Source organism: Bdellovibrio sp. ZAP7 (genome assembly GCF_006874645.1).
Classification (GTDB): domain Bacteria; phylum Bdellovibrionota; class Bdellovibrionia; order Bdellovibrionales; family Bdellovibrionaceae; genus Bdellovibrio.
Genome location: NZ_CP030082.1, coordinates 3,286,120 through 3,401,462 on the forward strand (window position 1 = coordinate 3,286,120; position 115,343 = coordinate 3,401,462).

At 45.6% G+C, this 115,343-nt stretch carries 97 protein-coding genes, 1 tRNA gene and 1 rRNA gene (1 of these 99 running past the window's edge); 23 read left to right on the forward strand and 76 right to left on the reverse strand.

From position 1 onward, the window contains the following. The 3 genes from DOM22_RS15765 to DOM22_RS15775 all read right to left on the reverse strand — a co-directional run. Positions 1-186 (reverse strand): 16S ribosomal RNA (locus DOM22_RS15765); it reaches 1,328 nt to the left of the window's first position. Positions 187-446: 260 nt separating this feature from the next. Continuing rightward, a tRNA-Ala gene (locus DOM22_RS15770) sits at positions 447-522 on the reverse strand. A gap of 153 nt (positions 523-675) precedes the next feature. Continuing rightward, a complete protein-coding gene (locus DOM22_RS15775) occupies positions 676-1,191 on the reverse strand; it encodes a hypothetical protein (RefSeq protein WP_142701297.1) in 516 nt (171 codons plus the stop codon). 311 nt (positions 1,192-1,502) lie between these two features. Here DOM22_RS15775 and DOM22_RS15780 point away from each other — a divergent pair, with 311 nt between their 5' ends. Then, positions 1,503-1,808, forward strand: a complete 306-nt coding sequence (locus DOM22_RS15780; protein WP_142701298.1) for a cupin domain-containing protein — start codon at positions 1,503-1,505, stop codon at positions 1,806-1,808. Positions 1,809-1,868: 60 nt separating this feature from the next. On the opposite strand, the gene DOM22_RS15785 is transcribed toward DOM22_RS15780, so the two are convergent. Continuing rightward, a complete protein-coding gene (locus DOM22_RS15785; RefSeq protein ID WP_246845687.1) occupies positions 1,869-3,224 on the reverse strand; it encodes a replication-associated recombination protein A in 1,356 nt (451 codons plus the stop codon). Positions 3,225-3,251: 27 nt separating this feature from the next. Here DOM22_RS15785 and DOM22_RS15790 point away from each other — a divergent pair, with 27 nt between their 5' ends. Beyond that, positions 3,252-3,524 carry a hypothetical protein gene (locus DOM22_RS15790; RefSeq protein WP_142701300.1) on the forward strand — a complete coding sequence of 91 codons (273 nt, stop codon included), beginning with the start codon at positions 3,252-3,254 and terminating at the stop codon, positions 3,522-3,524. Positions 3,525-3,589: 65 nt separating this feature from the next. On the opposite strand, the gene DOM22_RS15795 is transcribed toward DOM22_RS15790, so the two are convergent. The 43 genes from DOM22_RS15795 to yihA form a co-directional block, all read right to left on the reverse strand. Beyond that, positions 3,590-4,162, reverse strand: a complete 573-nt coding sequence (locus DOM22_RS15795) for a hypothetical protein (RefSeq protein ID WP_142701301.1) — start codon at positions 4,160-4,162, stop codon at positions 3,590-3,592. Positions 4,163-4,171: 9 nt separating this feature from the next. Continuing rightward, a complete protein-coding gene (locus DOM22_RS15800) occupies positions 4,172-6,409 on the reverse strand; it encodes a type IV pilus secretin PilQ (RefSeq protein ID WP_246845688.1) in 2,238 nt (745 codons plus the stop codon). Positions 6,410-6,429: 20 nt separating this feature from the next. Next, on the reverse strand, positions 6,430-7,140 hold the full coding sequence (locus DOM22_RS15805; RefSeq protein ID WP_142701302.1) for a pilus assembly protein PilP: 711 nt from the start codon (positions 7,138-7,140) through the stop codon (positions 6,430-6,432). Further along, on the reverse strand, positions 7,137-7,727 hold the full coding sequence (pilO, locus tag DOM22_RS15810; RefSeq protein WP_142701303.1) for a type 4a pilus biogenesis protein PilO: 591 nt from the start codon (positions 7,725-7,727) through the stop codon (positions 7,137-7,139). The genes DOM22_RS15805 and pilO overlap by 4 nt, the downstream gene beginning before the upstream one ends. Continuing rightward, positions 7,724-8,332, reverse strand: a complete 609-nt coding sequence (locus DOM22_RS15815; RefSeq protein WP_142701304.1) for a PilN domain-containing protein — start codon at positions 8,330-8,332, stop codon at positions 7,724-7,726. Before DOM22_RS15815 ends, pilO begins: the two co-directional genes overlap by 4 nt. Then, complete coding sequence (pilM, locus tag DOM22_RS15820; RefSeq protein ID WP_142701305.1) at positions 8,329-9,384, reverse strand: type IV pilus assembly protein PilM; 1,056 nt, start codon at positions 9,382-9,384, stop codon at positions 8,329-8,331. The genes DOM22_RS15815 and pilM overlap by 4 nt, the downstream gene beginning before the upstream one ends. Before the next feature lie 127 nt (positions 9,385-9,511). Further along, a complete protein-coding gene (locus tag DOM22_RS15825) occupies positions 9,512-10,303 on the reverse strand; it encodes an A24 family peptidase (protein ID WP_142701306.1) in 792 nt (263 codons plus the stop codon). Then, positions 10,296-11,066, reverse strand: coding sequence for an ABC transporter permease (locus tag DOM22_RS15830; RefSeq protein ID WP_142701307.1), 771 nt, complete (start codon positions 11,064-11,066; stop codon positions 10,296-10,298). The genes DOM22_RS15825 and DOM22_RS15830 overlap by 8 nt, the downstream gene beginning before the upstream one ends. Further along, positions 11,059-11,802 carry an ABC transporter ATP-binding protein gene (locus DOM22_RS15835; RefSeq protein WP_142701308.1) on the reverse strand — a complete coding sequence of 248 codons (744 nt, stop codon included), beginning with the start codon at positions 11,800-11,802 and terminating at the stop codon, positions 11,059-11,061. Before DOM22_RS15835 ends, DOM22_RS15830 begins: the two co-directional genes overlap by 8 nt. Before the next feature lie 7 nt (positions 11,803-11,809). Then, a complete protein-coding gene (gene phnD / locus DOM22_RS15840; RefSeq protein ID WP_246845689.1) occupies positions 11,810-12,709 on the reverse strand; it encodes a phosphate/phosphite/phosphonate ABC transporter substrate-binding protein in 900 nt (299 codons plus the stop codon). Beyond that, positions 12,706-15,900 carry a carbamoyl-phosphate synthase large subunit gene (gene carB / locus DOM22_RS15845; protein ID WP_142701309.1) on the reverse strand — a complete coding sequence of 1,065 codons (3,195 nt, stop codon included), beginning with the start codon at positions 15,898-15,900 and terminating at the stop codon, positions 12,706-12,708. Before carB ends, phnD begins: the two co-directional genes overlap by 4 nt. 85 nt (positions 15,901-15,985) lie before the next feature. Next, on the reverse strand, positions 15,986-16,633 hold the full coding sequence (locus tag DOM22_RS15850; RefSeq protein WP_142701310.1) for a hypothetical protein: 648 nt from the start codon (positions 16,631-16,633) through the stop codon (positions 15,986-15,988). Next, positions 16,630-17,694 carry a glutamine-hydrolyzing carbamoyl-phosphate synthase small subunit gene (gene carA / locus DOM22_RS15855; protein ID WP_142701311.1) on the reverse strand — a complete coding sequence of 355 codons (1,065 nt, stop codon included), beginning with the start codon at positions 17,692-17,694 and terminating at the stop codon, positions 16,630-16,632. Before carA ends, DOM22_RS15850 begins: the two co-directional genes overlap by 4 nt. Next, positions 17,691-18,593 carry an aspartate carbamoyltransferase catalytic subunit gene (locus DOM22_RS15860; RefSeq protein WP_142701312.1) on the reverse strand — a complete coding sequence of 301 codons (903 nt, stop codon included), beginning with the start codon at positions 18,591-18,593 and terminating at the stop codon, positions 17,691-17,693. The genes carA and DOM22_RS15860 overlap by 4 nt, the downstream gene beginning before the upstream one ends. Positions 18,594-18,628: 35 nt before the next feature. Further along, positions 18,629-19,306: a signal peptidase I gene (lepB, locus tag DOM22_RS15865; protein WP_142701313.1), complete on the reverse strand. Its 678-nt coding sequence runs from the start codon at positions 19,304-19,306 to the stop codon at positions 18,629-18,631. A 164-nt stretch (positions 19,307-19,470) separates the two neighbouring features. After that, positions 19,471-19,908, reverse strand: coding sequence for a hypothetical protein (locus tag DOM22_RS15870; RefSeq protein ID WP_142701314.1), 438 nt, complete (start codon positions 19,906-19,908; stop codon positions 19,471-19,473). A 135-nt stretch (positions 19,909-20,043) separates the two neighbouring features. Then, complete coding sequence (lepB, locus tag DOM22_RS15875) at positions 20,044-20,757, reverse strand: signal peptidase I (protein WP_142701315.1); 714 nt, start codon at positions 20,755-20,757, stop codon at positions 20,044-20,046. 3 nt (positions 20,758-20,760) lie between these two features. After that, positions 20,761-21,561: a signal peptidase I gene (lepB, locus tag DOM22_RS15880; protein WP_142701316.1), complete on the reverse strand. Its 801-nt coding sequence runs from the start codon at positions 21,559-21,561 to the stop codon at positions 20,761-20,763. A gap of 4 nt (positions 21,562-21,565) precedes the next feature. Then, the gene (gene lepA / locus DOM22_RS15885) at positions 21,566-23,365 is read right to left on the reverse strand and encodes a translation elongation factor 4 (RefSeq protein ID WP_142701317.1); all 1,800 of its coding nucleotides are present in this window, start codon (positions 23,363-23,365) and stop codon (positions 21,566-21,568) included. Positions 23,366-23,447: 82 nt separating this feature from the next. After that, complete coding sequence (gene metK, locus DOM22_RS15890; protein ID WP_142701318.1) at positions 23,448-24,611, reverse strand: methionine adenosyltransferase; 1,164 nt, start codon at positions 24,609-24,611, stop codon at positions 23,448-23,450. 115 nt (positions 24,612-24,726) lie between these two features. Continuing rightward, positions 24,727-26,037 (reverse strand): sensor histidine kinase KdpD, encoded by a 1,311-nt coding sequence (locus DOM22_RS15895; protein ID WP_142701319.1) that lies wholly within the window; start codon positions 26,035-26,037, stop codon positions 24,727-24,729. 70 nt (positions 26,038-26,107) lie between these two features. Next, a complete protein-coding gene (hpf, locus tag DOM22_RS15900; RefSeq protein ID WP_142701320.1) occupies positions 26,108-26,458 on the reverse strand; it encodes a ribosome hibernation-promoting factor, HPF/YfiA family in 351 nt (116 codons plus the stop codon). Between the two features lie 262 nt (positions 26,459-26,720). Beyond that, positions 26,721-27,284, reverse strand: a complete 564-nt coding sequence (locus DOM22_RS15905) for a 5'-nucleosidase (RefSeq protein WP_142702264.1) — start codon at positions 27,282-27,284, stop codon at positions 26,721-26,723. Positions 27,285-27,300: 16 nt separating this feature from the next. Beyond that, complete coding sequence (locus tag DOM22_RS15910) at positions 27,301-27,798, reverse strand: adenine phosphoribosyltransferase (RefSeq protein ID WP_142701321.1); 498 nt, start codon at positions 27,796-27,798, stop codon at positions 27,301-27,303. 269 nt (positions 27,799-28,067) lie between these two features. Beyond that, positions 28,068-29,510, reverse strand: coding sequence for an RNA polymerase factor sigma-54 (gene rpoN, locus DOM22_RS15915; RefSeq protein ID WP_142701322.1), 1,443 nt, complete (start codon positions 29,508-29,510; stop codon positions 28,068-28,070). Positions 29,511-29,538: 28 nt separating this feature from the next. Continuing rightward, positions 29,539-30,261 carry an LPS export ABC transporter ATP-binding protein gene (gene lptB, locus DOM22_RS15920; RefSeq protein WP_142701323.1) on the reverse strand — a complete coding sequence of 241 codons (723 nt, stop codon included), beginning with the start codon at positions 30,259-30,261 and terminating at the stop codon, positions 29,539-29,541. Then, positions 30,258-31,271, reverse strand: coding sequence for an LPS export ABC transporter periplasmic protein LptC (gene lptC / locus DOM22_RS15925; protein ID WP_142701324.1), 1,014 nt, complete (start codon positions 31,269-31,271; stop codon positions 30,258-30,260). Before lptC ends, lptB begins: the two co-directional genes overlap by 4 nt. An 18-nt stretch (positions 31,272-31,289) precedes the next feature. Beyond that, a complete protein-coding gene (locus DOM22_RS15930) occupies positions 31,290-31,889 on the reverse strand; it encodes a biopolymer transporter ExbD (protein ID WP_142701325.1) in 600 nt (199 codons plus the stop codon). Further along, complete coding sequence (locus DOM22_RS15935) at positions 31,889-32,365, reverse strand: biopolymer transporter ExbD (RefSeq protein WP_142701326.1); 477 nt, start codon at positions 32,363-32,365, stop codon at positions 31,889-31,891. Before DOM22_RS15935 ends, DOM22_RS15930 begins: the two co-directional genes overlap by 1 nt. A gap of 28 nt (positions 32,366-32,393) precedes the next feature. Next, on the reverse strand, positions 32,394-33,110 hold the full coding sequence (locus DOM22_RS15940) for a MotA/TolQ/ExbB proton channel family protein (protein WP_246845691.1): 717 nt from the start codon (positions 33,108-33,110) through the stop codon (positions 32,394-32,396). Between the two features lie 49 nt (positions 33,111-33,159). Next, positions 33,160-35,418, reverse strand: coding sequence for an AgmX/PglI C-terminal domain-containing protein (locus DOM22_RS15945; RefSeq protein WP_142701327.1), 2,259 nt, complete (start codon positions 35,416-35,418; stop codon positions 33,160-33,162). Further along, the gene (locus DOM22_RS15950; protein ID WP_142701328.1) at positions 35,415-35,687 is read right to left on the reverse strand and encodes a hypothetical protein; all 273 of its coding nucleotides are present in this window, start codon (positions 35,685-35,687) and stop codon (positions 35,415-35,417) included. The genes DOM22_RS15945 and DOM22_RS15950 overlap by 4 nt, the downstream gene beginning before the upstream one ends. A 24-nt stretch (positions 35,688-35,711) precedes the next feature. Beyond that, the gene (locus DOM22_RS15955; RefSeq protein WP_142701329.1) at positions 35,712-36,569 is read right to left on the reverse strand and encodes a tetratricopeptide repeat protein; all 858 of its coding nucleotides are present in this window, start codon (positions 36,567-36,569) and stop codon (positions 35,712-35,714) included. Continuing rightward, entirely contained in the window at positions 36,569-39,793 is a 3,225-nt protein-coding gene (locus DOM22_RS15960; RefSeq protein WP_142701330.1) for a tetratricopeptide repeat protein, read from the reverse strand. Before DOM22_RS15960 ends, DOM22_RS15955 begins: the two co-directional genes overlap by 1 nt. Positions 39,794-39,798: 5 nt before the next feature. Further along, on the reverse strand, positions 39,799-41,376 hold the full coding sequence (locus DOM22_RS15965) for a lipopolysaccharide assembly protein LapB (RefSeq protein WP_142701331.1): 1,578 nt from the start codon (positions 41,374-41,376) through the stop codon (positions 39,799-39,801). Beyond that, the gene (locus tag DOM22_RS15970) at positions 41,373-42,212 is read right to left on the reverse strand and encodes an outer membrane beta-barrel domain-containing protein (RefSeq protein ID WP_142701332.1); all 840 of its coding nucleotides are present in this window, start codon (positions 42,210-42,212) and stop codon (positions 41,373-41,375) included. The genes DOM22_RS15965 and DOM22_RS15970 overlap by 4 nt, the downstream gene beginning before the upstream one ends. Positions 42,213-42,225: 13 nt before the next feature. Beyond that, a complete protein-coding gene (locus DOM22_RS15975; protein WP_142701333.1) occupies positions 42,226-42,951 on the reverse strand; it encodes an outer membrane beta-barrel domain-containing protein in 726 nt (241 codons plus the stop codon). Positions 42,952-42,954: 3 nt separating this feature from the next. After that, a complete protein-coding gene (locus tag DOM22_RS15980; RefSeq protein ID WP_142701334.1) occupies positions 42,955-43,458 on the reverse strand; it encodes an HAD family hydrolase in 504 nt (167 codons plus the stop codon). A 204-nt stretch (positions 43,459-43,662) separates the two neighbouring features. After that, a complete protein-coding gene (locus DOM22_RS15985; RefSeq protein ID WP_142701335.1) occupies positions 43,663-44,316 on the reverse strand; it encodes an energy transducer TonB in 654 nt (217 codons plus the stop codon). Between the two features lie 126 nt (positions 44,317-44,442). After that, positions 44,443-45,423, reverse strand: a complete 981-nt coding sequence (locus DOM22_RS15990) for an SIS domain-containing protein (protein WP_142701336.1) — start codon at positions 45,421-45,423, stop codon at positions 44,443-44,445. Between the two features lie 8 nt (positions 45,424-45,431). Further along, the gene (locus tag DOM22_RS15995; RefSeq protein ID WP_142702266.1) at positions 45,432-47,036 is read right to left on the reverse strand and encodes a CTP synthase; all 1,605 of its coding nucleotides are present in this window, start codon (positions 47,034-47,036) and stop codon (positions 45,432-45,434) included. A 92-nt stretch (positions 47,037-47,128) separates the two neighbouring features. After that, positions 47,129-47,869 carry a 3-deoxy-manno-octulosonate cytidylyltransferase gene (kdsB, locus tag DOM22_RS16000; protein WP_142701337.1) on the reverse strand — a complete coding sequence of 247 codons (741 nt, stop codon included), beginning with the start codon at positions 47,867-47,869 and terminating at the stop codon, positions 47,129-47,131. Beyond that, entirely contained in the window at positions 47,866-48,438 is a 573-nt protein-coding gene (yihA, locus tag DOM22_RS16005; protein ID WP_142701338.1) for a ribosome biogenesis GTP-binding protein YihA/YsxC, read from the reverse strand. The genes kdsB and yihA overlap by 4 nt, the downstream gene beginning before the upstream one ends. 163 nt (positions 48,439-48,601) lie before the next feature. Here yihA and DOM22_RS16010 point away from each other — a divergent pair, with 163 nt between their 5' ends. After that, positions 48,602-49,834, forward strand: a complete 1,233-nt coding sequence (locus DOM22_RS16010) for a sigma-54-dependent Fis family transcriptional regulator (RefSeq protein ID WP_246845692.1) — start codon at positions 48,602-48,604, stop codon at positions 49,832-49,834. Here DOM22_RS16010 and fliL read toward each other — a convergent pair. After that, positions 49,824-50,804: a flagellar basal body-associated protein FliL gene (gene fliL, locus DOM22_RS16015; RefSeq protein WP_246845693.1), complete on the reverse strand. Its 981-nt coding sequence runs from the start codon at positions 50,802-50,804 to the stop codon at positions 49,824-49,826. The two genes, DOM22_RS16010 and fliL, sit on opposite strands and share 11 nt — an antisense overlap. 102 nt (positions 50,805-50,906) lie before the next feature. On the opposite strand from fliL, the gene DOM22_RS16020 reads away from it, so the two are divergent. Next, positions 50,907-51,536 carry a hypothetical protein gene (locus tag DOM22_RS16020; RefSeq protein ID WP_142701339.1) on the forward strand — a complete coding sequence of 210 codons (630 nt, stop codon included), beginning with the start codon at positions 50,907-50,909 and terminating at the stop codon, positions 51,534-51,536. A 25-nt stretch (positions 51,537-51,561) separates the two neighbouring features. On the opposite strand, the gene polA is transcribed toward DOM22_RS16020, so the two are convergent. The 10 genes from polA to DOM22_RS16070 all read right to left on the reverse strand — a co-directional run bounded on the left by polA (position 51,562) and on the right by DOM22_RS16070 (position 61,109). Next, positions 51,562-54,141: a DNA polymerase I gene (gene polA / locus DOM22_RS16025; protein ID WP_142701340.1), complete on the reverse strand. Its 2,580-nt coding sequence runs from the start codon at positions 54,139-54,141 to the stop codon at positions 51,562-51,564. A 57-nt stretch (positions 54,142-54,198) separates the two neighbouring features. Continuing rightward, positions 54,199-54,501 carry a helix-turn-helix domain-containing protein gene (locus DOM22_RS16030; RefSeq protein ID WP_142701341.1) on the reverse strand — a complete coding sequence of 101 codons (303 nt, stop codon included), beginning with the start codon at positions 54,499-54,501 and terminating at the stop codon, positions 54,199-54,201. 100 nt (positions 54,502-54,601) lie between these two features. After that, complete coding sequence (locus DOM22_RS16035; protein WP_142701342.1) at positions 54,602-54,907, reverse strand: septum formation initiator family protein; 306 nt, start codon at positions 54,905-54,907, stop codon at positions 54,602-54,604. 505 nt (positions 54,908-55,412) lie between these two features. Then, the gene (locus tag DOM22_RS16040; protein ID WP_142701343.1) at positions 55,413-55,796 is read right to left on the reverse strand and encodes a VOC family protein; all 384 of its coding nucleotides are present in this window, start codon (positions 55,794-55,796) and stop codon (positions 55,413-55,415) included. Positions 55,797-55,862: 66 nt separating this feature from the next. Next, positions 55,863-57,131, reverse strand: a complete 1,269-nt coding sequence (gene eno / locus DOM22_RS16045; protein WP_142701344.1) for a phosphopyruvate hydratase — start codon at positions 57,129-57,131, stop codon at positions 55,863-55,865. After that, entirely contained in the window at positions 57,124-58,185 is a 1,062-nt protein-coding gene (locus DOM22_RS16050) for a hypothetical protein (RefSeq protein ID WP_246845694.1), read from the reverse strand. The genes eno and DOM22_RS16050 overlap by 8 nt, the downstream gene beginning before the upstream one ends. A gap of 179 nt (positions 58,186-58,364) precedes the next feature. Further along, positions 58,365-59,471: a CpaF family protein gene (locus tag DOM22_RS16055; protein ID WP_142701345.1), complete on the reverse strand. Its 1,107-nt coding sequence runs from the start codon at positions 59,469-59,471 to the stop codon at positions 58,365-58,367. Positions 59,472-59,488: 17 nt separating this feature from the next. Continuing rightward, complete coding sequence (locus DOM22_RS16060) at positions 59,489-60,007, reverse strand: cupredoxin domain-containing protein (protein WP_246845695.1); 519 nt, start codon at positions 60,005-60,007, stop codon at positions 59,489-59,491. Continuing rightward, entirely contained in the window at positions 59,967-60,245 is a 279-nt protein-coding gene (locus DOM22_RS16065; RefSeq protein ID WP_142701346.1) for a cytochrome, read from the reverse strand. Before DOM22_RS16065 ends, DOM22_RS16060 begins: the two co-directional genes overlap by 41 nt. Before the next feature lie 246 nt (positions 60,246-60,491). Beyond that, positions 60,492-61,109, reverse strand: coding sequence for a hypothetical protein (locus tag DOM22_RS16070; RefSeq protein ID WP_142701347.1), 618 nt, complete (start codon positions 61,107-61,109; stop codon positions 60,492-60,494). Positions 61,110-61,245: 136 nt separating this feature from the next. Here DOM22_RS16070 and DOM22_RS16075 point away from each other — a divergent pair, with 136 nt between their 5' ends. Both DOM22_RS16075 and DOM22_RS16080 read left to right on the forward strand, forming a co-directional pair. Beyond that, complete coding sequence (locus DOM22_RS16075) at positions 61,246-62,070, forward strand: thioredoxin domain-containing protein (RefSeq protein ID WP_246845696.1); 825 nt, start codon at positions 61,246-61,248, stop codon at positions 62,068-62,070. Positions 62,071-62,152: 82 nt separating this feature from the next. Beyond that, positions 62,153-63,964, forward strand: coding sequence for a SpoIIE family protein phosphatase (locus DOM22_RS16080; protein WP_142701348.1), 1,812 nt, complete (start codon positions 62,153-62,155; stop codon positions 63,962-63,964). On the opposite strand, the gene DOM22_RS16085 is transcribed toward DOM22_RS16080, so the two are convergent. Genes DOM22_RS16085 through DOM22_RS16100 form a run of 4 tightly spaced genes read right to left on the reverse strand, consistent with a single transcriptional unit; the run spans position 63,939 to position 68,153 of the window. Continuing rightward, the gene (locus tag DOM22_RS16085; RefSeq protein ID WP_142701349.1) at positions 63,939-65,693 is read right to left on the reverse strand and encodes a hypothetical protein; all 1,755 of its coding nucleotides are present in this window, start codon (positions 65,691-65,693) and stop codon (positions 63,939-63,941) included. The genes DOM22_RS16080 and DOM22_RS16085 overlap by 26 nt on opposite strands. Continuing rightward, positions 65,690-66,676, reverse strand: a complete 987-nt coding sequence (locus tag DOM22_RS16090; RefSeq protein ID WP_142701350.1) for a hypothetical protein — start codon at positions 66,674-66,676, stop codon at positions 65,690-65,692. Before DOM22_RS16090 ends, DOM22_RS16085 begins: the two co-directional genes overlap by 4 nt. A 2-nt stretch (positions 66,677-66,678) precedes the next feature. Next, on the reverse strand, positions 66,679-67,203 hold the full coding sequence (locus tag DOM22_RS16095) for a hypothetical protein (RefSeq protein WP_246845697.1): 525 nt from the start codon (positions 67,201-67,203) through the stop codon (positions 66,679-66,681). A gap of 59 nt (positions 67,204-67,262) precedes the next feature. After that, positions 67,263-68,153 carry a lipopolysaccharide assembly protein LapB gene (locus DOM22_RS16100; protein WP_246845698.1) on the reverse strand — a complete coding sequence of 297 codons (891 nt, stop codon included), beginning with the start codon at positions 68,151-68,153 and terminating at the stop codon, positions 67,263-67,265. A gap of 85 nt (positions 68,154-68,238) precedes the next feature. Between DOM22_RS16100 and DOM22_RS16105 the strand changes: the two genes are divergently transcribed. Further along, positions 68,239-68,853, forward strand: a complete 615-nt coding sequence (locus DOM22_RS16105; RefSeq protein WP_246845699.1) for a hypothetical protein — start codon at positions 68,239-68,241, stop codon at positions 68,851-68,853. On the opposite strand, the gene DOM22_RS16110 is transcribed toward DOM22_RS16105, so the two are convergent. Then, the gene (locus DOM22_RS16110) at positions 68,847-69,800 is read right to left on the reverse strand and encodes an OmpA family protein (protein ID WP_142701351.1); all 954 of its coding nucleotides are present in this window, start codon (positions 69,798-69,800) and stop codon (positions 68,847-68,849) included. The genes DOM22_RS16105 and DOM22_RS16110 overlap by 7 nt on opposite strands. After that, positions 69,801-70,607, reverse strand: a complete 807-nt coding sequence (locus tag DOM22_RS16115; RefSeq protein WP_246845700.1) for a motility protein A — start codon at positions 70,605-70,607, stop codon at positions 69,801-69,803. It abuts the gene before it with no gap. A gap of 159 nt (positions 70,608-70,766) precedes the next feature. Here DOM22_RS16115 and DOM22_RS16120 point away from each other — a divergent pair, with 159 nt between their 5' ends. After that, entirely contained in the window at positions 70,767-71,153 is a 387-nt protein-coding gene (locus DOM22_RS16120) for a hypothetical protein (protein WP_142701352.1), read from the forward strand. Between the two features lie 5 nt (positions 71,154-71,158). Here DOM22_RS16120 and DOM22_RS16125 read toward each other — a convergent pair whose 3' ends face one another. Genes DOM22_RS16125 through DOM22_RS16150 form a run of 6 tightly spaced genes read right to left on the reverse strand, consistent with a single transcriptional unit; the run spans position 71,159 to position 91,085 of the window. Further along, a complete protein-coding gene (locus DOM22_RS16125; protein WP_142701353.1) occupies positions 71,159-72,394 on the reverse strand; it encodes a hypothetical protein in 1,236 nt (411 codons plus the stop codon). Between the two features lie 2 nt (positions 72,395-72,396). Next, positions 72,397-73,758, reverse strand: coding sequence for a VWA domain-containing protein (locus DOM22_RS16130; RefSeq protein ID WP_142701354.1), 1,362 nt, complete (start codon positions 73,756-73,758; stop codon positions 72,397-72,399). Then, positions 73,755-74,948 carry a hypothetical protein gene (locus tag DOM22_RS16135; RefSeq protein WP_246845701.1) on the reverse strand — a complete coding sequence of 398 codons (1,194 nt, stop codon included), beginning with the start codon at positions 74,946-74,948 and terminating at the stop codon, positions 73,755-73,757. Before DOM22_RS16135 ends, DOM22_RS16130 begins: the two co-directional genes overlap by 4 nt. Beyond that, positions 74,949-81,140, reverse strand: a complete 6,192-nt coding sequence (locus tag DOM22_RS16140; protein ID WP_142701355.1) for a hypothetical protein — start codon at positions 81,138-81,140, stop codon at positions 74,949-74,951. Between the two features lie 23 nt (positions 81,141-81,163). Then, positions 81,164-86,395 (reverse strand): FG-GAP repeat protein, encoded by a 5,232-nt coding sequence (locus tag DOM22_RS16145; protein WP_142701356.1) that lies wholly within the window; start codon positions 86,393-86,395, stop codon positions 81,164-81,166. After that, entirely contained in the window at positions 86,382-91,085 is a 4,704-nt protein-coding gene (locus tag DOM22_RS16150) for an FG-GAP-like repeat-containing protein (protein ID WP_142701357.1), read from the reverse strand. Before DOM22_RS16150 ends, DOM22_RS16145 begins: the two co-directional genes overlap by 14 nt. Positions 91,086-91,371: 286 nt before the next feature. Here DOM22_RS16150 and DOM22_RS16155 point away from each other — a divergent pair, with 286 nt between their 5' ends. Continuing rightward, on the forward strand, positions 91,372-94,368 hold the full coding sequence (locus tag DOM22_RS16155; protein WP_142701358.1) for a hypothetical protein: 2,997 nt from the start codon (positions 91,372-91,374) through the stop codon (positions 94,366-94,368). A 21-nt stretch (positions 94,369-94,389) separates the two neighbouring features. Next, the gene (locus DOM22_RS16160) at positions 94,390-94,776 is read left to right on the forward strand and encodes a HEPN domain-containing protein (protein WP_246845702.1); all 387 of its coding nucleotides are present in this window, start codon (positions 94,390-94,392) and stop codon (positions 94,774-94,776) included. On the opposite strand, the gene DOM22_RS16165 is transcribed toward DOM22_RS16160, so the two are convergent. From DOM22_RS16165 to DOM22_RS16175, 3 genes are all read right to left on the reverse strand, one after another. After that, on the reverse strand, positions 94,730-97,087 hold the full coding sequence (locus DOM22_RS16165; protein ID WP_142701359.1) for a hypothetical protein: 2,358 nt from the start codon (positions 97,085-97,087) through the stop codon (positions 94,730-94,732). The two genes, DOM22_RS16160 and DOM22_RS16165, sit on opposite strands and share 47 nt — an antisense overlap. An 88-nt stretch (positions 97,088-97,175) precedes the next feature. Beyond that, positions 97,176-97,955 carry a murein L,D-transpeptidase catalytic domain family protein gene (locus tag DOM22_RS16170; RefSeq protein WP_142701360.1) on the reverse strand — a complete coding sequence of 260 codons (780 nt, stop codon included), beginning with the start codon at positions 97,953-97,955 and terminating at the stop codon, positions 97,176-97,178. Positions 97,956-98,075: 120 nt separating this feature from the next. Further along, the gene (locus DOM22_RS16175) at positions 98,076-99,401 is read right to left on the reverse strand and encodes a hypothetical protein (protein WP_142701361.1); all 1,326 of its coding nucleotides are present in this window, start codon (positions 99,399-99,401) and stop codon (positions 98,076-98,078) included. 224 nt (positions 99,402-99,625) lie between these two features. Between DOM22_RS16175 and DOM22_RS16180 the strand changes: the two genes are divergently transcribed. The 8 genes from DOM22_RS16180 (at position 99,626) to DOM22_RS16215 (ending at position 105,967) form a co-directional block, all read left to right on the forward strand. Continuing rightward, a complete protein-coding gene (locus DOM22_RS16180; RefSeq protein ID WP_142701362.1) occupies positions 99,626-100,267 on the forward strand; it encodes a hypothetical protein in 642 nt (213 codons plus the stop codon). 14 nt (positions 100,268-100,281) lie between these two features. Continuing rightward, a complete protein-coding gene (locus DOM22_RS16185) occupies positions 100,282-101,178 on the forward strand; it encodes a hypothetical protein (RefSeq protein ID WP_142701363.1) in 897 nt (298 codons plus the stop codon). Continuing rightward, a complete protein-coding gene (locus tag DOM22_RS16190; protein WP_142701364.1) occupies positions 101,175-101,804 on the forward strand; it encodes a hypothetical protein in 630 nt (209 codons plus the stop codon). The genes DOM22_RS16185 and DOM22_RS16190 overlap by 4 nt, the downstream gene beginning before the upstream one ends. After that, a complete protein-coding gene (locus tag DOM22_RS16195; protein ID WP_142701365.1) occupies positions 101,801-103,207 on the forward strand; it encodes a pre-toxin TG domain-containing protein in 1,407 nt (468 codons plus the stop codon). The genes DOM22_RS16190 and DOM22_RS16195 overlap by 4 nt, the downstream gene beginning before the upstream one ends. A gap of 1 nt (position 103,208) precedes the next feature. After that, positions 103,209-103,598 (forward strand): hypothetical protein, encoded by a 390-nt coding sequence (locus DOM22_RS16200; protein WP_142701366.1) that lies wholly within the window; start codon positions 103,209-103,211, stop codon positions 103,596-103,598. Between the two features lie 133 nt (positions 103,599-103,731). After that, positions 103,732-104,394 (forward strand): hypothetical protein, encoded by a 663-nt coding sequence (locus DOM22_RS16205; RefSeq protein ID WP_142701367.1) that lies wholly within the window; start codon positions 103,732-103,734, stop codon positions 104,392-104,394. 1 nt (position 104,395) lies between these two features. After that, a complete protein-coding gene (locus DOM22_RS16210) occupies positions 104,396-105,496 on the forward strand; it encodes a hypothetical protein (protein ID WP_142701368.1) in 1,101 nt (366 codons plus the stop codon). An 87-nt stretch (positions 105,497-105,583) separates the two neighbouring features. Then, complete coding sequence (locus DOM22_RS16215; RefSeq protein WP_142701369.1) at positions 105,584-105,967, forward strand: hypothetical protein; 384 nt, start codon at positions 105,584-105,586, stop codon at positions 105,965-105,967. A gap of 50 nt (positions 105,968-106,017) precedes the next feature. On the opposite strand, the gene sfsA is transcribed toward DOM22_RS16215, so the two are convergent. Further along, positions 106,018-106,749, reverse strand: a complete 732-nt coding sequence (gene sfsA / locus DOM22_RS16220) for a DNA/RNA nuclease SfsA (protein WP_142701370.1) — start codon at positions 106,747-106,749, stop codon at positions 106,018-106,020. Between the two features lie 182 nt (positions 106,750-106,931). On the opposite strand from sfsA, the gene DOM22_RS16225 reads away from it, so the two are divergent. Together DOM22_RS16225 and lpdA are read left to right on the forward strand one after the other, a co-directional pair. Then, complete coding sequence (locus DOM22_RS16225) at positions 106,932-108,557, forward strand: 2-oxo acid dehydrogenase subunit E2 (RefSeq protein WP_142701371.1); 1,626 nt, start codon at positions 106,932-106,934, stop codon at positions 108,555-108,557. Positions 108,558-108,584: 27 nt separating this feature from the next. Next, complete coding sequence (lpdA, locus tag DOM22_RS16230; RefSeq protein ID WP_142701372.1) at positions 108,585-110,009, forward strand: dihydrolipoyl dehydrogenase; 1,425 nt, start codon at positions 108,585-108,587, stop codon at positions 110,007-110,009. A gap of 99 nt (positions 110,010-110,108) precedes the next feature. Here lpdA and DOM22_RS16235 read toward each other — a convergent pair whose 3' ends face one another. Together DOM22_RS16235 and DOM22_RS16240 are read right to left on the reverse strand one after the other, a co-directional pair. Then, positions 110,109-111,173: a hypothetical protein gene (locus tag DOM22_RS16235; RefSeq protein WP_142701373.1), complete on the reverse strand. Its 1,065-nt coding sequence runs from the start codon at positions 111,171-111,173 to the stop codon at positions 110,109-110,111. A gap of 55 nt (positions 111,174-111,228) precedes the next feature. Then, positions 111,229-112,509 (reverse strand): acetyl-CoA C-acetyltransferase, encoded by a 1,281-nt coding sequence (locus DOM22_RS16240; protein WP_142701374.1) that lies wholly within the window; start codon positions 112,507-112,509, stop codon positions 111,229-111,231. A gap of 93 nt (positions 112,510-112,602) precedes the next feature. On the opposite strand from DOM22_RS16240, the gene DOM22_RS16245 reads away from it, so the two are divergent. The 3 genes from DOM22_RS16245 to DOM22_RS16255 all read left to right on the forward strand — a co-directional run bounded on the left by DOM22_RS16245 (position 112,603) and on the right by DOM22_RS16255 (position 115,157). Continuing rightward, a complete protein-coding gene (locus tag DOM22_RS16245; protein ID WP_142701375.1) occupies positions 112,603-113,193 on the forward strand; it encodes a TetR/AcrR family transcriptional regulator in 591 nt (196 codons plus the stop codon). Positions 113,194-113,286: 93 nt separating this feature from the next. After that, positions 113,287-114,465, forward strand: coding sequence for a clostripain-related cysteine peptidase (locus DOM22_RS16250; RefSeq protein WP_142701376.1), 1,179 nt, complete (start codon positions 113,287-113,289; stop codon positions 114,463-114,465). A 107-nt stretch (positions 114,466-114,572) separates the two neighbouring features. Continuing rightward, complete coding sequence (locus DOM22_RS16255) at positions 114,573-115,157, forward strand: hypothetical protein (RefSeq protein WP_142701377.1); 585 nt, start codon at positions 114,573-114,575, stop codon at positions 115,155-115,157. The last annotated feature ends 186 nt before the right edge of the window (positions 115,158-115,343 follow it).

Here is a 115,343-nt window from a genome sequence, read left to right on the forward strand (position 1 = left end):
GTTCTTGTGGTCTTATGCGGTATTAGCGAATCTTTCGATTCGTTATCCCCCACTCTAAGGCAGATTATCCACGCGTTACTCACCCGTGCGCCACTAGTACTCACCCGAAAGCTTTCCCCGTTCGACTTGCATGTATTAGGCACGCCGCCAGCGTTTGTTCTGAGCCAGAATCAAACTCTCCAGTTTAAATTCTGTATCAATCAAACTACTAGCTTTTACGCTGTTGTTTGTTCGAATATATTTAATTTTGAAATTGTGAATACTAGTTACCCAGTATTCAAAGAGCCCAAAAATCTATTTCTTCTAGCTATTCAGTTTTCAAAGAGCGAAACAAAAATTCGCTGCCTTTCAGCAGCGCGAGGAACAGATATTACTCTGTATTTTGTCCTCGTCAATCACTTTTTTAATTTTTCATCATTTCGACGAAAGTCCTAAAAAAGGAAATTTGGTGGAGGTAACAGGGATCGAACCTGCGACCTTCTGAATGCAAATCAGACGCTCTCCCAGCTGAGCTATACCCCCGCAAAGTGGGACTGGTTTTCGCTCAGACCCCGAAAAAGGTCAATAGCTTTTTTTCGAAAACTTAATGCAGGTTGAATTCTGCCTAATAAATAAACGAGGTTTGCACCTCGTTTATTTCGAAAAAACTATTTAAATATATGTAATTACTTAAATTTAGGCAGAAGCCTTGAATTTAGACGCAAGAAGTCGGTTTAACCACTTACGTTCTGCAGCTAGATCGAAACCAACCTTTTCGCCGCCACTAATAATTGCAAGGTAGACCTTTTTTAGAATCTCAACCTCAGTATCGTTCCCGTTATCGGCCCCCAAGGACTCTTCAATCGCATCATAAACACTCACTAGATCTGGAGTGGTTACTACTTTTGGAATGCGGGTCATATCCAAACCAAGAGTTTCAATAGGTTTAAAACCAATCAAAGTCTCAGTTAAAAGAATTTTTGCGCCATTCTTAAAGTTCACTTGAAGAAACGCCTTCCCCTCAGAGTCTGCTCTGTGAAGAACTTCGTTTACGTCTTGAGAACTGAATGTAAAAAGTTTTCCATCAAGATCCTGGCGTAATTGCACTCGGCCAGTCTCGTTCATTTTCGCACGAAGCCCTTTTGAGGAATCGACAAAATTCAGGATGTGATCAAGTTCAGCGTGTGTCGACTTTGATTTAGAATTGCTCAAAATACCCTCCCCGTAACCGGGCCTTTCTTAACAATAAAGGTATCGACATCTGAGTGGGGGACTTAACGCCATTTTTTACTTTATGAAAGATCAGGTCTCTTATCCTGTAGCAATTTGATTTTTAGCTCGGGAAGGTGTTTCAAGGCGAGTCAATCGCGCCGTGACTTGTAACTCATGTTCCGATTTGAGATAAAGAAAGAACCGGAGATCAAGCAACCTTGATAACTTTCTGACCGGCACGGGAAGTGGAATTCACTCCCCTAAGCCCCAAGGTTGAATTGATGTCTGGCCTGACGAAAGAGGTTTATTTTATGATTATCACTCGCTGGCAAGCACCATTGGTGCCTAGCAAACAACAAGTTCACATGATTCTCGAGGCTGAGGGCTTGGAACCCTATGATGAGACTTATGCTCCTCAAACGAAGATCCCGGATCATCGCCATCCATTTGCTGAGGTTCGCATCGTTGTTGCTGGTGAGATGCTGTTCAATATATCAGGAAACCAGTTTGTTTTGCGCCCTGGCGATCGCGTTGAAATTCCGGCCAACACCAAGCACACTCACACGTCCCAAGGATCTGCCGAGTGTATTTGTGTTTGCGCACAAAGGGCCATTTAAGAGAATTTTCAATGCGAATTATGAAATAAAAAAAGGACCTCCATGGGTCCTTTTTTTATTCTAACTGTCTTTATTTTCTGCACGTTTTTGCTTCATCCACGCTAAATAATCCCGGATATTCTTTTCAAAACCGTGAGTCGTTGGCTCATAGATTTTTTCATCTTGAAGCTCTGAAGGCAGGTACGATTGCTCTGTCCAACCCGTCGGATAATCGTGGGGATATTTGTAGTCACGACCATATCCCATGTCTTTTGCTAAGGCTGTTTTTGCCGAACGCAAATGCAAAGGCACTGGCAACGTTTTCGTTTGCTCCACGAGGGCTCGGGCTTTGTGAAGGGCCATGTACGAAGCATTGGATTTGGGACAAGATGCCAAATAGGTCGTCACTTGAGACAGAGTGATGGCCCCCTCGGGAAGGCCAATTGCCTCCACTGCCTGAAGGCCCGCAATCGCCACTGAAATCGCTCGTGGATCTGCATTGCTGATGTCTTCGGATGCCAGAATAATCAGGCGGCGAGCGATGAATATCGGGTCCTCTCCCCCATCTAGCATTCGCGCGAGGTAGTACATCGCTGCATCAGGATCGCTCCCTCGCACGCTTTTAATGAATGCGGAAATCAGATCGTAGTGCATTTCCGAATTTTTATCGTAGCCGATAGGATTCTGCTGAAGAAGTTCGCGCATATCGTTAGTTGATAGCGGAGATTCTGCGCCGTCTTTCATGAAGCTATACAAAATTTCGAGACTGTTAATTAAACGGCGGGCATCCCCATCCGAGAATTGCAGAAGATTTTCTATCGCCTCGGGCTGGAGAATTTCTGTGAGAGGTTTTTTGTATTGTGTCTCGGCACGGGCGACGATCTGGCGCAGGTTCGCTTCGCTTAATCGTTCAAAAACGACGACTCGACAACGACTGAGTAAGGCGCGATTGAGCTCGTAGCTTGGGTTTTCCGTTGTTGCCCCCACCAAAACCAGATCGCCCTTTTCGACAAATGGCAAAAGAACGTCCTGTTGTCCTTTGTTGAAACGGTGGATTTCGTCCACGAAAAGAATGGTTTTTTGTTGGTACTGCAGACGACGGTCATGGCCCGCTTCGCCGATTTCTCGCAAAACTTTTGTTCCCGCCTCGGTCGCATTAATGTTTTCAAAATGGGCTTTGAAATGTTGAGAAAGGGCCAATGCAAACGTTGTTTTCCCCGTCCCTGGAGGGCCCCAGATAATGAGACTTGGCAGGTAGCCTTTGCGAAGCATCTGTCCCAGTTTAGACTGGGATCCAATAGTCTTTTCCTGTCCGATAATTTCGTCCAAGTTTTTTGGGCGAAGAATCTCGGAAAGAGGAGACGTGGCTAATGCTGCGGCTGATGAGGAAAACAAATCCATGCTGGATCTATAGTTCATCTGGGCAGTGAAATCCATCGTTTATTAAAAACCAAAGGAGTACGTATGAAAAAACAAACTGTGTTGGTTGTTATTGGCGGAGCTTTAATTGTGGCAGGTGCCGCGTATGCTTCGGAGGCGACGCGGGTGAAGCCGCTGGGTGCCGCGATTGATACTTTTACTTTTGCCGATGGGGCTGTCGTGCAGTCCGCATTTATTAGTAGTGCCAATTCTGGGACTATGAATGTCGTGCAAATTAAGAATAGTAACGGGCAAACTTGCTATGCTGTGACGGGTTCTAGTGGGCAGTATGCAGCTATCAGCTGCCTTCCGCAGTAGCTCTTTAGATAAAAATAAAAAAGGCCACTGTTAGGTGGCCTTTCGTCTTTTCTGAATCTAAATTTCTAGTATTGGCTTCCGTAGTTGAAGAACGTTGTTGCCGTGAATCCTTGAGTGTCGTCATCATTGTCAGGATCTTGAGTATATCCGTAAACTTTAATTGTTCCAGATGCCGTAAAATTTTTGGCATCCACGCTGATTCCACCACATTGGATAGAGCAGTCGGTTACTTTGTCAGAATCGGCCGCCCCCGCAGGGATGAGTGCGTACTTATTAGCGCTACTCCACCAAGTTGTTTTAAGGGCCGCTAGTTGGTCTCCACCAAAGGCGCAAGTCTGCTCACTGCCACCAGGGGGAGTATAATAAATTTTGATCGCTGATATATACGTATCCCTAGCGGCGTCTGAAACTTTAAAGGTGATTTTTGGAATAACGAAATAGGCCTCATCCACATCCGGTGTCGCCACCGTTCCCCCTGCCAACGCAGATTTGGTGGCATAGCAGGAAGTGCCTTTGGCCGGGATTGCCAATCTCATGGAACTTGTCACAGAAATTTCAACCACGCCAGTTTCAGCACTAGTACAGGAAGTCAGGCCTGCAAGAGAAATGAGTGATAATGTAAATATCAAATTCTTCACACTGCCTCCTTATTGCATTGACCCCTGAGAGTCGTGATTGTTCTTGGCTGCCGCCCCCTGCTGACCAGTCACACGTGGGGTAAGGAAAACCAAAAGTTCAGACTTATCTTTAGTCACCGTGCTGACTTTAAACAGGTTTCCAAGGAATGGGATTTCTCTCAACCAAGGAACACCGCTTTCGTTTTCAGTCGCATCGCTCGTGTAGATACCACCGATAACTGCTGTCTGACCGTTTTTAACCAGAACACGCGTATCTGCTTCACGGCTATTCGTAGAGAATGAACCGTCGGTTTCTTTCGCACCAGCGATTTGACGAGCAACCTTCACCTTCATCATAACAGATCCGTCGGCAGTTACCTGAGGAGTTACATCCAAACGCAGTGCCAATGGCTTAAATTGATACGTCTCTTGGCTAGAATTCCCCGTAATTGTAACCTGCTTAACTGGAACTTCTGTCGTCTGACTAATGTATGCCGGTTCATTCGACATTGTCATAATTCTAGGAGAGGAAAGAGTCTTAACCTTTGCCTCAGTCTCAGACAATGAAAGTGCCGCAGAAATACTTCCGAAAACATCCAGAGTTCCGACGTCGACGTTAAAGTTAAAGTTGCCGGATTGAGCCATCGTTGGATTGATGTTGAAACGAGGACTCATGTTCACCGGGCCACGAGTTGTATTGCCCAAGCTGATCGCCTGACCAGATACGTTCCAATTCACACCCACGCTACGCAAGAAACGCTCGGAAGCTTCGACGATTTTTCCTTCGATCAAAACTTGCGGTGGTTGCGTGTCGAGAGATGCAATCAATTTAGCCGCGCGATCCAGGTTTTCTGCGATATCAGTCACCACCACAGAATTCGTACGCAAATCACCTACGACTCTTCCGCGCTCGCCCAAGAAATCTTTCAATTTTTTCTCGAGCTCATCAACCTTGGCGTAACTAATATTGAACATACGAACTTTCAATGGCTCGGTATTTTTACGAGCCAAAGCCAGTTTCGCTGCATCGTCTTCCTCTGTGCGCAAGTCTCCCAATGGAGCGATTCTTAGAACGTTACCTTGACGAGTGTAACCAAGCTTACGCGCTCTCATCAAAACGACCAATGCTTGGTCCCAGGGTACTTGACGCAATTTCAGGCTGACGTTTCCTTTGACCTCGTCAGAAATAACCATGTTCACGCCGCTCTCTTCAGTAATGAAGTTCAGGGCGTCACGGATATCCATATTGCTTGTCTCGATGGAAATCTTTTTACCGTAGAATTGCGTGTTGCCAGTCAAGAATTCCGTCAAATTTTGATTAGGGAGGATTTTTCCATCTCCACCCACAGCATGCTCATCAAACGATGCGCCGGAAGCAGCATCACCTGCTGCAACCTGTGATGTTGCGGCGGCTCCTGCAGCTACGATCAAAAGGGAATTACCTTCGTTCTGAACTGCGGGCTCTGCAACACCGTCACGAAGTTGAATCACGAAGCGTGCTGTCGTCGAGCCGGGGTTTTGATAGGCATCAATTGCACCCACGGCACCGCGGATGTCTTTCGTGTTCAGAGAGCGCTTCAAGCGGTCTGGAAGAATCGCATTTTCAACTTCAACGATGTATTGGTGCAAATCCGGATTCGTACGTGTCGTGTAGGTTAAAGGACGATTTCCAGAAACTACGACAGTTCCACCATTTTCATTTGATTTGAATTGCAAATCTGTGATCGTCGCAGGACGACCCTGGCTTGTAGAAGCTTGAGCCGGCTCTTGTGCTTGTGGAATTTCAGGAGCAGGAGCTTCTTCCATTGCTGGCTGCTCTGGAATATCCGCAACCTGAGGAGCCGCTGGTGGTTCTGTGTCTACGATCGGTGGCATTTCAACGGGACCAGCATCAACTGGTGCCGGAGCATCCTGTTGCGCTTGCTGAGGGGCTGCGCCATCAGCTTGGTTAAACTCGTCTTCAAGGTTTCCACCTTGTGGTTCACTTTGACCAGCTTGATGAGCCTGATCTTCCGGAGAGTTATCGAAGTCTGCGAACTCGTCTTTTCCTCCGGCATCGGCTGGCGCTGCCGCTGTGTCATCAACAGGAGCCGCATCAGCTTCAGCCACTGCGTCTGAACTGCCCGTATCGTCAAGACTGAGCTCAGCTCCTGCAGAGGAATCCAAACCATCCTCTAAAGATAGATCGTCCTGCGCTGGACGGCTGGCGCATGAAGTGAGAGATGCAATCATTGCTGCTACGATCATTAGTCTAATGAATCCGTTCATTAGTACCTCCCCTTAAGAGATTATTTTTTAAATTCCATGATGCGAGATTCTTTAATAGGTTTGTCTTCATCGTATTTTGTCTCGATGACAACAATCTCACCCTCACGAATTGCCGAAATATATCCATCATTTCGGCCCATTTTAGAACTTTTAACGACTGTGTAAACGCCACCATCCGGATCTCTGATCATCGCGCGAGGTGTTTTTACATCCCAAAGGATACCAACAATTTGCAAACGTTCCAAATCCCATCGCTGCAAAGGCTCGAGCTGATCAGCAGGAGTTTCCTTTTTCGTCGCCTTGATAATTCGAAACGGCTTAAACGGGTCACGTTTGCCATTTGGATCGTAAGCGTAATTGTCTTTAGACAACATATCTGAAATAGACGGCGCATTCGGCGCTGTAACTGCATCACCCATAGCTGGTGGTTCCATAGAAGCACCTTGAGGTGGAGCAGGAATTGCTGGTGGTGCCGTTTGCGCATTCGCGTCCGGTGGAAGGTTCGCTGGCGGCGGGGGAGCTCCACCTGGTTGCGCCTGATTTACTTCATTCATAAATTCAGGTGGCAGGTCTCCGTTGCTAGGGCCACCAGACGGTGGAGCTGGGGGGGCTGCCGGCGGTTGCTCTTGAGAATGCGCAGGTGCCATAAACTTCGCGCTGACAGCAAATGCCAACCAAAGCCCTAATGCGGCAACTATAATGTAAGACATCATCCATCTTACGGACTTCACTGCGGCTTCTCCGTTTTCTCTTTTTCAGGTGCAAGTTTATAACCCACAACCAAACCTTCGAACTTTAATTTCTTTGTCGGATCAGTGCTATCTTGATCCGAAATAGTTATATTTCTAACTCTCGCCATTCTCTCGGAAGAAGAAACCAACGATACGAACTGAGCTAGCTGGGCATAACTGCCTTCGAGAGTCACCTCAACCGGCACTTCTTCCACGACTTCGCGTTTAATATTCTCCCCTGGCTTTTTGATCTTTACGCTGACACCAGCACCGCGGGCAAATCCATCGATCGCTTTATTGATATCGATAGAAAATAAAACCGTCGGAAGTCGGCGAGAAATTTCCTGGTACTGCTGACTCAGTCGTCCGAGTTTTTCGCGCATCTCGTTGACTTGTTTCAAAGTCGCATCCGTGTCTTTCTTTTTGGCTTCCTGTTCTTGAACTTGTTGCTGAATGGCCGCAATTTGCGCCTCGACCTGAGAGCCATCGTCATAGAGGGTGAAATAAAACAGCGCGCCCACGACGATTCCTAGACCGAAAGTCTTTCCGTAAGTGAAGCCAGCAAGAGTATCGAAGAACTTATTCATGGTGTTCTCTCCAATACGGCGCTGATTTCAAACTTTTTCAGGATCATTCCATCCAGGGTCACTTCCGTCGAATTGACAAGGTTTACGTCCATTAAGAATACGCTCTTGGTGAGAGCTTCCAAAAATTGTGAAACCTCAAAGTCGCTTAAGCCCAAGCCCTGAACATTCATACGATCGGGATTCAATGTGATCTTAGTTAACCAAGCTTTTTCCGGAATCACTTGTTGCATAAGATCGATGACGCGAATTTCGCGGGAGCGATCTCGGGAAATCTTATCCAGTGCTGAAATACGGGCTTCGATAATAGCTTCGTCTTCTTTAAACTTTTTAATTTCAGCCACGGATGCAGCTTGCTTGGAGTTGTAATTTTCAAGCTCGCTTAAAGTGGTCTGCAAAGAACCGAGACGTGCCTGCAATTCAGGGACGTGTTGCTCTTGGTAAGCATAAAGACCCAGAGCCGGTATCAACAAAATTACCAAGCGCTTCAGGGCCTCCTTACGGGCCTCATCACTTCCACCGCCATCTTCAAGGATGACATCGCCAAACTGGGCGCCAAGGGCTGCATTTGTACCAACTTGATTGGAGGCGAGATTAATTTTAATCATGCGCCATCCCCTTCCTGGCGAAGTGCCAGGCCGGTTACTACTCCTGCGAAGTTTTTAATTTGCGCAAGGTATTCTGGAGAGAATTTCTTTGGGTTCGCTTTGATTTTCGCAAACGGATTAAATGGCTCCATGGGAATGCCCGTCACGCGGGAGATTGTTTCAATCAAGCCCGATGTTTGTGAGCTGCCGCCCGTATAGAAGCAACGATTCAAAGTAAGTCCGTTAGTTGTGGCACTTAGGAAATCAAGGCTGCTGCGAATTTCTTCAGTCACGGCCTCGTTAGTCGCGCTGATAACACTGTGAACTTCGTCAGGTACATCACGACGAGAAACTGCACTCAATTTCAAAGCTTCAGCTTCACCTACGGTGACCCCCATAGCTTTGTGAATTTCATTTGTATAATTCGCGCCACCAACCGGGATATCACGGCAGAAGATGACCTCGCCGTATTGAAGCACCACGAAATTAGTAATTGAAGCTCCGAAATTCAAAATACCGACAACTTCACCTGGGAATTTGCCGTAATTGACTTCGAATGAATTCGCCAAAGCAAAACCACTCACATCAAGAACGGAACATTTCAAACCGCTGAACTCAATGACTTGTGTGTATTGCGTTACTAATTCATTTTGTGCCGCAATCAATAAGATATCCATCGTGTCCGGGCTGGCACTTGTCGAAAGAATGTGATGCGCAAGACTGATATTGTTAATATCAAAAGGAATATATTGCTCAGCCTCGAAGCGGATCTGATCCCGAACAAGTTTTTTGTCCATTTTAGGAATCGTGATTTTCTTAACGATAACCGCAGTTCCCCACATAGCTGTTGCGAGATTTTTACGTTTGGATTTTACTTCTGCGATCAGGTTTTGAATGGAGATACCGACGGCTGCGATATCCACGATCTCACCACCAGAAACGGAATTGGGAGGCGTTGGCGCAAAACCAAAGGAGAGTAACTGGGCTCCTTTACCACTAATATCCATTTCGGCTAATTTAATTGAACTCGTACCGATGTCGAGTCCGATTACTTTTTTAGATTTAAAAAACATCCCTAGCTGCTTCCCCAGTTGAACCACTTCAATGTCTTTTTAAAGACTTACGTCTTTAGACCCAGGTCTAACATAGTAAATTATTTCTGGTCGTAAGGTGAATGTCAAACCAGGGGTCCAGTAGACTTTAGCTTAATCCAGGCAGAAAAAGGTCTAGGTACCACTCCGCAATCGTCTGCCCACCAAATAGGTAAAGAACAGCTCCAAGAGCGAGGTAAGGACCGAAAGGAATTACGGTCTTTAGTCCTGCTTTTTGTTTTCTTGCGGCAGCAAGTCCGATAATACTTCCGATGATGGCCGATGACATAATCACGAAAGGAATCGCTTTCCATCCAAGCAAAGCACCAATCCAGGCCAAGAGTTTAATATCTCCCCCACCCATGCCTTCTTGTTTGGTAAATATCCAGTAAAGGTAGGCCATACCCCAAAGGAACCCGCCCCCCATTAATACACCAAACAAGGAATCCAAAAATTCACGATTCGGGTTCAGCCAAGCGCCAATCAAACCAATCACAATACCTGAAAGAGTGAATTCATCCGGCAAGATCATGTGGTCTAAGTCGATGAAGGTGCAAATCACTAGGCCGAAAACAAAGAGAAGATATTCGATCAGATCCCAGGAAAGGCCCGCATAGTGATAGCAAAGAGCGAACATAACGCCCATGATGATTTCCACCATTGGATAGCGAAACGAGAACTTAGCACCGCAATTGCGACACTTTCCACGAAGAATAAACCAGCTAAAGATCGGAATATTGTCATACCAGGCGATTTGTTTTTTACAGCCGTAGCAATAACTGCGCGGCTTAACGATGCTTTCTTCGCGAGGCAAACGATAGATTACCACGTTGCCGAAGCTGCCAAACAGAGCTCCAAATATAAAGAAAACGACGTAATAAAATAAATCGAAGTTAGACAATGTCTTTTCTCCTGAAGCTGAAATTCGTTAGCAGAACATAGATAATAAACCAACCAGTCATGTGTGCAACCATCCACACCACGTCCTTACCCGGCACTCCTTCTTGAAGGAAATACGCTGACTTCCAGTTAAGACGATATAAGTTAGGAACGATCCAATGAAGTCCTTTTACGATGGTAACGAACATGGGTTCTTGGCTCTTAGAAGCGAAAAATGCCAAATCACCAAGCCAATGTCCTAAAAGAAATAAAACGATCCCCGCACTTAAAGCCAAAACAGGTCTGACCACGAGACTTGCCCACATCGCAAATGCCAGAATGACCGAGCTTTCGAACCACAGGCTGAGGCAAATCTCGGTAAAAGCAAGCCACTGCTTAGGTTCATTCCACACGCCCAACAAGAATGAAAGGATGATTCCCAATAAAACCATCAGAAGAGTGTTAAGCGCTAATACCCCAAAGACTTTACCTAAAATAAACTGATCGCGGGTGACTGGTCGGGATAAAATTAGCAAGCAAGTCTGCTTTTCAACTTCTTTAGCAATTAAGTAAGCGCCAGAGAACAGAGAAATTCCGAGCAATGCGATTTGTACCGCCAAAAAACCGAAATCAGCCAAAATCTTTTTTTGTTCTGCAAAAGACAATGCACCCAACAGAAAGCTCATACTGATCATGATCGCAGCAATAACTATCACTACGAAAAAAATCTTTTCACGAAGCATTTCACGCAAAGTGGTTTTTGCTAAAGTCCACACCTTAGACATTTTTTGCCTCGCGATTTTTTAGAACTTGGAACGCTTTTTCCAGACTTTGGAATTCGGACATAAACTGCGGCAAAGCTCCTTCATAGAGAATTTTACCTTTATTTACGACAACCAGGCGTGAACACAATTCTTCCATATCCTGCAAAAGATGACTGCTGAAGAAAAGAGTCACTCCCCTTTTTTGCTCTTCACGTAAAATATCTTTCACCATTGCGCGTCCATCGGGATCCAGGCCCGACATTGGCTCATCCAAAATAATCAAATCTGGACGAGTGAGAATAGCTTGGGCAATACCCGCCCGTTGCAACATGCCCTTTGAATAGGTACGAAGCCTTCGGTCTTTGGCATCAAACAGGTCCACTTTTTTAAGGGCTTCGTGAGCTCGCTCAACAAAGTCTTTCTGGGTCAGACCGAAACAAAGATTCCAATGCAGTTTTAAAAATTCCATTCCCGTCAGGAACTCGTACAAATATGGACGCTCAGGGAGGTAACCAATACGGGTTTTAGATTTACTGTTTAAAGGTTCTCCAAAGAAATGGATTTTGCCATTGTCGGGGCGAATGAAGTCGAAAATGCACTTAATTGTCGTGGTTTTTCCGGCACCATTGCTTCCGACGAACCCTGTTGTTTCACCTTGAGGAAGGTGAAAGGAAATATCCTGAAGAACATGGCGATCTTTTTCAAAGAGACCGCCTTTGAAGGTCTTATTTAACTTTTCAACCTGAAGTACTTCCATTGATGCATTATGGTTTCAGCTCAATATTCAAAGCTTTTACCATCTCCCTAACAGGATCATACTGTTTAGAAGTGGCTGGCATCAAGTCACGAGATCCTAAAATTTCAGAATAAGTGTTCTTATCCGCGGATTGTTCCAGAATATCGATCAAAGCAAACATCATATCATGGGTTACTTTGGGATATTCATCATAGAAATCCTGGCGAACACAGAACGGATCGTTTGGAATAGGCGAGCTCATCCAAAGAATTCGCATTTTGGTTTTGGGGTCACCGAATTTTACCCACGCACCCTGCTTACCTTTTTCATCGTCACTGAATACTGCGGCCGCATCAACTTCTTTGGACTCAAGCGCCTTGATGGAAGCTTGATGGTTACCAGTGAACTGGACTTTGATGTCCTTATCTTCGATTTTTTTATTACGCAAAGCCATCTTTGGATACAAATACCCAGATGAAGACTGCTCGTCGACGAAGGCAACTTTCTTACCCTTCAAATCTTCCAATTTTTTGATCTTCGAAGACGTCGGGACAATAATCGCCGAATAATAATAAGGCTCCTGCCATACTTTCTTAAGAAGAACCTTCGCGGCCGCCTGTTTTTCCGCAAATACATATGTTGAAGAAGAGAAAAACGCAAAGTCGACCTTTTTGTTTTTCATAGCCTCAACCAAGCCGGCATAATTTTTGGAAATATACATGTTCACTGGAATCCCCAGACGAGTTTGCAAAGCTTGAGCTAACGCAATCCCCTGTTCAGATTCTTTCTTGGGATCTCCACCGGGAATCATCCCGATGGTCATTTGAGCCGGAATTTTATCGGCCGCCATTGCAACCGATGCACTCAACGCGACGATCGCAAGAACGCCGCTGATAACTTTAGTGAACGTGCGCGGAAATGAAATCAAAAGACCTCCATCGAAGGCAGTGCCTCGACAGATGATGACTCATTTCTGGTATTTTTCAAAGCAAGAACAAAGGCCTCGGCAGCATCACTTTCTGTCAGACAGGGGATATTATAGTCCGTGCATGCTCGACGAATGTCGAAACTTGCCTCGATCGCACGACGACCTGAAGTCGTATTGATAACAAAAGCCACTTCACCAGAGCGAATTTTATCCACACAATGCGGGCGCCCCTCATCGACTTTTCTTAAAGACAGGCAGTTAACACCCTTGTCATTAAAAAAGGCCGCTGTCCCCGTCGTTGCAGAAACGCCGTAACCCATGCGCTGAAGTTCTTTAACCAACGGCAACATCGCCTCTTTATCTTTATCACGCAGCGAAAAGAAAACTTGGCCGATTTTTGGAAGTCTTATGTTACTTGAAAGGAAGGCCTTGCAAAGAGCTTCAGAATAATCTTTTCCGCGCCCCATGCTTTCCCCTGTCGATTTCATTTCAGGGCCCAGGATCGAGTCTGATTCTGGGAATTTTTTGAACGGGAAGACAACACCTTTAACAGACACGGTATTGGTTTTTCTCCATTTCAAATTGTCCAATTGAAGGTCTTTGGCTTTTTTGCCGAGCATTGCTGCCACACCCAAATCAATCAAAGGAATACCCGTCGCTTTTGCAACGAATGGAACCGAACGAGAACTACGCGGATTTGCCTCAAGCATGTAAACGACATCGTTTTTTACAGCGAGTTGCAAATTCAAATGTCCAATCACTCCGATACGGTTCGCCAGCTGCACACTTAATTGCTCAATGCGATCACATGTTTCGTCTTTCAGACGGTGTGGCGGAAGCACTCCCATAGAGTCTCCCGAATGCACGCCTGCGGCTTCGATATGTTCAACCACACCACCGACCAGTGTCCAATCAACCCCACGAACCAAATCGACGTCCACTTCCAAGGCACCCGCCAAGAATTGATCCATCATGCAAGGTTTATCAGTCGAGATATAATCTCCGTGACGTTGGAAGTAAGAAATCAATTCATCGCGATTTTCGATCACTTCCATACGACGACCACCCAAAACATAGCTTGGTCGGCAGATCATCGGATAACCTACTTGTTTCTCACTAGCCAAGGCTACTTCAAGAGATCCTGCCATGGCAGAGTTGGGAATTTCAAAATTCAATTCACGGCAGATTTTTGTGAACAAACCACGGTCTTCCGCCAAATCAATTGTTTGCAGCGAAGAACCTAACAACTCGTATCCCGCCGCCACTAATTCTGGAGCAACGTTAATAGGAGTTTGACCGCCCAATTGTGCTACAAAACCACGTGGCTTCATAAAGCGCATGATTTCGATCAAGCTTTCCGAAGTTAAGGGCTCAAAGAACAACACATCTGAAGTATCGTAATCAGTCGAAACCGTCTCTGGATTCGAATTCACCATGATAACTTTTGTGCCGCTTTTTCTAAATGCTTTGACGCCGCGAACACAGCTGTAATCAAATTCGATCCCCTGACCAATACGGTTGGGACCACTGCCGATAATAACAACAGCGTTTTTAGCATTCACTTCAGCAGATTCTTGCGCCCAATATGTAGAATAGAAATATGGCGTAGATGATTCGAATTCACCTGCACAAGTATCCACTTGAGAATACTTAGGGAAAAGCTGATGCTTTTCACGCAAAGTCTGAATGTACTTTGCATTTTGTCCCAGCAAGGCACCCAAGCGAGCATCTGTGAAACCCTTGCGTTTCGCTGCAGTCAAAAGCTCGACATTACCTTCATTGAACTCACGCTTAAATTTAACTTCAAACTTAATCAATCCCTCAATTTGCTCCAGGAAGTAAGGAATAATTCCTGTTAGCTCCTGTATTTCTGCCACTGTTTTACCATCGCGGAAGGCTTGAAATAGTTGATAAATACGAAGACTGTTTGGATAGGAAATTTTACCGATTTCAAGTTCGACTTCTGGAATTGCCTGCGGGCTCGCCTCTAGACTCGCCAAAGCTTTCATCATAGATTCCTGCAAAGTACGACCGATCCCCATGACCTCGCCCACGCTTTTCATTTGCGTCGTCAACGAGTCTTTAGATCCTTGGAACTTCTCAAATGCAAAACGAGGAATTTTGGTAACGACATAATCCAGTGCGGGCTCGTAGCAAGAAGGGGTTACTTGTGTGATATCGTTTTTAATTTCTTCAAGGCTGTAGCCAATTGAAAGAAGTGCCGCAATTTTAGCGATCGGGAATCCGGTAGCCTTGCTTGCCAATGCCGAAGAACGACTCACGCGTGGATTCATTTCGATCACCACACGCTCGTGAGTTGTCGGGTGTACCGCAAATTGAATGTTAGCTCCGCCCGTTTGAATTCCCACTTCATTGATGATCTTGCAAGCTTCGTCGCGCATCGCCTGGTATTGACGATCACTCAATGTTTGCTGGGGAGCGATCGTGATACTGTCACCGGTGTGCACGCCACACGGATCCAGGTTTTCAATGCTACAAACCACAACAAAAGAACCTTTGTAGTCGCGCATGACTTCAAGTTCGTATTCCTTCCAACCCAAGATACTTTCTTCAACTAAAACCTCGGAAGTTGGGCTTTCATGAAGAGCGCCCACCAACATTTTCTTATATTCTTCCGGAGAGTAAGCGATACCGCCTCCTCCGCCACCTAATGTGTAATTCGGGCGGAGAATCATTGGATAGCCTAGATCGTCTGCGATTTGCATTCCGTGTTCAAAAGTACGAACCAAGTGACTTTTTGGATAGCGCGCACCGATTTTATCAAGAAGCCCTCTGAAGATCTCGCGATCCTCGCCCGCTTTGATAACCTGCGGAGTAGCACCCAAAAGTTGCACTTTATACTTTTGCAAAATCCCTTTGCCGTGCAGATCCAATGCTAGATTCAGAGCCGTCTGACCTCCCAAAGTGGGGATCACCGCATCGGGCATTTCTTTGGCAATAATTTTTTCTAGATATTCGACTTTCAAAGGCTCGACGTAAACGCGGGTTGCGATTTCAGGGTCCGTCATGATCGTCGCGGGATTGGAATTCACCAGAATAACTTCAAGGCCTTCTGCCATTAAAGCTTTACATGCCTGAGTCCCGGAGTAATCAAACTCGCAGGCCTGTCCAATTACGATCGGTCCCGAACCAATGATCAAAACCTTTTTAATATCGGACTTACGTGGCACTCTTCCCCCCTTAGCAAAAAACATTAAAACTTCGAACTGCGCTCAAAAAAAACTCCGGATGTACCGGAGTTTAAAAAACAATAAATTAAATACCGAGCTTTCCCTCGTTGGAATAGATCATCTCGGGCTTCACATGCTTGTACTGCTCAAACTTGTATCTCATCTTGATCAAACGAAGCATCATAAGATCAGGATCCAAATCCGGATCTTTGCGATGGCGCTTCACTTCGCTCAAAATAAACTTTTTCGCACTTTCCGGATGGAAGCAGAAACCGCGAGTGAAAATGTAAGACTCCCCGTGAGGAATCAAACGCACTTCAAACAACTCATCGGGATCAAATCCGAAAACATACGGAGACTGCTTAACGACCAACTTTTTGTTCGCCATCAAGTCTTTGATATACACGTCGCCGTTTTTAATCTTATTGAATTCAAAGATAGAGTGACGATGTTTTTTTAAAACCTCGATCAACTGCACTTCTTCGGGAGTAAAGCGAAGTTCACGAACCAGGTGGCAAGCATCCAAGGGAGTTTGTCCGAAACCTTTTAGTTCGCGCGTGAAGAAATACCAGTCATAGAACTGTGCCATGCGGGATTCAAAATGCTCGGAGTTTTCATCAAGAGTCCCGGCATTTTCAAAGAATTCCTTTTTGGCCATTGCCAACTCATCCTTGAAGGCTTCGCTAACAAAATGATTTAAAATCTTTTCGATTAACTTTTCGTATTCGTTCATATCATCCGCTCTACAAAATAACTAAACAGGCCACTCGCTTCATGCGGGCCTGGGCAACTTTCAGGATGATATTGTATTCCCAAACACTTTCTTTTTTCACTATAAAAACCTGCCACAGTGCCATCATTTAGATTGGTGTGCGTCACTTTGACATCCTCAGGCAATGTGGCCTGATCGACGGCATAACCATGATTCTGACTGGTCATATAGATTTGATTCAAAATAGTATCCTGGATCGGGTGATTGCTGCCACGGTGCCCGAATTTTAGCTTATAGGTTTTACCACCCAAAGCGAGTCCCAGGATCTGATGCCCCATGCAAATACCAAAGATCGGTTTAACACCCAAAAGCTCTTTGACCGTGCCGATCGCCACCTTCACGTCCGCAGGATCCCCGGGACCGTTAGTTAGCATGATACCGTCGGGGTTGTAATCCATGATTTCCTGCACGGAGCTGCGGCTATTGAAAATTTTGATTTCCGAGCAACGATGTTGAAGTTCACGCAGAATGTTTTCTTTGCTTCCAAAATCCAAGACGGCGACGCGTGGACCGACCATATTGTCGCCACGACGAACTTCCGACTGCTGTCTGGATGCCAAATAAACCCAGTCTTTATCCAAATGCTTCTTTTTATCAATCAAAGCTTGAGCTAATGATTTCGCCTGAGTTTCATCATTCGCCTGAACCAACGCGCCCCAAGGAGTTCCACCCTTACGCAGGCGCATCACCAAATGACGAGTGTCCAGCTCCGTCAGCATAGGAATTTTATTATCGGTCAGACGTTTTTTCCAGGCTTGATCGCGCTCTGAATCCTGGATCTCAAGACAAATAAAACCTTCAATCCAAAGCTGGCGAGATTCCCAAGCTTCGTCTTCAATTCCGTAGTTACCTTGCATGGGAGCCGTCATCACCACGATTTGAGAAAAGTAAGAAGGATCCGTGGCGATTTCTTCGTAACCAGAATGAGAAGTGTTAAAGACCACTTCACCAGCACGGTTTTCACCGCCCTGCCAAGCGCCTTGATAAACTTCGCCCGTTTCTAAAACAAGCCAACCCTTCATAATCCCCCCAAAACTTCTAGCAAAATCGCCTGACGAATCAAAACGCCATTGCTGACTTGATCCAAAACACGGCAACGAGAATCCTTCTGCAAAACCTCAGCATCCATTTCCGTTCCCTGATTAATAGGACCGGGATGCATGATGAGTGCGTTTGCCGAAAGAGCTTTCAAATTCTCAACCGTAAAACCAAAGTCTTTACGGTAATCTTCCAATGAATATTTAACTTGATGACGTTCCAGCTGCACACGCAAAGCCATGGCGACAGTCGCCCACTTCAATCCCTCGGACAGAGAATGAAATATTTTGATTCCTGAAGTCTCAGGCAGGAAATTTTCAGGACCGCAGAAGGCCACTTGATAGTTCAGCTTTTTTGCGAGCTCCAAATGAGAGGCGGCAACCCGACTGTGACGAGCGTCACCGACGATCAAAACTTTCTGCCCCTCGATTTTTCCCAAGTGCTTGCGAATGGTGTACGCATCCAAAAGAGCTTGCGTGGGATGGCCTTTTTTACCCCAACCTGCATTGATCACCGGCATTTCCAATTTTGCCGCAAGAGATTTGAAATCCAATTCATCGCCGGAACGAATGACCACGAAGGCGGGCTTCATCGCCGCAACATTCAGCACCGTATCTTCAAGAGTTTCGCCTTTTTCCAAACTGCTGCCGGATTTTCCGTCCAGCAACATGGGATGAATTCCCAATTGGGCACAGGCCGTTTCAAAACTCATTCTGGTGCGAGTGCTGGCTTCAAAAAACAAAAGGGCTCCGGTTTTTCCGAAGCCCTTCGATGGTAAAAATGGATTCAATGCCAACTGATCTGCCGTTGAAAATAGACGACCGATTTTTTCTTTTTCAAGGCTAACTAAATCAAGAATGGAGTGCTGAGTTCTAGATGACATCTAGAAGAACAGCCTAGAAGGCAGAGGGTTTTATGTCAATGAACGGTGGAAAAAACTCTGTTCCAACGCACTGTAGGATAGCGGTCTCCGCCCCATTTTTCCTGCCAATCCAAAGAGAGCCAGATCAAAACGACTTTGCCCACAATCTGTGAGGTCGGAACGGAACCCCAATAGCGCGAGTCGTCACTCGCATCACGATTGTCTCCCAGAATAAAGGCTTCATCCGGAGGCACGATGATGGGTCCAAAATCCTTACCTTCCATCTGCTTTTGAAAGATCACTCTCCAAGATGAATCCTGATATTTCTCTTCAAAGACTTCGAACAATCCCGGATTTGGGTTGTCGACGGTATTATCTGCAGCCTTCACATATTCAAGGGATTGATCATTTAAAATCACTCGGCCATCTTTGATTTCAATCTTATCACCCGGCAAACCGATCACGCGCTTTACATAGGAAATGCCTGGCTGATTGCTGTAAGTGAAGACGATCAAATCACCTCTCTCTGGAGGTGTGATGTCCCAAATTTTATCGGTGAATGGAAGTCGAACTCCGTAGGAAACGCGGGAAGAAAAAATAAAATCCCCGGGTTTCAACGTGGGCTGCATGGAGCCCGTTGGCACTTTATAAGCCGTGACCAGATAGCTGCGCACGAATAGCGCAAAAAAAACCGCGATCACTAGAGTTGTTAAGTATTCTCGCCAACGAGTCATAAAAAAATCTTAACTAACTTTTGCGATCGCGGATAGCTTTTTTGGAAATACGAAAAAACTAGCAATCTGTCACACTGATTTACACAAGGCGCAGCTGCCGAAGGCGTACTCCTCGTACTCCGAGGCAGCTGTAACGCAGAAGAAATCAGTGTGGCGGATTGCTATTAGTAGTCGTAGCCTTCGTTGATTGGAGAAGGATTTACGTCTTTATTTTCCATATAGATCACAGCGCGAGTGTTGTTCAAAGATGGGTGGCTAATATGAACCAAGCAACCGCTGTTTTCGTTTCCTGGAGTCCAGATAACTTTAGTCTCGTAAGCTTGCGTGAAGGTTTTTGAAGAAGCGTCGTAAGAGCTTTCCAACAACAAAGTTTTGATCACTTTACATTGAAAGCCACCTGCTTGGTCAGCAACGATTGCTGTTGGAACAACTGATTGACCAACACTTTGTACAACCACGCGCAAAGAAATAACGCCATCTTGGTTCGAAGCTGAAACCGCCTCAACGTAGTTAGACTTGTCATCAAGGTTTGTGTAGTTTGAACTAGCTGCCAAGGCACTTACAGAAGTCAAAAGAGCCGCAATAAAAGAAACCAATTTCATGATATCTCCAGGATTGATTTTGTTAATAGATTGCGGGTAGATACCACAAATTGCCCCGGGAAACACTGCAGCGCATAAATAGTGAAATTTACACCCACTATTTTATCAAATGTTAAAAACTGTAAATAGCTTCAATTACTTAAGAACTTGAAACAGACGCGACCAGCGCATCTGAGCCGGATCACACATGAAAGTCATAGTCGGCAAAGTGCTTTCGCAGGAAAGCCAAATGGCCCAGGCGCGACCCACGATATAGTCTTTTTTAACAAATCCCCATACTCGAGAATCGCTGGATTGATCGCGGTTATCACCCATGAAGAAGTAATTGCCTTCAGGAACTTTGAAAACTTGCGGAGTCGCATCGTCATCAAATTTGAAGTCCATAAAGCGAATGATGTGGCTCGCAGGTTCCATCGTTTCGGTAAAGTAGGTAAAACCACTTTCATTTTGCGTAGATTCAAATTTTTCCAGAGGAAGCTCTTGCCCGTTGATCGTGATCTTCCCCGCCCTAACGACAACTTCATCCCCCGGCAATCCCACCAGGCGCTTGATGTAATACACGTCTGGATTTTCAGGATATTTAAAGACGATGATCTGACCTCGTTCAGGTTGTGACCACTGAACCATCCACTTATCACTGAACGGTAAATGCAATCCGTAAGCGAATTTTTTTACCAGGATATGATCATGCACTAACAAGTTGGGGATCATACTTCCGGACGGAATCACGAAGGGCTCAAACAATGCCCAGCGAACGCCCATCACCAGCACAATAGGAAAAAGGAACGTTAGAATCGCCTGATTCCACGTTCCTTTTAGATTTTTCTGTGCTGGGTTTTCTGGATTCATTTATTAATTAACTGGATGGAAGAAGCGTGTCCAACGGATCGTCAATGGATTACAGATCATTGGCAAAGCTGGAATAGTTTCTTCACAAGAAAGCCATACAAACATCGCGCGGCCCAGGATGTTTTGCTTTGGCAAGAAGCTCCATACACGGCTGTCCATAGAGTTCATACGGTTATCACCCATCACGAATAAGTGATCAGCCGGAACTACAACAGGCCCGAAAGTCTCGTAGAAATCACCTTTACGAAGCAGGATCGAATGGTCTTTTCCTTCGCCGCCCTCTTTACCCGGAGGCAAAGCTTCAGTGAATTCAACGTAGTTAGACTTTGCATCGTTCACGTTACCGTCACGAGTAAAGTCAGCATCCCGCAACCAATTGAAGTCGTCCTGATTCGCAGGAACTTTCTTTTCAACAGGTTTGTCGTTTACGTACAAAGTTCCATTTTCATAATAAATCTTGTCGCCGGGCTCGCCCACGATACGTTTGATGAAGAAAGTGCTCATATCGCGAGGATATTTAAAGACGATCACTTCACCACGTTTTGGTTCGTTGAACTTAACCATCCAGTTTTCGCTGAATGGAACGCGCAAACCATAGGTCAGTTTGTTCACAAAAATATGGTCGTGAATCAACAAAGACGGAAGCATGGATCCTGACGGAATGACATAGGCTTCAACAAAGCCCCAACGAATGAACAGGGCGATAAAAACGGCTAGGAATAGGGACCCCCAACCTTCTGTCCAAAAATGTTTCGTTCTCCAGTCCCATGGAGGTGGTTTTGTCTGCTGTTGATCTTTTGCCATGATGCTAGTCCTCTACTTTCAAGATCGCTAAAAAGGCTTCTTGAGGCACGTCGACAGAACCGACTGCTTTCATGCGCTTCTTACCCTCTTTTTGTTTCTCTAAGAGCTTACGTTTACGTGAGATGTCACCACCATAACATTTGGCAGTAACGTCTTTTCTGATCGCCCCTTGAGTTTCACGAGCAATAATTTTCGAACCAATAGCCGCTTGGATATTGATTTGGAACTGCTGACGAGGGATCAATTCCTTCATCTTCTCAGTCAGTTTACGACCACGAGTCACTGCTTTTGATCTGTGAACGATCAACGACAAAGCATCGATCGGTTCAGAGTTGATCAAGATATCCAATTTCACTAAGTCAGCTTCTTCAAAGCCCAAGAATTCATATTCCAAAGACGCATAGCCCTTAGAAATTGATTTCAAACGGTCATAGAAATCCATAACCATTTCATTCATTGGAAGTTTGTATTCGATGATCACTTTCTTTTCGTTTACGTACTCCATCTTAAGCTGCGCGCCACGTTTGTCTTCGCAAAGCTTCAAGATTCCCCCGATATACTCAGTGGGAGTATGCAACGTCACCTTGACGTAAGGCTCTTCAAATTTTGCAATTGTCGATTCATCCGGCATTCCTGATGGATTTTCCAACATCAAAACTGTGCCGTCTGTTTTAGTGATTTGATAAACAACCGTCGGAGCTGTTGTAATCAAATCAAGATTGAACTCACGCTCCAAACGCTCTTGAACGATTTCCATGTGAAGAAGACCCAAGAAACCGCAACGATAACCAAATCCAAGAGCTGCTGATTTTTCAACTTCGAAGGACAAAGAGGAGTCATTCAAGCAAAGCTTATCCAAAGCGTCTTTCAAGCTTTCGTATTCTGAAGCAACAACTGGGAAGATGCCGGCGAAAACCATTGGCTTGATTCTTTGGAATCCCGCCAAAGGCTCTGTCGCTGGATGTTTTGCACCCGTAACAGTATCACCTACTTTAACGTCACGGATATCTTTGATACCGCAGATGATAAAGCCCACTTCACCCGCCTCAAGAGTATCTTGCGGTGCAGGGAATGGTTTGTATTTACCCATACGCAAAACTTCATAGTCACGATCCGTGGCCATGAATTTGATTTTGTCGCCTTTTTTAATTGTTCCGTCCATCATACGAACTAGAACAACAACACCTTGATATGCGTCGAACCAAGAGTCGAAGATCAAACCACGAGGAGTCAGTGTTTTATCTGCTTTGGGTGGAGGAACTTTTTCAACGATCGCTTCGAGAATATCAGTGATACCAATTTTTTCTTTTGCAGAAGCGTGAATGATTCCTGTTGTATCAAGACCTACGGTGTCTTCGATTTGTCTTGCAACGCCTTCTGGATCTGCAGATGGCAAATCGATTTTGTTTAAGACAGGAATGATCTCTAGATTATTTTCCATCGCGAGATATACGTTCGCGAGAGTTTGCGCTTCAACCCCTTGAGCAGCGTCGACAACTAAGATCGCGCCTTCACAAGCAGCCAAAGAACGAGAAACTTCGTAAGAAAAGTCCACGTGCCCCGGAGTATCGATCAAGTTGATCTGATACATGTTGCCGTCTTTAGATTTGAAATCTAAGCAGACAGTTTGAGCTTTAATTGTGATCCCACGCTCACGCTCAAGTTCCATGTTGTCCAAAAACTGTTCTTTCTTTTCACGATCGGAAAGGGAACCAGTTGCTGAAAGAAGACCATCCGCCAAAGTTGATTTGCCGTGGTCGATATGAGCGATAATTGCGAAGTTACGTATAAACTTAGGATCCATTGGCGCCATTATTATAAAAGAAGCGCCGAGTTGCTAGAGACAACTCGGCGCAATGATTAATAAATTTCAAATCTTAGAGAGACTAAACTAGGCCTTTAACGGCTGCTTTAAGTTCTTCAACTTTATTTAGTTTTTCCCACGTAAAACCTTCTTCAGTTCGACCGAAGTGGCCATAAGCTGCTGTATTCGAGTAGATTGGTCTCAAAAGGTCCAAATCCTTCGTAATACGAGCTGGGCGCAAGTCAAAGACTTGGCGAACTGCTTTTTCAAGCACTTCAGAGCCCACTTTGCTTGTTCCGAAGTCATTCACAGAGATCGAAACTGGTTCTGCTACACCAATTGCGTAAGCAACTTGAAGCAAGCAGCGATCCGCCAGACCTGCACCCACGATGTTCTTCGCAATGTGACGAGCCGCGTAAGCCGCGGAACGATCCACTTTAGAAGGATCTTTACCAGAGAATGCGCCACCGCCGTGTGCACCGTGACCACCGTACGTGTCCACGATGATTTTACGACCTGTCAAACCAGCATCACCCATTGGACCGCCTGTTACGAAGCGACCTGTTGGATTGATATAGAATTTTGTCTTAGCGTCGATCCACTGAGCAGGGATTGATTTTTTGATCAACTCCTCAGTGATGAATTCTTTGATTGTTGCGTTGGAAACAGACTCTGCATGTTGAGTAGAGATCACAACAGCGTCGATACGTTTCGCGATACCGTTTTCGTATTGAACAGTTACTTGGGATTTAGCATCCGGACGCAACCAGTCCACTTTGTTGGCTTTACGGATCGTCGCCAAGTCTTTCACAAGCTTGTGAGACATAGCAATGGAAAGAGGCATCAATTCAGGAGTTTCATTAACTGCATAACCGAACATCAAACCTTGGTCGCCAGCACCTTGATCGTCGGACAAAGTCTCTTTAACACCAACTGCGATGTCTGGAGATTGTTGGCCAACTGCAACCGTCACTGCGCAAGTTTTGTAGTCAAAACCTTTATCAGAGTGGTCGTAACCAATACGTTTAACAACATCACGAGCGATTTCTGAAAAGTTCACTTTTGCAGAAGTCGTGATTTCACCAGCAACAACGATCAAACCTGTTGTTAGCAAAGTCTCGCAGGCAACGCGACCTTTAGGGTCTTGAGCCAAGATAGCGTCCAGAACGCCATCTGAGATTTGATCGGCCATTTTATCCGGATGACCTTCAGAAACAGATTCACTCGTAAAAAGATAGTTTTTCACTTCTTATTTTCCTTATCGAGAGGATTGCCACACCCTAACCGGGGCAGAGTGCAACTAGGTTTGTTTGACGACATTTTAAGTCAGATTCGCAACCTATCAAACTCGTATTTGGGGGTCAACTGATTGCCGGAGCCTTCTTAAGGAAAAGGCTAATACGCGTCCCTTTGTTCTTAGGATCGATATGACTGCAGACGCTGTGAACTTGAAGACGACCGTGTGCCTTATCGAGATAGTGCTTCATGAGTAAAAGTCCAAATCCTGTGCCCTTTTCACCCCATGTACCCAATGTGGACGCTAAGCCCCCCACACTCTCCCATTGCAAAATTCGTTCAGGGGGAATCCCTACACCGTGATCACGAATGACAAGCTCAAACTCGCTGCCATGGGAAACACCGCTGACTTCGATCTTGGCACCTGGCGAACTAAACTTGATCGCATTGGAAATGGCGTTATTCACCACTTGGGTTCTTAAACTTATCTCGTCACCAAGAACATGAATATTGCGGATATCAGGATCGACTTCCAGCACGATTTTTTTTTCGCGCAGACGCTCCTCGAACAAAGCTCCTACGGAATCTAAAAGATTGCCGACTGAAACTGGTAGAATGTTCAAAACGACACGCCCCGAATCAGCGGCATCAAAATAGCGCGCATTTTCCACGGTCTGACGAATGTTTGCGATCGTTTTTCGCGAATGGTTCAGTTCAGATTCTAAATTGGGATACTGCTTGATTACGCGGCTTTGAGTAAATTCGATAGAAGCCAAAGGATTCAATATATCGTGAGTAATGGCGCGAAACAGCTGACGGATCTGCATGTTTTTGGCGGAAATTTTATTATGATAAAAATAACCGAGCTCAATGAAGAACAAGGTGAAACCACCAACCAAACCGATCAGCCCCAGGCCCACCATGAACTGAGCGACAACTCGCCCGTCAGCCGTTAGTTGACTTGCTGGAACCAGACGACTCGTCTGCAAAAAGAACATCAACATGAAATCCATGACACAAATAAAGATCCACGCCAGAGCATGGGTTTTATTGGTTAAAATGCCCACGATCATTGGCAGCACCGCAAACCAAATCAACGTCGGCGAATAAAATCCCCCCGTGTAATAAGAGAAAGAAAACTGAAAGACCATTCCCGCAGTGACCATCGTATACACGGAAAAAACCATCGAACGCGTGGTCTTATAAAGGACCGGACATAATGCATGAATGGTGGAGCACGCAAAGCCGATGATGGCGAGCTCTTCGCTTGTAATCAGGAAGATAGCTAAGAAGCTATACATCCACATTAGCATTCCTGTAAGCACCGTGATGATAACCAAAAGACGATACTTGTAAGATCTCGTCAGAGCATCATCCTCAACCACTGAGGAAAACAACCAGTTACCAATTAAAGGACTCACCTCAGGCATTTTCATGAGGTCATTAAACAACAAAAGGTGGTTTCAAACCACCTTTTGTTGAAGTTAATCGCTTAAAGAGAACTGCTTAAGCGGCTTTACGCACGCGCAGCATTTGATTCAGACGGCCTTCCTTGGAAAGCTCTGGTTTTTTATGATCTTTGAACATTTTAGCGGTTTTCAAGAATTGCTTTTCAAGCTTTTCCACGCACGAGTCCACGGCCGCATATACATCCACACTAAATGAAGATGCTTTAAAATATTTTTCTCGGGTGTTTACCGAAATCTCCACACAGAATTCATTCTTGGTTTTACTAAAATAAACGGCTCCGTACCCATCCCTAAGCAGAAACTGTCCGATTTCTTCCATACGCTGTTCCGTATATTCAACAAGTGAATCGGAGTGATCAAGATGCTTAAAGGTTGTGTTCAATTTCATTATTCTCTCCTCCAGCCCCTTTCAAGGCCTTAGTTTCTGTGGGTCCCCAGCACGCTTTCAGATAAGTTTATTCAAGGCGCCGAGGAGGAAGCTGTACTTCTCGTACCGCGACGACGAGCAACGCGGAAGAAACTTATCTGAAAGCGTGCTACATTAAGCTTATCGGGTCGACTGGACCAAAGATGAGCTCTATATTGAGAACCGGAGAGAATAATTTACGGTTAATTCAATTTCTCATTTTGAGAAATTAAATTTTCCCGGATTAGGCTGGAGCATTGTCGTCAGAAGCGACCATTCTCTTATAAAAATACAATAATTTCTTAGCACCTGGGAGGAGATTAGCGGCCCAATCATTGTGCGCATTATGATCCGCCCCATCAGTGATGTATTTAAGCGAGATCAGTTGCACACCCATTTTGCGACAAACCTTAGCAATGGCATAACCTTCCATATCGACAAGATCACATGGCAATTTCGGAGTACCTGTCTCGAAATTATCCCCAGTACTGCAGATTCCGTGAGGCAACTCACCGAAATAAGGAATCAAATCAATAGAGCCCGGAATGGGATCAAAGGGAGTCTCCCCCACTTTGAAGCCCAACGGTGTGATATCCATATCTCTTTGAACGAACGAGGACACTTCAATCAGTTCGTGAGTTTTAAACTTTGAACTCCCTGCTGTCCCCAGATTGATAATCACTTTACATTTGGTTTTATGAATAACATCCATGGCCGTCAGAGCCGCGTTTACTTTACCAATACCGGTATAGTGCACGGGAATATTTTCGTTTTCGAAAACATTCTGAGATTCATGGGGAAGAGCCATCAATACTGCAACGTCTTTAATATTGAACAAGGGAGTAGACCTCTTTACCGTTAAATTTCATTTGATTCAGGAAGGTTAAATTCACTAAAACCGCCACGGCCTGAACTGTATATCCAGCCAGTGAGCTTAAATCAATAGCCGCCTGCAAAGTCCCGCCAGTCGCCAAAACGTCGTCTACAATCATTATATTTCCACCACCAACCGGAAGCTCGATTTCCGCAGTGCCGTACTCAAGTGCATAAGAAATTCTTTTAGTAGGAGGAGGCAATTTTCCAGCTTTACGAATCGGCAAAAAGCCTTTTCCATGAGTCGCCGCCATATGTGACGCCAAAATAAACCCACGAGATTCAATACCGGCGAAATACTGAATTTGAGAAAGATCCACACCATTCACGAGATTTTTAGAAACAAAATGCAAAGCATCGGGATTCTGCAAAAGCGGAGACATATCCCGAAAAAGAATGCCTTCTTTAGGAAAATTAGGAACATCTCTGATAAGCTTTTTTAAATCCACAGACCACTCTCCCTCTAAAACGGAGCAAAATTAAACAACATGGGCCCAAATCTCAACGAAAAATGCTTTCTTCAAGCAAAGAAAATACACTGGCCACCAGGCACAGCCGTATAATACAGCACCAAAACCGAGTTCCACAGCAAATTCTGAAAAGCTTAACTAAGGCAAAACACCATCGAGCTACCCCAAAAACACGAAGTCCCCGCACGTTACCGAGCGAGGACTGTCCGAGAGTTTTGGTGCTGTATTATACGGCTGTGCCGGGTCGACTAGAAGTACTTCTTCCTTTGCGAAGAAGGAAGGATCTTCAAAACGTCGCGGTATTTTGCAACCGTTCTTCTGGCGATTTGGATTCCGTCGACCTTTAACATATCCACGATCTTTTGGTCCGAAAGCGGATTCTTAGGATCTTCTTTGGAAACAAGGTCTTTGATTTTCACTTTGACTGATTCACTTGCCAATGAATCACCGTCGCTTGAGCTGATCCCTGAATTGAAGAAGTATTTCAACTCATAGATACCTTGCGGCGTGTGAACGTATTTGGCTGTCGTTACACGGCTGACCGTTGATTCATGCATTCCGATGTCGTTCGCGATATCGCGTAAAACCATCGGTTTCAAATGCTCTGAACCTTTTTCAAAGAACTCGCGTTGATGTTTTACGATCGACTCGGCCACTTTGTAGATAGTTCTTTGTCTTTGGTGAATGGACTTAATCAACCAAACAGCAGAGCGCAATTTTTCCTGGATATAATCCTGAGTTTTATCGCCTGTTGTTTTGCCGGTTTTCAGCATATTTTTATAGAAGTTTGAAATCTTCAAACGCGGCAAACCGTCTTCATTCAAAGACACGACGTAATCATCGCCGACTTTGTAAACATAAACGTCTGGAGTGACGTAATGCGTGTCACTGGCCATAAAAGCGCGACCTGGCTTAGGATCCATCGCATAGATGATCTTACACATGTCGACAACGTCTTCGATATCACGCCCCAAAGCTTTAGCAATGGCTTCGTAATTTTTCTTTTCAAGATCTTTTAAGTGATTATTGATGAGGTTGACCAAATCGTGGGTGTCTTCTTCCAAGTGTTTGGCTTGGATCAATAGACACTCTTTCAAATCACGAGCACCCACTCCTGGAGGATCGAATTCGTGAATCAGAGTCAGAGTGTCTTCCAAAAGATCTTTTTCGATCTTTTCTTCTTCAGCGATTTGTTCAATTGGAACTTTGAAGTAACCATCATCATCGATCGCGCCGATGATCGCATCCGCTGCGCGCTCTTCTTCTTCAGAAAAGCCATTCATCTTAACTTGCCAGTAAAGGTGATCGTGCAAAGTTTGAGACGCCGTGATGACATTTTCATAATTCATGATCTCTTCAGAACCCGACATACCGGACTGAGGAGGTTTTTGATTTTGTTCAATGTAAGATTCCCACTCGAACTCATCTTGTTTTTGTGGGTCTTGAGAGATCTGATCGTTTGTAGACTCTACAGAGCCTTCGCCAGCAACTTCGTCGGCTGCCTCTTTAGTGCGTTGGAGATCTTCTTCTTTAAGCTGTTCTGCTTCTTCTAGAATTGGATTTTCTTCTAGCTCTGAACGAACCGCTGACTCCAGTTCCATACGCGACATCTGCAACAATTTGATAGCTTGTTGCAGTTGTGGAGTAATGACCAGAGATTGACTCAGGTTCATGGTCTGTCGAAGAGCCATTGTTTACCTTTCTAAAAACGCACTAGCGTTACAGCCTAAAATTTTCACCCAGATAGAATTTACGAGCCAACTCAGAATTCGTGATTTCGTCAGCACTTCCGCTAACCTGAATCGCCCCGTCCTTCAGTATATAAGCATAATCGCAAATGCCCAAAGTCTCACGAACGTTATGATCCGTAATGAGAACTCCTATACCTTTGGCCTTAAGTTCGCGGATGATATTCTGGATGTCGCCGACCGCAATCGGGTCGATCCCAGCGAAGGGTTCGTCCAGCAAAAGGAACTTGGGTTCACCCGCAAGTGCACGGGCAATTTCCACACGACGACGCTCACCGCCTGATAAAGCGTAACCATAGCTGTCGCGGATGTGACCCACGCGAAGTTCTGAAATTAACAATTCCAGACGCTCAGCTCGTTGGGCCCCGCTGAAGCCATGCGCTTCTAAAGCCACGGTGATGTTCTCGGCTACCGTAAGTTTACGAAATATACTGGGTTCTTGAGCCAAATAGCTAAGTCCCACGCGAGCACGTCTATACATGGGCTCTTTGGTGATATCGTCCTCGTCCAAGTGGATGGTGCCTTTATCTGGCTGAACGATTCCTACCACCATATAAAATGAAGTGGTTTTACCCGCACCATTGGGACCTAAAAGACCCACGACTTGGCCGGATTCGACGGAGAATGAAGCACCATCAACGACTTTACGCTTTTTGAAACTCTTGGAAATTTCTTTGATGGTCAGGATGCTCATTTATCTTTGTTCTCCATCTTGGCACGCACTCTTTCAACCTTAACCTTTTTTCCGCCTTCAAGAAAGATGATTTCCTCACCACTCAGCTCGTCATTGTTTTGAATGACCTTAGGTTTTCCTTTAAAGACATACTTATTGGCAAGAAGGTCCAGGTTGACCACATCCGCCGTCGCAAATTTATCTGCGTCACTGACTTTTACACCGCCAAGAACGCTGATGGAGCTTAATAGATTGGCGCCTTTATCATAAAGGAAACTTGCCTCGGGCCCCTCGAGGCGCATGCCATCATAGTTCATGCGTACAGAGCCCAGAAATCTTGCCAAATTACTCTTACCACTAAATTCGGCACCATCAGCAACCACTTCAAAGCGCTTGCCGTCATTCATTGGTTTGGTCGCGGTCACTTTTTCTTTAATCAACATTTTCGACTGATCCACCAGAACTTGCATCGAACGTCCCTTTAGGACCATTCCTGCGCCCGTTTTATCGCGGGGACCTTCCATGTAAACATCTTCAGGGCTTTCAATCAGTCTTTTCACTGCTGAATAAGAAATACCTGGCGTCTTGAAAACATAGCCGTTTTCAGAGCGAGTCACGACATTGCCTTTAATATTGAGGTCTTTCGAATTCGAATCGATCGTACCCTCGTCACCTGTCGCAGTAAATTCAACTTTTTCTTTGTTATAGAAAAATACGCGGACTTTCTTAAGTTTCCAGTTGCCGCTGCCCTGACTGCCTTCGGCAGACTCAGAGAATAATTCCCAGTCACGTTGGCCCTTTTGGCTTTCCACCAAATGAACACCGCCCATCTTTTGTTCAGCGGTGGACTGTTTCTCTTTAGGGTCTTTACCCTGTTCTTCGAGCTCTTTTTTTCTTTTTTCTTGGAGTTCTACGCGAGCTTGAACTTTGGCGTCGTCGTCATGTTCAAGTTTTTTGGGGAAAACGATAAGAACCTCAACGAACAATAAAACGAGAAGTACTGCAAAGATGAGGTTCTTGAACTTAGCCATGGACCGATTCTACCCAAACTATTGGGTAGAAGTCGACTGGTTAGAGTTTTTGGTCACTGCGAAATTGATTTCTCCGGCACCTGCTTCCGTCACAGTGAACATAACCTTCTTCACTGTAAGGAAATCGATACCTTTATCGGCCTGAATAGTTACTTTGCTCCACGCATTAGCATCATCAGTTGTTTGACCTTTTGTTTGATCAACAGCATTTTTGATTTTGTTTTGCAGTTTTGCTTCGTAATCCGATTTGCTTTTTGCCAAAGCCAAAGTCAGCTGCTCTTTCAATTTAGGAATATTCCAATCATCCGGACCGGCTGCCTGGATTTCCTCAAACGTAGCCACAGTGTCTTTATCAAGAACGATTTCTTTATTGGAGATCGTTACAACGTGGGCTGGCTTCAATTCTTTAACACTGGATGCCTTTGGAAGAGTTACTTCTTTTGGCATGTACAGGATGTCCCCTGTCGTATTGTAGTTTTGAAGAAGGAAGATAACCAGAACCGTAAACATGTCGACCATCGCTGTCAAAGACAGAACTGCCGTCACGCCACGTTTCCCTTTTTTCTTACTCAAAATATTATGGTAGCGATGTCTCTCGCCCGGTCTAAAGATTGCCATTATTGAGGCGCTCCTGTTGCGACTGAAATCGCGCTAAATCCCGAGATCAGGCAATTATCCATTGCCTTGATCAATTGGTCGTATGGCAATTCATCTGCCATCGTCAGGATTGCATCCACTTTTTCTGGATAGATTTGTTTAACTCTTTGAAGTTGCGCAATGAGGCCAGCATCGTCAAATTGTCCGCCTTGCATTGGAAGACTGATGACTTGTTTCCCAACAGTTAAAACATAACCAACAGGCTTCACATCCACCTTCAACACCACATCCGCATTCGGAGGAGGAGTCGGACTTGGCTGAGTGTCGGATTTCTTACCGTACAAGGAACTTCCAATTTGAATCATAGAGATCTGAGTCCAAACGGCACTGATCAGGAGGAACGTAATAAGTACGCTCATCAAGTCGATGACAGGAACGAGATTCAACTCGATATTCTTCGCCCTGCCGCCTTTGCCACTCTCTTCTATGTGAGCCATGCTAAACCTCTAACTTTACCGTAAGTAATTAATCTCTGATCTTTTCTCTGTTAGCTACAACCAGATTCAAAAGACTCATGCTTGTCTCAACAACTTCGTTCTCTGTTTTTTGGATACGATGTTGGAACAAACCGTAAGCAACGATACAAACGATAGAAACCAAAAGACCAAACGCCGTACAATTCAAGGCATGCGAGATACCTTTTGAAAGTTCGATAGATTTAGTCGCTGGATCCGCCACCGCAACCGCACGGAAGGAACCGATCATACCAATGATCGTACCAAGTAGACCCGCAAGTACCGCGATGTTACCGAAAACTGCAAGGAAGGAAACCCAACCTTCAACTTTTGGCATCTCTCTCATAACTGCTGCATCCATCGCCACTTGAATTTCTTCATCGGGGCGTTTGTTCATAGCTTGCACAAGACCGGCTTTAACAGTGTTCGTCAAAGCTGCCGGGCGAGCGTCGCAATAAGAAATAGCCTGGCGAAGATCACCTGCTACAACCATGCGGAAGATTTGATCTGTGAATTCTTTTTTATCCACGTTCAAATTTTTAAGTTTCATGATTCTGTCTACGATCACGATAATCGACATGATGGCGATCGCCGCGATGATGTACATCACGATACCGCCCTCAGAGAATGCGCGTTGTAGGAAGTTCATATTGTCGCCTGCTGCAACCTGCATTGCTGCGTTAGTTGCTGACTGGGTTGCTGCTGCTGCTGCGTCTGTTGGGTTCACGAAATCTCCTCCTGTAGAGTAACTTTATTAATTTTTTAAACTTTAAATTCTATTGTTGGTTCAGAACGAATGGGTAAGCTTCGATCACTGCCACGAGACCTGCTGGAGGTTCCGGGAATGTCCAACTTGCCAAACGATCTCTGATACAGTTTTCAACACCTTTATCTCCAAGTGTTGAACTCTTCACTTTCACATTACGCGCCTGACCTTGAGCCACGATTTCCCATCCCAGGATAACTTTACCCTCAAGACGAGTGCCTTTGGCTTTCGTGTTCAAAGCTCTTTCGTAACAGCTTTTCACTTCATGAAGTTTCGCACGGATCACACGACGAATAGCTTCTTTGTCAATAGTGCCATCGAAAGACTCTTCCATACCGCCGCCTTCGATTGCCACTTGAGATTTCGAACCGAAACCCTCAGAAGCACCGTAAGCAGATTGGCCTGACCCACGACCTTTAGTTCCGATACCCGCGATACCTTGTGTCGCAGTCCCTTTACCACCCGCACCTGAGTCTTTGAATTTAGAACCTAGATCATCTCCGGCTCTGTTTTCATTGAAACCAGAAGTTCCTGTCGCTTTATCGGCCATACCCAAAACTTCACCCTGACCGGAATATGCCTGGTCAAGATTCTTTCTGTTACCACCGCCACCGAAGGCACCGAACAATCCGACTTTAGAAAGGTCTTTGTTTTTCGACTGCGCGTTCGCACTGGCAGTCTCACCCATCTTAACTGCGCCACCTTGACGAGTTGATGTGAACGTCTTTCTCTTGTCTTTCGTTTCTTTAGGAGCCACTTCACTTGCTTTAGCCGCCGTGGAAGCCTTTTGAGAAAGCTGAGGTTTGTTCTCAGGCTTTTTCTCTTGAGCTGCTTTATCCTTATCGTTCACGACAACTTTCTTAGGAGTTGGTGTCGGAGTCGGCTGTTGTACCGGAGTAGGAGTTGGCTCTGGTGGTTTTGGCGTAGGTGCTGGTGGAGGCGTCGGTTTCTTATCAAAGATAACCTGCGCAATACGCTGCACGTCCTCCTGCTTATTTTCCTGCCAGTCTGGAGTTGTTGCAGAGATATACAATGCAAGCAAGCCCACGATAACCAAAGACATCACCAAGCCCGTCAATTCAGAACCTGAAAGCATCACAGAAGTAATTGGTACAACTGGAGCTTGCGGAACGAAACGAACGTACAAGTGAATGTTGCCACCTGGTAAAGCCAGGCAAAGCATTTCATTTTGATCAACACGAACCGAATAACCGCCACCCGCTCTTGAAGCGCGACCGTTTTTCTCAAGATCTTCGATACCCACCAAACCAGTGGAGCCTACCATTTCGATCTTCATGTCGGCAGCTGTGTTTACTTTCAGGCCGCCAGCCATATCCAGGATCTGGAATCCTCTTGGCATGATCCCTTCTGGAAGAGCAATACTGTTTGGCTTGTCTTCACCCAGGTTCACATGAACGGATTGATTGCCTTTGAAATTGTACGTGTTCAGAATGCGTTCCTTCCAGGCAACGATCACTTGAACAGTCGGACCTTTTCCAGGCTTCAAATATGTTTTCAAATCTTGAATTTCACTTGCCGGAGCGAAAGTCTTAACTTTCTTTTCCTTTTTAAATGAAACTTTTCCAGCACGAATCTCCGGACGAGTCGGGGCTACTGCTGTTGGCGTTGCCATCGCAGGAGCTGCAGCGACCGGAGCTGCCGTTGCAACTGGTGCAGCAGCAACTGGAGGTGCTTTTTCATCGATCTTAGGAACTTCTGTTGGAATCGAAACTTTCACTTCTTCTTTTTTATCTACTGCTGGAGGTGGCGGAGCAACTGGCTCTGCTTTTTGCACAACAGGTTCAGCAGGAGGAGGCATTGGCGCTGCCACCGCTGGAATCGAAGTCAAAGTTACTTCCTGAACCGGTGGTGGAGGCGCAACTGGTGCTGCGGCCGGTGGAGCCACTGGAGGCACAGCAACGGCTACATCTTCCAATTTTTCTTCACCCGGAGGAGGTCCTTTAGGTTTCGGCACACCCAGGAAAAACACGATTTTAAATGGACCGACAGTCACTTCATCGCCAGAAGCAATGCTTTCATCAAGAACGGCCTGACCATTTTTGAATGTACCTGTTGAAGATCCCAAGTCGCAGATGTAATAGCCAGCGTCCCGTCTTTCTAAAAGACAGTGAATTGGCGATACTCCATCACCATCAAGGTCGACGTGAACCTCTTCAGAGTGACCAATTACGATCTGATCTTGATCGAACTGCTTCACTCCAACAAGTTGGTTATCTTTAAAGATTCTGAATATTAACGGCGATCTCAATTACTACCTCGAACTCGCTGGATGTCTTCTGCTGATTTTCTCATCTCAGGGATGAAATTCTCTCTAAGTTTGATCAATCGTTTATAATTGAAATTCTTCTTTTGGAAAAGGTACGACAACTCAGGCTTCTGAGTGCCGCCTTCAACCAATTCATCTTCGAAGTTAAGCGTTGCTTTACGCTCTTTTTTGGCAGCTTCTTGCGCATTTGCAAAACTACAAGCCAAGGAAATAAGTCCGAGCAATGATATGTATTTTAAAACTTGCAACATGATGCTACTCCCTCGAGGATTCACTTATTTTAAACCTGCTTTGGCCTTGTTTTCCAAAGCATTTATTCGATTACTCGACCCTGTCGGCCCACCTACAAACTTTAGTCTGCTTATAACTTCGAGCCCGTCTTTATATTTTTCCATTTTATCGACCAGAAGAATAGCATAGTTCAGAATTGCTTCGCGGTTGTTGCTGTCGTCTTTGACGACTTTCTTGTATAGGTCGGCGGCTTTGTCGTAACTTCCCGTAGCAGTCAAAGCGACTGCATAATTGTTCAACACGCGCGGATCACGCACACCTTTGCTGTAAGCAACCTCAAGAGCCAACAGACCCTTCTTATAGTCCTTTTCCTGAACATAAATTGATCCCACGTTCGCGGATGCTACTGGATCAAGACCATTGACGGACAATGCTTTCTTGAAAGATTTAATTGCTTCACGTCTCTCATTTTGGGCCAATTGAACGACTCCAAGATTTGAATAAAGTTCGGACATGTTTGCATTCGCCCCAATCGCCTTGCTTAAAAGGTAACGGGACAAATCAAAACGACCTTTTTTGAAGTGATACATCGCCAGTGCATTCAACGCTCTTGCATCACTTCCATTTTGCGCCAGGATATCCGTCGCTGCACGATAGATACCTTCGTCATTCTGCGACTTAATAGCCGAATTAAGACTCGAGTATTGAGACGACGCGACTGGAGCTGGCTTTACTTCCGGCTCATCGTGTTTCGCCCCCTTTGGCGCTTCTTCTTCGTGCACAGGAGTAGGAGCATCAGAAACGCCCTCCATCCCCATTGAATCTTCAGAACTTTGATTCGCTGTCGGAGCAGAAGAACAAGCAGCAATAAAAAGGACTGTTAACAATAGATACTTTTTCATTATTGACCCATCCAATTCACCAGACGAAGTTCAGAACCAACTTCACCACCGTTATAGTAGTTCACTGGATCCACTTTGCTCATATAATCCAAAGCCGCACGGTAGGCTTCGTTGTAGGCTTCAAGCTCCCAAGCGCGATCCACACAGGCTTTATAGCTGTCTTTGGCTTTGCCGTTAAACGGAGCCGCGAACTGTTCAACTCCCGCTTTGTACTGTTTTGTCTCTTCCGCGTTCAGACCTGCTGGAAGTGGGGCATTGATAATCGTTTGCGCCATGTTGGAATTCGCATCACCCAACAACGCCAGAGAACTTACAACTTCTTCAGCACTGTCGTACTTGATCACGTCGACCAATTCGCCAGAAAGCTTCGTCAACAAGCCGATTTTTTTATCAGCCGCTGCTTTTTGTCTTGCCGGATTGTTCGGGAATGTAACTGCGCGCATTTCTTTGAAAGTCATCAAAGCATCCGCAAATTTCAACTTAGCTGCGTAAGAAGCGCCTGGGCCTTTTTTGTTTGGCGCAAATCTTCTTTGAATCGCCAATGTTTTGCCGGCCCATTCTTTGGAGCGAGTGATAGCCCCCACTTCTTTGGACAATTCGTAAACCCAGTAAGCACTCTCCACGACTTTTTCCTGATCACGACCACCCGTTTCTACGTATTCCATGTAGTTACGGATTGCCGCACCTTTTTGATCTGCCTTACGGTGGATCGTCGCGATGCTATAAAGAACTTCCACGTTCTCGCTGCGTTTCTTGTTCATTTTAGTAAACTCTGTGTAAGCACGAATCGCTTCATCCCCACGTCCAAGAGCTTCATAAAGAACCGCGGCATTAAACATCAAGTTCGGAGAAAGAGGATCTTTTGGAGCTTCCTGTGCAAGTTGCTTGTACAGTCTTGCTGCTTCCTCAAACTGAGCGGAATCTTGATATTGTTTTGCCAGGAATCGACGAACCTTAGGTCTCAACTTTTCAGCTTCTGGATCTTTTGAAGCCAATACACCTTTATAAGCCGCGATTGCCAAGCCATTTTGACCGGCGCGCTCATAGTTGATACCTGCATTGTACATCGCTGTCGTCGCCAAGTTGGAAGTCGGATTTGCCTTCGCGAAAGCCTCGTAAGCTTGAGCGGATTCAGCAAAGCGCTTTTGACCTTCTAGATCCTGACCTTTTTTGAACGAAGCCTTTTCCATGATTCCACGGATGTCTTTACCCACTGGAGACGCTGCGATTGAAGGTACAGATAACATCTCTGCTCCGACTTTCTCTAGCCCCGCATAGTCTTTCTTCAAGTTGTAAATATCCAGGATCAAGTTCGCCGAGTACTCAGAGTACTTGGATTTAGGATTGTTCTTAACGATATCGCGGAACACCTTTACAGCTTCATCGAAATGATTCGATTGGTAATACAAACGACCGATACGGAATTTAATTTCCGGAGTTTTTTCAGACTGCGGGAATTTACCAACGTACCAAGTTCCGGCTTTGATAAAGCGATCCACTTTTGGATCCAATGGGATCGGATCCAAAGAGTTCCCAACACGTTTTTGCATCTCTGCATCTGTCGGAATCGTTTTCTCAACTGCTAAGATCAAGTTCTGTGCCGCTTTAGGATAGAACTTGCTTGTCGGAGCTTTCTCAGCAACCCATTGGTATTGCACGAAAGCTTCGTCGTAACGTTGCATATCGTATAGCAACTCCCCGTAGTAGAAGTGCATATCGCCAATAACCGGAGAATCACCAAATTCACTCAAATAAAGCTTATAACCTTCGTTGGCTTGCGTTTGAGAGAATTGCGCACGAGAGTTTTGAGCTGTCTGATGCTGTTGCAAGATATAGTTACGCAAAGTTGTTTCGCGCAATTTATAAGAGCTATCCATCAGTTCTTTATTCTTATTATTAGCTGCGTACCAATCGCTGCCTTTACCGTAGTCTTTTACCCAGCCATATAGTTCGTCTTTAAAGCGAGATGTATTCTTCGCATAAAAGAAGTTCTGTACGATTTGGTACTGGAACTCGAAAGATTTAGGCGATGTCGGGTTGCGTGCGATCAACAGTTTAAAGATCTCACGAGACGCATCTTTATTACCGCGAGCTTGATACTGATAAGCCAGCTTCTCCAGATACTGATCGCTGCCTTGGCCAATCAAACCATCGAAATAGTTTGCCGCATTTGCAGGGTCACCACCCTCAGCATAGAATACAACCAAGTCACGCATTGCTTCGCCTTCTAGACGAGTGCGGTTAACCGCTTTACCAGCAACTTGTTCTGCTTCTTCCTGACGGCTGCTTTTAATGATGTATTCAAGATATGCAAGACCTTGTTGGACTTTGCCCAAACGGAACAAACACCAACCGCCCTTGTACATCGCGAAAGTATGCAAACGGTGCTTTTTTTGCTTGATCAAGAATGTGTATTCTCTGTAAGCATCTGCCCATTTTTCATTTTCAAAGTAGTATTCACCCAAAGCGAAATGCGCTTCACCCACGTATGTGGAGTTCGGATAACGTTTTGTCAGGTCTTCGTAAAACTGAGCACCTTTTTTTACGTCGCCCAATTCGAAATAGTTATAACCCAGGAAGAACAATGCCTGCGGCATTTTTTGATCTTTAGGGAAGTCACGTTGGAACCATTCATACAATTGAACAGCTTTACGATTGTAATCGCGGGCTTCTTCCAGTTCCAAAACCGGTTTACGGTTGGTTTTCTTTTCCTGAAAGGCGCGAAGTTTCGCATCGTACTCATCTTGCTTGCGGGAGTCTACGATACTGGATTTTTCAACATACAACTCTGCCAAACGCAGCCACAATTCACCGCGGTTCGGGCTGGTTTTGAATCTTTGGGTCAGCTTATAAAGCTCTTGAATCTGTTGGTCCAAAAGTTTTTCGTACTGAGCTTTTTGGTCTCCGCTTTTTGCGCGGGATTGCATGATCTCAGAAGAACGAGGCGGTTTTACGGCAGAAAGATTAACTTGATTGCCCTGAGTTGCGAAACCCATGTTGGCAGTCGGAAGTGCCGTGGAATCTTTCTTAACCTTGGCATTTTCACGGTCAGCTTGAGCTAACAACTCACCGACAGTTCTTGCACGAGAAGGCGCGGCTGCCGGAGCGGCCGCAGGTTTCGCTTTTCCCTTTTTCGGAGGAGCTGCATACACTGGCGCTACGGAGCCTGTAACCAGTGTCGTAACTAAACTTGTAACAAGAAGCTTGTGCCTATTAAATTTCATAGTTCCTACTCGCAACTTTGTTTGCCCAGATAGTGATAGTTTCCGATTTCATCCAACCAGAACTCACCCTGGAACGGATAGTATTGGAAGCCATTTTCGATATAGAACTTACGATTCACATTATCGTCAATTTGCTCGCCAAGATCTTTACCAGCGATTTTCTTTTTAACAGTTTCTTTTCTTCCGTTGATCATTTCGTAACGGATGAAACCAGCTTGTTCGTAAAGATCATGAAGCTCTGTGCGCATGTTCAACAAATGCACTTTCATCATGTCGCCGATTGCAAGCTTGGTATTTTTCGAACGATTTGCCAGGATCTTCAAAGAGTACTGACCCAAAGCAGACGCACGGAACGTAGGGCTCCCCTCGACGCGGGATTTTTCCTGGTTCAAACGAGCCAGATAGTTCATCGCACGCTTCACGTCACCCTGATCCATGATGTTACGAAGAACGATGTATGGAAGGTGAAGATTCGCAGACTTATCAGTGGTCTTGATGATTTTTGCTTTCTCAAGTTCCTGATAGTAATAAGTGTTGTCGTTCGTGCTCTTAATGAAGTTACCGATTTTCGCACGTACCGGTCCATATGTCGTCTCGAACAAGTTCAAGACCTTTTCCATCTCATCGTACTTACAGATGTAAAGGTATACGATCGAGCGTAAAAGTAAACTCTCCGGCATATAAAAGTCTTCATAATATGCCGAGTGGAGAGTTTGGAAATTACTCATAGCGGAACGAAAACGGGCTGCACGAAGCATTGCCCAAGACTGTTCAAAGATTGCATCATGCCATGCCAAAGTGTCACGAGGGACCTGAGAATACGCTTCGATAGCTGCATCCCAGTCTTTCTTTTGATAGTAAGCACGGGCCAAAGCCAATTGCGCCTGAACTTTATTCGTATCTGTCACCGGAGCCGCCGCACGCGCATCAATCATATTTTGGAAAACAGTGATGGCTGCTGGCACTTCATTTGATTCAAGTTCTGACAAACCACGATTGTATAATGCCTGGAAGTAGTAAGAGCTGTTTGCTCCCACGCGACTGAACATATCGATCGCTTTAGGATACTCTCTGTTACGACGTTGGATTTCTCCTAAGCGGTAGTAAACCATGTCTTTTTGACTTGCCGGGATGGAGTTCAAATCCACACGAGAGATCGCGTAGTTCATAATCGTATCGTCGCCCAATCCATCGGCCACGATCGCAAGTTTTTCAATTGCAGGCTTAGAATAGCGAGGATTTCCAGAACGAATTACATCCACGAATTGGAAAGCGGCAGTTTGATAAAGCTTCAACTGCATCAACATTGTTCCCAGGATGTATTTGATCTGTGGACGCTCCGCTGCCAACTCCGGCTTTCTTGCCAAAGTGAACAGGTTATTCGCTGCTGCTGCATACTGACCGTTTTGGGCCATTTGCAAAGCTTTAGACAATTGCTGTTTTGCGTTCGGTGGTGCCACTGCTCTACGTTGCGTTGGAGCTTGAGCCGCACGTTTCGCAGGAGCAGCTTTTTTCGTCTGCGCCTCTGATACGACCGGCGTAACCATACTTGTTGCGATCAAGAGTAATAGTAGTTTTCTCATCGGTATGTTGCCTCCGGAAAGAACCAGCTCACGCCTACAGTTAAGAACAAGTTGTTAAAGCTGTTATTAGATTTGTGGGATCCGATAACATTGCCGCTGCCATCTTTTTCTTTGATGGTCACGTTGGCATTATAGAAATTCCAGCTGAAGTCCCAACGGAATGCTACGGACTTCGTCAAAGAAAAGATCTGTCCGGCAGCCACGTGGACCGTTCCAGAACTTTCACCTGTGGATGTTTCAGTCATCCCGTAACCACCCGAGAAATACAGGTCGAAAGGAATGATACGGTTGTTGAACCAAGTCATTTTACCGTAAATAGGCGACCACATAAGATCGGCACCGATATAGGATTTAGGATATGCCAAGCTCTCAGTCGAAACACCATTGTTCGATTCAAGTTCACGAGTCGATTCACGTTGTGCCGTCGTCAAACCAAAATAGTTCAACTCCACACCCCAAGATTCAGTCAGGAAGTACCCCGCCTTAAGAACACCACCCATTGTGTTAAAGAATGGGTCATTGGTTACGATGGTACCGCCACCAAACAATTCGAAGCGGCCTGTCTTAGGCATGAATCTTTTTTGAATGATCGAGATCTCTTGAAATGGTGCAAGATTCGCAAGGCCTTTAAAGTCAGTGACATTCTTTTCATCATCACCAGCATAATTTTTCGCTGCTGCTGAATTTTCAATAGTCTGCCTTTTGGGAGCCGAGCGGTTTACTTCTGTTTCAATGCTGTCAACATCATCACCGCCACCCATATCCTGAGCTTTTGACAAACCCGGAGTCAGCATTGCGGAGATCAGTAAGAATGCGAAAAGTTTTTTGTTCAACATCTTTCAACCTCGCTTAAAACAAGTAAGACAAACCAACATCGAGGTTTGTAGTGTAAGTGAGTCTGTCTTCAAATGAATCTTTTGAAGGTTTTGTAGGGACGCTTGGTTTCAAAGCCGGATTGAATGGGATCGGCGCTTGATTCATATAAAGTCTCAAATCGAATCTCAACGCCCACTGAGACGTGAAATAGAATTTTTGTCCCAGGCCGAGTGCCAACGCCGGATAAGCTTTGTTTTCAAACTTAACCATTCCCAAGGCAGCGGTTCCGAACAACTGGGTATTGATCACAGTCGCTTTGGTTAAACTCATCTTTCCATAGAAAACTTTAAGATTGTAATCCGCCATCAAAGTCATTTCCGGCTTTGGTGCGTAGTTATAGTCCAAGCCGTATTCCGTATATAGCTGCTTAGCATATGTAGATAAGCCCGATGAGTTTTTCGCGAACAAGAAACCAATGGCGTGGTCTTCATTCCAGTTATAATACGCGGACAATCCGAATTTACTGACATCGTAAATCGGCTCTGTCAGCGCCATACCATAGAACAAGTTCGCATCAATGCGACCTGCGGTAACAACACGACGGTTTTTAACGCTCACCGATTTATCAAAGATCGGGAGTACAGATTCTTTCGCCAGTTCTTCTACTGGCAACTCGACCAACTCAGCTGCGAAAGCTGTTTTATGCAGAAGCAAAGCTGCACCAATGATGATCAAGGCTTTCAAACCATTCTTTAGCATGAATTACCTACCTGAGGAAAAGGCCCCATATTTATAAATGTAATCACAAACTTCACGTACTGCTCCGCAACCACCGGGCCGCTTCGTCACGTAATCTGCAATCTCAATCACTTCATCAACTGCTTCAGGAACTGTGGCTCCGAAGGACACTGCTTGCAAAAGTGGGATATCGAAAATGTCGTCCCCCACATACGCCATCTCACTTGGTGAGATGCCGGATTCTTTTTGCAGCTGTAAGAAAGAAGGCTCTTTGTCGAGAGCACCTTCGTAAAAATAATGAATACCCAGAGATTTGGCACGAGCACGAACGTCCTCTGCCTTTGTTCCAGTAATGACGGCGATCTTGTAACCCGCTTCTGTCAAACGTTTGATGCCCACGCCATCACGGATGGAATAAAAACGACGCCATTCGCCGTTTTCAAACCAGATCCTTGTGTCGGTCATGACACCATCGACATCCAGCACCAACATCTTGATATTTTTAAGTTTTGATATTTCTACTGCCACGAAATCATTGTGGGAAATTATTACAAGAGGAGCAAGTGTCGCACCCCGATACAAGACCTTTGTCCCACTGGATGAAGGTCTGGAATGATCTCTTTACCGACAGAATTTTGTTAAAGGTAACAACAAACCTGCGCTAAAGTATGTTCCCTTTGCGCGAACTGGACCCATGCAAATGTGAATGTTAATGGACAGTGGCGAGCAGATTTATTGCAAAGAATATTCGATAGGAATTTCAAGTTTAGCGGATGATTGCTCAAACTCACTCGGCAGTGGTTTGTATTTACCAATGCCAGCAATCAAACTTTTAGCGGCTTCATTCAAACGATCGAAAGCCGTACCCTGCTTGATTTCTACGGCAGTGATTGTGCCATCATTTTGCACCGTAAACTCAACTAAAACTCGTCCACTTTCACGAAGGCGTTTCGAAGTGACCGGATAGACCTTACGCCCTTCGATAAGAACTCGCAGTTCATATAAATAGCGTTCTTTAATGGAAGCCAAACGATTTCCATTGGCTTCACCCAGAGGTCCTGAAGTCAGATTTCCATCTGCATGACCCAAAGTTTTCGCTCCGCCAGTTTCAACAACCTTTGGCGGTTGAACTTGGACCTGTTTTTTCTTTTGAGTGACAGCGATATCGCCCTCATCGTGCAAAACGGGCGCCGAGATTCTTGGAACTGATTTAACGGGTGAAGAAAAGGAATCAAATTCGACGACAACAGCGCCACCCTTTTTATAGGATCCAAACGGCACTAGAACTTCAGGCTTCATTGCAACAATAGAAATCCCCGCAAACACCGCTAGGTGCAGGAAAAGGGAAATTGCAAATGGGGGTAATTCTCTAATTTTTAAGTTCAAGAAAAGCCTCTTAAGATAACTATAGCAGAGGTGTATTGGAGGCCTCTTAAAAAGTCACCTCACATGGACCTAAATGAAAACCAAAGGAAAAATGGGAGTGGGGCTTCAGGCTGAAACCCCGTTTAATTAGCGTACACGCGCTTTCAACAAATCCTGAACGTGAATGATGCCGACTGGCTTCAAAGGCTGGGAGGATTCTTTATCCATCACAAACAACATGTTGATCTGAAATTGCTCCATCACAAACAAGGCTTTTTCAGCGAGTTCATTCTTATCAATCGTACGAGGGTTCGTGGTCATCAAATCTTTTGCCTGCCCCGTAAAAGGATCATTCGATTTATCCAAACGACGACGAATCTGCCCGTCCGTGATAACTCCGACTAAATCACCTTTATCATCGACGATACCAGCAGCGCCGCGCACATCTTTGTGGGTCATGATAGCAAAAACTTCTTTCAGTGGAGCGTTCAGTCCCACCGTCGGCAAAGCATCACCCGCATGCATAACATCTTTCACACGAGTCAAAAGACGGTAGCCAAGGCTGCCACCTGGATGGAATTCCGCAAAGTCAGCAGAGCTGAATCCTTTTTCCGCCATCACACACATCGCAACTGCATCACCCATCGCCAACGTCGCCGTACTGCTCGCTGTGGGAGCCAAACCCAAGGGGCAGGCTTCTTCAGAGACCGCTACATCCAAAGTGAACTTTGCCGCTTTAGACAATGAAGAGGAAGGTTTACCTGTCAAGGCGATCAAAGGAATACCTTTGCGGGCAACGAAACTCAATACACCTGAAAACTCGGGCGACTCACCACCGTACGACAACGCCATAATCACGTCGTCATTTGTGACCATGCCCAAATCGCCGTGATTACCTTCAGCAGGATGTAAAAATACAGCCGGAGTTCCTGTTGAGGAAAAAGTACTCGCCAATTTGCGGGCGATTTGACCGGATTTCCCAATGCCAGTAACAACCAGTTTGCCCTTACAGCCCACAATCAATTTTACGACCTGTTCGAAATCAGCACCTATGCGCGGTTTTAAAGCCAACACGGCTTGCGCCTCGACTTCTAAAACCTTCAATGCTTGCTCAGTCAATTTTGACATATCTGATCCTATTTATTCTTCAAACTAGCTTTAACAAAATGAACAAACAACGGATGCGGCGCCAGCGGCTTGGATTTGAATTCTGGATGGTACTGAACCGCCACAAACCAAGGATGATCCGGAAGTTCAACAACTTCAACCAGATCGCGCTCTTTACAAATACCCGAAGCGACCATGCCGTTTTTTTCAAACAAAGCTTTAAACTTATTATTAAATTCAAAACGATGACGGTGACGTTCCGTGATGTTCGTCGCTTTGTACACTTGGGAGGCCTTGGTGTTCGGTGCGATAGCACAAGGGTAGGCCCCCAAGCGCATCGTACCGCCCTTGTTAACCAAGCCACGTTGTTCAACCATGGAATCGATCACGAAGTTGCCGTTTCGTTTATTTTCCGCATGGAACTCACGGCTGGTAGCATCTTTGATACCGCACACATTGCGTGCGAATTCAATCGCTGCCAGCTGCATCCCAAAACAAATGCCGAAGAATGGTTTTTGTTTTTCACGCGCATATTTAATGGCGGTGATTTTACCTTCCACTCCGCGAGTACCAAATCCGCCTGGCACCAGGATGCCGTCGACTTTACCTAAAAGAGAATGAACAGTTTTATCTGTCACTTTTTCAGAATCGACATAGATAATTTCCACGCGGGCTTTGTTGGCAACCCCACCATGAACCAAAGATTCATGCAAAGATTTATACGCTTCTTTCAGCTCAACGTATTTACCCACGACACCGATTTTAACTGTCACATCTGGATTCGCCAAAACGTTAACCAGATTTTGCCAGCCTTTAAGATTCAAACGTTGGGGTTTTAGCCCCAAACGCTCAACAATCAATTCATCCAGTTGCTCTTTGTGCAAAGCCAATGGAACTTCGTAAATGAATTTGCTGTCTTGAGCGGCCACCACATGATTCGGTTGCACGGAACAGAACAAGGCAATCTTGCCTTTAAGATTATCATCGATATGTTTTTCACTACGACAAACCAGGAAGTCTGGCTGCAAGCCGATCATGCGCAATTCTTTCACAGAGTGCTGAGTCGGCTTTGATTTCAACTCGCCAGCGGCTGCGATATACGGAACGTAAGTCACGTGAACCAATACAGAATTTTCCATCCCGACATCAATACGCATCTGACGGATAGCTTCCAAGAAAGGTTGAGATTCGATATCCCCGACGGTTCCGCCGATTTCAACCAGGATCAATTCACTGCCTTGAGCCGCTTCATAAATACGTGCTTTGATTTCCTCCGTGATATGCGGAATCACTTGCACAGTGCCACCCAGATAATCGCCACGACGTTCGCGTGCGATCACAGTGTCGTAAATCTGCCCTGTGGAAACTGAATTGGAGCGATTCATCACGGCTGATGTGAAGCGCTCATAGTGGCCCAAATCCAAATCCGTCTCAGCACCATCTTCAGTTACAAACACTTCCCCGTGTTGAAACGGAGACATCGTACCCGGGTCCACATTCAGGTACGGGTCGAATTTCATGATTGTGACTTTGTGGCCGCGAGCTTCTAACAAAGCTCCCAGGCTCGCCGCTGTCAGGCCCTTACCGATGGATGAAACCACCCCGCCTGTCACAAAAATAAATTTTTGCTTCAGGGATTTCTTTGTGGATTTTGCTGTCGAAACTTTTGTGGTCGCAACAGTCTTCTTAGTTGCTTTCACAGATGTAGATTTTGCTTTTTTTGCCATTATTTCCTCTGACTTAAAACTTTATCCAATTTTTCAAGATCTTCGGGAGTATCCACCCCGATACTTGCTTCTTTCACACGCACGACTTTGATCTTTGCTCCCAGATACAAAGCGCGCAATTGCTCCAGGCTTTCTGCTTTTTCAATCAGAGCCTGAGGAGCTTCGCAGAACTGCTGCAAAAATTTTTTCGAGTATGCATACATGCCAATGTGTTTTAGGCAGCCAGAATAGTCTTCAAGCTCGCTGGCCTTGACACGGGAATAAGGCATAGGAAAGCGGCTAAAATACAAAGCCTCATCCTTGATATTCATCACGACTTTTACCGAATTAGGATTTTGCAGTTCTTCTTCAGAAATAGGATGGGCGAGTGTCGCCATATCCATCTTAGAGTCATCAACGAAAACTTGAGCCAGGCGATCAATCAACTCGCCCGTCACCAAGGGCTCATCGCCCTGAATGTTCACCACCACATCGCAATCAACATTTTTGATAGCGGCGTGAATACGGTCACTACCTGATGGCAGACTGCTGTCAGTCATCACGACCTTCGCACCCACAGCTTCTGCTGCCGCTTTGATAAGATCATCGTCAGTTGCGACAATCAGGTCCGTTAAAAGTTTTGATTTCTTGGCACCTTCAATTGTCCACTGAATCATCGGACGGCCTTGAAGAAGTGCGAGGGGCTTTCCGGGAAAGCGCGTGGAGGCGAATCGAGCTGGAATTACACCAACTATCTTCATGCTTTAATCCAATTGGCGTAGATATAGTCTTCCACTTCTTCTTGGCCGGTTTTCTTGATAGCCGAAGTTGCAAAGACAGCGCTCAAGCCTGTTTCTTTTTTTATTTTGTTAACTGCCTGAAGCATTTGTGAGCGAGACATTTTATCTGCCTTCGTCAACACCACGGCCAAAGGGAAGCCCTGAGTTTCAGAGAAACGACGAAGAAGCTCTTCATCCTCACTCCAGGAACGACGAATATCCATGACCAAAATCAAACCCGCCAGACTTTCGCGTGAGTTCAAATAGACTTCGATCATTTTATGCCAGTCACGAATCTCATCGCCAGAACGTGCCGCAAATCCATAACCTGGCATATCGACAAGCACGAAAGAATCCATATCAAAGAAATTCAACAGACGAGTTTTACCCGGCGTCGAACTGACCTTGGCGATTTTATTTGTCGCTAAACCATTAATAAATGAACTTTTGCCAGCATTGGATCTACCTGCGATCGCCACTTCAGCTTTTTTGTGGACGGGGTAGTCTTTCTCAAGAACGGCGCTTTTGATGAATCTGATCTGTTTTGGCATAACGTAGGCTACCAATAAATAAGCCGATGCTCAATTCTCAATTCTTGGAAACCTATCTTAGGCCCAATACATCATGGCCCCAAAACAGCCCCGGCGATCACTTATATTCGAATTGAGCCCTGGCGAGGCCCTTGCTCTAGAAATCCTCGCGAAGGAGAAAATCATGAACCAAGCTTTACTAAAACACATGGGTGAAAACCCGAAAACCTATCAAGTCAGCGACTTTCTGACAGTCGGCAAAGACGCCCAATGTCAGATTCAAATCTTCGGAGAAGAACTCGCCGAGCGTCACTTTAGAATCGAGCGTCGCGAGCAAACCTACTACATCCGAGACCTTAGAAGCCCTCAGGGAACCTATCTAAATAATGCCCGTATTATGGAAGCGATCCTGCAAGAAGGCGATATTATCCGCGCCGGCAGCCAGGAACTTTTATTCACCTATAAAACCAACGAGGAATCTTCGGAATTTCCTTTAAAAAGTAAGAACGAAGTTTGGAATGAAGAGTTGCAAAGTCTTCGTCACGTTGCCGTCACTGAATTCCCCGTCCTTATCTTGGGTCCCTCAGGAACCGGCAAAGATGTTATTGCTCAAGCCCTGCATAACGAAAGCTTACGCAAGAATGCAAACTTTATGAGCGTGAACTGCAGCGCTTTAAGTGAAACGTTGATCGAGTCTGAACTTTTTGGACACGTGAAAGGCAGCTTTACTGGCGCTATTTCTGATCGCAAGGGTGCATTTGAAGCTGCCCGCGGCGGAACCTTGTTCCTGGATGAAATCGGTGATCTTTCCTATGCTCTGCAAGCGAAACTCTTGCGCGCACTGGAAAATGGTGAAATTCGTCCCGTGGGAGCAGACCGCAACATCAAAACCGATGTGCGAATCATCGCAGCCACTCATCAGAGCTTGCCTGAAAAAATTCGTGAAGGTGCTTTCCGCGCCGACTTGTATTTCCGTTTGAATGTCGTAACAGTGACTCCCCCCGCACTGGTTCACCGCATGGAGGACTTTGAAGACCTGCTTTACATGTTTGCTAAAAAAATGCGTGTGCGTTTTTCGTTCGGCGCTATTGCCCGTTTGAAAAAGCATCCGTGGCCAGGTAATATCCGTGAATTGAAAAATCTGGTTACGCGCACGGCGGCCCTTTATCCTCGGGAGCATATCGAAGAGAAACATATCGAAAAGCTTCTGGATAAAACGTTGCTGACACCTTCTGAAGCCGACTCCACTAACGATATCCCGGTCATTAAAGAGATTGAAAAACAAATGATCATAAAACGTTTGACGGCAAATCGTGGCAATCAACGTCGCACAGCTGCTGATTTGGGTATGCCTAAATCAACTCTGCACGATCGTTTGAAGTACTATAATATCAAGGTGGAAAACTTTAAGGTTTAATAACAGCGGTTTTATAGAAGATCCTGCGCACTTTACCCTTGGTCAGGATCTTATTGATTTCTTTGCGAAGGCGTTCACACAACATCTGCTTGCCTTCAACTGAAGACAATTGATCGTAATTCATATCTTCAACGACTCTTAAAAACAGATCTTTCACTTCAGGCTCGCGGTCTTTGATTTCAACGACCACGTCGGCGTCCGTACCCTCGACATAAAATTCCAGGGCCGCCATCGGGTTCGGGCCTGATTGTGAAGACTTCCGGATATTCGCAAAAATTCTTTGTGTACTGAAAATATTCTGAGCCACTCGAGTGGAGTCATAAAAAGGCTCCACTTGATCCGCTTCAAAAAATTCCTTTTTATCTGCCCAGTCTTCCAAAGTCGGCAAAAACAATTCCTCTTGATGAGGGATCAGTTTGTTATTGGCGATTTTATACAGAACAACTCCACCGACACCGGTTGCGATCAACAAAACCACAACTCCCAGCTTTTGCATCAAAGAGAATGTTTTGAAGGTCGCACCCAAATCACCAAGCCAGCTTTTAATACGTCCTAAAACTTCAATGATCCCATGTTTTAAGTTAGGCCCCAGGTTTTTAAGGAAATGAATGGTTTGTTCTTTGGTTTTTCGCCATGTCAGGCGCAAAGCCATGTGTTGCAGGCGAACGTAGTACGAAATACGAGGCAAGAAGGGAAGAAATTTAACCAACTTCTTGCGCCAGCCTTCTTGGCGATTCCAGTATTTTACTTCATCTTCAATTTTATATTCTAGATCTGATTCTTCGATGACGATGGGATTTGAAGGATCATCGGGACCGATACTCTTAAGAGACTTGGCGAACTCGGGATCCTCTTTTTCCAAAATAGAATCCAAAGATTCCAGTGACAAAAGATCTTCCGAACTTTCCTCTTCTGGTGAATCCTCAGGTTTTTGCGACTCTACTTTGGTCGGGTTTTCGTTTTCAGCCAATGATTGCTCCCAAGACGATTGTAAGAAAAGAACCAAATACCCCGCAAGAACAATTTATAAACAAGCCCTCATCCAGTAGAATAAAACCTTAGGAGTTCATTCATGAGAGTATTGTTTGTCGTATCTGTTTTGGGCTTATCATTGTCTGCTTGTACAGGTTTTCAAAGATCCGCGAATAGTGGGTACGGATCCTCGTCCGATTATACTTCTCGGGACTCTCGTGATGTCATTCGCGACCGCTCGGTTCGTCAAACAGCTTATGAGTTGGGTAAAGACCCAGGCAATCTGAGCGCCAGCGACATTCAAGAAATCCAAGATCGCAATACAGTTCGCCAAATGGAACGAACTCTGCGTTCAAACAAGGAAAAAGAGCAATATTCACGCATCTTGCCTTGGCTGCAGTCCGATGCCGAAAAGATAGAGTTTTTATCCATCCCATCAATCGAGGGACGTCAGGTTTGGATCAATAAGAATAAAATCTGGAGCCGCTCAACAGCTCCAAGCCAAATGAAAGATCTGGTTGAAAACCAAGATATCGCCGTTGGCATGCCCCAGGAATACGTCAAAAAATCTTGGGGTGAGCCGACATCAGTCGATGTCTCAGGAAATCCGATCTATAAAAACGAACGTTGGCGCTATGAACGCCAAAGCTCGACATCTTCGGGCTACCGCAAAGAAACCCGCTTCGTATACTTCGAAGGCGGCCGCGTCGTCGGCTGGGAAACCCAATAACAAAAAACACGCATACCAGTGCGGGTCAGTGCGCTTCGTCCCAGTTGTCACCGATTGCATAGTTCACTTTAAGCGGAACGCGTAGCTGAGCCACGTTTTCCATTATGCTCACAAGTTGCGGAGTTAGTTTTTCCAAGCTTTCAGTAAAATCTTCGAAGATCAATTCGTCATGCACCTGCAAGAGCATGCGCACGGGAACCGTTTTATTCACTTCGATCATGGCTTTTTTCACTAGATCGCTGGCTGTACCTTGAATAGGAGCATTGATGGCTGCGCGTTCTCCGAATTTCTTTAGCATGGCATTGCCGGATTGAAGCTCATCGATATAACGACGGCGGCCGAATAATGTTTCGACGTAACCTTTTTCATGGGCCAGTTTGATCGTGTTATCGATATACTCACGAACATTTTTAAAGCGTGTGAAATAGCGATCGATAATGTCTTTACCCTCGGTACGTGAAATACCCAAAGTTTCCGCCAAACCGAAGGCACCCTGCCCGTAAGCGATACCAAAGTTCACGGCCTTGGCTGTGCGACGATGTTCTGCATTCACGTCTTTCAACGGTATATTGAAGATTTCTGCTGCTGTTGCCGCATGGATGTCCAAGTCTTCGGCGAAGGCTTTGCAAAGATTTGGATCTTCGGAAATATGGGCAAGAATTCTTAACTCAATTTGCGAGTAGTCCACTGACAATAGTTTCATGCGAGGATTTGCAATGAACGCTTTACGCACCAACTGACCACGAGGCGTGCGGATCGGGATGTTCTGCAAGTTAGGCGATGTACTGGAAAGACGACCTGTCGTCGTTAATGCCTGATTAAACCTGGTATGAACACGGCCGTCTTTGGCATGTACCATCGCTGGTAAAGCATCGACGTATGTTGATTTAAGTTTGGAAAGCTCGCGCCACTGCAGAACTAACTTCGCAATGGGATGTTCCAGGGCTTCCAGAACATCTTCACCGGTGGAATAACCAGTTTTCGTTTTCTTACCCGCAGGCAGACCCAGTTTTTCAAACAAGATCACACCCAGCTGTTTGGGACTACCAACGTTAAAGTTTTCACCCGCTTGCTCATGGATTTGCTTTTCCAAAACTTCGATTTCTTTTTCAAGTTCTTTACTTAAGTTGTGCAAAAGATCCGTATCGATGCGAACGCCCAGGTTTTCCATGTTCAAAAGAACTTTCACCAAGGGAAGCTCCAGATCACGGAAAACTTTTTCACCATGGATTTCGTGAAGCTTTTTATCCAATGTTTTCGCTAGGTGCAGGTGCGCATTGTACGTTTGACTTGGAGAAGCCATTTCTGGCAACGCTTCGCCCATGTGTTTTTCATAGACCTTGCTAAAGTCTGACGTATCAGAGGCTTTCAAAACATATGCTGCAAGCATTGAATCCCAATCAGCCAGAGGATTCTTGGAACCGATTTTATGCCATAGATCTTTTAAATCGTAGCCCTTCCAATTCACTTTGAAAGTATCCGTTAATTTACCCAGGAACTCGGCATCGGAGACATTAATAATATCAGAGTCTGTTCCAATGAAAACGCCTCTTGTATCAGAAAAACCCCACAACGGTTGGTTCGCCGCGAACATTCCCGCCAATTCTTTGGTGGAAAGAGTTTTTTCATTAAATTCTTTCGTCTGATGTTCGGCCAACATCGGTGTCGCCATCGCATCAGGGGCGGCGGCCGGCGTTGCGGCTTCAGCATAGTAAGCCTTACCCGCTTCAGCAGGCGTCATCGGTGAAGATCCGGCCTCACCGAAAAGATTTTTTTCAAATGTTTTAAAATTGAATTCACGCAAGTAAGCGCGAAGCTCGTCGTCTTTGCGCGGACGTAGACGATAGCTTTCGATATTGTGGTCTATAGGAATTTCAGTCGCGATGGTCACCAATTTTTTAGATAGGAAGGCCATCTCTTTGGCATCGATCAATTTCTGCTTGATGCTTTTGCCTTCGACCTTGTCGATGTTTTCATAGATGTCTTCAAGATGCTTAAACTGTTCTAAAAGTTTGATGGCACCTTTTTCACCGATGCCTTTGACTCCCGGAATGTTGTCCGATGTATCGCCAACGATGGCCAGATAGTCGATAAATTGATCAGGGCGTACGCCCCACTTTTCAAAGACTCCCGCAGAATCATAACGATGATCTTTCATGGTGTCGTAAAGAATCACACCGTCTTCGATCAACTGGCCAAAGTCTTTATCGCCACTGACAATCACGACTTCAACGCCGTTCTTTTTACCGACTTTCGCTAATGTCCCGATGATGTCATCAGCTTCATAGCTGGGAATTTCCAAGGCAGGAATTCCCAGAATATCGGCAAGTTGTTTGATGTAAGGAATTTGTACCGCAAGATCTTCAGGCATTTCTGAACGATGGGCTTTGTATTCCACGTACATATCATGACGGAAGGAAGGCTCTTTGCGGTCATAACAGAAAACCATGTACTCTGGTTTTTCTTCCTTCATGAGTTTGGTAACCATGGAGATAAAGCCGTAGATGGCATTAACGGGCATGCCCTTAGGAGAAGTCAGCTGTCTAATCGCAAAGAATGCGCGAAAGAACATCGAGCTGACATCAATAAGATAGATTTTTTTCATAAGGCTCTCCCGTATTTTGCAGTTCAAAAAACTACAACGGGAGAGTGCGAATGTCGATTATTCTAAGTCTGCTTTGACGCGTGAAAAATCAACTTGATCAAGTGCTTGCTTATCGCACTCGTTTTCACACGCTGGAGTAAAGCGAACTTGGTCAGAGCACTCATCTGCTTGACGATGAATCAGAGCTAACTCGCCCTTGATGTGCGGATTAAAAAGCAACTCGCCCTGACCCTCTTCCCATGATTCGATGTCTGTTAGCTCACACTTTAATCTGCGAGCCATATCAGAACGACTCCAGCCAAGACGAAGGCGAAGCGCGCGAAGAGTGTCTTTATTCCATTCATTTGAGTTTTCGAACATAACCGTAAACCCCCGGTATCACTTCAAAATAGATTTGAAATAGAGTTGAGATACTATTGCTAGTATACCCGAGAGACATCAAATAACGATTCGCGTTAGGCTATTGTTCAGGGAAAACGAAAACTAAGTCGTGTTCGCCAGCCAGGTCTAATTTATCGCGAGCCTGGCGCTCAATAAATGCTGGATCTTTGGCTTGCTTGAGCTGGACTTCAAGGTCAAGTGTGGCTTTTTTGCTATCATTGATCTCTGTTGTGATGCGGTCGAAATCTCTGTGGAGTCCCCATAGGCGCCATAGGTTTCCGTTTAATACAATGGAAACACCGAAAATGAGCATGCAAATGAATGCGACTCTTCCCGGGTGATTTAATAGACGACGTAATCCGACGGCGAAACGACTATAAGACATAACAAAAGTCTACGGCCGCTCTTTTCTTCGTGGTAGTCCAGATCGTTCTTCTTCGAACGTTCTGATCTTTGCCCGTCAGCCTTGGAGGTATGTGTTTCTTGGGCACGCCACATCCATGGCTCATCAGCGCCGGCTTCGCCGGTTCGCGCATCCAGCGCCGCTGAAGGCCCGGCGAATCACATACCTCCAAGTCTGCCAGTCAAAGCTCAGAGCTCTCGGAGAAGTTCGATGGACTACCCCTGCGTTCATCGCTCGTTTTTGCGGAGAGAAGAAAATAAAAAAGCCACCCGTCGAGGGTGGCTTTTTTAGGATTTGGGGATGGCTAGAATTTTTTGGATGAAGTCTTCGAATTCGGAACCTTGCTCTACTAATTGGATTCCTGCATCCCGGAAGAACCGATGTGATCAACTTTGGCATGGGGTAAAACTTTCGATAGTTTTTTTGCTAAATCGAAATATATGGCCCCAACTTTTTTCGAAAATTCCGACGGCGATAGAAACTTCATCTATTTTAGAGCCGCGAACAGGTCTATGGAGTTTCCGTCGGGATCTTGCACTGTTGCGTATCTTTGGCCCCAGAAGGCGTCCCAGGGTTCTTTTTCTGATTTGAAACCGGCGCTGGTAATTTTTTTGAAAGTTTCGTCTACACCTTTTGGTGTTTCACAATCGAATGCCAATGCCATTGATGCGATAGTTGGTTTTACCCAGTGGGGTTTTAGTTTTTTGATAAGCTCTTCTGCGTCTAGCATTATTCGCAGACCGGATTTGGTTGTGGCTTCCGTGTGTTGAGTTGTTTTGTCGCAGGCCTCGAATTGCAGACCTAATAGACTGTAGAAACGAACGGATTCAGGGATGTTTGTTGAGACGATTCCGATTGCGCTTAACTGCATACTGCCTCCGAAAATAAAAAAGCCACCCATTAAGAGTGGCTTTTTTTTATTTTTGAAGCAAGTGGCTTATCTGAAAGCTGCTTTGTCCCAGTATACGCCCATTCCACCCAAGTCTTCTTCGATTCTTAGTAGTTGGTTGTATTTGGCGATACGTTCAGAGCGACACAAGCTGCCGGTTTTGATTTGGTGACAGTTCAAAGCCACTGCTAGGTCGGCGATGAATGTGTCTTCTGTTTCGCCTGAGCGGTGGGACATGACTGTTTTATATTTGTTACGTTGAGCTAGGTTTACGGCTTCGAATGTTTCTGTCAAAGTTCCGATTTGGTTTACTTTAACTAGCAAGGCATTCGCAGCTTTTTTCTCTAGGCCCATGCGCAGACGTTTTGGGTTTGTTACGAACAAGTCGTCACCAACCAATTGCATTGTGTTGCCCATTTCGGATGTGCATTTTACCCATGAATCCCAGTCGTCTTCAGAGAAACCGTCTTCGATTGTGATGAGTGGATATTTTTCTGCCCATTTTTTGTAAACGCCCAATAGATCCGTTGGAGAGATCAACTCACCGTCGAATTGGTATTTACCGTCTTTGTACATTTCTGTCGCTGCAACGTCCAAGCCCAAGAATACGTTTTGACCTGGATCGTATCCAGCATCAACGATGGCGTTCATGATCAAGTCCAAAGCTTCTTGGTTGCCAGACAATTTTGGAGCGAAGCCACCTTCGTCACCCACTGCTGTCGTTAAACCTTTTTTGCCCAAGATTTTTTTAAGCGCGTGGAAGATCTCGGCACCTGCGCGAAGAGATTCTGCGTAAGAGTTATTCACAGTTGGAACGATCATGAATTCTTGAATGTCCAAACCGTTGTTGGCGTGCGCGCCACCGTTCAACACGTTCATCAAAGGAACTGGCAAGCGGCAAGCTTGAGAACCACCGATGTAACGGTACAAAGGAAGATTTACGTCAGCAGCAGCGGCTTTCGCAGCAGCCAAGGACACACCCAGGATCGCATTTGCGCCCAAATTTGTTTTGTTTTCAGTTCCATCGATTTCGCGAAGAACTTTGTCCAAGTAAACTTGTTCAGTTACTTGCAGACCCAAGATTTCAGGAGCGATTTTTTCACGGATATTATCAACCGCTTTGAATACGCCCTTACCACCGTAACGATTTTTATCACCATCACGAAGCTCACAAGCTTCATGGGCACCTGTCGAGGCACCTGATGGAACTGCTGCGCGACCGATATTGCCTTCAGCTGTTGTTACTTCAACTTCAACTGTTGGGTTACCACGGCTATCAAGAATTTCACGAGCTACGACACTGATGATTTCAGACATGATGAGTACCTTCCTTCTCGGATTGCTTAGAGTTTATTTTTTTAACAAGTTCCATGCTGTTGAAAACAGTGCGCGGGTATTCGGTTTTCACGAATTCCCAGTCCACACGTCTCATGGCTTCCTTCACGGCAGGATTTGTTTTGCCTTGAGAAGCCAGCATAGTGATCAATTGCTGAGCGCGCACCATGTAGTCATGCATACGTGCCAGGTTTTGATTCAAGGAATACGCAGGTGATTCCACATCGAAATTCAGATGCGCCAAAGAACCTTCGTGAGGAATCAATGAGGCTTTGCCTTCGATAGTATCAGCCGCTTCAATTTGTGCTGCCTGCTGCTGTCTTTGCTTTTCAAACGTGCGAATTTTATCTTCAAGATCGCCCACGTATTTTTGCAGGTCTTCGCGCTCACGTTGAGTGCGTTGCAAATCGTTTAGCAAGCTTTGGAATAAATCCGGGCTGACCTGATGACCGACGTTTTCATTTTCACTGAAGATCGTTTGCTGTTGTGTTGCCCAGCTTAATTTCAAAGTGATACCGGACCATTCACAACGTGCTAAAGGTTGACCCACATAAACGGGCAAAGACTCGAACGCCGCCTTCAGGTAGGTCGTCACCAACGGATATTGTTCGGCAGGAAGTGGCAAATCGAAAGAGATGCTGACTTCGTCTTTACGAAGATTATCAATCGGTGGTTTTGGAGAAATAAAATAGGACAAGAACTGTTCAGGCTGATTAAAGATTTCCTGCGGACGAGGCATCATGCGCAGCACGCTGTCGAGCACTCCCCAAGCACGCAATTCTGGTCCGTTGTGACCCGCACGAATCAAAACATCGCCATCTTTTTTGAGCGGAAGTCGCAAACACATTTCTAGGAATTGCTCCATGTCAGGAGCACTGATCCAATAGGAAGAATCTCGCAGCAACTCAACCGATAGATGAGTTTGTTCATAGAGGGGCGTAAGGTCTTCACCTTGCTCCTCAAGAACCGTCAAAACTGAGTTGGAGATCTTACAACTAAAGTGCACGCAAAAGTGATAGCCCAAATGCGAAGCCATTGAAATAACTATATTATGCTTAAACCAGATGACGCGGATCAGTCAGAAAATCAACCAATCCTCTGCATTTTAGGGCCTCGCCAGTACTTTACAGATCTAAGCACGACTCATTGAGTCGGTTAGGTGGAGTTAAGCGGCGATTATATGCGGCGCGGCCGTAAGTAGGACCTGGCACCTTTTTAGGCAGCTTTGTTGAACTTGGCTTTGGGGAACGGAAGTTTGTTGTCGATTATTTCTTCCATGAACGTTGGAACGTTTCCAGTTGCTTCCAACTTACCTTCAAGGGTTCCGTCGGGACGACGTACTAATCGTCCCAGTTCAAATATTGGAACCACATCGTAAGAACCATCGGGCAAGAAGCCACGAACTTCACTGATCGCACCGATACGACGTGAACCGTCTCCGTAACGAGAGATTTGTACGATCAAATCAATTGCGGATGCCACTTGTTGACGAAGAGCACGCTCGCTGATTTTGCCATCCCCGCCTTGAGCCAAAGCTTCCAGACGTACGATCGCATCTTCAGGCGAGTTCGCATGCACCGTGCCCATACAACCCTTGTGACCTGTGTTCATCGCATTCAAAAGCTCAAGAGCTTCGCCCGAACGAACCTCCCCGACGATGATACGATCAGGACGCAAACGAAGAGCACTCTTCACCAGATCTTTGATCGTCACTTCGCCTTTGCCTTGCGCATCGGCCATACGAGTTTCAAACATCACCAAGTGTTCATAATCGACCTGAAGCTCTGATGAGTCTTCGATGATCAACACTCGCTGACCTTTGGGTATACGTGAACACAAGAGCGACAACAATGTCGTCTTACCGGAACCGGTACCACCGCTGACGATAATGTTTTTCCCCAAAAACATCGCGATATCTAAAAAGCGTGCGCCGTCTTCAGAAATTGTGCCCATTTTGATGTAGTCATTGAAAGTAATTTTAGTGCTCGTAAATTTACGAATCGACAGAGTCGTGCCTTTACGGGACATCGGTGGAATCACCGCTGCGATACGGGACCCATCCGGCAAACGCGCATCCAAGCGAGGATTCTCGTCATTGATACGACGGCCGACAGATTGTGCGATAGAGTTAACGGCGGCACGCAGGTCGTCTTCGGAAGGAAACTTTTCAGAAACCTTTTCGAGCTTACCTTTGCGTTCGACGAAAATTTCACTGGGACCATTTACAAGAATCTCGGAGACACCCGGGTCATCAAGATACTTCACAACAGGACCGAGGTTCTGCTGAATAGTCTGCTTGAAAACGTTCGACTGATCCGACATGGGTGCACCGATCGTAATTAGTTAGAAGCGGGTTTTCTGCCACCTGGGACAGAATTCGCATCTGAATAAATAATGAATTTACCTTGCACTGCTGTTTCAGGGCATTGGTAAGAGAAGATACCGTCTGTTTTCGGCATCACATTGAAAGTCTTCTCTTCACCAAACACAGTGTTATGGTGTTCAGAAAATGCATCCAACACGAAGCTAACGTTTTTCTCTTTACCGTTCACGTTCACCACGTGAATGCGATAGTTGTTACCCTTTTTCAGGCGCACAGTTTCTGGGACGAAACCTTTTTCTGTATTCATGATAACGATATCCTGAGTCGGCTCGACCGAGTCGAACACGTTGCTCAAAATACTTACGGATTGATCTTCTTTGATACTGGCAGGCAAGCGATCTTCGTTCGTCACCTTGTTGAAATCAACCTGACGACGAGAAAAATCAACTTCCCAGGCATTAGCCACGCTGGTGATAAGCAGAGCTGTTACAAGACTAGTGCAAATCTTTACGGTCTTGGAATTCACAAAACTCACGAGCGACCTCCATAGCGATATAACTTACGGATCTTTGATCCATCATGTGTAGCTTTTGGATAAGTAGATCTTTGTCTCCACGGCAACCGTTGATGCTTTGAAAAGCTTCACTCAAAAGTGCTGGGTTTGCCATCATCTCTTTTGTGACTTCTTGCCAATCTAATTTAAGCACAGGATCAATTGCGCCCACGCTGTAAAGTGCATCGAACATAACTTGTAAATCGCCTTGAAGAAACATTGAATCCTCCATCTGCTGCACTCTGATTTTTTAAATCAAAGTGGAGAGCATCCTGCTCCCCGTTACCTATTGTTTCTATCGGTAGGAGTTCATTAGAACTTGAGTCAATTTGAGGCGATTTTCAGAGAGTTGAGGAGGTCTTTGTTTTGACGCTGGTCTCTGGTCAGAAAGTACCAGAGACCAGTCGGGTCGAGGGAAAATTTTGCCGGATTTACAGTTTATCCGACGAACTTATGGCGAACTTATCTACTTCTTTTTCTTCTTCTCGTCTTTAGAGGCAGCTGGCTTCTCTATTGGATTCTGCTCAAGCACACGCTTCGCCAAATCCGATGGTGAATCACCCACTTTCATGCCACGAAGACTACGCTCATTTTTTGCCTCTCGGGTCATTTCAATTTTTGCGTCGCGGATTTTTTCTAAAAGTTTGCGCTCAAAACCGTTGGATTTTGCGTAAGGTTTAGATTCAGCAACGAAGTTTTCCAAAAAGACAGCATACGTGTTTTGAATGACAGGTTTGACACCTTTAGGATGCTTAAGTGCATCAACGGCTTCATCAACCAGGATCGTCAACGCGTTCTCCCATTGATCCAGTTCATCCAACTTCGTGCGCAATGGACCGACGACCTTATCAATCATGTCATCCGTTCCATCTGGGCGCGAGAAAACGGCTTGAAGGGCTTCCTTCAAGGGTACGTATTTCTCGTCATGCAGCTGCTCTGATTCCTGGATCTTTTCATTCACGAGCTCGTTCATCTGATCGAGATCTTTAGTCGCCAGGGTTGCGTAGTTTGCGATAAGACCGGCTTGTGCGTGAAGGCAAAAAGCGGTCACGAATGTTGCTAAAATAAAATTTGGTTTTTTCATAGTTTCCAGTCTAAACACACAGAAACTTCACGCAAGTCCAATCACTTCATGCAGCACGGCAAGAATAGGGTACAGGACTTAGGTTCAGGTTTTTTTCCTTCCCTCGTGGAAAATACATGGCACAATGGGAGGGCTTTTGAGTTTTAACAAATTAAATTCCTTTATGGAGGCGACATTGAAAGCATTTAAATTAGCAGCAGTTTCAGCGTTGGCACTTTCCCTTGTGAACTGTGCTCCATCCGCAAAACAACTTAAAGAAGTAGTAGAAAAAGATCCAAGCATCGTTTTCGCAGCTATCGAAAAAGACCCTGAGCAATTCATCGAAGTGGTGAACAAAGCAGCTCAAGGCGCTCAAAAGAAAGCTCAAGAAAAAGCTATGGCTGAAGAAGGCAAAAAGCGTGACGAAGAGTTCGCAAGTCCTTTGAAACCAGCTATCGACGACAGCCGTGTATTCTTCGGTCCTAAAGACGCGAAAATCACAATCGTTGAATACTCTGATTTCGAATGCCCATACTGCTCTAAAGGTCACGCGACAGTTGATGAAGTTATGAAAGCGTACCCTAAAGACGTTCGCGTAATCTACAAACACTTGCCTTTGGATTTCCATCCTATGGCGATGCCTGCAGCACGCTACTTCGAAGCAATCGCAATGCAAGACCATGCGAAAGCTGAAAAGTTCTACAACATCGTTTTCGAAAACCAAGGCGAACTTCGCACTAAAAAAGAAGCATTCTTGAAAGATGCTGCGAAAAAAGCTGGTGCGGACTTGAAACGTGTTGAAAAAGATCTTAAAGACGAAAAAATCACTAAAATCATCGAAGCTGACATGGAAGAAGCTAAAAAATTCAACTTCTCCGGAACTCCAGGCTTCTTGATCAACGGCGTTTCCCTTCGTGGTGCGTATCCGTTCTCTGAGTTCAAAGACATTATCGACCGTCACTTGAAAACTGCGGCTAAATAATCTCTTTGCACAGGGTGCACTGAAGAACCCACAGCTCTCAAGGCTGTGGGTTTTTTTATTTGCAAAAGCGCAACGATCTTTCATGATTAATTTGCGTTTGCTCAATGATGAGCCCGCAGAGGAATCTGCAATGTCTTTAAAAGTAAAATTTCTGCTGATTGTTTCGGTTCTTTTAATCGCTTCTTCCGCGACTATCTTTTTCTTAAATCGTGAGACTTTTCTCTCTGACAAACGCTCTTATGTCTATGCCAATGCCCTCGAGAGAATCGATGGAATCAGTCAAAATTTTGATCAGGATTTCAATACCAGTTTCGAAAGAATTCGCTCCGCACTTCAGCTTTTTGATGCCTCTACTCAACAGTTCCCTCCCCAGGTCAAAGCCCTCGCCAACAACCAAAAATGGGGTGATATTTCGATTTATGTCGCTCAAGAAGGTTTCCCACTGCGTCTTATGGACGTTCTCGGAACACAAATTTCCACCTCGGAAGCAATCACCAGCCGACTAACTTCCTTGAAGGAAAATGAGCTCATCGTCGAAAGCGACATTCAATTTCCTGACAAGCTCACCGTCATGTTTCGCCAGGGTCCTTACCGAGTTTACGCAAACTTGAACTTCCCTTTTTTTAAAAATCTTCAAAGCCGCAATGAAGTCGCCCTCTACCTGGCTAAAACCAATCAATGGTGGTTTCCCGCCTCTACCAATGATGGTTTCAACTCCATCACGCCCCGCCTGAATGAATTTTTTCAGCAAAGCTCCAGTGGCGTGAAGGACATCGACTTAAATAACCGACGTTATCTGATGTCTTTCAAAAAACTATCACAGCTGGATATATATGTTTTTGAAGTTTTCGATAAGAAAAGTATTTTCTCAGTCGTCGATTCCATCATGAACAAAACCTTGGCTGCGAGCTTGATCATACTGGTGATCGGCTTGGTTGCCGTCTTCCTTTCCATCGATAGTCTTACGCAAAACCTGCTTCGCCTGGCAAATGCCATGAGTGAGTTTTCAAAACACGGGACTGCGAAGCCTTTGAAAATCACCAATAAAGATGAAGTTGGGCAAATGGCGGAAGTTTTTAATTCCATGCAGAGCAAGATCGAAGGACTGCTGCAACAGACTCAGGAGAAAGCACGAATGCAGGCGGAACTTGAGACCGCCAAAGAGGTTCAGACGACTCTGCTTCCGAAAATGAAAATGGAAACAGAGGCGTATTCCCTGAAAGGATATTATCACCCCGCTTCGGAGTGCGGCGGCGATTTGTGGTTTCATAACTGCGCCGATGATAAAATTTTTGTATTTATTGGCGATGCAACCGGACACGGAGTTCCGGCTGCTTTGATCACGGCGGCGACTCGCTCCATCTTGTCCTTGACGGTAGATGAAAAAATCTGGAGCCCGGGAAGAACGTTGGGTCGGATCAATCAAGTTCTGTGTGACGTCGCCAAGGGAGAGAAAATGATGACCGCCTTTGCCGCCACAATCGATTTGAAGGCAGAGACAATCACTTACGCCAATGCTAGCCACGAACAACCGCTTTTACTTCCTTTAAGTGAAGAAGGACGCAAGTTCAAAAAATCAGATATCACATTGCTGGGCGAAGTAAACGGAAAACGACTGGGACACGAGAAAGACACCGTATACGAGGAGATTTCAACCGATTTCAAATTAGGGCAAACTCTTTTTGCCTACACCGATGGTTTGACTGATGCCGAGAACACTAAGAAAGAACAATTCGGAGAGCGCACCGTATTTAAGTTGGCAGCGGATGCTTGTACAAAAGGATCTCAGCGAAGTCTTCACGATCAAATAGCCAAACGGATTGCTGAGTTCACTCAGGAAATCGAACAACCCGATGACATCACTTTCCTTAGCCTTCATTTGCGCGAATCTTAGTCACTTTGACGGCTCCATCAATCAGATCCGTCATGGTGATGGAGCGATACTCCAAGATCGTTTCAATTTGCAGGCAAATTTTTCTGCGCGTCTCGGCCGTGATTTTTTGTGAAGGAATCAGGGCCATATCACTAAGCTCTCTCTCTAAAATCATCGCTTTTTTCTCTGGCAATGCCGACAAAGCGGCGTTGATAACGGGGCGTTGAGAACGGAAAAATGCTCCGTAAAGCATTTCCACTTCAAACAGCCCCAGTACCTCAGACAGAATGTCTCCTGGTACCAATGCGACGTCTTCAAAAATCAAAATCGAACGACGAACACGCTCCAACTCCGCAGGATTTTCCGCCGCAAATAGTGTCAGAATATTCATTTCTTCCTCTGGTGACATACCACGGATGACCTTTGACAAGACTGTGGCACCATCCACCTTCGGTTCCGGCTTCAGACGGATTTCGTGGACACGTTGTTTGAATGCTTGAATCACAGACTGCAAAACGTCGTGAGGGATCTTTTCAATGCGAGAGAGCTCGCCCATCACTCGGATTTTCTTATCTCCCTCCAGAGTTGCCAATATACCGGCTGTAACTTCTGAAGGTGCATGCAGACACAGTATCGCAATATTCTTGGCACTTTCTTTCTCCAGGATTTGGGTTCGTTGCTCATCACGCAATTTTAAAACGAAATTGAACGGACCGGCTTCGTCTTCGGCCATTTCGTGTTCGATGTAAGATCCAAGCAAGGATCGATAAGTTTCTCGCACGCCTTTTTCAATTTGTGCTGGCAACGGATCACCAGAGCGCTCTTTGACCGAACGCCCCATCCGAGCCCAAGCCATTGCTGGAATTTCTGTAAAAAGATGCTTTGCTGTATCCCAACCGATAAAGTCCATCAGGTAAGTTGTATTTTCTTCGGCTCCTTGCAAGCAATACTCAGCAATGGCTCGAGATGCCATTTGCGGATACTGAGTTCCAATTTGAATGACGTGCTGGCGCACACTTTCCAAATCCATATCCCAAACCATATCGTCTGATTTGACTGCGACCACTGCATCAGCGATTGCACTTGCCACGGGCGGAACAACGTCAGGTGCTGAATTTGGTTTGTCATCAGGCTCATGAACGTATTCATGGTTTTCTTTGATGTCTTTCTTCGGATCTGCACTTTTACTGCGTCTCCAAACTGCAAACATCAATCCGGCAACAGCTAACAGAGACAAAATTACCACCAGCATCCACGTTTTCCACGTCAACTCTGGCAACTGTTTCGGTGGTTCTTGAACTTTGGGATCCATGGGCAATTCGATGCGACGGATATTTACGGCGTCACCGGCTGTGGAATCCAAATGGAGCTTAGAGACCAAAAGATCACGGATCACCTTCTCCACTTCCGGAGAAACATTGCGCGACAAAACCACGCTGATGTCGGTCTTGGCTTTCATTTCGTGAAGCTTATTTGCAGCCATGGGAGCCACGGGCACATCACCCATCATCGGCATACCTGGAAGATATTGAAGCTCTGCTTCCTCGTGAAACTCTTTCAGCTTTTTTTCATCTCGATCCAGTTCGACTGAAACAACCAGGGTATACTCTGTGGGACGAAGAATTGTATTCAGCACCGAGCGGGCTCTGACCTCGTACAGACTTTCCAAGGAACCAATTTCTTCGATGTACTGTGCTTTCGCAACCAGGGACGAAAGCACAAGTGTCAGAACTAAAATAATGTGCTTCATTTAGCGCCTCCTGAAATAGTCAATAAAGAAAGAGCCATACTTTTGGTCTCGGGATAACGCGATTGATTGGCAATGCGCTGGACATCGGAGCGATACTTATCGACGAAGTTCAATTCGCGAACCCCCACTAAGAAAGCATCTTCCGCGTTTTCATTATCGTCCGAATTTTTTGCCAAGGATTCCAAATGACCACTCAAATCTTCCTTAATCAGTTGATGACGAATCACCAATTGTTTAAAAATCATTGCCCGATATTGTTGCGGATAAGATTTAAAGTTCTTAGCCACTTCATTCCATAACTCGGCCGCTGCTTTTGCATCTCGCATTTGAGCAATCAACACAACGCCTTGATAGGGATCTTGTTTGGAGGTGATTTTGTCGCGAATGATCTTTCGACCTTTTTCAGGCAAGGGATTCAGACGCAACAACGTCTCACCCACAATATCTTTCTGATTTCTTTGACCTTCGGCAGTCGCCACGCCATAGAAATGCGACAGCGATTTTATCGTCTCCTCCGGTAAGGAACTAAACTTCAATAGAACTTTAGACGCATAACTAAGAGCCTGAGCCTCCGGTCCCAATACCGGCTTTTCACGCTTGCCTATCATGTATTCTGCAATAGCGTCCTGTAGGCCCTGCAAAGACTGTTTTTCTTCGGGTTTCCACTCAGGTTTGGTCACATCAAGAATATAAATACTCGCCTGAAAAAAAGAGATATTGTCCTGGACATTCTTGTTCAGGCCAAACATCGCACGCAGTTGTGCAAAGTCTTTTGCTTTCCAGGCTTTTCCAACAGGAGAATCCAAGTGGGTTTTTAACGCCATTCCCGCGTTAAGCTGTGCCGCTTTTAGGACTTCAATGCCACCTTCATGAGAAACTCCTGTCGTTTTCACAACCACGCGATCTTTACGAAGCAAATAGCCCGCTGTTACGGCAAGTCCAATCAAAACAATTCCCGACACTACAACATTTGTCTTTTTCATACTCACTCAAAGCCTACAAAGCGCAGGCCAGCAAAAAGAGTCATAAATTGATAACTGACACTGTCTTCTTCACTCGAGGAGGCCAAACTGCTTCCCAAAGCCACTTGTCCAACCAAAAGCATGTTGGACATTACCGGGATCTCGACCCCGCCCCGCACACTCAAATCCAGCAACGAAGCATTTAATTTATCCACGGCCAAATTACTTAAACCTAAATTCATAGCGACGAAAGGAGTCGAACGCCACACCTTCGCCTGTGTGCGACTGTCCAATACGGTGCGCATTCCGTTCACGCCCATTAAATAATAGCGAGCACCAACCGCAATTCGCGTGAAGGGCAATTGCAATCCCCCGGCATCGGTGATTTCCATAAATGACAATGTCATCGCCGTATTAATAGAGGGATTGTTGATGCTGTAGTTTACTTCCACCGTCGTAGAAGATTCCAATGACTTAGAAGTCTCCAAACGAGAAAAGTCGTACTGCAGGCTGGTGATCCCCAGACTGGCATCCCAATCTGATGTCATATACGCCCACGCTGGACTCGAAACAAAAAGTACAACAAGAATCCCCCACAGTTTATACATCATCGGACCTGTATATCTCGGCGACGCTTTTCTATCTCAACATTCGAAGCAGGATATCTCATCTCCGCTCCCGTTTGCGGAAGAGGTGCCATTCCTAAACGTTTATAAACATCAGACAAATATTGATAAGCTACTTTATTATAGGGATCAATCTTCAGGCAGCGCTCCCAAGCGCTCTTGGCTCCTTCAAAGTCCTTCTGCAGATATTTGATGGAACCTTTCAATAACCACGCATTGTTGGAGTACTCATCCATTGTGAGAGCTTTGTCTACTTCCGCCAGGGCCTGCTTATAGTCACCCTTCATGATAGATTTCTGACCTTGAAAAATAAGTCCCACCACCCGTTCACTGCGATCACGATCTTGAGTGGGCATGCCGCCGGACAAGCGCGGCGAGAACAACGCATCTTTATAAAATGACGATGTATTTTCCAACAGAGCCACGCGCAATTTTACCTCGGCAAGTTCGGCTAAAAGATCTTCCATCTTTTTGTCTTCGGGCTTTTTCTTATCGTCTGGTTTTGGCGGCTGTTGATCCTGTTTCTTGTCGTCGTTCTTAGCTAGCTCTTCGGCCTTCTTTTCCTCGTCAGACAAGGGATCCAGACGTGCTTGTACGGCAATGCTTTCGCCTTCATTGACCTTCACCATGACTTCTTTGGTACGATAGTTTTGTTTTTCAAAGATCAGGAAGAACACATCACCCAGTTTTGATTCCTCCTGAATATTCAGCGGAGAAATTCCCAGTAGTTTTTTTTCATTGGTCTGCATATCCTTAACGTATACCTTTGAACCTTGAGGATAAGATTTAATGGAATACTTTCCCGCGCAGGCCGAAACCAACACTGACGAAAGAATAAGGAACAACATTTTCAGTTGTTGTCTCAGAAACATTTCCATATCCTCCATGACATGTGAAACTGATTGAAGCGGCTCGCTGATTTCATTCTCCTAACCAGAGAGGAAAAAAACATATTCTATGAAACCATTCTTCACTTTGGTCCTAATCTTACTGTTCGGTGATGTTTCGGGTGCTAGTATTCAGGCGCCGATGCTGAGAGCAAAGCTCTCCATGTACAATACAACTGTATCTGCCGGAGAGTTGGTGCATGATGAAACCTTGGGCAGCATGATGACAATTCAACCAACGCTGTTGTGGGATATACCCTCCATGAATTCTCGCGTGGGTGTCCACTATATCCTTGATATCAATAGTAAATACGGAGCCACTCCGATCTCAGGTATCGGACTCAGTGGCTACTACTATTTTAAAGGATTGTCTTCGGCTTATGAAATCAGTCCAGACGAAGTATTACTGCAGAAATCTCGTCCAGGAATATTTACCTTTGCAAGCTTTACTCCGGTGAACTTCAATCTGAATAAACTGGATAAAAGTGATCCAAATCAATCGTTCTCTTTCAGTGCCCTGGTGTATGAATTTATTCTGGGTGCTGGTTTTGAATACCCTTTAAAACCAAACTCCTTGCTTTCATTCGAGCTTTCAATGAGAGAGGGCTCCTCAGCCTCGAATGACCTTACGGTCAAGTATTCGGGGTTTGGAGCCTCCTTGGTATTCTCGACTTCGTATTACTGAGCTTTTTGCTCGTAACTCTTAGTTTTTGTTTCGAGAGCCTCGATTTGCTTCTCGAGCTTTTGTAACTGTTGTTCTTTACGCTTCTGCTCAGCCTGCTCGCGGTATTTGCGCTGAGCTTCTTCAAACCGAACCTTGGCGAGTTTCATCTTGTCCTGAAGCTCGTTTTCTTTCTTTTGACGTTCCACTTCTTCTTTAGTCAGCTGCTTCTTAAACTGTTGCTGCTGCAGGCGATAAGCCTCTTCCGGATCCAGCAATTTCACTTGCACCACCACCCGACGATTGGCAGCCTTGTTGATCTCAAGCGGATTTCCCTGAGCATCTTTTTCAGGAGCCACAGGATGAGACGAACCAAACCCCACGGCTGCCAGTACATTCGAACTCAGACCGCTTTCTTCAAAGTATCTGACCACTGAGCTAGCACGCATTGATGAAAGCTCCCAGTTTGATTTAATCACGGAGCTCTGCATAGGATCGCCATCGGTATGACCTTCGACACTGATTTTCTCAACACTTGGAACCGTTCGCAATGCCGCCACTACTTGGCGCAAAGCGGGTTTAGCAGCCTCTTTCAACTCGGTCGCACCCGATTCAAAAAGAACATTGCCTTCGAATTTAAGTTGCAAAGTATTGTCAGAGCCTTTGGAGACCTCGACACCTTTCATTTCGCCTGAACCCAGTAAAGCCGTTTTTAGCTTTTGCTCGGCCTCGAGAACCGTGCTGATTTCCTTGATGTTACCGCCAAAGTATTTAGCGACTTCTTTACGAACCAAATCGAAACGTGTGTTATCAAAACGAGAAAGCGAATACATCAAAACGAAGAAACCAAACAACAAAGTCATCATATCAGCGTAACTGACCAGCCAATTGGATTCGTCGTGAGCACTGTTGTGCTCCTGACCGTGTTCGTCATCATGGTGACGACGATAATTGCGTTTATGCGCACCCATCTAAGCCACCTTTTTCAACGAACCAACATCACCACCGTCTTGTCTTTGTTGCGGAGGCAGGAAAGACTTCAAATATTCTCGGATAAACATCGGGTGCTTCTTTTCATGAATCAGTAAGACACCTTCTTTAATAATCTCACGCAACGTCAAGTCCGCCTGAGAAACGCTGGAAAGTTTCTCTGCAATTGGAAGCAACACTAAGTTGGCTGTCAACAGACCATAGAAAGTTGCAACCAGAGCTGTAGCCATGGCCGGACCGATGCGATCCTGAGCACCCGGCTCTCCCAGTGTTTGCAAAAGAGAGATCATCCCCAACGTCGCACCCAACAAACCGAATGCAGGTGGGAATCTGGAGATCGTCTGCCATACTTTGATTTCATCAGCATCACGTTTCTTTTTACCACGAACGGCATTATGCAAAATCTCGTCTAGCTCTTCATGATTGAAACCATAATCTAACAAAAGATGGACACCGTCTTTGAGAAAAGGATGGTCCGTCGGCTTCATCATAGCTTGAAGAGACTTAGGATCCTTGCGATATGACTCTGACAGAGTCACGATTCTTTCAATCGATTCATTATAGTTGATGGCCCGTTCGCGACCGAAGTACTTACGAGCGATAATTTTCAGCGCGCTCCATAGACTTTTGAAGTTGAAACTCATCAAAGCCACTGTGATCGTACCACCGATGACCAGGGCGATCCCGTGTGGATCTGCAAAAACTTTTGGGTTCTTTGCACTGTCCATGATCGCAAAAGCTGAAATACCTACCGCAGCAATTAATCCCAGTAATCCTGCAAAGTTCATAGCGCCTCCAAATAGAGCTCGAAATATTTACATACTAAATCGTAAGAAGAATTGATTCGCTGAACTGTACCTAGGCTTAGATTTCCAAATTACCTCACGATTGCTTTTTCGAAAATGCACTTCGCATTTATACTAAGAGCACTAGCAAGGATGAAATTCATGACCGTAGCTATCACAATCGTTTTTATCGCTATTTGCCTCGTAGAAATCGTTCTTATAATCAAAGAAGTTCACCGAACAACAACGAACACTTTGTCGAAAATTGAATCTCCAGAGCTCATCAGTGAGACTCAAGTCCTCGCTGAAAAACTGGCAGTTACCACTCAAAAATTGGAAGAGGCGCAAAGAGAAATTCAAGGTATCAATGTGCTTTGGAATAAAAGTTTACAAGTAGAACAACGCCTACGGGCTGATCTAGAAATTGCAAAAGTGCAGCTGACATATCTGGCTCAAACGCTTTTAAAAGCTAAGTCGGGTAAAACACAAACAGCTTACTGGACTGAAAATGAAAAAGCATCCCATCTTATCCAAAAGGATTTCATGTAAATCGGTCATTTACATTCAATGACTGAATATCCCGCTCCGTCTTTGTTGTTCGCTGCTAACAGATGACGCTGTCCTGGCAATACCACCCACATCTGCTGATGCGCCAAAGAGTTTCTTAAAAATGGATCCTCAATCTCGTAACTTTGCTTGGTGCCTTCTGCAGTCACGTGTGTTAGGAGAAATCTATCAAAGAAATAGTAGCTTTTATAGCGCTCCGCCACCCAATAACCATTTACTTTTTTGGATTCCTCTAACGAATAGTCACCACGAAATGCTAAAGGCTCCGCTGTCATGATGAAGGGAGCATCCGCCCGATTGTTCGCCAAATCAGAGAGTTTAAAGAGCTTCCATTGTTCGGTGCGATCCAACCAGCCACTGACTTTAACGCCGAATACGTTTTCTTTGCTTACTACGAAATCAGCAAGACCGTCTTTTAGTGGAAATAATGGCAAGGGATCTAACTTGAATTTATCGACCGCCACATTATAGAGACTCAGCGTGCCTGACATTCCAGAAGAAAAGCCCATCAGACCGTCGTCCACGCGTAAGCGTGCATGACGATTTTCGGCGAGTTGATTACACTGCCCCACACCCAAACTGCTATCCGGGTCCACAACCATCAAAGTGTCAGGAGAACGCCCCACACCTTTGGGAACATAGTCCGACAGACGTCGTAATTCATAAAAACCAATTTGGCCCTTGGAGTTTGCAAAGACCACATTATCGCGATTCACTCGGTGAATGCGAACATCCTCTGACCAGTTGCCAGTGCAAAGCCCTAAATTGGATTTTTCCAAAACTTTGTTCTTATTTAAGTTTACGGCAACGATTTGTCCCAGATTGCTGCGAATAAAAGCCCAGTCTTTGTTTGTTTCCGCCAACTGAAACTCTTCTGCACCTGAATTCTTTAACAAACTAGCATGACGGGCATTAAGATCCCAATAAGGCTGTGCATCTTCGGCAAACCCCATTTTTCCAATGAGCCATCCATCTTTATTTTCAGTCAGACCCGCAATCATATACTGACCCTCTGGAGTGATATACAGATGGGTCAATAAACCCATCTTTTGATCTCCCACCTTGATTGGCCCGGAGTATTTAACCTGGCACTGTAAAGGCACGCCTGCACTCTTAGGCAAGTTCTCAAACAAGATTACAAACAGCAGAACCAACGACAAAAATATCGCCGAGAACACCGGAAATTTAATCAACAAAGGAATCTTTTTTACTTTATTCATCACAGTCACTTCTTAACCTTTGAGCACTGAAGCTTCACAACTTCCTTGTTTGAGCCCATAATGATGTCTTTAAAAATACATTTATCATCGACACGAATTTCATAAACACCCTTACCCAGAACCAGCGGGAAATTCGTCACGTGATTTCCCATCATGATGCCCCGGTTACCGAAGACATAGATGCCCTTCACCTGAGGATCCTCGACATAAGCGACACCGGCTTCCTCGATGGTATATTCGTATTCCGCATTCGGCACCACGAGGTAGTTATTCACGACTTTTTCATAAAAAGGATCTCGATAAAATCGGAAGTTCCATTTTCCTGGTGGCAATGACACAACGGTGTCACTATTAAAGCGTTTTACCACCTTACGGTTTTTATTCAGAAGTTCCACCTTCATCAGGCCGTCAATAAAGTTCGCTTTAAACTTGGCTTCACCCTTCACTTTCAAGGTAACCTTTTTATTTGGCGGGACTATAAATTCCTTAAAGCGATATTTTGGTTTCAAATTCACGACCGCATAATACCTGCCCGCAGGAACCTGAATCCCATAGGACGCCTGGAAACGACGATAGATTTCATTGGGAGTTTCAGCACGGAACAACATCACCGTGGCTTGCGGCTCCGGGCTGTCGACAAAAAGATTCTTATTGGGATTCAAGTCTTTATCTAGATCTTCGAACAATTTGTCCAATTGCTCTTCGTCGTCAGCCTGGTGAAGATCGCCGATACACTTTAGCTTTTGCAAAGTTTCCTGTTGTCCTTGCAGCCCAAATGCCACGACAAAGAACTTCAAATCCACATTCTTCTTTTTGAGCTCTTCAGAAAGTTTGCAGGGATCTTTGCCACAGGTTTCCTCCCCATCTGTAAATATCACCACGCGCTTAGGGCCGTCGTACATTTCCAAATCCTTGTAAGCATCTTTCATAGAATCATAAAGAGGTGTCATGCCCACTGGATCCATAGACTTTACCATTCCTTCGATAAGACCTAACTTGGCATTACCAGGTGGAATTGCCAAATAGTTATCCTTACAATCTTTTTTGCGACGTGAGCCAATGACTCGCATGCCACTGGAGGTTTTTTCTGTCCACTGAGATACTAGGTAGCGGGACAATAGTTTCTTCATCACAAAGATCTTGGTTTTCTTTGCCGTTAGAATTTGGCCCATCGATCCCGAGCTGTCGATAATGTATTCCACCAAAGGGGTCGGTACGCCATCCAGCTGGCCCAGATCCGCAGTTCCCTGTTCACTGACGGGAATCTTTGTTGGATCAAAATCAAATTTGTCCAATTCTTCGGCACCAAATGCCGAAGCTACAGAAAATCCCAATAAAAGAGTCAAGCAAATGGCTTTAATCATCATCTCGTCTTCATTAGTTTGCTAACAAAATCATCCAAACGGAGACCTAACATCACTTTAAGATACGACTGACTTTCACTGTAGGATTGCCCCACGGGAATGACGTAAGCTCCGTCGGATGCACTCTTTGTATCACCAGAGAAACTCATTTCTGCCTGGGATAAAGCATAACTCACATCCAGCGAATAACGTTTTAACCACGGAATAAACGGAACATAGAACAAGGCCGTTGCACCCACTTTAATTTCCATCATAGTGCCCGAGGAGGTGGCGCCGCGACTTACGGAACCATCGGTCACGTTATAACTCGGGAAATAGTTCAAATCGCAATAGACACGATTGAATTTCCAACCCATCCCTTTTTCCGTCTTATATAAATTGTCCGAGAAGAGATAATGAAAGTTCACTCCCAATCCCAAGCCGGAAGACTGTGAAGATAAAACATACTCATCTTCGTTCGTCGTAATAAATTTATTCCCGACGGAGATCAGCTTTAAGGTGGGACGTAGCTCTTTCCAAATCGGCAGCATACGATAGTGCAACGACATGCGCGTTTCTTCTGCCGTCGTGGGACGATCTTCCCGGTAATAAGATTTTACCGGAATTCCAGCACTGGAGGATTGATACTCGAACCCGTATCTCCACAGCATGTCGATATACCAAAGAAAATGCATCTCGGTAAATTTGAAGTCATAGACTTTGTATTGGTTCGCCTGATTGGGAGACTGACTTTCAAAATGCCCCTGATAAATTCCCATTTCAAAAATCATATACCCTGGCTCATAGGGATCTGCTTGCTCAACGATGGGAATATCTGGTGGCTGAGGGAAAAGAGGATCATCTGGCGGCGGTTTCAGTTTCGACAAACTGACAACCCAATCGCGAGCTTTAGGAATTTTGGAAATCGAAGGGCCTTCCATCACGACCAGAAGCTCATTGTTTTGAACGGTTTCAGCGCCTCCACGGGCTATCACCTCGACGTCATCGCCCTGAACACGCAGGACGACCACCAAATCACCCACGGCCACGCGATTGCTGCGAGCCAAAAAGACCACGTCGTCCATCACGCGACGCACGGGAACTGCATTCTTTTTGATGAAGTCGATGTTGATCCAGCTACTGGCCAAGGCCGGTTCGCTTAGGCAAAAAGACATCCATGTTGCCATCATTAAGATGATAAAAATCCTTTTCATTTATTTTGCTCTGAAAACCTTTCCTTTGCTTCGGCTGATCAATAAGATCTGCCCTGAATCGTAACTCGCAATACTTGAGATCGGCGCCTGTGCGGCACTGACGTAAACGTGATTGTCGTTAAGATCAATTGTGAAAACTTGGTTGGCGCCTTCCATCGTTCCGATCAACAGACGATCTGCCGCCCTTAAAACCAAACGTCGACCGGCACCAGGGACGTCAAATGCCGAAGCATTCAACTCGTTTACCCCGATATACTGCATACTACCCGTCGTAGGTGTTGAAGAACTGCCATCAGGGAATGTTACGACTCCGCCTGTACCACTTAACAGTGCATAGACGCGGTTGGTGATGGAATCATACACCACATCTGTCGGCTTACAGTCTTCATGCCCTACCACGCCATCAAATACAGGCAACGTTGCGACCAATGAAGGAGTTCCTCCACTGCGGGCTGCCGTCACACTGAAGACATAAATTTTGTGAGCAATAGACGGACTCGTCTGTTGGGTGGTCACATACAGGCGATCAATGGCCCGATTCAACGTCATACCTGTGATCTTTGAAGTTCCAAAACTGTACACCGTCTTAGGATTGTCTGGCGTCAAATAATCGTAATACAAAACATTCTGCGAATCGGAGGCATAGAAAGTATATGCCGAGTCCATCGAAGCCGTGATACGCGAATCTGAATAATAAGGACTTGTATAAAGCTGAGTGGGACAGTCACCGGAACATTTGTTGCTACCGCTCAGTGTGAGTGCGGTTAGATCTCCATTCAGGATATGCAAAGCTTCGGTCGTCAACCCAAAAGGCCCACCGCGTGCTACCTGCGATGTCATCAACATATCATAACCCGTCCCAACAGGGTTGATCGCCACGCGACGAGTGGAAGCACCTGTCAACCATGGCAATGACTCCGTAAAGTTCCATGGGGGGATCGTCACGGTACCATTTGGTTTAGCGACCACTCCATTCACACTCAACAAATCCCACAGAAAGTGCCTTGTAAAAGAACCCGATAGATAACTTCCGTAAATGATCAAATGATCCTGATAGCTCGTACCTTGTGAGATGCCATAAGGGATTTCACCACTCCACGTGACATTCAAAGGGGTCGTGGCTGGCAAACTCTCTGCTCGAGCTGCCGTTAAATCAAAAATCGATTCCCCCAGCAGATAAGTATTTTTAACTTTCACACTCCATGTGCGTGAAACGGTATAGTTACCATCTGTCACGTCCACTCGAACGGAGAATTCTCCTGCAGTTTTAGGTCCACTGCCGTCCACGTCAACTGAACCGTCCGTATCCAGTGGTTTGAAAATGTACGAAGGCCCTTCGTCGTATTTCAGTACATCATTCACATACCAACGATAGAACAAAGAATCATTGGTATTAGGATCCGTCGCATTCACCAAGAAGTTCAATGAAGCTTTTTCGGAAATCAAAACTGAATCTGAGGATGGAATGACAGAATTAATAACTGGCGGCTCCTCAAGAGGAGAGATCGCACTTTGAACCTTCAAATAAAAGTGCGCGGCATCCGTTTCCCCCGTAACAGAGTCACGAACCTGAACACGGACCAGGCTGCCCGCGCCGTTAGTCGACGTCAAATCTGTCGTATAGTTTGGAACCCAAGAAATAACTCCCGTTGTTGGATCAATACACATGCCATTTATTTCGCCACAGGCGCGAGGAGAATTTAAAAGTGAATACTCCAGTGGATTTTTCTGCGAGTTGTTCACCAGTACTTCATATCTAAATGGATATGACCCCATACTTGCTGCAGTCTGGGGCATGAAATGAACTGGAATATTGCTGACATCGACACGAGGACTGATCAAGAATACCGGCGCAACAACTGTGATTTGCAATGGGGCCGAACTGATCGCCCGACTCAAAATAGTTCCGTCACGATCTACATCCCCGTTGTCACTCACATTCAGCTCGGCAGAATAAATACCTATGTGACCACGTTGCGGACACCATTCCATTTGATATTTCTGACGAAGGACACCCGATACCAGCTCCGGTGCACCCACGGGACTGAATTTAGGAACCGCAAGATCGGTATTCAGAACACTACTGCTGTAACATGGACTCACTGTGCGATTTTTATCGTAGGAGCTATCAAATGCTACTAATTCAGAAGCAAATGTTGTCGTCGTAGCATGACAGATATAAGGATCAGAAGAACCCGAATCCAAAACTGCATTTTGCAATGGATTGCCATTACTATCACGGCAAATGGATAGCAACGTCGAGAATGTCCCTCCCTGAGGAATATAGGCGTCATTATCGTAAAGATAGAATTCCTTTTTCACATAAGTATCGGCAAAAACTCGAACCTGGTTGTCCGTCGCCATTTGGCCGATGGAAGGAATCTGATTTTTATTGATCACACGAATTTTGTAATAGCCATAAATCGTTTGCGTCAAATCGGGTGAGGACTTGGCGTCATAGATCTTCATCTTGACGACAAATCCCGCCGAACCAGAAAACTTTTTAGATTCCTGATCCGTAGGCGTCCAAGAAATTCTCGCCGTCGTCTTGCTGCCTGCCGTTGCTGTCAGGTCTACGACCTTATCCACGCTCACACTCAGCCCCGGAGGTCGCGTCACCCAGGTATTGGTTTTCAAATCATAAACCTGAGGATCCAATTCAAAATTGGTCGTCTTAAGTTCAATCCCTTTATTGGTATCTTTCGTATAAAGATTGTAGTAGCCCGCAACGCCTTCTTCGTAATCTCCCAGATAGACTGGATTCGAAGTGGATGCCCCCAAGCCGGCACTCAAGGTCGTAAAAGAGCTGTCTGTCAAAATAGACGGATGATTAATCTCATTTACCACAAGAGTAATATTAGTCGTCCACGAGGTGGCCGACGTCCACGTATCAGGGTTTCCTTTATTCATGATTTCATTGACTGTCAGTTTGAATGAAAATGTGCCTGACAAATCGGCCGTTACCGGGTGATAGCGCAAATAACATTTATTGGTGTTAAAATACTTACGCCCCGAAGATGGATGTGTCGATAGCAGATTCGAAGCGGAAGTCGGCACACACTTATTAGCGCAAGTGGTTCCCGCATTTCCCGCATCACGGCAAAGATCCCAAGTCCCCGTCGGTGCCGCTCCCGAGGCGGTGATGCTATAGGAATAAGTGTCGCGGCGATCATAGGGATACCAATAGTTGGTAATTCCATAAAGTGGACTCGGAACCTCAGAATAGTTATCTGAAACCTCGATTGCTCCGTTGGTCAACTCGACACCCTCGTAGGCTTGTATGACTGGATCAGTGATCAATTTAGACGGCACATTCAAATGAGTGTAGTTATAGGTCATGGTCCTATAGGCAGGATAACCAATATTATTGGTTCGACGAACCCAAACCCCCGTAACGGATGCGGTACCGGCATTCATAGTCACCACACTCATTGTCTCGTATAGGGTGCGATTGGCCGTCATGATTTTCGTGCCCACCGGTAAAGTAAAGGAGGTCGTTGTACTGGTGCGGGTAAAATTCACCAAGCCCTCCATATCAAAGGACGTAGGATTCGTAACTTTCAAGGTCGCGGCGGCGGCGGGCAAAGTGTCATAGAAGACATTGATCGTATTTGCTGCTGGCTTTTCACCATCCAATGCACGCACTGTAAACTTACGCGCCGTTGGCGTCACAAAATTCGGTTCAACAAATATGGATGTCAGATCATAGTTTGTAAGCTTGGAAACCGATTTTGCCGTGAAAGAAAATCCTGCCGGTTCACTGGGAGCCGGAGACACATAAGAAATGGCTAAAGCCGTGCCCGCTGGGAGCTCCGTATAAATTCGCCAAACTGGGACCGTCACAGACAGAGTTCCAATAGGCATCACAACGGCAGCGGGCACTTCAAACTTAACACTGTTCACAAATGTCGATCCCGAAGACTCCGCGGTCTTCACGATCGTACCGGCCGGGATGGTTAATGCCACCGTCGCCGTTGCGCGAGAGAATGTCACTGTCCCTTTCAGGTCTATGGCGGCGGAATTCGTAACGCTCAGGCCGGCAATAGGACTTTCGAATACCGTAATTTTCCCAGCAGGAACATCTGTGGTATCGGGCACGACCGGAACATAAAGCAACCAATCTTGGGGTTGCACAACAACGTCGTAATATGTTTTGAATTTCTGAATATATCCTGCGGTCGTCGAGGTTAGGACAGTTCCTTTTTTTATTGTCGTTGCAGCCGTCGGTCTGCCCGTCAATGCGCTGGAACGTTCGAATGTAACATAGCCAGCCCCTCCCCACCATTCGGTATCCCAACGACCACGAACACACAAAGTTCCTGAATTTTTACGATAGGTGGGCTCTGTCTGAGTGACATTTTGCTTTAACAACAGAGGCTGTGATGTTCCGCAATCGGCAAGAAGCTTTAAAAAGTCATAACTGGAGTTTGCGGCAAAACCAAAAGCTTCGACCCACAAAGATCCACCATCTTTGTCTGAACTTGTGAAATTTGTATTCGATCCTGCGGATACATAAGTCAAAGCAGCAGAGACGTCAGAGCCACCCAAACAAGGCTTGGTATTACGATCTTGAGATGTAAAATTCAAAGTGATCGCTGAAGCCACTCCCCCATGATTGTCTTTTGCGACAATGATGAAAGTGCCAGTTTTCACGGAGTGGGTTGGCTTCCAATCATAGATATAACGAAGACCGCCAGCAATGGGTGTCTCGGAAACCTTAGTCATATAGGACGCCAAAGTCCCCGAGGTCGCAATGGAGACAACATCTTCAGGGTTGGGCGTCGGTGTCACCAAATTATCTGGATCGACGATATCAAAATAGAAACGATACGGAGGCACACCGTCTGGAACTTCAAGAGCACAATAGTCGTACTCGTAGGGATCATTATAAACGACTTTTGCACCAGCCGTACCATCCACCAAATAGGGAGCTCGATTACTATCACCCACATTGAGGTTCAAAGTTGCAATTGTAATTCCTGAAGACTCATCCGTAAATGCCAAGGCCACCGTTGCTGATTTTTTTAAAGCATCTCTGTTTGTCGGCGTCCAACGCAACTCAATTTCATTAGCACCATCGATCTGGGCGGGGGCCGCAACTCCGTTAATAGTAATGGTGCTTGAATCAACTATGGGTTCTAAAGAGACTGAGACTTTCTCTTTATCTGGGTCCTGGTATCCTATTTTACAAACCCATTCCTTATTCTCGGCGGCATCTAAGGAGCAGGTATGGGAATACTCAGGACGACGATTCACATTAGTTACGAAAACATTCCAATTGATGCGTGTGACTTTACCACCGTCGGAAAAAATCACCGACATTTGATAGGGATCCACTCGCCCCTGCTCAAAATCAGGGATCCATTTTACGACACCGTCTTCACTGGCAACCGGTTTATTTTCAAAAGTCCAGGCATAGAATACTTCATCACCATCGGGATCGCGAGCGGCCGCTCTCATGAGCAACGTCGCCATTTCATTCACGCTTTGATCAACCAGTTTAGTCGTGGCCTTGTCGTCGACAAGAGGAGGACGATTGTCGATATTGAACGGAAACGGTTCGAAGGCAATATCACCATTGCTGTCAAAGTCGAACTTGATATTAAAATTTTTTAGAAATGTTAAGAACTGGGGATCACTCGACAAACCATTGCGCACAAAACGATATAAAAGGTCAGGACTAAAATCTGCGGCAATGCCGAACAAAGCCATGCGCTCTTTACGAAAGGCAATGACAGCATCAGTAATTTGCTTCACTTCTTCGTATCTATAGGAACTCAACGCGCGATCTGGATACGAGGACAAAAGTGAAAACACCAATGTCGAATCCATATCCACTTTATTTACCACATCTGGGAAAACAATCGCGTACCAAGGTGTGGAACGATACTCCATGACCACTTTAGCCACGGCGGATGACGTTAGGGTCAGATTTTTTGGCAAGATCTGACGAACCAATTCAGGCTTTATATCCGTCGTCATATCCATCAAATTGCGGGTCTTTTTCTCCGCTGGTAGATACTCTGCCAAATACAACGAATAGTGGTTTTCACCGACAACATTCACCGTACTCATATCCAGCTGAACCAATCCACCAGGTGGAATGATAATAGCGGATGACGAGCTTGTCTCTTCAAGACAGCCCCCCAGCGAAAGCACGGCAAGGAATATCAGCAAGTAACGTCCTATCACAAGACCCTTCCCCTTAAAAACTTTTAGAACAATAAGAAATACGTTCCGATGCGAACCCCCTGAACACTGCCCGCACCATTATAAAACTCTGTCGGCACCATCAAATCCATTGTGCCATCCCCGTTCACATCCCCTGTGGACGTATTAGAATAGAAATAACGTGGAGCTTGCGTGCTTGTATCTGCACGTTGAACGATATAAGGCTTCAAGTGCCCCGAGCTGTCGGCTACAACTGATGTATCCGGATAGTCCATCGTATGCAGACCTGTGGCTGATCCAAAGAACACTACACCGCGACCGAAGTTCGAGATTGAATTGACTTGATCGTCCCAGAAAGGAGCACCCAATACGACATCGTCGTAGCCGTCACCATTGAAGTCGCCTTTCTTTTTTCTGCCTGACATAATTTCATAGCCACTGAGATCACCCGAATTGGAGTCCCAGATATAGAAAGGCATGGGAGCTGGTTTCATATTCCCGGATGCTTGCGCACACTCTGCCATCGGCACGACACCACTAGCAACGATCACGTTGTCCGAAAATTTATATTGGGTGTTTAAATTTGAACCTAATGTTGTCCACATATCCGTTGCATTGTCGTTACCGCAAAGGGGACCATAAAAAATATAGCCCATGCCAGCAGAATCCAACCCACTCTTAGGAGATTCCGCCGAAGAAACGATCAGATCTTCATAACCATCATTGTTGACATCACCAGCGGAAGCCACCATCCATCCGAATTTGCGGTTCGTGCGATTGGATCCCAAATCGCCATTAATAATGGGCGGCATCAGTGAACGCACTTTACCAGCTCCATTTAAATTCAGACTGGTCACATTCAAACTTTGGAACAGATCATCACTTTGGCAAGCCCCACTCGTTGCCGTGCTGTTGTAATAAGATCTTTGATCTGCTGCCAGGATACCGCTCGCACTGCCCCGGAATAAGAAAATGCGACCAAATGTATTGCGCGGATCGGAGTCATAATAACAAGAAGCCTCTTCCCAATCTGGAGCCGACACCACAAGGTCGTCTATACCGTCATGGTCAAAGTCCATCACCGCAACACTTTTACCAAAGTGATGTAACAATCGGTCATATCCATGCGGCACGTTATCAATGAATGGATCATACAAAAACTGCATTTTACAGTTTTTCGTGGTCGTACCCGTGCAGGCTTTATTAGTGCCGGACTCCGAACCATAAGCATCCACCATGTAAGAGGTATTTGCCGACGCAAGATTATTGCCGACAGCAGGCTCCAGATCAGAAGCAGAATAGCCCTTCACTTTTGGGGTTTGCACACCGTTCGTCGATCCATAATAGATCCACATGCGACCACTTTCATAGGTCGGAGTACCACCCGTACATCCCGAGTCTGTCGCATCTGAACATTGCCAACCAGTTCCTGAAGTCCATCCCCCACTGGCATTACCGTCTGGAGGTTGAACACCAATATTATATCCGCCAGATTTATTCTGAATAAAGAAACCGTTCGCGTAAGGACTGCTGATCACCAAATCCGACAATCCGTCTCCGTTGAAATCACCGTGATAGATTAACTCACGACGGCTGACAGCCCCGTTCGTACCGCTCGCTGTGTTGGTTGGACTTTCTTGGAAAGCCCAGCGCTTCGTTACAATCTGAGGATCGCCGTACGCAGGCACCCACTGAGGATTGTTAACCGCTTGCAAGCCTGAACGCGAGCCATAATATACAACAACCTGACCGCCGCTTTGGATGGTTGCATCCACGAAAACAACGTCCGCGAATCCGTCACCATTTACATCGCCCGCATCAAAGGCACGATGAGCCCAAGTACTGCTCAAATTCGTAGGCTGAGAAATCAGCTGTGGCAAGGCGATATCGTCCATGGTGATCCCTTGTGCCGGCGTCGTCGCTGGATAACAAGAATCATCGTTCGTGCTGGAGTCTTTAAAAATCTTCGTCTTATTTGCCAAGCAATAGTCAGTTGTAACCAAACCAATCTTTGAGCCAAAGAAAATCACCGCTTCTGTCGTATAAGCCGTCGTATTTTTCGATGGACGAGTGATCTTGGCAACCGCATCGGCATAACCATCACGATTAATGTCGCCAACGATACGAATACTGTCATACCCAAATAGCTGCGGACTCCCCAAAGTATCGTAAATCGCAAATGAGGGTACGGAGTTTACTGATGGCAATGCTTGGCCACTACTGTTGAAGCCGTAAATACCTCCACCACCATTTTTGGATGTTTTGTCTAAGTAAGTTCCAGCCGCGACGTCATTCAACGGACGAACGCCGGTGAAATCGCCATCAAAGTTCCCCACAGCAACTGAGCGGCCCATATAATCAAAAGCCTGCGCTCCGGAATTATAGAATTTCAAAAAGTTCGTCGTAAGACCTGCTCCCGCCAAACTTGTAAAAGCGTATACCGCACCAGAGTTCGCACCTTTGGTATTATCGCCGACGGCACCCACGATAATGTCCTTCAGACCGTCACCCGTCACATCGCCGACGGCAATACCCTCTGGATGCATTCCCAGATTATAGTAGGCTCCAATTGAATTACTGCGAATCAACGTCGGTGCACACTGCTCACGAACCACAGCATTGTCCGTTGTGAACGCCGCACACTGAGCAAGTCCATCATTCCAATCCAAATCTTTATTGGTAGGAGACACCGGATCGATTTGATAGAAGTCATTGTATTCATAGCGTCTGTAGGGATTTCCGTAGTACACCCACAAAGCGCCCGTGTTTGTATTGGCGTAATTCGAGAAATAACCTGTTCCTACGACAGCTTCAGCATACCCGTCCCCATTTGTATCGGAAGGACTGGTGATCACTGCATTATTGCTATCATAGTGTGATGGATCTCCGACCAACGCAACGGAAGTACCGAAGCCCAAGTTCTTCAATTTATTCCCACCACTTGTTTTATATCCACTGCGCGGAAATAAAATTCTGACACTGGCTGAATTCACCAGGCAAGAATAGTGTTCGCCAGGGTTACTCATCTTTCGGCCACTGCAGCCCCAGAAAGCATTGCGCGATGGGCTTTCCTGAACGCCGGGCGCCGGTGGTGTATCTGCCCCACGACCGAAATACAAGAAAGCGGCCCCAACTCCATCACCCACATTGGCCGTGGTAGCTGCATTTGTTGGTAAGCCATAATAATGGGCTGATCCATCCGCGTTGCTCGTAAATCCTCCCCAACCACCGTTGGTGAAACCAAAAGAAGCACATTCGCCACTACCGGGATTGCAGGCCCCAATAAGTTTTAGTTTTGATAAACTGGTAATTTGCGGATAACGATCGCCAGGAGCTCCGACAATCATGTCAGAGCCACCCACCAATTTATCCAAGGTATTGCGAATGCGGTACTTACCGTCGACATCAGCACCACCCGCAACAGAGTATCCGAACAACTGACCTTCATGCGGAGTTGGCGAGAAAATCTTTAAGAAACGGAATTTTACGGATGAATCTGAGGTTGGAGTCTCGTATCCCAAGCCACTCTTAGATCCAAAGAACATAGCAACGTAACCCGTTTTTATAACCATCTTTGCTGTACCGGATGCATTCGAATCAGCAACACCATCCCAAGGCGCCGTTGGTGCCCCCACCGCAATGTCATCGTATCCGTCAGCATTAAAGTCTCCGACAAAAGAAACTGAAAAACCAAACTGTGGATCATCGGCATTCATCATAGAACTTGGATTTATGTAGGCACTTGGCAAGATTGCCATGTTCGGCCATAGCATCACTGCGGAGCACGTCGCATTTTCGACCAAGCCATTACAAGTTTCGACGTTTTGCTGCATATCTTTGATACGTGAAGGAGCCGTCAAACCTTTGGAGCTTCCGAAAAAGACAAAAGCAGCCCCGTCGTAAGTTTTATCCCCTGATGATGTTTTCGGAGTATTATAACCAGGGGCACCCACCAACAAATCTTGGCAGGCATTCCCAAGCAATGTATCACCATTTAAATTTCCGCTGCCGGAAAGGGACTTACCAAAGCGCGAATAATCGGTCAGATCTTCGAAGGTCAATAGTTGTGGATCAGAACCTGGATTCGCCGGATTGCGACTTGGAGCACCCGTGGTATTCAATTTGTAAACACCCGTCGCAGGGTTTCTTACAGAATAATAAATATAAACTGCGCCCGCTTTTGGCGTTGTCACACCAGCAGAAGTCACCGACACACTTGGCAATCCGATCGCCAGATCAGGATAACCATCGCAGTTGAAATCGCCTGTCGTCATGGCTTCACCCATAAAGGCCACACCCGAATCCACTGCTTTGATAGGAGGGATCGCATTCAATCCCAAAATGCCTTTAATATATGTACTGAGCTTATCGAAAATCAGAGTTTCAGTTTTGCCAGCGGCAGTATAGCTGACTTGCAAAGAGAGGTTTTCAACTTTGCCATTCGTCACACCTGAACCCGGAGAAAAGACAATCGTCCCAACGCCCGTTAAGGGATCTGAAATCGGTAATGAACCCAAATACATACGGGACACATAGTTTTCATTTTTATAAGTCGAGTTAACCACCGGTGACACTTTGACGAAGGGAAGTGAACCGATAGAAATCGGACTGAGTTCATACGTGGGCGTCGGGAATGAGGAATTTGTGCTGATATTTACGGATTTGGTTGGACGCTCGTATGTTTCATCCAAGTACTTCACCTGTACGACAAAGTGATAGCGCGTGGAACCTTCCATACCCCGGAATGTGTATTTAGTATCGTAAGCCGTGTAATCGACCGCAGTCCAATTGCTCGTATTGCTCGCCGTTGGATCTTCATATTTTTTCAGATAGATCTGATAAGATGCAACCTTGGGAGCATAAGTCCAAGACAAAACCAAATTCCCGTCAGAGTCTTTGATGACTTTATCAACGCCACCGAATGGTTTGAGCGTGGTCACCGCAATTTCTTTATTTCCACCAATACTCAAAGTCCCATCGGTTGCAACGACTTTGAAAGTGTAAGCTGTATTAGGGTTCAAATTGCGAATGATCGCCTCGGACCGAGGAGTTTCCGCAACGGCGGTACTGGAGGTGTTATTATAAACTTGATAATTTTTATAACGATCGTGCAAATTCCAATAGACACGCACAGCTGTCGGAGACAACGGTTCAACGCCTGCGATACCGGAGAAGTCTTTTAAAACACTGCCCGTTTCAACTTTTTCTGTGCAGGACAGTGTCGTGAATAAAACAGATCCCAACAGGGCCCATTTGATCAACTTAGTAAAGGACATACACGACTCCCGTTGCAAATGCTTTTCCAGAGGGATGACTGCGGCCCGGAGCCCCTAACAAAACATCAGGAATTCCATCACCGTTGATATCACCTGCCGGTGAACTCGAAATATATGTAAACTCAGAGGCCTCACGATTTGGCAGATACAAAAGCGTCGGCTCGCAGACTGGTGTCGTTCCACCGTAACAACGAGGTGTTGTCGTCGGAGCTGAATCAATTTTCAGACCATATTCGCCGCCATAGAAAACAACGAAAGCTCCCGTGTTCGCTAAGACAGTATCCAGATCATAGTTTCGGCCCGGAACATTGACGATGATGTCAGCATAACCGTCGGCATTGATATCGCCGACGGCCGCAATCCCCGCCCCAAAATGATCTGTTGTAGAACCTTGGAATAATGTCGGAGAAGAACGTTGTGGTTTTAGATCCATATTTCCGACATTCACAGTGTTGATCGGCAAAGCACCCGTGCCGAAATAAGTTGTCGAGTTGATATCCGTCGCACCCTTGAAGGCCATGACCGTACCTACCGCACCACCAAAGAAAGTGTAAACTGTTGCATTCACCGAGGCCGTCGGAGTGCGAGGTGCCGAGACAACCAGATCGCTCACGCCATCTTTATTAATGTCACCCGGAGCGATCACACTGTAACCAAAGCCTTCACCGGTTGTAGAACCTTGAAGTTTTTGAACAGGAGTATAAGCCAATCCTCGGTTTGTGCCTTTGTACAAGTACGCGCGGCCCGTATAGGTCGAATACCCCGGATCGCCGACCACAAGCTCGTCATAAATTTCTCCAGACTGCGTTTCCAAAGATTTGATGGCGGCCGTGCTCCAACCAAAGCGAACCCCACCCACACCTTCGTTCGATAACAACATCTGAACTTTACAAACAGCGGGGACCGTTACGGTGCATGGATTTTCAATCACGATGTCTGCCGCATTGCCGTTGGAATCGCTTAACAGAGTTTTACCATTCGTACGATTTGTTTGCGGACCATCTTTTGAGCCATAAAAAACAAAGACACGACCGTAGTTCGCAGTCGTATAGAGCAATGAACCCACACGAACATCCGTCGATGGAAGATCTGCAGAGTCAGTGGCTACCGTAAAATCACCATAACCGTCGCCATTAAAGTCACCATATGTCACCGCCCGATTTCTAGGATTGAAATCAGAGAATCCCAATTCACTAGGCACAATATTAGCCGCGGTACGTTTCGTCCCCCCCGAATAGTGAAAATAGACAGCACTGGAATCCGCCAGGGCAAAGCTCATTGGATTCTGTCCTACAGGGGAAACTGAAGGCGTCGAGCTTGCAACCAAACCACTCGATGAACCATAGTAAATGTATGAAGATCTGTTACCGATCACCATCAAGTCATCGTAGCCATCACCATTCACACTGCCTATACGATAGAACTCCCCACCCAAGCCTGAATCTAAATCCACAACTAATTTCAACGGGGCCAAATCCGTCGCCGGATTTCTCGACGGCTCAGGGGTTAGAACCAATCCCGCGGCGCTGCCGTAATAAATCACAACTTCAACCGTATTGCCGACAGAGATTTGGGTAACGACATCCTGATATCCATCACCATTAAAGTCCCCAGCCACCTTCGCACGCTCATAGTGATAGTTTAGCTCTTTACTGAAGTTCACATTGATCGTTTGATCAGCCTTCGTCACAGAAGATGCGAAGTTACCGGTGGAATTAAAAATAAATGCGCCGCCATTATAATAGACGGGCGAAGACATAAATGGAGCGCCCACGATTAAATCACCTGAGCCATCACCATTAAAATCAGCTCCGGCAGCCCCACCCAAACCGAAGTTTGAGTTTGCGGTGAGGTCCCGCGGATAAATAACAGAGGCACCAAATGGATTCACGCCACCGCTGTACCAAGTACAGTTGGTCGAACAAACCGTGTTGTCATTATCTGACAAGCGAGGTGTATCTATACGGGTAGTGCCTTCATAACCCAGAGTGGAAACATCCGGCTTATATAAATATATTACACCACTGCCAGCGATTGTTGAACTGCCCGTCGAAGCTGTCGTGGAACGATATGGAGCTGAAATCGCTAGCGATGGCATCGCGCGTGAAATGGTCTCGATATCGGCAACAGTCCCCATCGAATAGCCGAATTGAACATAGGACTCAGGAGGATTCGTATGCAACACCTGATTTTCACAATGCTTCAAAGCTCCCGTGGTTACATTCGTATTGCGGGAATCGCAAGCCACACGATTGATAGCAGTAATACTTTGTTGAGGATCCAAAATCCCCACGATGCCGCCCGTAGCATAGTCATTCGATCGCGGTGTCACGTAGTATCCGAACACCACCCCGGCATTGGTCATGCCGCTTACGGTGGAGGTAGGAGCGCCGACAAAGACAGCCCCATTTAAATTCGGAACATTGTTGGTCGCACCAATAATGTTAGTCAGAGGATAACCATTCTGATTCGGAACACCGAGAATGCTGGAACCATAGCCTTGCACAGTGATATAGTTAGCTTCTGAATTTGCACTCAGATCTGGATAAGATTCCTGACACGTCCATGACAAGATCTTTTGTAGATCCGCAGCGCCACTCGCAATCGTAGGCATCACACCTTTACAAGCAAGGATCGATCCTCGCCCGGAAGAACGACCTGGTACACCGATCACCAAGTCATCACACTTGGTGAAGTCATAGCCTTTATTTTTAGGAGCTGGAGACGTTTCTCCCGCATAATTCGTTTGTCTGAATTTATAGGTAGCATTGTTTTCACAGACACGGGAATTATAAGCCGTCCCCAAAGCTTTGGCGAAGTCTTCGGTGAAACTTTTCCCGGCGAAGGTTCCATCCGCTGCGATCAAAGAAGTTAGACCAATACTTTCCGCATCAATGACGGGGAAGGACTTTGTCGATGTAACCGGAAAAAGTCCCATGCGATCGCCACGGAGAACCGTTACCTGGCGTTTATAATTTGGAGTAACGTAAGTCGTCACGCCAATCGCCAAATCATCAAAGCCATCATTATTAAAATCACCGAATGAAATAGACGTAGTCGCAACTGTCGTGTCGTCATAGATTTTTACTGGACGGCATTTAAATGAGGTCGGATCACAAGTCGTTTCATTCACTCCGTACGAAATACCACCCGAACCCGTCACCAAACCTCGAGTCGGATCACCGAAGGCGACAAATACTTGACCCTGGCTGGTCATCATTGCCAAGTCATCACAGCGATAGATCTTTTTAACCTTAGAAATATCTGAAACACCCGAGGCCGGAGTAAATAAATTGTCACAAAGGCCCACCTTGTTTGCCTTCGAGTCACTTAAATCGGTGTAGCGACTGAAACAGTCACCATTGATATTTCCAACTGCAAGGGCCTGCCCCAAGCGTGTTCCAGTTGGCAATCCCGGATAATAAACAAGTTGCGGATCAGGATAAGCGGCATCTGCACTTGGCGCTGGTGTTGTCTTGAGTGTCGGGCCAGGATCGATCAGATTTCCCTGAGCATCATAGTACGGGGGAGCATCGTATCCATAATATATGACAACGGCACCGGTGGAGTCCTCGTGCTTGTCCCCGACGTATGCCGTTGCCCGGGGTGCACTTACGGCGACATCCATCAAGCCGTCACAGTTAAAATCGCCAACAGCCACTTGAGATCCCAGCTCCTGCATGCCAAGACCACCATTCACCAGGCGTGGATACAGCGGAACAGGTGCCGACACTCCCTCAAGTGAGCGAATCAAAGGCTTTTTAATTTTTCCAGCACCTTCAATTAAAACGCTGACAATCGTACTAGCTCCAGTGGTGGAAGTTACTTTCGCATACATGTCTTTTTGCCCGGGAGAGATCGGCACGATCGAACGAAAATAGTCATTTCCGTTAACGATCGCCCAGCGAATATCTGTCGCCCGTTCAAAAATTTCTGTTGTATAAGTCGAATCACCACCCTCGGTCCAAAACCAAGGAAAATTTCCAACGACTGCCATTTGCATTTTAACTGTTGGTAGATTTGCTAATTGAGATTGCACCAAAACACAGGGGGCTTTCGAATTGATATAGGTCTCTGACATATTGGCAGGCTCGAAAGTGCCGTCTTGATAGTAAGCCATCACCCAAAAACAATACTTGGTTCCGCTTGGCAAATTAGTCACGGATCCCACACTTTTATTGATGATCGTTGCTGCTGGATTTGTTAAATCCCAGACTTCGCTCTCTTTTTTGGTATATATTTTATAGGTGACTCCTTCGCCATTTTTGACCCAGCTGACCTCCACCGACCCATTGGTTTGTGCCGTCAAACCTGAAGCTGGAACGCCACCGAAAGAGCTCATTGTTTTCACTGAAAGGGACTTATCGTACCCAATTTCAGTTCCATCCGTAGCACTCACTCCGGTAACGGAGAAATCATAGAACGTATCCATAGCCAAAGGAGAAATTGTCGTCGTCGCAAATGTTTCAACTTTATCCGGGGCATTAAATCCTTTGCGATAGACACGATATTCCCTGAAACGTGCTTGGAGAGACCATGACAGCTTCACGGACGTTGGCGAGATCGCGACAGCTTCCTGCACACCTTCAAACTTTGAAGGAATGGATGTCCCCTGTAATCCAGCGTTGTTGCAAGAAGACAAGATGAAGCCAAATATGATTAGCGACGAACAAGAAAGGAGGTGTCTCATGACATTCAGTTTATAATTGCGAGAAAATTATTGGAAATCTTGAGACTTGAGAGCCCTCTATTGGTACAGGTGGCTTGATTCGAACATAAATTCGGCCGAAAACAGCGCGAGCTTGATTGTATTGAATATCAGCCGCGATTTTGCACGTTGCACGTGCAAAAAATAATGCATTCGCCAAACTCCACCGAACAATACCGAACACTTTCAAATGTCGCCGTACCTCGATGGGGTCGTAACGTGATCGCAATGAAGTGAAATCACCGCCACAAAATGAAATTATATGTGCATGAAAAAAAACATTCTCTTGGCTATTGCCTCGCTTGTTGTATTGGGAATTGCTGGAGTCCTTCTGACTCAATCAACCGACACCGCCGAAGAAAATCTGGGACGTCCTCTGGGAGTACTGCGCGAATTAAAAAAAGAAGTTCGCTATAAATACACTCGCACCTTTTTCTGGAAAGATGCTCACGAGGGACGTAAGGTTTACGATGGTTCGCAGATCTTCGTCGGTCCCAAATCATCTGCGCTCCTGGTTTTCGCCGAAAATCGTAAAATTCGTCTGAACGAAGAAACTCTGCTGCGCCTTTCGCAAGTGGAACAAAACCCTGCACTGATTGCTTTGCAAATCAATGACGGCGGATTCAATCTGAAAAGCGGCAAAGGCCCCATGGATCCTTTGGTTCTTAACTTGGATGACGGCCAATTCAAAATCATCTCCAAAGACGCCTATGATATATATGTTAAAAAATCTGACAAAAAATTGGCCCTCTCTGTCGCAATTGGAAATCTAACTTTGCAAAACGTAAGTGGAAAAACTGAGGTTGCAACCGGAACATCCATCACCATTGAAACAGGGACGAGCACAGAGAATGGAACTTCCAGCAAACAAATCATAGCAAAAGAAGTTTCCCCGATAGCGTTCAATTTACTCGCACCCTATGATGGTGAGATCGTCCGCGAACAAACTCAGCCCGTATTTTTTAAATGGGAAGCCGACGGCGCGACAGCACTTCACCTTCAATATTGTTCACAGCCTGATTTTGCGGAAAACATTGTTGATATCGACGTGACTTCCCAGCAGTTTTTTCCAATTCCTTTAAATACACTTAAAGGAGATGTCTTTTGGCGCCTGGTTGCTCATAAAGACGGAGTGCCGGTCTATTCGCGGTCCTCATTTTTTAAAGTAGGTCAAGTGGACACAATTCACCTGCAGCTCTCGGCACCGAATTACGTTCGCAAAGGAGTTTGGAAAGTTCAGGCCATGATCGCAGAGGACGACAGCTCAAATTTCGATTTTCAAGTCAGTAAATCTGAAAACTATGCAACTTTGCAGGATGCATTTTTAGGTAAGTCCCCCTTCACGTCCCTGCTGGATTCTCCAGGAGACTATTTTATCAGAGCCCGCAAGAATTTCGGCAATGGCCTGTTCTCTGCGTGGTCTGCCTCAAAAAAAGTGACCATTCGTGAATCCCTAAAATCTCCAGTGATTGAGTTCACTGACAGAACCGAAGATCGCGTCGGCAATGTGATTTCAGAAATCAAATGGTCGGAAGTTCCCGCAGCGAAACAATATATAGTTCAAGCTTCAAATGCAGCGTCGTTCAATGCCGTTCTTTCTCAAAAAACTGTGACGACCATTGAATCCGCTGTTCAACACAGCAGTCCCCGCAAGGTTTACTACCGGGTTATAGCCGTTTCCGAAGAAGGAGAAAATTCCGCACCTTCGAACTTGCTGGTTTCGGAGGGTTCCTCTCGCCTGCAGGAAGAAGAACAAAAACACCTAGCTATGGAGCAGTCTGAAAAAGGCAAAAACAAACAAACACCAAAGCCGGTCATAAAATCACCCAATGAATTCAATTCGATGCTTTTACTTCCGTTTGATGGTTCCGTCTTTTATACAAACGACAGCATACGCTTTGAGTGGGAACCCTTCTTTAAAAAACCCACCGTCGAGATATCTTATGTTTCAGATTTCTCTCAAGATGTGATCAGAATTATAGCGGAAAAAGAAAACTTCACCAAAATCAGACCCATGGAGCGTGTGGGAAAATATTATTGGCGCTTATCGTTTGAACACGCTCCAGGACAAACCGAATACAGTAAAACTCAATCTTTTACCGTCAGCGCCGCCCTTTCCACTCAAATCGAAAAGCTAGCTCTAAAGTTCATAGAAAGAAATAAATGGAACTTAAGCCTGCAAATCAAAGACGCAAAGCCAGAAGAAACATTTGTTATGCAGGCAAGCTTGGATTCAACCTTTGCCAAGGTTGAGCACGAACAAACGGGCCGTGTCAGGGATGTTATCGCCCTTTCAAAACCGGGAACGTATTATGTGCGAGCTCGTCGTGCGAAGGGAGTTTCACAAATTCAAGGGTGGTCGAATGTGATGACTCAGATTCTGCGACCACCATTGACCGCTCCTTTACTTAAGGCTCCTCAAGAAGCCTTGGCCGGTGCGGACCTTGCCAAAGTTCATCTGGGCTGGAGTGACGTAAAGTACGCGGCTCAATATATCGTGGAATTGAATAACACCAACACTTTTGGTTCCGTTTTAAGGAGCTACCGAGTTCCCGAAAACAACTACGACCTTCTGCACTCCCAGCGGGATGCTTCCTATATTCGTATCCTCGCTCAATCTGCGGAGGGTGAACTTTCACCCCCATCGAATATCGTCAAAGTTAAGGGCCTCCTCCCGGGGCCCAATATCGAAAAATACGAAATTATGTATGCTAACCTGGATTCGAAAGACAGTATCGATCAGTTGCATATTTTATGGACTCACCGAAAGAATGCATTGAAATATGTCATCGAGGTGTCCAGAACCGAAAAATTCGAACAGGTTCAACGATTCGAAACCAAAAATATCGAGTTCTTCACTCCGGTCAAAGAGATCGGCTGGTATTACTTCAAAGTAACCCCGATTTCTGCCATGACCGACTACTTTTTTGCTCCCACAACGGTTTTTGCAGTCGAATACAAAAAAGTTGAAAGCCTGCAATTAGTAACGGTGGAAGAGCCCGTAAATGGAGCAAAGTTTCCATACAACAATGGCAAATACTCTGTGAGCTTCAAGTGGGGACAAACTCTGGGAGCAGGTTGGTATGACTTCGAGATATCACAGAATTCTGATTTCAAAGAAAGTAAACTATTTAAGGTCGAAGCCCGACAATATAGATTGCCTCTGCAGCTAAAAGATGGCACTTGGTATTATAGGCTTCGTGGAAGAAACCCTAATCAAGCATCTCCATGGAGTCCGACAAAGACTTTTACTTTGCTAAAATAATAAGCAGAGAATGGAGCCAGCATGAGCGTATCAACAGCGAAGTCTATGATTCTAAAAGCACAGGACAACATCGATATCGCCCAAAAAAGCATGGGTGACGAAAGCCAACACGACATCGTCGGCTACAACTTGGCTCAAGCTTGTGAATTGTACCTAAAAGCCATGATGTCTTTGCGTGAACTTGATTTCCCAGAAGGTGACGACAGTCATGACCTGGATTTCTTGATGACGACTTTAGAAGAAGAAGGGTTCGCTGAGATTTCTTCCCACGCTGACGTAATTGAATTAACTCAATACAACAACCCGAGCGCCCATGTCCGTAAAGACGAGCGCTTGGATCTAGATGAATATTTGGGTTACGTTAATGACCTGAAGAAACTTGTGGGCGAGCAGTTGAAGCTTTATTAGCAAACGGATTGCCAATTGGTTTTGCAACAGACTTCTCGATGACAGTGCTCGTGTAAGGCAAACGCTCCAATGTCCCCAGGAAAGGCATCTTAGGATCGATGCCTGCACGTTCGATTTTTTCTTTTACCTTCCAGTGAACGGCAGCAACATCAAAAGCCTCATTTGATCTTCTGAAGAAAACTCTCGCGATATATTTTCGTTTTAGATTTTTAAAGTCAAAAACACTGCAAATTCCGTATAAGCCGCCACTGTCATAGGCGGATGCCGCATCCCCAGTTACCTCGCTACATGTCCTAAGTTGAATTGATTTTTCCTTTTTCAGATCGGCTAAGAACTCCAAAGCTGGAAGACAACTCTCCTCGGACTCCCCGCCCTTTACAAAACACTCTTTATCAGCGAACGCAAAGAAGCTCTCTCTAAAAAAAGAATCACGTAATGAACCATTTGTAAGCACTGACTTAAGCAAGTCAGCATGCATTGCCTCAGTGGATGTCGTCACCGTCTCGCCAGTTCTATTAACAACATCGGCAGAAACTTGGTTATCCAATCCTTGTTCTGAAAACTCCAAATCTGGTGCTTGAGTTATTTTTCTATAAACATCGGAATAGGTTTCGCAATCCAAACCGTAATCAAGCTTGTTCTCATCAACCGAAAGACTGAATTGAACTATTTTGCGCACCTGATTGTTCATTTTCTTATAGGCATTCGAACTCATCACACGGATCATTTCACTTTCCGAATAAGTGCCCTGTTTAATTCGATAAAGAACTAAAGGCAGCTCTGTATATAAATCCGTATGTCGGGCCACCGAGAAGGATGTGGCAGCACCTGCAGCCGATGCACGCATACGCTGCTCCATCTTATCCAACTCCGCCTTCCATCTTGGGAAACCATTCGGGAAACTTCCCGCTTTCAAAGCCTGATCTATTTCTGCGTTCAGGGCTGCAATGGCTCCAAGCACATCTTCCTTTGAAGCTCCTACAAGGCCTACTGCTTTTAATAGCCGCTCTTCCAACTCATAATTCATCTGTAAAGCAAGTTCGGCAGCGGATTTCAACTCATCCTTGCCTCGGGCAACTTCATCTGCCATGGGGTTTAAAATCGCCAGTTTCACAGTTCTATTTTTGGTGGGAATGTTCAGAGCGACGATCTCACGAGACAGATTTTCCAGCCCACGATGAGAGGCGCTCGTTTTGCCCGTAATAGAGTTTTGATTAAAATCCATAGGAACTGGATCCAAAGTATCCACAATAAACTGATCTGTAATTAAACCCAATATATCACCAGGTTCCGGCTTAAAAGATGTCGTGACACTTTGGAACGGGGGCAATGAATAGTTGGAGGATTTCAAAGAAGGAATAACAATTCGCTGAATTCCCTTATCATCTTTATATTGATATAGCTTTATAAACGAGCCGCGAACACCAGCGGAGCCGTTGCAATTCTTATAACCTTTTGGCGATTCAGGCAATGCATACGCCAATTGAGGGTCTTTCGAAGGAACCCAACCTGGAAACAAAGGTGGCATTCCTTCGGCTGATAGCAATTGGCCCACTTTATATCGAGCATAATCAGAATTTGTGAAGCCAGCCTCGCGGGCTCTTTTGAAAAAATATTCGTGAGCTAATAATGCCGCTTTATTAAATTGATCAAGTTTCAACCAAAGACTTTTATCTACATACAAAGTTCCATCTTCGACGATACCCGCTGATTCATCCCAATAGGCGATTTGCACAATATGGCAACCTTTTGGCAACGCCAATGGGGAGTTGGCATCTTTGCTTGGATAGAGTGATGCTTGATCCGGCACAAATGAAATTTTTTGCGAAAAATCCGTCCAATACTTCGCATACCCAATTTCGATGTCACGTAAAGCGGGCCCATAGTAACGCTTCAATGCCGCAAGGATAAAGTTTACTGTCGCCTCATCTACCTTTTCAGTTCCTGCAGGACCAAGCCCTTGAGTTACCATCGTACGACGGTAATTGTATTGCGCTTCATACACATCACGAACCATCAATTTCCCGCGGAGATTTGTATCCGCCGTCTCGGCCGAGCACAGCACACCCTGTCCGCCACCACCGTCGCCAGTACCGCCCCCACCCCAACCGTCTGGGTCTGAGGTTCGTGTATTGCCACTGGCCTGGGAAGAAGGAGGCGGAGCTTGATTGATGGTTGTACTGCTGCCACCAGTGCAGGCTGTCTGAATCAAAAGCATTGCTGCGATGAAAAGGCGCAAAATGTCGCCCAAGTGTTTAGGGATTAACACTAAATAGGAATTAATACGACTTGGGAAACTTTTTGTATCCATACCCAGAGGTATTACAAAGTCTGTTCCAGCAAAAACAAAAAAGGCCGTCTCATTATGAGACAGCCTTTAAATGTAACCAGATATTTAATTAGTTCGTTGCAGATGCGTAGATAATAGAGCCACCTTTAATAGTGTCGATCACCTTAGTTCTGATGCTCATGGATACTGCCGGGCAGCCCCAGCTACGGCCTTGAGTAACATTGGCTTCAGACACATAGTCTGCGCCATGCACAACTACGGCTCTGGCGCGGGCATTGCTGTTTGATGAAGACAAGCCGTCCAAGCGCAAAGAGTATCCGTGAGAGCCCGAGTAAGTTTCAGCTGTTTTATAGATCCCTACCGAGCTGGCGTTAGATCCAGAAACGTTACTGAAAGAATTCGCGTAACCGTCATGATCAGGGTCAGAGCCTTTACCATGAGCCACTCGTACACTCCATACCTCACCCGTTTTCATATTGATAATATGAAAACGTTGTTTTCCCGAATATTTGCTGAAATCTAGTACAGACAAAACGTCGGTGTTTTTGACTTTGGCTAAATTCTTGTGGTAATAAAGGATCGCATTTTTCAACATCGTCTGATTGATCGTTTTACCAGTATCAACATATGAGTACTTTGCGATGATTTGAGCATCTGTCAACGTGCCGCTAGAAGTGCCACCCGATGAAGAATCAGTGCCTGAGCCTGTACTTGGTGCTTCCACCTCTGCTGGGGGAACTGCCTGAGCTGTGTCGCCGGCTGATTGTTCTGTGTCTGGATCGTCAGGTAAAACTGTAGAAGAGCTTTCGAAACCGCCTTTTGCACAGGCTGCCATTAGGAAAGTGACGGATAGTAATGCCAGAACATTCTTTGTTTTTTTGAATGTCATTTAAACCTCCGTGTTGGTTACACAGAGGTCTTCGGTGCGCTCATATTAGGACTTTAAAGATTTTTTTTGTGTCGCTATTTTCTACACGAGACTTTAGGGAAGTGTCGGAGTGATTTTCATTTAATCACAAACTGAAGTGCTGCCGGAAGGCGTGCATCCGAGTGCTTTTTGCATCTCAGGCTGCGCGAACAAAATTTTGTCAACACGACGGGAAATCTTAGGGTGTGGAACTTTCGTAGTATCCGCATAATCATCAGGATGCAGGAGTTGTTCTTTATAATCCGCGAACTGAGGGCAGTCATTTTTTAACGCCGCTTCGATACGGTTGATCGCAGCGACTTTGACGCTTTCACACTCAGAAGCTGCCGATGTGAGCTGCGCTTCAAACGCATAGGTCTTTGCCGCCGCAGGATCTTTAATTTCAGCAACTTTCTGAGCTAAAACTTTGGCAGACACCCAGTCAGCAAAGCCCTCTTGCATGTCTGCATTTCGTGAGAAATTTCGGCAGTAACGATACTTATCGAAATTCTGATCAACGACTTTGCGACGCTTGTCGTACTCTGCCTTTACCTCTGCTGACAAAGGGCCCAGGGATTTAGCATAATCTTTTTCTTCTTTGGTAATTGCATCTTTGATTTGCTGTTTAGAGTAATTCTTTGCACCCATGGAATCAGGTTTACTTAAGCAGCTTATAACTTCGGTAAAAGGATTTTTGCCGACCGCTACGGAATCGCCGGCAATTTCAGAATAAGCGTTGCACGGGTCAACGGCATGACCAATCTCATGCGAGAAAACTGAAAATATAGAAGCGTCTGGCATTCCCAGCATTTGCGGGCAGACCACGACAGTATTAGTGGTGGAATCATAACTGGCGCCCGGATAACCACATTCTCTTTCCAGCTCTCGCTTATCCGTAAACACGGGGCTTATCATCTTGATCGCTTTAATGCGTTTGATTTCCTGATCGATCTCTTTGGAGTTGCCGGCATTCTTTCTTGATTCCAGAAGATTTACGACCCGTGCCTGGGCATCCGCGAAAACTTTCTGCGTGCGTGCCAGCTCTGATTTATAGCGAGGATCCGATTTTTTAAGCTTAAGCGGATTTGCAAAAACATCCTGCGTGTCCACTTCGGGTAACGGCTGATCCAGACAAGCTCGCACCTGATCTACCAGGCGAATGAAAAAAGAGTTCGGAACAGTTTTGCCTTCGCTGTTTTTATAAAGATAAAAATTCTGACTTTGGTTGCGAAGGCTTTGGCAGTAGTCACCGTACTTGCAGCTCTTCACTTGTGAGGCCTCGCAGGCCACCGCCGACTTTTCACTTTGTTTTAAATCTTGTTGCAGCTTTTGCAGATTTTTGAAAAGCGCCTGATAGTCCGGCTCTGCCTGAGCAAACAAAGCTAAGGGTGTAAAAAACGTGACTGCAATAAGAGCGATAAACTTCATATTAAAAGCTTACCGCCATCTGGCGATCGGGTCTCGGCTAATCCCAAAATAAAGGTCTTAGGTCGAATCCAACTTCCGATTTTTTAGAATAATTCTCCTCAGATTTCCGAGAATCCGGAATCCGTCCACCCACGGACGCCTGTAACTGTCTGTTTTTACTTATTTTTGGGTTTTCCCTTCTCTGGTACGGAGATTGGAATATCGACCCAGCATTAGGAGAAATCATGAACAATCTAAAACTTATTACTGTTACTTCAGCCCTTTTGTTTTCAGCAAATAGCATTGCCTTCACGATACAACTTCCAACCCCTCCACCCATTCCAGGTGCTTCGGGACCGTGCTTTCCTCATGAGAAACCTCTCCCACTTCCAAAGTTTGAATTTCCGAAACTGAAACAAGATCAGTGCATCGGAATTTTATGCTCGACTCTATTGGAACAAATTGTTGCTCCAGGCAGAGCCCTATCCAGCACAGAGGTTGCAACTCAAATCCAATTGATCGAAAAAAACATCGCCGCCATCGAGATGCTGGAACAGGCCATGTCATACAGTGCGATCTTCGACTCTATTCAGGATTTACGCCTGCAAATTTCCTATCCACCAGAAGATCAAGCCATGCAGGAAGCTATGTCACGATTCAAACAAACTTATGCTGGAGACTACGAGAAAGCATTCACAGATCTAAATTTGGAGATCAAACAGATTAGCTCCGATTTTGAAATTTCGCGCGATGTTCTTTTCCGCAGTTTCATCCGAATGCTGACTCAAGGAGAAGTTTCCGTGCACAAATCAGTCAAAGAATACAAAAGCGAAAATGTACAACTACTAATCACATATCAAGAAATTTTAAACACACTTTCAAAATAAAAAGGAAAACTCTTATGAAAAAAAATATCATGACCCTATCAATTGCCACACTTCTTTCAACTCAAGCCTTCGCATTTGACATTAGTATTGGACCCATCCGTATCAAGGGTGATGATCCCCAAATCATCAAAGACGTCACCGAAGGGGCGAAACATCTTGGCGGTCAGATCTCCAATGGCGTTCGCGATACGATTGCAGCCGTGGGTAATGCGACAGGCATCACGAATATTATTGATAGCAATCGCGACACATTCTCTAAAATCGGCTCGGGCTATGCGTGCATCGTGACTTTATGCTACAGCGAAAAAATTAAAAAAGATCAGTTGGAGGAAGCTGAACGTGAAGCCAAGGCAAGTTGTGATGCCAAAGTAGCTGAAGCTACAAAAAATTACGCAAAAATGGGCAGTGAAGACCGCATTCAGGAACTGAAAGAACAGATGGAGCTTTATAAAAAACAAATCTCTATCATCAATCAACAAAAGACTCTTGTGGCCAACAGATTGAATGTGTTGAATGCAACCACCTCGGCAATCGCAACTCAGATGAAATGGCGCCAATCGATGGCAGAACATGGCGTTAGCACGCCACCGCCTTTGGCTGACCAGTTGATGAGAAATCCAACTGATAAATTTGAAATCACTTTTGCTCAAAACCAACAACAAGCTTTGGATCAGGTAAATGCAGATATCGATGCGCTTTCTAACGCTTCCAAGCGCACTCGTGCGGATTTGATGGCTGACTTTCTTTACATGTTAAGAACGGAATCATTGGTAAAATTGACGGAGATCATTGCTGCGGAAAAAGCCAGCACCAACCAGGAGCTTGCAACTCTTGATCTGAAATACACTGAAGCACAAACAGGTCTTGCAAGTGCAAGCGCATACTACGCACAGGAAACTCAAAACAAATGAAAAAACTAATATTTCCACTAATATTTCCACTGACACTTTTGATCTCGTCCCGCTCTCTGGCCATGAGTGATATCGATCGGGCCATTCTTTTCGGTGCCAATGCAGCTTCGATGGGAACATTCATCGCGCAAATGGAAGGCGAGATCGCCATGATCAAACTCGATTACGAAAAAAGGTTTGCGCAGTTCGAATCGGACCTGGAAACAAATCGCAGGGATCTTTTAAAACAGACTTGGCAGAGAGAAATCGACCTGTACCGCAAGCAACAAGTGACTTACACAGATCTTCTACAGAAAGCGCAGTTACGGTCAAAATCTTACGATGAAGTGGTAAAAATTGTTGAAGGCCTTTACAAAGGCCTTCTTAAAAAAGAATTGATCGTCTCTGAAATTGCCAAGCTCAACGAAGAGTTCCCGGTCGCCGGAAAAGATCTGGAAGAAATTTTGAACTCGCATCAAGGCACAGATATCGCAAGCCTGAGCTCTGACCAATTTGAACAAGTATTGCTTTTGGCTTTGAATATCCGCGCTCGCTCCTCTGGGGCTGAACAAGATCTTCAGAATGAAATCGAATCTCTTAATACAAAAATTAAAACTTTGGAAAATGGATTGGCAGAACTAAAATGAAAACTCTTTTAACCTTCCTTATCTCCTGCTTTTATTCTGTAAATACTTTTGCGGCTTATTGGAATCCTGCTGTTACTTTGCCGGTGACGATCGTCGACATTAGCGCGAATCAATACCAATTCTATTTGGACGCTCCAAAAACGACACAGTTCCAGGTAGGTCAGATGTATTACTTCTTCGACGCTGCTCAAGGAAAATGGATCAGCGCCGTTTACAATGGAACGGTCGATGGTGTCACTCGGTGGTCCAATCTAAGTGATATTTCCAGTGATGCACCCCCGGTAGGAACTTCGGACTCTCCATTGCCACCTCCAGGATATTTTGATAGCGAAACCCATGAACGCGCCATGGGTGCCGCAGTCACCATCGGGATGGCGCATGCTATTTACCGTGAATTGCTTTGGAATGATGGCGTTACAGATCAAATGAACGGGTACAACAAAAGAATCGAAGAGGGTAACAAAGCCATACAAGAAAATTACAAGAAGATTACGGATGGAATTGAAAGCAATGCCAATGCAGCCGTTCGCGCTTTAGCAACAGCCACAAGTTCTTTAAAAATGGCAATCGCACAAGGCGGCGGCAATGAAGGAACAGAGTTCATCAGCAAAGATGAAGACTTTGTTCGCGACCTTCAGGAGATTGACACGATTTTGCGCACTCAACGTTCGACGATTCCAAAGCGTGACGATGCTAGACGTTGGGGTCACAGAATGGTGCGAGCCGCTGACGAAATGCACGCAGCTGGTGATATTCAGTCTGCAAATGGTTTTAAAAAGTATGCGGAAGCATTTGCCGATATTGCCGTTGGGTTAGATCCGGTCACAGGACCTATCCGCGATACCTATGAAGCCTTCACTGGAAAAAATCTGGTGACCGGTGAACAGCTCAACGACTGGGAGCGAGGCTTTGCGATTCTAGGTGCAGTGACATTTGGATTTGGTTCAAAAATCGCTCGCGGCATCAGCGCCATCAGAAAAATCGAAAAAATTGGTCACATTGAGCTCGCTATCAAGCGCGCAGTTACTATCGATTCGCATGTTGCATCGAAAATGAGCCATGAGTTGTCCCCCAAAAACCGTGCACTTTACGAAAAGTATTTAGCTGATCTTCGCAAGACAATGGATAAGCCCCAAAACATCATCGATCCGAACGTGCGTAAAAATATCGACGAATACTGGAGAGCGGAATCCGAATATGGCAACGGAAGCACCGCCGCCGCATTTCGTTGGGAAAGAATGACAGGAGAACCTGTGAAAGGAACATTCCATGAAAATAAAATGCGACAACGCCTGAATAATTTTATGGATATTTTAAAAAATCGCAAAGACCTGGCGCCTAGTGATAGAATTGCACTTGAACATATCGTGAAAGATATTCTTGAAGCAATAAAAGGAAACTAATATGAATCAGAACTTAAAAACCACCGAAGATCTTTTACAGGAACTGGCACATGGTCAGTCATGTTTAGAAAACGAGGTTGCCAAAATCCTTGATAAAGGTGCCTCTTTTTCAATCGACGGGATGGCTATTTTCTATTTTGGTATGGAACTAACGGAGCATATCGATCAAATGGACTGGCCTCTTTTTTTTCAAATGATCGAAAAAGTCCTCTCAGACAATAGCTACCAACAATTCCGCGATGACATTCGCACGAATATTTTAGAAAGCCTATCCAACTTGGCTTCAAACGGAAGTATGCCCACGGCTTTATTGATTGCGCACGTAGGTCCCATTGCCCGTGAATATTTACGGGCGTACGAGCTTCAGGTATCTGGAAAGACGATCTTCTAGTAGAGCGGTCCGGATTCTTGGAATCCGGATCGATTTCGAACGCGAAATCAAATATATAGCATCTGACATCCGTTTCTGTTGGCTCAGGGACTGCAATCCTCCCCGGCATAACCAATAGAAACGGAGATATGAAATGAAATTCCTAAAAACTTTGCCCCTTGTATTCCTTTTGGCAGCTTGCCAAGAACCCTCCAAAAAATCCGATGTCAATGTTTCCCCGACAGCCCCTAAAGAAAGCAAATGGCAAACCATCGACGGCTCTTCTGGTTCGGTGTGGATCGAGATGATCACCTCCAATGACGAAGCTCAATTGCCTCCCCAAATAAAAGTCACTTTTGAAAAGCCAAATGCGACCAATACCAATTTAACTCTGCGAAACATCTCTCCCCTTTATGTCGATCTTCTTTATTCCAAAAATAACCATATTGTTTCTTACGGTTGTCCTGACAGCGAAACCAATCAGCTTCCTCAAAATATCGACGCTGAAAAAGTAGTTCTTTGCGGCGATCTACAAATTCCCGACGGAGATTTCTTGCTACGTGCAAGCGAACTTGAAATGCATGACGCCACCCTTCACACTGGCGGCGAGTCTAATGATGAAACCGAAATTTCCGGTCTAACACTTTATGCAGGTCGTTTAACTCTTCTTGGTCAAAACTTGATCGAGCTATCAGGAAAATCCAACGCAGAACGCAGATTTTTTGCGCCGCCATTATTCTTTTACCTAAATCACACGTCCGGTGAAGGCACTTTGGATATTTTATCCAGAAAACAGTTCCAAAAAATGAGGCTCTAATATGAAACGTTTTAGTCTGATTTTTCTTGTCGCTGTTTTCAGCTTTACCTCTGTGGGACAGGCCGAAGAGCCTAAATCAAGTCTGGAGGTCATTATCGAAGAAATGGCAAAGCAATATGCCCTCACTGCGGCACAGGACTATGCGACCAAAAAAACTTTTGAGTTGGTAGCGCAAAAGTTTGGAGAAAAAATCGCCGAGCAAGCATCGAAATATTTATCCAACACACTGGCCGTCATTGGATTGATTGAAAATGTTCGCTCTTACGATGAGGCGAACTCAGAAAGTCAAAGGTATGCGGCAGCCTCGCATGCGGTCGCGAATGTTGTTTCGATGGCCTTTCCACCAGCAGGGCTGGTGGCTCAGTTCGGCGTCTTGGCTCAAGACCTCAGTGCGGCATTCGTGTCCCAAACTTATCAACTGAAAATGGCGGCGACACTTGCAGAAATCGTAGAGCTTAATAAAAAGACATCGGACCTGCAGTTGGCAGAATTCAATGCCGAGTCGAAAGAACTACAGGCCTTGGCTTTGCGAGCAGAAGCTATCAATGACCTGCTTAAGGATAACTCAGAAAGATACGAACGGGACTGCGCACGCGAGAATGACGACGTCAAAAATCCGCAGGCTTGTCTGCCAAGGCTCCTGGTCTTTACTCAGCTTTTGGTAAAACAAGGACAGACGGTCAAAAGTTTAATCGAATACCAAGGGCGTTTTTTGAGCTTAAGCTCGGTCATGAAACCGGAGGAGATCAACAATCTTAAAGATTTGTTCGTGGAGGCCAATAAAAAATTGAAAAAGATGATGCTCTTTACAGAAGAAGTCTTGGCTCAATACGCATTTGATCAGGTGTCTGCGATTCGCAGTCAGGCGGAACTGGAAAAGATCACGGTTCAATGCAAAACATCGATCTTGATTGAACTGAAAGGTATCCTAGTTTTAAAAAAAGATATCTTAACTGCGCAAAAGAAAGAATGGTGGAAGGACTCGATGCTTGAAGAGAAGAAAACAGATTTAATCACTCTGACTCAAGGTCTTTGCAAAAGCTACTATACCTCTTCAGTTTCCAATGACTTAAAATTACTGGTAACCCGCGCCCTTAAATAGGGCCCACAAATCTCTGGCACCGCAAATGCAGTTAGTTTATGTGACCAATGCTAATAGTGGTCACTTTCAATAAACTGGGGTTGGAAAATGGCAGTGAAAAAACGAGTGGAACCTTTGCGATACAAGGTTTCTTTGAAAACGAAAGATAAAATAGCACTTCCGGAAAAGCTGATTCCAGCAGATTTCGTGAGTGCCCTGAAAAGCTTTTTTAGTGACGAACTCATCGTTAGAAAAGCGGCCTACGTATTAATCGAACGAAATCATGAGTTTAGTTATCTGATTGCCGTGGATCTGAAAGTTTATCCGGACGAAGCCGAAGAACAGCTGCAAAATCTTAAGAAACGCTTGGGACAATTTGTAAAAATTCAATATCAAGGCAAATGGCCTTTAAATTTTGGAGTCTGGTCTGACGGAATTTTTGATTTTGCCGTCAGCCAGAAGCCAGAATTACTTTTGTACTCTAAAAAATAACAATTCACGGCTCGTTTCTGGAATTTAATTCAAAAACAGCCCTGCGACCCTTAGAGGACAACGGCAAGTTTGTTTTCAGATAAAACCGCTTCGGTCGGTGTTAGATCAATAATATGCGGGGAAATTTTAAGTCCCTTTGTTGAAGCCTCACGCAATAAGCGGCCGTACTCGGGATCGATATCATCAGCTGGTGAGAAAGTCGCACAGTCCTGACGTTGCACTGTGAATACCAACTCTGCCGTGTGTCCTGGCTCCATCAATGCCATCAACTCGCGCAAGTGTTTTTGTCCACGTTCGGTCACGGCATCTGGAAACTTCGCAACACCATCTTCACCCAACGTCACGTTTTTCACTTCAATGAAATGCATTTTGTCGGTGTCTTTTTTCTTAAGCGCGAAATCCAAACGTGTTTCGGCAGAAATTTTGTATTCTGGTTTTGCTTCATCAAAAGCAGCCCAGTGAGCAAACCCTGGAACTTCATGCTGAGGCTTGCCAATAGTGTTTAAGACGGCTTCTTTAACCACTGTATTTGGAGTTGCAGTGTTCACCCCCACCCATGACCCCGTTGGCGACTGAATCATCTCCAGAGTGAATTTCAATTTACGCTCTGGATTGTCGGATTCTGAAAACAGGCATAATTGACCGGGGTTATTGACGCTTTTCATGCTCCCCGTGTTGGGTACGTGCGCCACAATGGTCTGACCCTCGAACTCGATGTCGGCAAAGAAGCGTTTATAGCGTTTTAGGAAGGTACCTTCCTTCAGTTTACGAGAATATTTCACGGGACCCCCAAAGTGAGTTGTTAAATAACAACGCCAGAGCCTGAAATTCAACCCTCAAACCGCTATGTTGCAGAGGGAAAAACAATTTATTTATGCATGGCATTAATCGGTGCAAATGAGCCCCCATCGCAATAGAAGGGAGTGTTTGATTTTAAAGGCTCATATTGAAAGGAACTCCCTGTATGGCAACTGATGTAAAACTGCCTGAACTTGGCGAAGGCGTCACTGAAGGTGAATTGGTTAAATGGTTGGTTCAACCTGGTGATTCTGTAAAAGCAGATCAACCTATCGCTGAAGTATTGACTGACAAAGCAACTGTAGAGGTTCCATCTCCAGTAGCTGGCACTGTAAAAGATTTGAAATTCAAACCGGGCCAAGTTGTTAAAGTTGGTTCGACGATGATCGCTCTTGATGCTGGCGGCGCAGCTAAAGCGGCGGCTCCTGCTCCGGCAGCAGCGGCTCCAAAAGCAGCAGCTCCTCAAGCTTCGACTCCAGCTCCTGCAGCTGGCGGTAAAGCACAAGACGTAAAACTTCCTGAACTAGGTGAAGGCGTTACAGAAGGCGAACTAGTAAAATGGTTGGTTAAATCTGGTGACTCTGTAAAAGCAGATCAAGCGATCGCTGAAGTTCTAACTGACAAAGCCACTGTTGAAGTACCGACTCCAGTAGCGGGCGTTGTTGGCGAATTGAAATTCAAAGCTGGCGACGTTGTTAAAGTTGGATCGACTATGATCACTTTGACTGGCGCAGGTGGTGCAGCAGCGGCTCCGGCAGCTCCAGCTCCTCAAGCTTCTGCTCCGGTAGCAGCGGCCCCAGCAGCAAAAGCAGCAGCTCCAGTTGCTACTTCTTCTGCATCTACAGCAAACGGCATTTTCCCGCCGGTTGCTGACTCTAAAGTTCTTGCGACTCCGGCGACTCGCCGTCTTGCTCGCGAAACGGGTGTTGATATCAACGGTCTTTCTGGTTCTGGTCTTGCTGGCCGCGTAACTCGTGAAGACGTTTTGGCAGCAGGTGGCGGCGCGGTTGCGACGACCTCTTCTGCAAAAGCTCCAGCAGCTGGTGGCATGACTATTCCGAGACCTGCTTACCAAGGCCAGGCTGGTGCAGCTGAAGAGCGCGTAGCTCTTATCGGTATCCGCAAACGTATCGCTGAAAACATGCAGCGTTCAAAACAAATCATCCCTCACTTCACTATCATGGACGAAGCTAAGGTTGATGCATTGGTTGCACTTCGTGAGTCTTTGAAAGACTTCGCTGAGAAAAACGGAACTAAGATCACTTATCTTCCAATCGTGATGAAAGCCATGATTGCGACGATCCGTGAATTCCCAATGTTCAACGCTTCTATCGACGATGCTGCTGGTGAAATCGTTTACAAAAAATATTTCAATATCGGTTTCGCAGCTGACACTCCAACAGGTTTGGTTGTTCCAGTTATCAAAAACGCGGATCAAAAAACTATCTTAGAGATCTCCAAAGAAATCATCGACCTTTCTAAACGTGCCCGTGATGGCAAGTTGAAACCAGATGAAATGAAGGGCGCTTGCATCACTGTGACGAACATCGGTTCTATCGGTGGTACTTACGCGACTCCAGTGATCAACCACCCTGAAGTGGCGATCCTTGGTATGTACAAAATCGACGAAAAACCGGTTATCAAAGATGGCCAGTTGAAAGCGATCAAAACAATGAATTACACAATGACTGCCGATCACCGTTTGATCGATGGCGCATTGGCTGCAAGATTCTTGGCTGCGTTCATCGGTCGTATCGAGAACCCAGGTAAACTTTTGGTGGAGATGCTTTAGTCCAAAGGACTAAGCAGGAGACAAATCATGGCTCAAACTTTTGACGTAGTAGTAATTGGAGCAGGTCCCGGCGGTTATGTTGCCGCTATCCGCTCTGCTCAACTTGGTTTTAAAACAGCAGTTATCGAACGTGAGTTCTTGGGTGGCGTGTGCTTGAACGTGGGTTGTATCCCATCTAAAGCGATGATCACTGCGACTCACCTTTTGCACAAAGCTCAACATAACTTCAAAGATATGGGCTTGATGATCAAAGGCGATATCAACGTTGATATGAAACAACTTGTGAAGTGGAAACAATCCGTTTCAGACAAAATGTCTAGCGGTGTTGGTCAACTTCTTAAAGGTTACGGCGTAACTCACATCAAGGGCGACGCTGAATTCAAATCTTCTAAAGAAATCTCTGTAAAATCATCTGCAGGTACTGAAGCGATCACTGCTAAGTACTTCATCGTGGCAACAGGTTCTCGTCCAATTGAAATCCCTGGTTTCAAATTCGACGAAAAAGATATTTGTTCATCAACTGGCGCATTGGCATTCGACGAAATTCCAAAACGCGTGGCAGTTATCGGTGGTGGTTACATCGGTCTTGAGATCTCTTCATACCTACGTAAATTGGGAACTGAAGTGACTGTGATCGAAGCGATGCCTTCATTGCTTGCTGGCGTTGTTGATCCAGATTGCGCAAACATCGTTGTACGCAAGCTTGATAAAGCGGGCGTAAAAATCATGTACGGCGCAAAAGCTAAATCTCAGAAAAAAGCGAAAGACGGCTACGAAGTAACTGTTGAGATCAACGGTAAAGACGAAGTTGTTAAATGCGATAAGATCCTGGTAACTGTTGGACGTCGTCCAAACGGTGACCAAGCGAACTTGAAAGCTGCAGGTATCGCAGTTGACGAGCGTGGTTTCGTAAAAGTAGACGCTCAACGCAGAACAAACGTTCAAAACATCTTTGCGATCGGTGATATCTGTGGTCAGCCAATGCTGGCTCACAAAGCTTCACACGAAGGTGTGTTGGTTGCTGAAGTGATCTCTGGTGCAAACCGCGTTTACGACGCGAAAACAGTTCCAGCAGTGGTCTTTACAGATCCAGAAATTGCATCTGCAGGTATGACTGAAGCTGAAGCAAAAGCTAAAGGTCACACTGAGCTTAAGATCGGCAAATTCCCATTCGGTGCTAACGGCCGCGCTGTCAGCATGATGGAAACTGAAGGCTTTGTAAAAATGATCGCTGATGCGAAAACTCACGTTTTGTTGGGTGTTCACATTGTTGGTCCTGAAGCTTCTAACTTGATCTCTGAAGCGGTTCTTGCGATCGAAATGGGTGCACGCATTGAAGACTTGGCTCTTTCTATCCACCCTCACCCAACATTGGGCGAGACGATTATGGAATGTGCTGAGGCGACTTTGGGTCACGCGATCCATATCATCCAAAAGCCTTTGAAAAAATAGGCTTAAGCTCTGACTGCGTCGGAGTACTTGCTGATTAAAAGCTAAAACTAAAAAGGGAGTTCTTCGGAACTCCCTTTTTTTTTACCTTTTCAGACCGATCTACATATCCAGTGGATTGTCGGATTTTGGCTTCGCGGTTTTTTCTTTACCGAACAAGATGTCCAAGCTCAGATTGATCGTTGTTGTGGGGGCAAATCCGTCGTCATATTTCCACGCGCAAAGTGGAGAGATCTCCACAAAGATCCAATTCACCTTTTTGAAACCCGTACGATAAGTGAAACCCACCGTATAAGCGTCCGTATACATCTCAAGCTTAATTGAACGCATGTTGAATCTTAAATCAAACGAGAAAAGGCTTTTATCCTGAAAGCTGTAAATCCATGATGGCCCTTGCGTTGTGCCAAATACAGACGGCTCACTCATGTACCAATTCGCCTCGTTCACGAAACGCAAAAGGAAATAACGACTGTAAGCATAGTCCGAGGCTAAAGAGACTTTACTTGCCCAATAGGTTTGCGAATCCCAACCGATCTCGTCGAGTAAGTGATGGACCACGTTTCCAGTCAGATAATTTCGACTGGCGCGCAATTTCCCGTAATAACCAACCGGCCATGTCCAGCGGATCCCCGTCTCGGTTGCGAAATCCCAGGGATTTTGCTCTTTAAATTCTTCAGGAGTGATGAAATCCTCGTCAAACATGGGAGCGGGTGCCTCGCCAGGCTTACGATTCCAATAATCGTTGAAGGCGCGTTCTTTCGCTTTTAAGTTCGGCAAACTGAGAATGAGAGAAGTTGAAACCGTATTTTCGTGTTCGCCCGTATTCGCATTATATAAAACTCCGGTCGTGAGTTTTAAGCTGCTGGAATAATACTCATCCAAGGCACGCGAGTTCCCGAACAAACCGTCGACTTTATTTGCAAGCAAGATCACTCGATCTGAAACAACTTTGCGCGAATCAGAAATGAACCCACGACTTTGATTATCGGACTTTCGTTTTTTTCGAGTTTTCTTCGGGGGAACAGAGGCTGCTGGTGTCACTTGGTTTTGCGCAACTTGAGTACCAGGAACTTCAGAGACTGCTTTTGCGTCAGAAGGTATCGTCGCAGTTTGCGAATACGCTGAAGAAGATAGCAGTGATAAAGCAAAGACGAACTTAAGCGACAAATAAACCTCTGACACTGATCATATAAGATCAGTGTCAGTTGTCACTCATTCATGTTTATCTTTCAACGATTGCTGTTACACCCATACCGCCAGCGGTACAGATGGAAATCAATCCTCGACCGCTGCCTTTTTGTGAAAGCATTTTTGCTAGAGAAACCAGGATACGACCACCTGTTGCCGCAAAAGGATGCCCCAATGCCAAGGATCCACCATTCACATTCAGTTTACTGCGATCGATGGATCCCAGTGCTTTTGTCAGACCCAATTTCGTGCGGCAATACTCTTCGGATTCCCACGCTTTCAAAGTGCAAAGAACCTGACCTGCGAAAGCTTCATGAATTTCATAAAAATCAAAGTCCTGCAAAGTCAGTCCGTTACGTTCGAGCATGCGAGCCACAGCATAAGTGGGAGCCATCAACAGACCTTCACCACCCACATAATCCACCGCTGCCACTTCGGCATCAGTCAGATACGCCAGCACGGGCAAATTATGTTTTTGAGCGAAGTCCTCACTGCCCAACAAAACTGCCGAAGCACCGTCTGTCAAAGCGGTACTGTTCCCAGCCGTTAATGTTCCCGTTCCGGTTTTATCAAACGCCGGTTTAAGTTTCGCTAATTTTTCCAGCGTTGTATCCCCTCGAACCAAAGAGTCTTTTTTCAAACCTTTGAATTCAAATACCAGGTCCTTAAAGAACCCCGCATCCCAGGCTTTTGCTGCATTTTGATGGCTGGCTAAAGCAAGTTTATCCTGCTCTTCTTGAGAGATGTGCCACTCTTTCACCATCAGCTCTGTATGCTGACCCATCGAAAGACCTGTGCGCGGCTCTACCACCACCGGAAATTTTGGTTTGATATCATCAATCGATAACTTGGCGAATTTACTCAAGCGGCCCATCAACGTTTTTTCTTTTTGCGCATCCATTAACTTCCAAGTGAATTCATGAGGCAAAACACCTTGAATATCACTGTTCGTATCAGTCCCGCCGGCAATACCCGATTCAATTTGCCCGGCAGCGATTTTCAAACCGATATGCCAAGCGGTTTCCAATCCTGTACCGCAAGCTCTTTGCACATCATAACCAGGGGTATGAGGATCAAGACCGGAACTAAGCACGCTCTCACGAGTCATATTCCAGTCAGCAGCATTTTTCATCACAGCACCAGTAGAAACGTCACCTAAGCGAGCGCCTCTAATATTGGTTTTATTGACAAGGTCTTGCAAAACAGCCGTCATCAATTCTTGATTAGACGTACGGACATAATTTGTCTGAGATTTTGTAAATGGAGTTCTGGAACCTGCTAGAATCGCGATGGGACGCATTTGTTTCGTTTTCATACATAGTCCTTTACGAAGGCTTGATTTATCTACCTATCGGTAGGTAGAATATATCTAAACAGAAACCGAAGCAACCCCCAGAAGGAGGTAAAAATGGAAACCAAAGCTCAAGCTCTTGAAGTTGCCAAAAACCACCTTCAATTGAGGGGTTATAACGGCTTTAGCTTTCAAGACATCGCCGATGAGTTAGGCATCCGCAAAGCGAGTCTCCATTACTATTTCGCCTCTAAGGAAGACCTGGGCCTAGCTTTGCTCGAAGACTATACCCAGTCTTTTCAACAATGGGCCGAAAAGCACGCACAACGTGGTCCTTTGGAGAAAATCAAAAAGTTCATCGACATGTACCACTCTTTCTCCCAGGACAGCTTAAAAGTATGCCCTGGCGGAGTGTTATGCATCGACTACAACACTCTGCCCACAAAATTGCAGAAAGCCGTTTCTCACTTCCAAGTACAACAGCAAACGTGGCTGGAAATCCAAATCAAAGAAGCCCAAAAGCTTTCTGAAATCAAAAAAGACCTGAAACCTAAAGAAACAGCGACTCTATTAATAAGCACCTGCCAAGGCAGCCTTCAATTAGCGCGCATGCAAAATAACCCTAAGCTCATGAAATCAACCTGCTTAAACCTTTTATCCCTAGTTGAAAATAAAGCTCGTTTATGGAGCCAGGCATATAACTTCTAGCCTGAGCGAACGTCCTGAACATAAGTGAAGATTCGTGAGTGTGGTTCCACTTTGGTGCTATCCTACAGTCCAGACATTTTTCATGGAGGAAAAATGAACCACTTTTCGCGCGTTCTTGTCGTGCTGGCACTATTGCTTGCATCTGCTTTCGCTTCTGCATCTCAACAAGTTAAAGAATGGAACATGTTGGTATTCCTGAACGGAAACAACAACCTTGATTCGTTCGGTCCGATGAATATCAATCAAATGGAACAAGTTGGCTCGAATGAGAACCTGAACATCCTGGTTCAGTGGGCCTCAGCTAAAAAAAGCAGTGTTTCTCGCTTATTGATTCAAAAAGACAATGACACGAATAAAGTCACTTCACCAGTAGTTCAAAACATGGGTGCGGTGGATATGGGTGACTGGAAAGAACTGGTTAAGTTCGTAGAATGGGCTAATCAAAACTACCCTGCGAAAAAATACTTTGTGGTTGTTTGGGATCACGGCGGTGGCTGGCACTTGGCTTCGATTCCTGGCATGAAACCAATGGATATTTCTTGGGATGACAACACAGGCAACAACATCACGACTGAACAATTGGGTCAGGCGATGGCGGAATCTGCAAAGATCCTAGGTCACAAAGTGGACATTTACTCTTCTGATGCGTGCTTGATGGGGATGATTGAAGTTGCCTCCGAAATGTCTGAATCCGTTCAGTACTATTTGGGTTCTCAGGATGTAGAACCAGGTGCTGGTTGGCCTTATGCAACTTTTCTGACGAAATGGGCACAAAACCCAATGATGAGCGCTGCAGACCTGGTTAAAGTTCATGCTGCAGACTATTTGGCAGCCTACAATGGTGGAGTTTACGGCAATCGCAAAGTGACGATGTCTGCCTATGATCTATCTCACATTGATTCTTACGAGCAGTCATTGAAACAATTGAGTGCTGAATTTGCGGCATTGGACAACGCCTCTTTGGCAAAAGTGGCTCGATCGGCTAAGAATGCAAAGCTTTTCACATACTGGGACTACCGTGACGTGATTGATTTCATCGATCTTGCGACCAAAAACGGAATCACAACTCCAGCGATGCAATCTGTTCGCGATGCTCAAAGCCAGTTCGTGATTGCTAACAGCCAAAATCAAGATACAAAAACTTGGGGTGTTTCAATCTGGCTTCCGTCCAACAGCTCGGACTATTCCGGATATATCGAACGCTATCATGGCTTAAAGTTCAACCAGAGGACAAACTGGGCAGATTTAGTCACAAAGATCCAAGGTAAATAAAAAAGCAAGGGGCCAACAAGGCCCCTTTTCTTTTTTCACACACTCTTGCAGAGAAAACCAATTCCAGCTACTCGTCTCCTCCATCAACTTTTCATGAGGAGACTAAAATGAAAAAAGCTATATTGATGGCAGCGCTCTTAACCACGACCGCCTTCATTCCAAAATCATTCGCTGACACCACACTTAAAAATATAACCGACACCACTTCCCGCGAGCGCACCATTCTGTCGCAACTTGTCCGCGTCCCTGCCGAAGACATTGAGGCTTTAGAAATTCAACTGACCGGCACATTTCCCACAATGACCAGCCACCATGGTTTTGATGAAGTCGTGAATGCTTTCACCGACAATCTTGCCTATGATGTCGCTCACAAATTCCTGAACCATCCTGAATCAGACGCACGATTAAATACTCCCCGCGCCAACAGCCAACCATGGTGGGCTTCAGATCAAACTTCAGCCCTGCCTCAACAGGTCAGCTTGCTAAATACATTCCTGCAAGCAAACCAGCTGAAATCCGACGTGAGCCTCTATAACATCCTAGAAAAATCCATGACCGTAGACCCCGGCTTCTGCGACGGCGACACCCGCCGCCAACGCCCCCAAAACTGCGAATACCACAAGACCCTTATCTTCCTACCCCTCACCAACGGCACCCGCCTAATCAAAGGCTACCGAGTTTATTGGTACTAGAAAATTAAGCCAGCGACAGAATGAGAACATCACGCAATCATCCATCTCCAAAGTAAGGGCTATTCTTTAACGTCTGAGCATTGATCCCCTCGAGGCCCGGGGGCCTGCGGGCAGGGATGGAAACGCAGCGACCTCCGTGGGCGCATGGATGCGCGCACCCGCCAAAGGCGGGCCACGGTGAGCCAC

Bases quoted from the DNA above. Each gene is read 5' to 3' on its own strand.
- DOM22_RS15780 (WP_142701298.1), top strand. From the start codon at position 1,503: ATGATTATCACTCGCTGGCAAGCACCATTGGTGCCTAGCAAACAACAA.
- DOM22_RS15785 (WP_246845687.1), bottom strand. From the start codon at position 3,224: ATGGATTTCACTGCCCAGATGAACTATAGATCCAGCATGGATTTGTTT.
- DOM22_RS15790 (WP_142701300.1), top strand. From the start codon at position 3,252: ATGAAAAAACAAACTGTGTTGGTTGTTATTGGCGGAGCTTTAATTGTG.
- DOM22_RS15800 (WP_246845688.1), bottom strand. From the start codon at position 6,409: ATGAACGGATTCATTAGACTAATGATCGTAGCAGCAATGATTGCATCT.
- pilO (WP_142701303.1), bottom strand. From the start codon at position 7,727: ATGAATAAGTTCTTCGATACTCTTGCTGGCTTCACTTACGGAAAGACT.
- DOM22_RS15815 (WP_142701304.1), bottom strand. From the start codon at position 8,332: ATGATTAAAATTAATCTCGCCTCCAATCAAGTTGGTACAAATGCAGCC.
- pilM (WP_142701305.1), bottom strand. From the start codon at position 9,384: ATGTTTTTTAAATCTAAAAAAGTAATCGGACTCGACATCGGTACGAGT.
- DOM22_RS15830 (WP_142701307.1), bottom strand. From the start codon at position 11,066: ATGTCTAAGGTGTGGACTTTAGCAAAAACCACTTTGCGTGAAATGCTT.
- DOM22_RS15835 (WP_142701308.1), bottom strand. From the start codon at position 11,802: ATGGAAGTACTTCAGGTTGAAAAGTTAAATAAGACCTTCAAAGGCGGT.
- DOM22_RS15850 (WP_142701310.1), bottom strand. From the start codon at position 16,633: ATGAACGAATACGAAAAGTTAATCGAAAAGATTTTAAATCATTTTGTT.
- carA (WP_142701311.1), bottom strand. From the start codon at position 17,694: ATGAAGGGTTGGCTTGTTTTAGAAACGGGCGAAGTTTATCAAGGCGCT.
- DOM22_RS15860 (WP_142701312.1), bottom strand. From the start codon at position 18,593: ATGTCATCTAGAACTCAGCACTCCATTCTTGATTTAGTTAGCCTTGAA.
- lepB (WP_142701313.1), bottom strand. From the start codon at position 19,306: ATGACTCGTTGGCGAGAATACTTAACAACTCTAGTGATCGCGGTTTTT.
- DOM22_RS15870 (WP_142701314.1), bottom strand. From the start codon at position 19,908: ATGAAATTGGTTTCTTTTATTGCGGCTCTTTTGACTTCTGTAAGTGCC.
- lepB (WP_142701315.1), bottom strand. From the start codon at position 20,757: ATGAATCCAGAAAACCCAGCACAGAAAAATCTAAAAGGAACGTGGAAT.
- lepB (WP_142701316.1), bottom strand. From the start codon at position 21,561: ATGGCAAAAGATCAACAGCAGACAAAACCACCTCCATGGGACTGGAGA.
- lepA (WP_142701317.1), bottom strand. From the start codon at position 23,365: ATGGATCCTAAGTTTATACGTAACTTCGCAATTATCGCTCATATCGAC.
- DOM22_RS15895 (WP_142701319.1), bottom strand. From the start codon at position 26,037: ATGAAAATGCCTGAGGTGAGTCCTTTAATTGGTAACTGGTTGTTTTCC.
- hpf (WP_142701320.1), bottom strand. From the start codon at position 26,458: ATGAAATTGAACACAACCTTTAAGCATCTTGATCACTCCGATTCACTT.
- DOM22_RS15905 (WP_142702264.1), bottom strand. From the start codon at position 27,284: ATGGCTCTTCCCCATGAATCTCAGAATGTTTTCGAAAACGAAAATATT.
- rpoN (WP_142701322.1), bottom strand. From the start codon at position 29,510: ATGGCTCTTCGACAGACCATGAACCTGAGTCAATCTCTGGTCATTACT.
- lptB (WP_142701323.1), bottom strand. From the start codon at position 30,261: ATGAGCATCCTGACCATCAAAGAAATTTCCAAGAGTTTCAAAAAGCGT.
- lptC (WP_142701324.1), bottom strand. From the start codon at position 31,271: ATGGCTAAGTTCAAGAACCTCATCTTTGCAGTACTTCTCGTTTTATTG.
- DOM22_RS15930 (WP_142701325.1), bottom strand. From the start codon at position 31,889: ATGGCAATCTTTAGACCGGGCGAGAGACATCGCTACCATAATATTTTG.
- DOM22_RS15935 (WP_142701326.1), bottom strand. From the start codon at position 32,365: ATGGCTCACATAGAAGAGAGTGGCAAAGGCGGCAGGGCGAAGAATATC.
- DOM22_RS15950 (WP_142701328.1), bottom strand. From the start codon at position 35,687: ATGTTGCAAGTTTTAAAATACATATCATTGCTCGGACTTATTTCCTTG.
- DOM22_RS15955 (WP_142701329.1), bottom strand. From the start codon at position 36,569: ATGAAAAAGTATCTATTGTTAACAGTCCTTTTTATTGCTGCTTGTTCT.
- DOM22_RS15960 (WP_142701330.1), bottom strand. From the start codon at position 39,793: ATGAAATTTAATAGGCACAAGCTTCTTGTTACAAGTTTAGTTACGACA.
- DOM22_RS15965 (WP_142701331.1), bottom strand. From the start codon at position 41,376: ATGAGAAAACTACTATTACTCTTGATCGCAACAAGTATGGTTACGCCG.
- DOM22_RS15970 (WP_142701332.1), bottom strand. From the start codon at position 42,212: ATGTTGAACAAAAAACTTTTCGCATTCTTACTGATCTCCGCAATGCTG.
- DOM22_RS15975 (WP_142701333.1), bottom strand. From the start codon at position 42,951: ATGCTAAAGAATGGTTTGAAAGCCTTGATCATCATTGGTGCAGCTTTG.
- DOM22_RS15990 (WP_142701336.1), bottom strand. From the start codon at position 45,423: ATGTCAAAATTGACTGAGCAAGCATTGAAGGTTTTAGAAGTCGAGGCG.
- kdsB (WP_142701337.1), bottom strand. From the start codon at position 47,869: ATGAAGATAGTTGGTGTAATTCCAGCTCGATTCGCCTCCACGCGCTTT.
- yihA (WP_142701338.1), bottom strand. From the start codon at position 48,438: ATGCCAAAACAGATCAGATTCATCAAAAGCGCCGTTCTTGAGAAAGAC.
- DOM22_RS16010 (WP_246845692.1), top strand. From the start codon at position 48,602: ATGAACCAAGCTTTACTAAAACACATGGGTGAAAACCCGAAAACCTAT.
- DOM22_RS16020 (WP_142701339.1), top strand. From the start codon at position 50,907: ATGAGAGTATTGTTTGTCGTATCTGTTTTGGGCTTATCATTGTCTGCT.
- polA (WP_142701340.1), bottom strand. From the start codon at position 54,141: ATGAAAAAAATCTATCTTATTGATGTCAGCTCGATGTTCTTTCGCGCA.
- DOM22_RS16030 (WP_142701341.1), bottom strand. From the start codon at position 54,501: ATGTTCGAAAACTCAAATGAATGGAATAAAGACACTCTTCGCGCGCTT.
- DOM22_RS16035 (WP_142701342.1), bottom strand. From the start codon at position 54,907: ATGTCTTATAGTCGTTTCGCCGTCGGATTACGTCGTCTATTAAATCAC.
- DOM22_RS16040 (WP_142701343.1), bottom strand. From the start codon at position 55,796: ATGCAGTTAAGCGCAATCGGAATCGTCTCAACAAACATCCCTGAATCC.
- eno (WP_142701344.1), bottom strand. From the start codon at position 57,131: ATGTCTGAAATCATCAGTGTCGTAGCTCGTGAAATTCTTGATAGCCGT.
- DOM22_RS16050 (WP_246845694.1), bottom strand. From the start codon at position 58,185: ATGGCTTCGCATTTGGGCTATCACTTTTGCGTGCACTTTAGTTGTAAG.
- DOM22_RS16055 (WP_142701345.1), bottom strand. From the start codon at position 59,471: ATGTCGGATCAGTCGAACGTTTTCAAGCAGACTATTCAGCAGAACCTC.
- DOM22_RS16065 (WP_142701346.1), bottom strand. From the start codon at position 60,245: ATGTTTCTTCAAGGCGATTTACAAGTTATGTTCGATGCACTTTACAGC.
- DOM22_RS16070 (WP_142701347.1), bottom strand. From the start codon at position 61,109: ATGAAAAAACCAAATTTTATTTTAGCAACATTCGTGACCGCTTTTTGC.
- DOM22_RS16080 (WP_142701348.1), top strand. From the start codon at position 62,153: ATGATTAATTTGCGTTTGCTCAATGATGAGCCCGCAGAGGAATCTGCA.
- DOM22_RS16085 (WP_142701349.1), bottom strand. From the start codon at position 65,693: ATGAAGCACATTATTTTAGTTCTGACACTTGTGCTTTCGTCCCTGGTT.
- DOM22_RS16090 (WP_142701350.1), bottom strand. From the start codon at position 66,676: ATGAAAAAGACAAATGTTGTAGTGTCGGGAATTGTTTTGATTGGACTT.
- DOM22_RS16095 (WP_246845697.1), bottom strand. From the start codon at position 67,203: ATGACATCAGATTGGGATGCCAGTCTGGGGATCACCAGCCTGCAGTAC.
- DOM22_RS16100 (WP_246845698.1), bottom strand. From the start codon at position 68,153: ATGTTTCTGAGACAACAACTGAAAATGTTGTTCCTTATTCTTTCGTCA.
- DOM22_RS16105 (WP_246845699.1), top strand. From the start codon at position 68,239: ATGAAACCATTCTTCACTTTGGTCCTAATCTTACTGTTCGGTGATGTT.
- DOM22_RS16110 (WP_142701351.1), bottom strand. From the start codon at position 69,800: ATGGGTGCGCATAAACGCAATTATCGTCGTCACCATGATGACGAACAC.
- DOM22_RS16115 (WP_246845700.1), bottom strand. From the start codon at position 70,607: ATGAACTTTGCAGGATTACTGGGATTAATTGCTGCGGTAGGTATTTCA.
- DOM22_RS16120 (WP_142701352.1), top strand. From the start codon at position 70,767: ATGACCGTAGCTATCACAATCGTTTTTATCGCTATTTGCCTCGTAGAA.
- DOM22_RS16130 (WP_142701354.1), bottom strand. From the start codon at position 73,758: ATGATGATTAAAGCCATTTGCTTGACTCTTTTATTGGGATTTTCTGTA.
- DOM22_RS16135 (WP_246845701.1), bottom strand. From the start codon at position 74,948: ATGAAAAGGATTTTTATCATCTTAATGATGGCAACATGGATGTCTTTT.
- DOM22_RS16145 (WP_142701356.1), bottom strand. From the start codon at position 86,395: ATGTCCTTTACTAAGTTGATCAAATGGGCCCTGTTGGGATCTGTTTTA.
- DOM22_RS16150 (WP_142701357.1), bottom strand. From the start codon at position 91,085: ATGAGACACCTCCTTTCTTGTTCGTCGCTAATCATATTTGGCTTCATC.
- DOM22_RS16155 (WP_142701358.1), top strand. From the start codon at position 91,372: ATGAAAAAAAACATTCTCTTGGCTATTGCCTCGCTTGTTGTATTGGGA.
- DOM22_RS16160 (WP_246845702.1), top strand. From the start codon at position 94,390: ATGAGCGTATCAACAGCGAAGTCTATGATTCTAAAAGCACAGGACAAC.
- DOM22_RS16165 (WP_142701359.1), bottom strand. From the start codon at position 97,087: ATGGATACAAAAAGTTTCCCAAGTCGTATTAATTCCTATTTAGTGTTA.
- DOM22_RS16170 (WP_142701360.1), bottom strand. From the start codon at position 97,955: ATGACATTCAAAAAAACAAAGAATGTTCTGGCATTACTATCCGTCACT.
- DOM22_RS16175 (WP_142701361.1), bottom strand. From the start codon at position 99,401: ATGAAGTTTATCGCTCTTATTGCAGTCACGTTTTTTACACCCTTAGCT.
- DOM22_RS16180 (WP_142701362.1), top strand. From the start codon at position 99,626: ATGAACAATCTAAAACTTATTACTGTTACTTCAGCCCTTTTGTTTTCA.
- DOM22_RS16185 (WP_142701363.1), top strand. From the start codon at position 100,282: ATGAAAAAAAATATCATGACCCTATCAATTGCCACACTTCTTTCAACT.
- DOM22_RS16190 (WP_142701364.1), top strand. From the start codon at position 101,175: ATGAAAAAACTAATATTTCCACTAATATTTCCACTGACACTTTTGATC.
- DOM22_RS16195 (WP_142701365.1), top strand. From the start codon at position 101,801: ATGAAAACTCTTTTAACCTTCCTTATCTCCTGCTTTTATTCTGTAAAT.
- DOM22_RS16200 (WP_142701366.1), top strand. From the start codon at position 103,209: ATGAATCAGAACTTAAAAACCACCGAAGATCTTTTACAGGAACTGGCA.
- DOM22_RS16205 (WP_142701367.1), top strand. From the start codon at position 103,732: ATGAAATTCCTAAAAACTTTGCCCCTTGTATTCCTTTTGGCAGCTTGC.
- DOM22_RS16210 (WP_142701368.1), top strand. From the start codon at position 104,396: ATGAAACGTTTTAGTCTGATTTTTCTTGTCGCTGTTTTCAGCTTTACC.
- DOM22_RS16215 (WP_142701369.1), top strand. From the start codon at position 105,584: ATGGCAGTGAAAAAACGAGTGGAACCTTTGCGATACAAGGTTTCTTTG.
- DOM22_RS16225 (WP_142701371.1), top strand. From the start codon at position 106,932: ATGGCAACTGATGTAAAACTGCCTGAACTTGGCGAAGGCGTCACTGAA.
- lpdA (WP_142701372.1), top strand. From the start codon at position 108,585: ATGGCTCAAACTTTTGACGTAGTAGTAATTGGAGCAGGTCCCGGCGGT.
- DOM22_RS16240 (WP_142701374.1), bottom strand. From the start codon at position 112,509: ATGAAAACGAAACAAATGCGTCCCATCGCGATTCTAGCAGGTTCCAGA.
- DOM22_RS16245 (WP_142701375.1), top strand. From the start codon at position 112,603: ATGGAAACCAAAGCTCAAGCTCTTGAAGTTGCCAAAAACCACCTTCAA.
- DOM22_RS16250 (WP_142701376.1), top strand. From the start codon at position 113,287: ATGAACCACTTTTCGCGCGTTCTTGTCGTGCTGGCACTATTGCTTGCA.
- DOM22_RS16255 (WP_142701377.1), top strand. From the start codon at position 114,573: ATGAAAAAAGCTATATTGATGGCAGCGCTCTTAACCACGACCGCCTTC.